This window comes from Sphingopyxis sp. GC21 (assembly GCF_025727575.1).
Classification (GTDB): Bacteria; Pseudomonadota; Alphaproteobacteria; order Sphingomonadales; family Sphingomonadaceae; genus Sphingopyxis; species Sphingopyxis terrae_A.
In genome coordinates, this window is the sequence record NZ_CP095845.1 from 2,891,163 (window position 1) to 3,003,391 (window position 112,229).

General features: G+C 65.4%; 110 protein-coding genes (1 of these 110 only partly in view). 49 read left to right on the forward strand and 61 right to left on the reverse strand.

From position 1 onward, the window contains the following. The 3 genes from MU856_RS13995 to MU856_RS14005 all read left to right on the forward strand — a co-directional run. On the forward strand, nt 1-1,372 hold the end of the coding sequence (locus MU856_RS13995) for an alpha-2-macroglobulin family protein (protein WP_263587778.1). The gene continues 4,466 nt to the left of window position 1, outside the view; the window shows 1,372 of its 5,838 coding nt (coding positions 4,467-5,838); the start codon falls outside the window, past its left edge; the stop codon is at nt 1,370-1,372. 171 nt (nt 1,373-1,543) lie between these two features. Continuing rightward, nucleotides 1,544-3,673: a penicillin-binding protein 1C gene (gene pbpC, locus MU856_RS14000; protein ID WP_263587779.1), complete on the forward strand. Its 2,130-nt coding sequence runs from the start codon at nt 1,544-1,546 to the stop codon at nt 3,671-3,673. 104 nt (nt 3,674-3,777) lie between these two features. Next, nucleotides 3,778-5,334: an amino acid permease gene (locus tag MU856_RS14005; protein WP_062901737.1), complete on the forward strand. Its 1,557-nt coding sequence runs from the start codon at nt 3,778-3,780 to the stop codon at nt 5,332-5,334. A gap of 57 nt (nt 5,335-5,391) precedes the next feature. On the opposite strand, the gene MU856_RS14010 is transcribed toward MU856_RS14005, so the two are convergent. The 4 genes from MU856_RS14010 to MU856_RS14025 form a co-directional block, all read right to left on the reverse strand. Next, nucleotides 5,392-6,630: a multidrug effflux MFS transporter gene (locus MU856_RS14010; protein ID WP_263587780.1), complete on the reverse strand. Its 1,239-nt coding sequence runs from the start codon at nt 6,628-6,630 to the stop codon at nt 5,392-5,394. A gap of 177 nt (nt 6,631-6,807) precedes the next feature. Next, entirely contained in the window at nt 6,808-7,110 is a 303-nt protein-coding gene (locus tag MU856_RS14015; RefSeq protein WP_062901735.1) for a hypothetical protein, read from the reverse strand. Between the two features lie 25 nt (nt 7,111-7,135). Further along, nucleotides 7,136-10,021, reverse strand: coding sequence for a M16 family metallopeptidase (locus MU856_RS14020; RefSeq protein ID WP_263587781.1), 2,886 nt, complete (start codon nt 10,019-10,021; stop codon nt 7,136-7,138). 94 nt (nt 10,022-10,115) lie between these two features. Next, nucleotides 10,116-12,269 carry an acylase gene (locus MU856_RS14025; protein ID WP_263587782.1) on the reverse strand — a complete coding sequence of 718 codons (2,154 nt, stop codon included), beginning with the start codon at nt 12,267-12,269 and terminating at the stop codon, nt 10,116-10,118. A 130-nt stretch (nt 12,270-12,399) separates the two neighbouring features. Between MU856_RS14025 and clpB the strand changes: the two genes are divergently transcribed. Further along, on the forward strand, nt 12,400-14,979 hold the full coding sequence (gene clpB / locus MU856_RS14030) for an ATP-dependent chaperone ClpB (RefSeq protein WP_062901732.1): 2,580 nt from the start codon (nt 12,400-12,402) through the stop codon (nt 14,977-14,979). 30 nt (nt 14,980-15,009) lie between these two features. Here clpB and MU856_RS14035 read toward each other — a convergent pair whose 3' ends face one another. The 4 genes from MU856_RS14035 to MU856_RS14050 form a co-directional block, all read right to left on the reverse strand. Next, nucleotides 15,010-15,336 carry a hypothetical protein gene (locus MU856_RS14035; RefSeq protein ID WP_263587783.1) on the reverse strand — a complete coding sequence of 109 codons (327 nt, stop codon included), beginning with the start codon at nt 15,334-15,336 and terminating at the stop codon, nt 15,010-15,012. Nucleotides 15,337-15,364: 28 nt separating this feature from the next. Beyond that, nucleotides 15,365-15,742 carry a hypothetical protein gene (locus MU856_RS14040; protein WP_263587784.1) on the reverse strand — a complete coding sequence of 126 codons (378 nt, stop codon included), beginning with the start codon at nt 15,740-15,742 and terminating at the stop codon, nt 15,365-15,367. Between the two features lie 11 nt (nt 15,743-15,753). Continuing rightward, the gene (locus MU856_RS14045) at nt 15,754-16,050 is read right to left on the reverse strand and encodes a hypothetical protein (protein WP_234178496.1); all 297 of its coding nucleotides are present in this window, start codon (nt 16,048-16,050) and stop codon (nt 15,754-15,756) included. A 125-nt stretch (nt 16,051-16,175) separates the two neighbouring features. Then, a complete protein-coding gene (locus MU856_RS14050; RefSeq protein WP_062901728.1) occupies nt 16,176-17,360 on the reverse strand; it encodes an aspartyl/asparaginyl beta-hydroxylase domain-containing protein in 1,185 nt (394 codons plus the stop codon). Nucleotides 17,361-17,365: 5 nt separating this feature from the next. Between MU856_RS14050 and MU856_RS14055 the strand changes: the two genes are divergently transcribed. After that, nucleotides 17,366-18,421, forward strand: coding sequence for a hypothetical protein (locus MU856_RS14055; protein ID WP_254535699.1), 1,056 nt, complete (start codon nt 17,366-17,368; stop codon nt 18,419-18,421). Between the two features lie 212 nt (nt 18,422-18,633). Here MU856_RS14055 and MU856_RS14060 read toward each other — a convergent pair whose 3' ends face one another. The 4 genes from MU856_RS14060 to xseA all read right to left on the reverse strand — a co-directional run bounded on the left by MU856_RS14060 (nt 18,634) and on the right by xseA (nt 24,731). Further along, nucleotides 18,634-21,822 carry a TonB-dependent receptor domain-containing protein gene (locus MU856_RS14060; protein WP_062901725.1) on the reverse strand — a complete coding sequence of 1,063 codons (3,189 nt, stop codon included), beginning with the start codon at nt 21,820-21,822 and terminating at the stop codon, nt 18,634-18,636. A gap of 254 nt (nt 21,823-22,076) precedes the next feature. Continuing rightward, entirely contained in the window at nt 22,077-23,015 is a 939-nt protein-coding gene (locus tag MU856_RS14065; protein ID WP_062901724.1) for a M23 family metallopeptidase, read from the reverse strand. After that, nucleotides 23,012-23,224: a DUF2093 domain-containing protein gene (locus MU856_RS14070; RefSeq protein WP_003041102.1), complete on the reverse strand. Its 213-nt coding sequence runs from the start codon at nt 23,222-23,224 to the stop codon at nt 23,012-23,014. The genes MU856_RS14065 and MU856_RS14070 overlap by 4 nt, the downstream gene beginning before the upstream one ends. 76 nt (nt 23,225-23,300) lie before the next feature. Then, nucleotides 23,301-24,731, reverse strand: coding sequence for an exodeoxyribonuclease VII large subunit (gene xseA, locus MU856_RS14075; protein ID WP_062901723.1), 1,431 nt, complete (start codon nt 24,729-24,731; stop codon nt 23,301-23,303). Here xseA and purD point away from each other — a divergent pair. Continuing rightward, the gene (gene purD / locus MU856_RS14080; protein WP_062901722.1) at nt 24,730-26,007 is read left to right on the forward strand and encodes a phosphoribosylamine--glycine ligase; all 1,278 of its coding nucleotides are present in this window, start codon (nt 24,730-24,732) and stop codon (nt 26,005-26,007) included. The two genes, xseA and purD, sit on opposite strands and share 2 nt — an antisense overlap. Nucleotides 26,008-26,066: 59 nt before the next feature. Continuing rightward, nucleotides 26,067-26,696, forward strand: a complete 630-nt coding sequence (locus MU856_RS14085) for a hypothetical protein (protein ID WP_062901721.1) — start codon at nt 26,067-26,069, stop codon at nt 26,694-26,696. Nucleotides 26,697-26,717: 21 nt separating this feature from the next. On the opposite strand, the gene MU856_RS14090 is transcribed toward MU856_RS14085, so the two are convergent. From MU856_RS14090 to mdh, 9 genes are all read right to left on the reverse strand, one after another. Beyond that, complete coding sequence (locus MU856_RS14090) at nt 26,718-27,617, reverse strand: alpha/beta fold hydrolase (RefSeq protein ID WP_062901720.1); 900 nt, start codon at nt 27,615-27,617, stop codon at nt 26,718-26,720. A 55-nt stretch (nt 27,618-27,672) separates the two neighbouring features. Further along, nucleotides 27,673-27,921, reverse strand: coding sequence for a hypothetical protein (locus MU856_RS14095; protein ID WP_202988223.1), 249 nt, complete (start codon nt 27,919-27,921; stop codon nt 27,673-27,675). 96 nt (nt 27,922-28,017) lie between these two features. Beyond that, complete coding sequence (locus MU856_RS14100) at nt 28,018-28,641, reverse strand: trimeric intracellular cation channel family protein (RefSeq protein ID WP_186402888.1); 624 nt, start codon at nt 28,639-28,641, stop codon at nt 28,018-28,020. A 139-nt stretch (nt 28,642-28,780) separates the two neighbouring features. Next, nucleotides 28,781-30,193 carry a dihydrolipoyl dehydrogenase gene (gene lpdA / locus MU856_RS14105; RefSeq protein WP_062901718.1) on the reverse strand — a complete coding sequence of 471 codons (1,413 nt, stop codon included), beginning with the start codon at nt 30,191-30,193 and terminating at the stop codon, nt 28,781-28,783. 40 nt (nt 30,194-30,233) lie between these two features. Continuing rightward, nucleotides 30,234-31,466: a 2-oxoglutarate dehydrogenase complex dihydrolipoyllysine-residue succinyltransferase gene (odhB, locus tag MU856_RS14110; RefSeq protein ID WP_062901717.1), complete on the reverse strand. Its 1,233-nt coding sequence runs from the start codon at nt 31,464-31,466 to the stop codon at nt 30,234-30,236. 31 nt (nt 31,467-31,497) lie between these two features. Next, nucleotides 31,498-34,320, reverse strand: coding sequence for a 2-oxoglutarate dehydrogenase E1 component (locus tag MU856_RS14115; protein ID WP_062903108.1), 2,823 nt, complete (start codon nt 34,318-34,320; stop codon nt 31,498-31,500). 80 nt (nt 34,321-34,400) lie between these two features. Then, complete coding sequence (sucD, locus tag MU856_RS14120; RefSeq protein ID WP_062901716.1) at nt 34,401-35,291, reverse strand: succinate--CoA ligase subunit alpha; 891 nt, start codon at nt 35,289-35,291, stop codon at nt 34,401-34,403. Nucleotides 35,292-35,318: 27 nt separating this feature from the next. Further along, the gene (locus MU856_RS14125) at nt 35,319-35,627 is read right to left on the reverse strand and encodes a hypothetical protein (protein ID WP_062901715.1); all 309 of its coding nucleotides are present in this window, start codon (nt 35,625-35,627) and stop codon (nt 35,319-35,321) included. Beyond that, the gene (mdh, locus tag MU856_RS14130) at nt 35,627-36,589 is read right to left on the reverse strand and encodes a malate dehydrogenase (protein ID WP_062901714.1); all 963 of its coding nucleotides are present in this window, start codon (nt 36,587-36,589) and stop codon (nt 35,627-35,629) included. The genes MU856_RS14125 and mdh overlap by 1 nt, the downstream gene beginning before the upstream one ends. Before the next feature lie 355 nt (nt 36,590-36,944). On the opposite strand from mdh, the gene MU856_RS14135 reads away from it, so the two are divergent. Both MU856_RS14135 and MU856_RS14140 read left to right on the forward strand, forming a co-directional pair. Beyond that, nucleotides 36,945-37,496, forward strand: a complete 552-nt coding sequence (locus MU856_RS14135) for a phosphatase PAP2 family protein (protein WP_062901713.1) — start codon at nt 36,945-36,947, stop codon at nt 37,494-37,496. An 82-nt stretch (nt 37,497-37,578) separates the two neighbouring features. Further along, on the forward strand, nt 37,579-38,622 hold the full coding sequence (locus tag MU856_RS14140; protein ID WP_062901712.1) for a polysaccharide deacetylase family protein: 1,044 nt from the start codon (nt 37,579-37,581) through the stop codon (nt 38,620-38,622). Here the strand turns inward: MU856_RS14140 and zapE are convergent. The 3 genes from zapE to MU856_RS14155 are packed head-to-tail and all read right to left on the reverse strand — an operon-like array spanning nt 38,593 to nt 40,981. Next, entirely contained in the window at nt 38,593-39,714 is a 1,122-nt protein-coding gene (zapE, locus tag MU856_RS14145) for a cell division protein ZapE (RefSeq protein WP_062901711.1), read from the reverse strand. The two genes, MU856_RS14140 and zapE, sit on opposite strands and share 30 nt — an antisense overlap. Further along, nucleotides 39,711-40,202, reverse strand: coding sequence for a PaaI family thioesterase (locus MU856_RS14150; protein ID WP_003041146.1), 492 nt, complete (start codon nt 40,200-40,202; stop codon nt 39,711-39,713). The genes zapE and MU856_RS14150 overlap by 4 nt, the downstream gene beginning before the upstream one ends. Next, nucleotides 40,199-40,981 (reverse strand): succinate dehydrogenase iron-sulfur subunit, encoded by a 783-nt coding sequence (locus MU856_RS14155; protein WP_003041149.1) that lies wholly within the window; start codon nt 40,979-40,981, stop codon nt 40,199-40,201. The genes MU856_RS14150 and MU856_RS14155 overlap by 4 nt, the downstream gene beginning before the upstream one ends. A gap of 126 nt (nt 40,982-41,107) precedes the next feature. Between MU856_RS14155 and MU856_RS14160 the strand changes: the two genes are divergently transcribed. Continuing rightward, nucleotides 41,108-41,800 carry an HAD-IB family hydrolase gene (locus tag MU856_RS14160; RefSeq protein WP_238929625.1) on the forward strand — a complete coding sequence of 231 codons (693 nt, stop codon included), beginning with the start codon at nt 41,108-41,110 and terminating at the stop codon, nt 41,798-41,800. Here MU856_RS14160 and MU856_RS14165 read toward each other — a convergent pair. Both MU856_RS14165 and MU856_RS14170 read right to left on the reverse strand, forming a co-directional pair. Beyond that, nucleotides 41,797-42,963 carry a hypothetical protein gene (locus tag MU856_RS14165; protein WP_263587785.1) on the reverse strand — a complete coding sequence of 389 codons (1,167 nt, stop codon included), beginning with the start codon at nt 42,961-42,963 and terminating at the stop codon, nt 41,797-41,799. The two genes, MU856_RS14160 and MU856_RS14165, sit on opposite strands and share 4 nt — an antisense overlap. Then, complete coding sequence (locus MU856_RS14170) at nt 42,960-44,369, reverse strand: lipopolysaccharide biosynthesis protein (RefSeq protein ID WP_263587786.1); 1,410 nt, start codon at nt 44,367-44,369, stop codon at nt 42,960-42,962. The genes MU856_RS14165 and MU856_RS14170 overlap by 4 nt, the downstream gene beginning before the upstream one ends. 123 nt (nt 44,370-44,492) lie before the next feature. On the opposite strand from MU856_RS14170, the gene MU856_RS14175 reads away from it, so the two are divergent. Together MU856_RS14175 and MU856_RS14180 are read left to right on the forward strand one after the other, a co-directional pair. Beyond that, on the forward strand, nt 44,493-45,578 hold the full coding sequence (locus MU856_RS14175; RefSeq protein WP_263587787.1) for a glycosyltransferase family 2 protein: 1,086 nt from the start codon (nt 44,493-44,495) through the stop codon (nt 45,576-45,578). Next, complete coding sequence (locus MU856_RS14180; protein WP_263587788.1) at nt 45,575-46,594, forward strand: glycosyltransferase; 1,020 nt, start codon at nt 45,575-45,577, stop codon at nt 46,592-46,594. Before MU856_RS14175 ends, MU856_RS14180 begins: the two co-directional genes overlap by 4 nt. A 10-nt stretch (nt 46,595-46,604) precedes the next feature. Here the strand turns inward: MU856_RS14180 and MU856_RS14185 are convergent, their stop codons facing one another. Continuing rightward, nucleotides 46,605-47,387: a nucleotidyltransferase family protein gene (locus MU856_RS14185; RefSeq protein WP_217372708.1), complete on the reverse strand. Its 783-nt coding sequence runs from the start codon at nt 47,385-47,387 to the stop codon at nt 46,605-46,607. Further along, nucleotides 47,384-48,307 carry an alpha/beta hydrolase gene (locus MU856_RS14190; protein WP_062901704.1) on the reverse strand — a complete coding sequence of 308 codons (924 nt, stop codon included), beginning with the start codon at nt 48,305-48,307 and terminating at the stop codon, nt 47,384-47,386. Before MU856_RS14190 ends, MU856_RS14185 begins: the two co-directional genes overlap by 4 nt. A 98-nt stretch (nt 48,308-48,405) precedes the next feature. Here MU856_RS14190 and MU856_RS14195 point away from each other — a divergent pair, with 98 nt between their 5' ends. The 4 genes from MU856_RS14195 (at nt 48,406) to MU856_RS14210 (ending at nt 52,314) form a co-directional block, all read left to right on the forward strand. After that, entirely contained in the window at nt 48,406-49,275 is an 870-nt protein-coding gene (locus MU856_RS14195) for a diacylglycerol/lipid kinase family protein (protein ID WP_186402879.1), read from the forward strand. Then, nucleotides 49,275-50,120, forward strand: coding sequence for a metallophosphoesterase family protein (locus MU856_RS14200; protein ID WP_062901702.1), 846 nt, complete (start codon nt 49,275-49,277; stop codon nt 50,118-50,120). Before MU856_RS14195 ends, MU856_RS14200 begins: the two co-directional genes overlap by 1 nt. A 62-nt stretch (nt 50,121-50,182) precedes the next feature. After that, nucleotides 50,183-51,274, forward strand: coding sequence for a hypothetical protein (locus MU856_RS14205; RefSeq protein WP_263587789.1), 1,092 nt, complete (start codon nt 50,183-50,185; stop codon nt 51,272-51,274). Beyond that, nucleotides 51,271-52,314 carry a phosphotransferase family protein gene (locus tag MU856_RS14210; RefSeq protein ID WP_062901701.1) on the forward strand — a complete coding sequence of 348 codons (1,044 nt, stop codon included), beginning with the start codon at nt 51,271-51,273 and terminating at the stop codon, nt 52,312-52,314. The genes MU856_RS14205 and MU856_RS14210 overlap by 4 nt, the downstream gene beginning before the upstream one ends. On the opposite strand, the gene MU856_RS14215 is transcribed toward MU856_RS14210, so the two are convergent. The 5 genes from MU856_RS14215 to MU856_RS14235 form a co-directional block, all read right to left on the reverse strand. After that, nucleotides 52,311-52,871 (reverse strand): type 1 glutamine amidotransferase domain-containing protein, encoded by a 561-nt coding sequence (locus tag MU856_RS14215; protein ID WP_062901700.1) that lies wholly within the window; start codon nt 52,869-52,871, stop codon nt 52,311-52,313. The two genes, MU856_RS14210 and MU856_RS14215, sit on opposite strands and share 4 nt — an antisense overlap. A gap of 141 nt (nt 52,872-53,012) precedes the next feature. Next, entirely contained in the window at nt 53,013-53,510 is a 498-nt protein-coding gene (gene rpsI, locus MU856_RS14220; RefSeq protein WP_003041184.1) for a 30S ribosomal protein S9, read from the reverse strand. After that, on the reverse strand, nt 53,510-53,989 hold the full coding sequence (rplM, locus tag MU856_RS14225; RefSeq protein ID WP_003041188.1) for a 50S ribosomal protein L13: 480 nt from the start codon (nt 53,987-53,989) through the stop codon (nt 53,510-53,512). The genes rpsI and rplM overlap by 1 nt, the downstream gene beginning before the upstream one ends. Nucleotides 53,990-54,166: 177 nt before the next feature. Further along, entirely contained in the window at nt 54,167-54,946 is a 780-nt protein-coding gene (locus tag MU856_RS14230) for a hypothetical protein (RefSeq protein WP_263587790.1), read from the reverse strand. After that, a complete protein-coding gene (locus tag MU856_RS14235; protein WP_062901698.1) occupies nt 54,943-55,986 on the reverse strand; it encodes a COX15/CtaA family protein in 1,044 nt (347 codons plus the stop codon). The genes MU856_RS14230 and MU856_RS14235 overlap by 4 nt, the downstream gene beginning before the upstream one ends. Nucleotides 55,987-56,085: 99 nt before the next feature. Here MU856_RS14235 and MU856_RS14240 point away from each other — a divergent pair, with 99 nt between their 5' ends. From MU856_RS14240 to galU, 6 genes are all read left to right on the forward strand, one after another. Continuing rightward, nucleotides 56,086-57,057, forward strand: coding sequence for a M48 family metallopeptidase (locus tag MU856_RS14240; protein ID WP_062901697.1), 972 nt, complete (start codon nt 56,086-56,088; stop codon nt 57,055-57,057). Between the two features lie 84 nt (nt 57,058-57,141). Next, nucleotides 57,142-57,675: a peptide-methionine (S)-S-oxide reductase MsrA gene (gene msrA / locus MU856_RS14245; RefSeq protein ID WP_058812172.1), complete on the forward strand. Its 534-nt coding sequence runs from the start codon at nt 57,142-57,144 to the stop codon at nt 57,673-57,675. A 140-nt stretch (nt 57,676-57,815) separates the two neighbouring features. Continuing rightward, on the forward strand, nt 57,816-58,358 hold the full coding sequence (locus MU856_RS14250) for a YfiR family protein (protein ID WP_238929624.1): 543 nt from the start codon (nt 57,816-57,818) through the stop codon (nt 58,356-58,358). Beyond that, nucleotides 58,355-59,563, forward strand: coding sequence for a diguanylate cyclase domain-containing protein (locus MU856_RS14255; protein WP_062901695.1), 1,209 nt, complete (start codon nt 58,355-58,357; stop codon nt 59,561-59,563). The genes MU856_RS14250 and MU856_RS14255 overlap by 4 nt, the downstream gene beginning before the upstream one ends. Before the next feature lie 20 nt (nt 59,564-59,583). Continuing rightward, entirely contained in the window at nt 59,584-60,093 is a 510-nt protein-coding gene (locus MU856_RS14260; protein WP_263587791.1) for an OmpA family protein, read from the forward strand. Nucleotides 60,094-60,147: 54 nt separating this feature from the next. Further along, a complete protein-coding gene (galU, locus tag MU856_RS14265; protein WP_062901693.1) occupies nt 60,148-61,011 on the forward strand; it encodes a UTP--glucose-1-phosphate uridylyltransferase GalU in 864 nt (287 codons plus the stop codon). A 48-nt stretch (nt 61,012-61,059) separates the two neighbouring features. Here the strand turns inward: galU and aqpZ are convergent, their stop codons facing one another. Continuing rightward, the gene (aqpZ, locus tag MU856_RS14270; protein WP_003041215.1) at nt 61,060-61,785 is read right to left on the reverse strand and encodes an aquaporin Z; all 726 of its coding nucleotides are present in this window, start codon (nt 61,783-61,785) and stop codon (nt 61,060-61,062) included. A gap of 109 nt (nt 61,786-61,894) precedes the next feature. Beyond that, on the reverse strand, nt 61,895-63,178 hold the full coding sequence (locus MU856_RS14275) for a methyl-accepting chemotaxis protein (protein WP_186402873.1): 1,284 nt from the start codon (nt 63,176-63,178) through the stop codon (nt 61,895-61,897). Nucleotides 63,179-63,351: 173 nt separating this feature from the next. Between MU856_RS14275 and MU856_RS14280 the strand changes: the two genes are divergently transcribed. Further along, nucleotides 63,352-63,657: a hypothetical protein gene (locus tag MU856_RS14280; protein ID WP_062901691.1), complete on the forward strand. Its 306-nt coding sequence runs from the start codon at nt 63,352-63,354 to the stop codon at nt 63,655-63,657. A 59-nt stretch (nt 63,658-63,716) separates the two neighbouring features. Here the strand turns inward: MU856_RS14280 and soxR are convergent, their stop codons facing one another. Continuing rightward, a complete protein-coding gene (soxR, locus tag MU856_RS14285) occupies nt 63,717-64,187 on the reverse strand; it encodes a redox-sensitive transcriptional activator SoxR (protein ID WP_186402872.1) in 471 nt (156 codons plus the stop codon). A gap of 88 nt (nt 64,188-64,275) precedes the next feature. Here soxR and MU856_RS14290 point away from each other — a divergent pair, with 88 nt between their 5' ends. Both MU856_RS14290 and MU856_RS14295 read left to right on the forward strand, forming a co-directional pair. After that, complete coding sequence (locus tag MU856_RS14290; RefSeq protein ID WP_062901690.1) at nt 64,276-64,671, forward strand: VOC family protein; 396 nt, start codon at nt 64,276-64,278, stop codon at nt 64,669-64,671. 62 nt (nt 64,672-64,733) lie between these two features. Further along, complete coding sequence (locus MU856_RS14295) at nt 64,734-65,198, forward strand: pyridoxamine 5'-phosphate oxidase family protein (protein WP_062901689.1); 465 nt, start codon at nt 64,734-64,736, stop codon at nt 65,196-65,198. On the opposite strand, the gene MU856_RS14300 is transcribed toward MU856_RS14295, so the two are convergent. Beyond that, complete coding sequence (locus tag MU856_RS14300) at nt 65,195-65,680, reverse strand: MarR family winged helix-turn-helix transcriptional regulator (protein ID WP_186402870.1); 486 nt, start codon at nt 65,678-65,680, stop codon at nt 65,195-65,197. The genes MU856_RS14295 and MU856_RS14300 overlap by 4 nt on opposite strands. Before the next feature lie 50 nt (nt 65,681-65,730). Continuing rightward, entirely contained in the window at nt 65,731-66,717 is a 987-nt protein-coding gene (locus tag MU856_RS14305) for a dipeptide epimerase (protein WP_062901687.1), read from the reverse strand. 24 nt (nt 66,718-66,741) lie between these two features. Here MU856_RS14305 and MU856_RS14310 point away from each other — a divergent pair, with 24 nt between their 5' ends. The 3 genes from MU856_RS14310 (at nt 66,742) to MU856_RS14320 (ending at nt 68,385) form a co-directional block, all read left to right on the forward strand. After that, a complete protein-coding gene (locus MU856_RS14310) occupies nt 66,742-67,137 on the forward strand; it encodes a YkvA family protein (RefSeq protein ID WP_062903106.1) in 396 nt (131 codons plus the stop codon). Between the two features lie 108 nt (nt 67,138-67,245). After that, nucleotides 67,246-67,809, forward strand: a complete 564-nt coding sequence (locus tag MU856_RS14315) for a hypothetical protein (protein ID WP_062901686.1) — start codon at nt 67,246-67,248, stop codon at nt 67,807-67,809. A 123-nt stretch (nt 67,810-67,932) separates the two neighbouring features. After that, the gene (locus tag MU856_RS14320) at nt 67,933-68,385 is read left to right on the forward strand and encodes a Dps family protein (RefSeq protein WP_062901685.1); all 453 of its coding nucleotides are present in this window, start codon (nt 67,933-67,935) and stop codon (nt 68,383-68,385) included. A 78-nt stretch (nt 68,386-68,463) separates the two neighbouring features. Here the strand turns inward: MU856_RS14320 and MU856_RS18735 are convergent, their stop codons facing one another. Beyond that, on the reverse strand, nt 68,464-69,261 hold the full coding sequence (locus MU856_RS18735; protein ID WP_062901684.1) for a cold-shock protein: 798 nt from the start codon (nt 69,259-69,261) through the stop codon (nt 68,464-68,466). Between the two features lie 260 nt (nt 69,262-69,521). Between MU856_RS18735 and MU856_RS14335 the strand changes: the two genes are divergently transcribed. From MU856_RS14335 to MU856_RS14345, 3 genes are read left to right on the forward strand one after another with little or no spacing between them, the layout of a single operon-like run. Beyond that, nucleotides 69,522-70,139, forward strand: a complete 618-nt coding sequence (locus MU856_RS14335; protein WP_003041249.1) for a ribonuclease D — start codon at nt 69,522-69,524, stop codon at nt 70,137-70,139. Between the two features lie 16 nt (nt 70,140-70,155). After that, complete coding sequence (locus MU856_RS14340; protein WP_186402868.1) at nt 70,156-70,794, forward strand: LPS export ABC transporter periplasmic protein LptC; 639 nt, start codon at nt 70,156-70,158, stop codon at nt 70,792-70,794. Further along, nucleotides 70,791-71,369: an LptA/OstA family protein gene (locus MU856_RS14345; RefSeq protein WP_263587792.1), complete on the forward strand. Its 579-nt coding sequence runs from the start codon at nt 70,791-70,793 to the stop codon at nt 71,367-71,369. The genes MU856_RS14340 and MU856_RS14345 overlap by 4 nt, the downstream gene beginning before the upstream one ends. Nucleotides 71,370-71,670: 301 nt before the next feature. Here MU856_RS14345 and MU856_RS14350 read toward each other — a convergent pair whose 3' ends face one another. Further along, nucleotides 71,671-72,996 carry a hemolysin family protein gene (locus MU856_RS14350; RefSeq protein ID WP_062901681.1) on the reverse strand — a complete coding sequence of 442 codons (1,326 nt, stop codon included), beginning with the start codon at nt 72,994-72,996 and terminating at the stop codon, nt 71,671-71,673. A gap of 212 nt (nt 72,997-73,208) precedes the next feature. Here MU856_RS14350 and MU856_RS14355 point away from each other — a divergent pair, with 212 nt between their 5' ends. Beyond that, on the forward strand, nt 73,209-73,898 hold the full coding sequence (locus MU856_RS14355) for an OmpA family protein (protein WP_062901680.1): 690 nt from the start codon (nt 73,209-73,211) through the stop codon (nt 73,896-73,898). 58 nt (nt 73,899-73,956) lie between these two features. On the opposite strand, the gene MU856_RS14360 is transcribed toward MU856_RS14355, so the two are convergent. Genes MU856_RS14360 through MU856_RS14390 form a run of 7 tightly spaced genes read right to left on the reverse strand, consistent with a single transcriptional unit; the run spans nt 73,957 to nt 80,097 of the window. Continuing rightward, nucleotides 73,957-74,586, reverse strand: coding sequence for a MarC family protein (locus MU856_RS14360; RefSeq protein WP_003041264.1), 630 nt, complete (start codon nt 74,584-74,586; stop codon nt 73,957-73,959). Further along, nucleotides 74,583-75,257 (reverse strand): hypothetical protein, encoded by a 675-nt coding sequence (locus MU856_RS14365; RefSeq protein ID WP_062901679.1) that lies wholly within the window; start codon nt 75,255-75,257, stop codon nt 74,583-74,585. Before MU856_RS14365 ends, MU856_RS14360 begins: the two co-directional genes overlap by 4 nt. Beyond that, a complete protein-coding gene (gene folD / locus MU856_RS14370) occupies nt 75,257-76,162 on the reverse strand; it encodes a bifunctional methylenetetrahydrofolate dehydrogenase/methenyltetrahydrofolate cyclohydrolase FolD (RefSeq protein ID WP_062901678.1) in 906 nt (301 codons plus the stop codon). Before folD ends, MU856_RS14365 begins: the two co-directional genes overlap by 1 nt. After that, nucleotides 76,162-76,461, reverse strand: a complete 300-nt coding sequence (locus MU856_RS14375; protein WP_003041270.1) for a YggT family protein — start codon at nt 76,459-76,461, stop codon at nt 76,162-76,164. The genes folD and MU856_RS14375 overlap by 1 nt, the downstream gene beginning before the upstream one ends. Nucleotides 76,462-76,506: 45 nt before the next feature. After that, nucleotides 76,507-77,415: an acetylglutamate kinase gene (gene argB / locus MU856_RS14380; RefSeq protein WP_186402864.1), complete on the reverse strand. Its 909-nt coding sequence runs from the start codon at nt 77,413-77,415 to the stop codon at nt 76,507-76,509. Next, on the reverse strand, nt 77,412-78,089 hold the full coding sequence (locus tag MU856_RS14385; protein ID WP_003041276.1) for a queuosine precursor transporter: 678 nt from the start codon (nt 78,087-78,089) through the stop codon (nt 77,412-77,414). Before MU856_RS14385 ends, argB begins: the two co-directional genes overlap by 4 nt. 43 nt (nt 78,090-78,132) lie before the next feature. Then, nucleotides 78,133-80,097 (reverse strand): alpha/beta hydrolase family protein, encoded by a 1,965-nt coding sequence (locus tag MU856_RS14390; RefSeq protein WP_082819890.1) that lies wholly within the window; start codon nt 80,095-80,097, stop codon nt 78,133-78,135. Nucleotides 80,098-80,254: 157 nt separating this feature from the next. Between MU856_RS14390 and MU856_RS14395 the strand changes: the two genes are divergently transcribed. From MU856_RS14395 to MU856_RS14405, 3 genes are all read left to right on the forward strand, one after another. Next, a complete protein-coding gene (locus tag MU856_RS14395; protein WP_186402862.1) occupies nt 80,255-81,610 on the forward strand; it encodes a NupC/NupG family nucleoside CNT transporter in 1,356 nt (451 codons plus the stop codon). Between the two features lie 131 nt (nt 81,611-81,741). Beyond that, nucleotides 81,742-82,353, forward strand: coding sequence for a beta/gamma crystallin family protein (locus tag MU856_RS14400; protein ID WP_263587793.1), 612 nt, complete (start codon nt 81,742-81,744; stop codon nt 82,351-82,353). Between the two features lie 5 nt (nt 82,354-82,358). Then, nucleotides 82,359-82,685 (forward strand): MliC family protein, encoded by a 327-nt coding sequence (locus MU856_RS14405; RefSeq protein WP_263587794.1) that lies wholly within the window; start codon nt 82,359-82,361, stop codon nt 82,683-82,685. Between the two features lie 19 nt (nt 82,686-82,704). Here MU856_RS14405 and MU856_RS14410 read toward each other — a convergent pair whose 3' ends face one another. The 8 genes from MU856_RS14410 to gluQRS form a co-directional block, all read right to left on the reverse strand. After that, nucleotides 82,705-83,847 (reverse strand): epoxide hydrolase family protein, encoded by a 1,143-nt coding sequence (locus MU856_RS14410; protein WP_062901673.1) that lies wholly within the window; start codon nt 83,845-83,847, stop codon nt 82,705-82,707. 36 nt (nt 83,848-83,883) lie between these two features. Further along, nucleotides 83,884-84,375, reverse strand: a complete 492-nt coding sequence (locus MU856_RS14415) for a hypothetical protein (protein WP_263587795.1) — start codon at nt 84,373-84,375, stop codon at nt 83,884-83,886. Nucleotides 84,376-84,455: 80 nt separating this feature from the next. Then, nucleotides 84,456-85,322, reverse strand: coding sequence for a 3-hydroxyacyl-CoA dehydrogenase NAD-binding domain-containing protein (locus MU856_RS14420; RefSeq protein WP_263587796.1), 867 nt, complete (start codon nt 85,320-85,322; stop codon nt 84,456-84,458). Between the two features lie 82 nt (nt 85,323-85,404). Next, entirely contained in the window at nt 85,405-86,391 is a 987-nt protein-coding gene (gene egtD, locus MU856_RS14425) for an L-histidine N(alpha)-methyltransferase (RefSeq protein ID WP_263587797.1), read from the reverse strand. A 2-nt stretch (nt 86,392-86,393) separates the two neighbouring features. Beyond that, nucleotides 86,394-87,716 carry an ergothioneine biosynthesis protein EgtB gene (gene egtB / locus MU856_RS14430; RefSeq protein WP_217372722.1) on the reverse strand — a complete coding sequence of 441 codons (1,323 nt, stop codon included), beginning with the start codon at nt 87,714-87,716 and terminating at the stop codon, nt 86,394-86,396. Between the two features lie 106 nt (nt 87,717-87,822). After that, complete coding sequence (locus MU856_RS14435; protein ID WP_062901668.1) at nt 87,823-88,404, reverse strand: cob(I)yrinic acid a,c-diamide adenosyltransferase; 582 nt, start codon at nt 88,402-88,404, stop codon at nt 87,823-87,825. Between the two features lie 31 nt (nt 88,405-88,435). Beyond that, a complete protein-coding gene (locus MU856_RS14440; RefSeq protein WP_003041307.1) occupies nt 88,436-88,660 on the reverse strand; it encodes an HIG1 domain-containing protein in 225 nt (74 codons plus the stop codon). 9 nt (nt 88,661-88,669) lie between these two features. After that, nucleotides 88,670-89,530: a tRNA glutamyl-Q(34) synthetase GluQRS gene (gene gluQRS / locus MU856_RS14445; protein WP_234178478.1), complete on the reverse strand. Its 861-nt coding sequence runs from the start codon at nt 89,528-89,530 to the stop codon at nt 88,670-88,672. A gap of 170 nt (nt 89,531-89,700) precedes the next feature. On the opposite strand from gluQRS, the gene MU856_RS14450 reads away from it, so the two are divergent. Continuing rightward, on the forward strand, nt 89,701-90,267 hold the full coding sequence (locus tag MU856_RS14450; RefSeq protein WP_003041310.1) for an HNH endonuclease: 567 nt from the start codon (nt 89,701-89,703) through the stop codon (nt 90,265-90,267). A 64-nt stretch (nt 90,268-90,331) separates the two neighbouring features. Next, nucleotides 90,332-90,754 carry a YbaY family lipoprotein gene (locus MU856_RS14455; protein WP_186402853.1) on the forward strand — a complete coding sequence of 141 codons (423 nt, stop codon included), beginning with the start codon at nt 90,332-90,334 and terminating at the stop codon, nt 90,752-90,754. A gap of 2 nt (nt 90,755-90,756) precedes the next feature. Here the strand turns inward: MU856_RS14455 and MU856_RS14460 are convergent, their stop codons facing one another. Then, complete coding sequence (locus tag MU856_RS14460) at nt 90,757-91,311, reverse strand: hypothetical protein (RefSeq protein WP_062901666.1); 555 nt, start codon at nt 91,309-91,311, stop codon at nt 90,757-90,759. 109 nt (nt 91,312-91,420) lie between these two features. Between MU856_RS14460 and ppc the strand changes: the two genes are divergently transcribed. Then, a complete protein-coding gene (ppc, locus tag MU856_RS14465) occupies nt 91,421-94,090 on the forward strand; it encodes a phosphoenolpyruvate carboxylase (RefSeq protein WP_263587798.1) in 2,670 nt (889 codons plus the stop codon). A gap of 66 nt (nt 94,091-94,156) precedes the next feature. Here the strand turns inward: ppc and MU856_RS14470 are convergent, their stop codons facing one another. The 4 genes from MU856_RS14470 to MU856_RS14485 all read right to left on the reverse strand — a co-directional run bounded on the left by MU856_RS14470 (nt 94,157) and on the right by MU856_RS14485 (nt 97,972). Further along, nucleotides 94,157-94,672 carry a hypothetical protein gene (locus MU856_RS14470; RefSeq protein WP_062901664.1) on the reverse strand — a complete coding sequence of 172 codons (516 nt, stop codon included), beginning with the start codon at nt 94,670-94,672 and terminating at the stop codon, nt 94,157-94,159. Nucleotides 94,673-94,812: 140 nt separating this feature from the next. After that, on the reverse strand, nt 94,813-95,616 hold the full coding sequence (locus tag MU856_RS14475) for an SDR family oxidoreductase (RefSeq protein ID WP_062901663.1): 804 nt from the start codon (nt 95,614-95,616) through the stop codon (nt 94,813-94,815). 52 nt (nt 95,617-95,668) lie between these two features. Beyond that, the gene (locus MU856_RS14480) at nt 95,669-96,787 is read right to left on the reverse strand and encodes an acyl-CoA dehydrogenase family protein (RefSeq protein ID WP_263587799.1); all 1,119 of its coding nucleotides are present in this window, start codon (nt 96,785-96,787) and stop codon (nt 95,669-95,671) included. 3 nt (nt 96,788-96,790) lie between these two features. Next, nucleotides 96,791-97,972, reverse strand: coding sequence for an acyl-CoA dehydrogenase family protein (locus MU856_RS14485; RefSeq protein ID WP_062901661.1), 1,182 nt, complete (start codon nt 97,970-97,972; stop codon nt 96,791-96,793). Between the two features lie 172 nt (nt 97,973-98,144). Here MU856_RS14485 and MU856_RS14490 point away from each other — a divergent pair, with 172 nt between their 5' ends. The 11 genes from MU856_RS14490 to MU856_RS14540 all read left to right on the forward strand — a co-directional run bounded on the left by MU856_RS14490 (nt 98,145) and on the right by MU856_RS14540 (nt 110,905). After that, nucleotides 98,145-99,002, forward strand: coding sequence for an SDR family NAD(P)-dependent oxidoreductase (locus tag MU856_RS14490; protein ID WP_062901660.1), 858 nt, complete (start codon nt 98,145-98,147; stop codon nt 99,000-99,002). After that, the gene (locus MU856_RS14495) at nt 98,999-100,438 is read left to right on the forward strand and encodes an MFS transporter (RefSeq protein WP_263587800.1); all 1,440 of its coding nucleotides are present in this window, start codon (nt 98,999-99,001) and stop codon (nt 100,436-100,438) included. The genes MU856_RS14490 and MU856_RS14495 overlap by 4 nt, the downstream gene beginning before the upstream one ends. After that, nucleotides 100,435-101,886 (forward strand): MFS transporter, encoded by a 1,452-nt coding sequence (locus tag MU856_RS14500; protein WP_062901658.1) that lies wholly within the window; start codon nt 100,435-100,437, stop codon nt 101,884-101,886. The genes MU856_RS14495 and MU856_RS14500 overlap by 4 nt, the downstream gene beginning before the upstream one ends. A 113-nt stretch (nt 101,887-101,999) precedes the next feature. Beyond that, nucleotides 102,000-103,292 carry an acyl-CoA dehydrogenase family protein gene (locus MU856_RS14505; RefSeq protein ID WP_003041345.1) on the forward strand — a complete coding sequence of 431 codons (1,293 nt, stop codon included), beginning with the start codon at nt 102,000-102,002 and terminating at the stop codon, nt 103,290-103,292. A gap of 92 nt (nt 103,293-103,384) precedes the next feature. Continuing rightward, nucleotides 103,385-104,476, forward strand: a complete 1,092-nt coding sequence (locus MU856_RS14510; RefSeq protein WP_062903104.1) for a Zn-dependent alcohol dehydrogenase — start codon at nt 103,385-103,387, stop codon at nt 104,474-104,476. Further along, nucleotides 104,473-105,546 carry a phosphotransferase family protein gene (locus MU856_RS14515; RefSeq protein ID WP_263587801.1) on the forward strand — a complete coding sequence of 358 codons (1,074 nt, stop codon included), beginning with the start codon at nt 104,473-104,475 and terminating at the stop codon, nt 105,544-105,546. Before MU856_RS14510 ends, MU856_RS14515 begins: the two co-directional genes overlap by 4 nt. Continuing rightward, entirely contained in the window at nt 105,543-106,319 is a 777-nt protein-coding gene (locus MU856_RS14520; protein ID WP_003041355.1) for an SDR family NAD(P)-dependent oxidoreductase, read from the forward strand. Before MU856_RS14515 ends, MU856_RS14520 begins: the two co-directional genes overlap by 4 nt. Then, nucleotides 106,319-107,122 carry an SDR family NAD(P)-dependent oxidoreductase gene (locus MU856_RS14525; RefSeq protein ID WP_062901656.1) on the forward strand — a complete coding sequence of 268 codons (804 nt, stop codon included), beginning with the start codon at nt 106,319-106,321 and terminating at the stop codon, nt 107,120-107,122. Before MU856_RS14520 ends, MU856_RS14525 begins: the two co-directional genes overlap by 1 nt. A 12-nt stretch (nt 107,123-107,134) precedes the next feature. Beyond that, a complete protein-coding gene (locus tag MU856_RS14530) occupies nt 107,135-108,337 on the forward strand; it encodes a serine hydrolase domain-containing protein (RefSeq protein ID WP_062901655.1) in 1,203 nt (400 codons plus the stop codon). A gap of 156 nt (nt 108,338-108,493) precedes the next feature. Continuing rightward, nucleotides 108,494-110,527: a 3-hydroxyacyl-CoA dehydrogenase NAD-binding domain-containing protein gene (locus tag MU856_RS14535; protein WP_263587802.1), complete on the forward strand. Its 2,034-nt coding sequence runs from the start codon at nt 108,494-108,496 to the stop codon at nt 110,525-110,527. A gap of 141 nt (nt 110,528-110,668) precedes the next feature. Beyond that, nucleotides 110,669-110,905, forward strand: a complete 237-nt coding sequence (locus MU856_RS14540) for a hypothetical protein (RefSeq protein WP_062901653.1) — start codon at nt 110,669-110,671, stop codon at nt 110,903-110,905. Between the two features lie 425 nt (nt 110,906-111,330). On the opposite strand, the gene mmsB is transcribed toward MU856_RS14540, so the two are convergent. Beyond that, nucleotides 111,331-112,206 carry a 3-hydroxyisobutyrate dehydrogenase gene (gene mmsB / locus MU856_RS14545; protein WP_062901652.1) on the reverse strand — a complete coding sequence of 292 codons (876 nt, stop codon included), beginning with the start codon at nt 112,204-112,206 and terminating at the stop codon, nt 111,331-111,333. Between the last annotated feature and the right edge of the window lie 23 nt (nt 112,207-112,229).

A 112,229-nucleotide genomic window follows, 5' to 3' on the forward strand; every position in this document is an offset into this window, starting at 1 on the left:
GATCTATCCCTATAATTGCTTCGAACAATCGACCTCGCGTGCGATCGCGCTCGGCGACCTCGGTCGCTGGCAGGCGCAGGCAGGCGCCCTGCCCACCTATCTCGATAAGGATGGGCTGCTGCGCTATTGGCCGAACGACCGGCTCGACGGTTCGGCCGAGCTTACCGCCTATGTCATGGCGGTGACCGCAGCGAATGGCTTTGCGATCCCCGAAGAGCCCAAGGCACGGATGATCAAGGCGCTGCAGGCGGTCGTCGAAGGACGGCTGACGCGCCGCGGCTACGGCCCCTATGATCTGCGCCCGGTCCGCATCGCCGCGCTCGCCGCGCTGGCCCGCAACAATGCCTCGAGCGCACAGCTCGTCGCCGCGATCGACGTCAAGCCCGTCGATATGGCGACCGGCACGCTTGCCGACTGGCTCGTCGCGATCGAACGGACGCCGGGGGTCCGCGGCGCCGCAGCGCTGCGCACCGCGGCCGAAGCCGAACTGCGCAAGCGGCTTGTCTATGAAGGCACGCGGCTCGACCTCGTCGACGACGCGAAGGCGCCCTGGTGGATGATGACCAGCGGCGACGAAATGGCGATCAAGGCGCTCGAAGCCGTGCTCGGCCGCAAGGGCTGGGAAGAGGACACCGGCAAGATGATGGTCGGCGTCGCGCAGCGCCAGCGTCGCGGCCATTGGGATACGACGCCTGCTAATGCCTGGGGCGCCATTGCGGTCCGCCGCTTCGCCGAGCTCAATCCGGCAAGCGCGATCACCGGCGTGACCCGTATCGCGCTCGGCGGCGGCAGTGCGGCGCAGACCTGGTCGCTTCCCGCCGACGCCGCGCCGCTCAGCTTGCCGCTGGTCAGCGGGACGATGAGCCTGAAGCAGGAAGGCACCGGCAATCCGTGGGCGACGGTCAGCGTACGCGCGGCCGTCCCGCTCAAGGAACCGCTCGACGCCGGCTACCGGATCAAGCGGTCGGTCAGCATCGTCAAGGCGGCGAACAAGGACCGGCTGACCCGCGGCGACGTGATCAAGGTACGGATCGAAATCGTCGCAAGTGCGGGCCGCACCTGGGTCGTCGTCAACGATCCGGTCCCGCCCGGCGCGACGATCGTCGGCAATCTGGGCGGACAGTCCGAGATGCTCGGTGCCCAGGCGACCGTATCGAACTGGCAGCCGAGCTATGTCGAGCGGGGCCGCGACAGCTGGCGCGGCTTTTATGGCTGGATGCCCGCCGGCACCCATGCGGTGGAATATGTCCTGCGCCTCAACGGCTCGGGCCGCTTCACCCTGCCCCCTACGCGGGTCGAGGCGATGTATTCGCCCGCAATCCGCGGCCAGTGGCCGAACGGTGCGATGACGGTCGCGGCCGCGGCGCAGTGATGGATCTGCGGCCCAACATGTTCCTCCCTGTCGCGCAGCGATGGGGCGGTGGCAGCGCGCAGCGCTGACGGAGGGGCTTTTGACGCACCCTTGCGGCCCCCTCCACCATCCTTCGGATGGTCCCCCTTCCCATGCCCTTGGCACGGGGAGGATTTTCAGGCGTTTCGATCGATGACGACAACCCCGAGCCGCCGCTGGTTCGATATGCTAGCGTGGGTGGCGCTCGCCGCGCTGGTCCTCGCCACCGCCGCGCACCTGGTTACGCGCCCGCCGGCGATGCCCGACTATGATGCGGTGCGCGCTGCATGGAAGCCGAGCGAAGCATGGCTTTACGACCGCGAGGGGCGATTGCTCGACAGCGAACGCGTCAATTTCGAGCGCCGCCGCCTTGCCTGGGTGCCGCTGAACGACATCAACCCGGCGGTGCGCGACACGGTGATCGCGGCGGAGGACAAGCGCTTCTGGTCGCATGGCGGGGTCGACTGGCTGGCGATAGCGAGTGCCGTACGCGCCCGCTGGACCGGCGGACGCTCGCGTGGGGCCTCGACGTTGCCGATGCAGCTTGCCGCCTTTCTGGCGCCCGAACTCGCACAGCCCGGCCAGCGCGGCTGGCTCGCCAAGCTGCGCCAGATGCGCGCGGGACAGGAACTCGCGGCGCATTGGACGCACGACCAGATGCTCGAAGCTTATCTGAACCTCGTCCCGCTGCGCGGCGAAATTCAGGGAATCGGCGCGGGCGCCGAAAATCTGTTCGGCAAGCGTCCGGCCGACATGAGCGGCACCGACGCCGCGTTGCTCGCGGGTCTGCTGCCCAATCCGGCGGCAAGCCCCGACGCGCTCGGTGCACGCGCCTGCCGCATCGCGCATGCCGCCGATTGCGGCGCGATCCGCGCCGCGGCAGGCGTGCTGACCTCGGGCGAGCGCGCCGCGCGCTACGACCCGGCGCTCGCGCCGCACCTCGCGGTGCGCCTGCTCGACAAACCGGGCAAGCGCGTCACCTCGACCATCGACCGCGACGTTCAAGCCGCCGCGATCGTCGCGATGCGGCGCCAACTCGCCGGGCTCGGCCCCGATCGCGTCCGCGACGGCGCGGTCGTCGTCCTCGACAATGCGACCGGCGAGGTGCTCGCCTATGTCGGCGGTGTGGGCCTCAAATCGACCGCGGCGCAGGTCGACGGCGCCAATGCGCGGCGGCAGGCGGGCTCGACCCTGAAGCCGCATCTTTACGCGCAGGTGATCGAGCATGGCTGGCTGACCGCCGCCTCGATCCTCGACGACAGCCCGGTTCAGCTCGACACCGCCTCGGGCCTCTATGTTCCCAAAAATTACGATCACAGCTTCAAGGGGCCGGTCAGCGTGCGCAGCGCGCTCGCTTCGTCGCTCAACGTCCCGGCCGTGCGCACGCTCGTCATTGACGATGTGCAGGAATTTCGCGACCGGCTCTGGGCGCTTGGCTATCACGGGCTAGTCGAGGACGGCGAATATTATGGCTTCAGCCTTGCCCTCGGCTCGGCAGAAGTCAGCCTTGTCGAACAGGCGAACGCCTTTCGCACCCTTGCCAATCTCGGCCGCTGGTCGCCCGTCCACTTCATCATGGGAGAACCGCGCGGCGAGGAACGCCAGATCGTCAATCCGGGGGCCGCCTTCATCGTCGGCGACATATTGGCGGACGCGTCGGCGCGCACCGATGCCTTCGGCGCCGACAGCGCGCTGCGCCTTCCCTTCTGGGCCGCGGCGAAGACCGGCACGTCGAAGGGGATGCGCGACAATTGGTGTATCGGTTTTTCGGATCGCTACACAGTGGCCGTCTGGGTCGGCAATCTCGAGGGCGATTCGATGCGCGCAGTGTCGGGCACATCGGGCGCGGCGCCGGTCTGGCGCGACGTGATGCTCGCGCTCCACGCGGGCCGGCCGGGCAAACCGCCGGCGATGCCGGGCAATGTCGAAACGAGGCGGATCAGCCTTCCCGGCACGCGCGAACCGCCGCGACGCGAATATTTCCTGCGCGGCACCGCGCAAAGCGAAATGGCGGCCGCCCCGGCCGCCGCGCGCCGCCCGCGCATCACCAGCCCGGTCAGCGGCAGCGTCTATGCGCTCGATCCCGATATTCCGATCGACCGGCAGCGCTTGGCGGTGATCGTCAGCGGCGACGTCGCCGGTTACCGCCTGCTGCTCGACAAGGCGGTGCTCGGCGACGCCGACGCGGGCCAACAGCTTTTGCCGCGCCCCGGAAGCCATATCCTGACCCTCGTCGACCCCGGTGGACGGATGATCGACCGCGTCCGATTCACGGTGCGGTAAAGCGGACTGTCACACCTCTGAAATTAAGTTGCGCTGCCGCGAGGAGCGGTTAGTCTGCCCCGCCAGGAGACGGGCCCGTTCGGGGCCTCAAAGGGGATATTTGCATGATATTTGGTCGCGTCAAACCGCTCGACGCCATCTTGGCCACGGCCGAGAAAAAGTCGCTGCACCGAACGCTCGGTGCCTTTCAGCTCACGATGCTCGGCATTGGCGCCATCATCGGGACGGGGATATTCGTCTTGACCGCAGAGGCGGCGCAGAAGGCCGGCCCCGGCATGATGTGGAGCTTCGTGATTGCGGGGCTGGTCTGCGTTGTGGCGGCGCTCTGCTATTCCGAACTCGCATCCATGGTGCCGGTTTCGGGTAGTGCCTACACCTACACTTATGCTGTCATGGGCGAATTGCTTGCCTGGACGGTCGGCTGGGCGCTGATCCTCGAATATGCGGTAGCCGCATCAGCCGTGTCGGTCGGTTGGTCGGGCTATTTCGTGGGGCTCTTATCCAATGCCGGCATAGAATTGCCCATGTCGCTGACCGTCGGCCCCTATGCCGGCGGGATCGTCAACCTCCCGGCGCTGGTTATCGCACTGCTCGTGACTTGGCTGCTGATGATCGGCACGACCGAAAGCGCGCGCGTTAACGCCGTCCTTGTCATCATCAAGGTAACGGCCCTCACGATGTTCATCATTCTCACTCTGCCGATGATGCAGGGGAAGAACTTCGAACCCTTCCTGCCCAATGGCTGGTTCGGTCAGGCTTCCGGGCTTGGCGCCGTCGGCGCAGCCGCTTCGATCTTCTTTGCCTATGTGGGCTTCGACGCCGTTTCGACCGCAGCCGAAGAAACAAAGAACCCGCAGCGCAATGTACCGATCGGCCTGATCGCTTCGCTTGCTATCTGTACGGTGTTCTATCTCGCGGTGGCAGCGGGCGCGATCGGCACCGTCGGCGCTCAGCCGGTTTCAGGCCTCGGAGGCGAAATTCTCGCTCCTGGGTCGAGCGAACTTGCCGCGCGCTGCGCATCGCTCGCCGCTGCCGGCTCCGAACCGCTTGTCTGCTCGCGCGAAGCTCTGGCTCATGTTCTGCGTGAGATCGGCCACCCGGCGCTGGGCAATGCCATCGGTCTTGCCGCTTTCCTTGCGCTGCCATCGGTCATTCTGATCATGCTGTTCGGGCAGACGCGGATCTTCTTCGTGATGGCACGCGACGGCCTTCTGCCTGAAAAGCTCGCCACTATTCACCCCAAGTGGAAAACCCCGCACGTCGTCACGATGATCACGGGGGTCGCGGTCGCCTTCTTCGCCGCCTTCCTGCCCGTCGGCAAGCTCGCCGATATTTCGAACTCCGGCACGTTGTTCGCCTTTTTCATGGTCGCCATCGCGGTCCTGATTCTGCGCATAAAGGAACCCAACCGGCATCGGCCGTTCCGCACGCCTCTCGTGTGGGTCGTATCGCCGCTCGCCATTTTCGGCACGCTCGGTCTCTACATGAACCTGCCGTTCGACGCGAAAATGGTGCTCCCGGTCTGGGGTGGCGTCGGCTTGGTACTCTATTTTCTCTATGGCTATCGTCGCAGCCACGTCGGCCGCGGGATCGTCGAGGTGCATGAGGACGACGCCGATGCGCCGCCGCCGCCGGTGCCCCCGGCGCCGTCGTTCGACTGATGCGGCATCGTCGCGCGAATAGGAAAGGGGGCTTCGGCCCCCTCTCTTTTGCTCAACTTAATAGGGACTTTTCGGCGCGGTCCCCGGACGCGTGAACAGCTTGCCGCGCTCGGCCCAGAAGACCAGCGCCAGCCCGGCAATGCCCGACACCAGAAAGGCATAGGCAAGCGGCAGCGTCGTACCGTTGTAAAGCTGCCCGATCAGCGCGCCCATCACCGCGGCCAACAGCGTCTTGCAGAAGCTCTGATAGGAGGAGGCGACCCCGGCCATATGGCCGAAATCCTCCATCGCGATCGACCCGAAATTGCTGCCGATGAAGCCGATCAGCCCGACGTTGACCATCATCAGCGCGGTGAACATCCACAACGTCTCGGTGCCGCTCAGCGCGACGACGATCTGTACTGTTGCGGTCGCCATGAAGGCAAAGACCGCGCTCTGCGACACGCGCCGCGCACCGAAGCGCTCGACGATCGCCGCATTCGAGAAATTGGCGATCGCGATACCCGCGGCAACACAGGCAAAGACGAGCGGAAACCAGCTTCGCGCGCCGAACACTTCGGCGATGATCTGCTCGCTGCTGTTGAGATAGCCATAAAGCGCGCCCTGCATCATCGCGGACGCGATCATATAGCCCGCCGCCCGGCGGTGCCGCGTCACCGTCGCCCAGCCCGCGATCATCGTGCGCGCATTGAGCGGCCGGATGTCGGCCGGATCGAGCGTTTCGGGCAGGCGGCGCAGCCACAGCAGCATCACGACGCCCATCACCGCCAGCACGATGAAGATAGCGCGCCAGTTCGCGACCGCCGTGATCCCCGCGCCCATCGTCGGCGCGATCGCGGGAACGATCATGAACACCAGAAAGATCATCGACAGCCGCTTCGCCATCGCGTCGCCCGAAAAGAGGTCGCGAATGACCGCGACGACGATCACGCCGAGCGCTGCACTGATCATGCCGTGCCCGAAGCGCAGCGCGAGCAGCAGCGGGAAACTGTTCGCCAGCCCGCAGCCGATCGAAAAGGCGACATAGGCGAACAGGGCGGGCACCAGCACGCCCTTGCGGCCGAAGCGATCGGACAGCGGCCCGTAGAACAGCGAACCGATGCCGATGCCGAGCAAATAGGTCGAAATCACATATTGCCGGTCGTTCGCGACGGCGACCCCCAGCCCCTCGCCGATCGCGGGGAGCGCGGGGAGCATCGAATCGATGGCGAGCGCATTGAGTGCCATGACCATCGCCATCATGAACACCATTTCGCGGTCGCCGGGCATGCGGGACCGCTGGGCGGATTCGGTCATTTTGTGCATTGCGAAGGGCCTATGCGCCTCCGGCACGGTTTTGGATAGCCCCGCGCCGCCGAAAAGCTATGCAATGCAGCAGCATCGGCGCGGTCGGCAGTCCATGCCGCCCCATCTGCCCACAAAAAAAGGGCCGCTCCAACGGAGCGACCCCTCTCATTTCCGATATCCGGACGATCAGGCCTGACGGGTGCCCGTCATCGCCATCGAACCGAACGGGCCGGCCTTGATCGTGCCGGTCAGCGCGTCGCCGTCGATCGTCGCTTCGCATTCGAGCGTCATCGGCATCGGCACCTTCATGTTCATCGTCCACGTCAGCTTGTTGCCGTCGACCTTGCCATTCTCGACATCGAGCGAGCCCATCGCGCCGGCATTCTGGCCGGTGAAGCTGTCGCCGTTGCTGTTCACGGTGAAAACCGACTTCTGGTCGCCCATCGGCGACTTGGTAACGCAGTCATAATTGCCATCGACCTGAGACATCGAAACTCTCCTACTGAAACTAATGTTAGTTAGCGGGCTTCGCTGTTTCCACGGGCAGACCCAATCCGTCAAGCTGCGGTTTTACCACAGCGGCATCCCCGACGACGACATAGACGAGGTCGCCGGTACTCAGCTCCTTGCGCGCCGCAGCATCGAGTTCCTCGGCCGTCATCGCCTCATATTTCGCCGGCAGCGTTTCATAATAATTGTCGGGCCGGTGATATTTGACGATCGCACGCAAGCCGCCGAGCACGTCGCCCGATGTCTCGAAGCTGCCCGGCAGTTCGCGTACGCTGCCGTTCGTCGTGCGTTCCAGCTCTTCGGCGTTTACGCCCTTGTCGCCGATGAACGCGGTCAATTCCTTCTGGAATTCGCGGATCGAATCGCCGGTGCGGTCGGCCTGCACCGGCGCCACCGCCACCCAGGTCACGCGGTCGGCTTCGCCCGAAACGCGCGAGCGCACGCCATAGGACCAGCCCTTGGTCTCGCGCAGGTTCATGTTGAAGCGCGAAAGGAAGCTGCCGCCGAAAATATCGTTCGCCTGGCGCAGTACTTCCAGATCGTCGCCGCCCTTCACGTCGAGCACCTTGCCCGCGATGATGATCGATTGCGGCGACTTGGGCCGATCAACGAGCAGGATGCGCGGCTGCGGCTTCGGAATCGCAATCTCGAAATGCTTTTCGGGTTTCGCGGTCTTCGGCGCCTTCCAGTCGCCGAAAGCGGCGTCGAGCTGCTTCGTGACGTCTTTCAGTGTCGTGTCGCCGACGACGAAGATGCGGGCATTGTCGGGGCGAATCCACGTCTGGTGGAATGCCGCGAGCTGGTCGCGCGTCGCGGCTTTGACCGCCGCTTCGTTGCCGAGGCCCGACGGCGGGATGCCATAGGGATGATCGGCGCCGTAAAGCACCGGCATCAGCACGCGGCTGGCGATCGCATTGGGATTGTTGAGTTCAGCGTTCAGGCGGTTGAGCTGCTGCACGCGCACCCGCTCCATTTCCTTGCCGTCAAAGGCCGGGTTACGGATATAATCGGCGAGCAGGCCCAGCGACGCGCTGAGGTTCGGCTTGAGCGCGAACAGGCTGAACACCGTTTCGTCGGCGTTCGCCGAACCGTCGATCTGGGCGCCGAGGCGTTCCTTCGCTTCGGCGAAGGCGATCGAATCCTTGCTCGTCGTGCCTTCGTCCATCAGGCTGAGCATCAACGACTGGGTGCCGAGCGCATTGTGCGGATCGGCGGCATAGCCGGCATCGAAGCTCACCGCGACCTGCACCGTCGGTACCGCGGTCCGGCGCGCGAAGACGACTTCCATTCCGTTCTTCAGCTTGGCGCGTTCGATTGCCGGAAATTCGAGCGCTTTGAGGTCCATCACCGCTGGAAGCTGCGAACGATCGGCGATCGAGGTCGCCGTGCCGACACCCGTGTCAGGCCCGACGTCGCCGAGCGCCGCATTCCAGTAACGGTCGGGCGGTACCGCCGCCACCGGCTTGCCTTCGGTGAAGGCGCCGCCACGATTTTCACCGCCTTCGGTACGCTCGCCGGGCGAGTAGGTCAGCGAGAAAGCCGGACGCGACATCCATTTGTCGGCCACCGCCTTCGCCTGCTCGGGGGTCACCTTCGCCAGCCGGTCGAGCTCGGTCTTGTAATAGGCGGGATCGTTCGAATAGAGCGCGCCCTCCGCGAGCGTCACCGCCTTGCCGCCAAAGCCGCCGACCGATTCCAGCCCCGAAATCGTACCGCCGAGATAGCTGGCCGCGGCACGCTGCAATTCGTCCGCGGTCGGGCCGGTCGCCAGGAAATCGGCGATCTGCGCGTCAAGCTTTTCGCCGACGACCTTGGGGTCGACGCCCGGCTTCACGTCGGCCTGCACGATCAGAAAGCCTGCATCCTCCAGCGTTTGCGCGAACGCCGCGACGCTGACCGCGACCGGGTCCTTGCGGACGAGCGCATTGTCGAGCCGCGACGACGACAGGCCGCCAAGCACCGCAGTCGCCATTTGCAGCGGCACCGATTCGGGATCGTTGAGGCCGGGAATCGCCCACATGCGGTAGATGCGGGTGGTCGGAATGAGATCCTTGACCTCCTTGGCGAGCGGTGCGGGAAGCGTCGGAACAGAGGTTTGCGGCGCCTTCACTTCGGGGCCGCGCGGAATGTCGCCGAACCATTCGGCGACCTTGGTCTTTGCGGTGGCAAGGTCGATGTCGCCCGCCAGCACGAGCACGGCATTGTTGGGGCCGTAATTGTCGCTGAACCACTTCTTCACATCGGCAAGGCTCGCCGTGTTGAGGTCGGTCATGGAACCGATGGTGCTGTGATGATAGGGATGCCCCTTGGGGAACAGATTTTCGAAGATTTCGTACCGCAGCAGACCGTAGGGATTATTGTCGCCCTGGCGTTTTTCGTTCTGGACGACGCCGCGCTGGTTATCGAGCTTTTCCTGCGTCACTGCGCCGAGCAGATGGCCCATGCGGTCGCTTTCGAGAAACAGCGCGCGGTCGAGCGCGCCGGTCGGCACCGTTTCGAAATAGTTGGTGCGGTCGGTATTGGTCGTGCCGTTGAAATCGGTCGCGCCGACCTGTTGCAGCGGTTCAAAGAAGTCGCCCGGCGAATTTTCCGAACCGTTGAACATCAGATGTTCGAACAGATGCGCAAAACCCGTCTTGCCCGCAGGTTCGTGCTTCGATCCGACGCGATACCAGACCGACACCGCGACCACCGGCGCCTTGTGATCTTCGTGCACGATCACGCGCAGTCCGTTGTCGAGCGTGAAGCTCTGGTACGGAATATCGACCGCCTTCACCAGTTCGGAAATCGGCGCGGGCTGCGCCTCCTTGGCTTTGGCAAGGGCGGGGCCGGCCGCGACGAGCGACGTCGATACGGCCAGGGCGACGGCAAAGCGATGGAAGCGGGTCATGGATATCCTCTTGAAACCGGGGGCACGAAACGCGCCGGTGACGAGCATGCCGGACGGCACTGTATCAACGGTTTAGGACAGCTCTGCTGCGCTTTCAAGGCCGATAGAATCGCGCTCCGCTCGCGCGAAGCGCCGCCGGATCGAAAAGCACCGGCTTCAACCGATGCGCGACGAACAGAGGGGCCTGGTCGTTGTAATGCGGACTTTCCGGTCGCGTCGTCGCGGCACCGAAGGGCTGCACCGATTCCGAATGGACGCGTTCCGCCTTGTCCCACGTCACGAACATGATGAAGCTGTCGCCGTGCCGCACCTTCAGCCGGCCGTCGGGTTCGACGTCCCACAGAGTGGAGGCGCGCACCGTATCGTTGCCGCCATCGAGCGGCAGGTCGACCCGGTGGGCACCTTCGCCATGGCGCAGCCGCAGCACGGTCCCGAGCGCGGGGTCGAGCGTCCCGAAATATGTCTGAAGATGCGCAGCGCTGTCGCGCAGCACCGTCATCGGATCGGGGTCGGCCTTGCGCTGATAGTGACTGCCATTCGCCGGGCGCAGCACAAGCAGCGCCAGCGCATCGCCCTGCCCTTTGCCGTCCAGGTTCCAGTCCCACGCGCGCAGCAAATCTTGCGCCGCCGCGATCTGCGCATCGCCCTTGGCATCGAGCGCGAGCAGCCGGTCGATCCAGACCTTGGCATAGCCGCTCTTCGCATAGGCGGTGTCATATTTGATCGTCTTGAGCCGCGCGGCATCGATCGGTCCTGGCGCCCCGAACAGGTCGATCAGGCGCACCGCGCGATTGGTCATGTCGTCCTCGATCCCCATCAGCGGCGAAAAGGCCGCCGGATCGAGTTCGCTGCCCGGCCCCGCCGCGACCCACGGCGTATTGTTGGCGTTCATCACGAAACCCGAGCGCGGATTGACCAGCGCCGGCACCCGCTCGAACGGCAGCGACTTCGTCCAGACGTCGGCAGATGTGTCGCCGGGCAGTACGCCGCGCCAGTTGAAACCCGCCGGGCGGTCGGGGAACATCGCGTTGTAGAACAGGCCGATATTGCCTTTGGCATCGGCATAGATGAAGTTGGTCGCCGGAACCCCCTGCCCCGCCATGGCCGCGCGCCATTCGGCGAAATTCTTCGCCTTGTTCAGCCGATAATATTGGGTGACCATCGCCGACTGGTCCATGCCGGCATAGCGAATGGCAAAGGCACCCTTGGCATTCTTGATCACCGGGCCCTGGACCGATCGCCACACGGTCTGCGGCACCGGCAGCACGAAGGGACCATATTTGACGCGCAGCCACACGCGCCGCTTTTCCAGCGGCAGCCATTTGCCATCGAAGCGATATTTTTCGCCGCTGTCGTCGAGCACCAGCTTGTATACGTCGATCAGGTCTGGCCGGTTCACCGTGTTGGTCCAGCCCAGATATTTATTGTGGCCAAGGAAAGGGTAAGGCGAACCGGGAAAGTTGGCGCCCGCAAAATCCCACCCTTCGCCCGAATGGACGACCAGTTCGTACCAGGCGACCCCGCCGGTCCACGGCTGATGCGAATTGGAAACGAGCCGCGTCGCGCCATCGGGGGCCCGGCCCGGCGCCACCGCCATGCCGTTCGAGCCATTATGGTCGGGGTCGCGGCCGACCGGGGTCAGCTCGCGCGGGACCAGCTTGCCGGCGGCATCGAGCGCCGGACCGCCTTCGCGGAACAACGGCTTGCCTTCGGTCAGGCGCCCCAGCACCGAATCGAGCCCGAAGAAGAAGGGCGAACGCAGCACGAAACCGGCAACGACATCCTCGCCGGTCACCGGGAACAGCCCCGACAGGCGCACCTCGTCGGGGTGCTTGTCGGCATAATGGTTGAGACCTGCGGCATAGGCAGTGAACAGCGCACGCACGTCGGCGGGCAGGCGCGGCCAGTCGCGTGCCGCGGTCTTGCGGATATCGAGGAGCTGCGCGACATAATCGATCTTGGCGCCATCGGCACCAAGCAGCGCGCCGGTGCGCCCGCGCGTCATCGCGATCACCTCTTGCAGCGTCGCGAAATCATCCTCCGAATGGGCGTAGGCGACGCCATAGGCGACGTCGGCATCGGTCTTGCCGAAGATATGCGGCACCCCGAACCTGTCGCGTGCGATCTGCACATTGGTTGGCCGGAACGCCGGCGCGGGCGAAGCCTCGGCAGTCAGGGGATCCCACGCCGCAAGGCCAACCGCCACCGCAACGAGCAGGAGGACGAGGCCAAGGAAAAATTTACGCATCGGCTTTCCCGCTCCATATATTATGGCGACTGGGCGACCTCATGGCGGAAAATTTGCGGCGCGAATAGCCATGCTCTTGTGTTGCAAATGGGCAACACTATCTCTGGTGTCGAGAAAGGGGCTTATCCACATGAACCTCGAAAAATTTACCGATCGCGCCAAGGGCTTTCTGCAGGCGGCGCAGACGATCGCGATCCGCATGAACCATCAGCGGATCAGTCCCGAGCATATCGCCAAGGCGCTGCTCGAAGACAATGAAGGCATGGCCGCGGGCCTGATCCAGCGGGCGGGCGGCGACATGCCGCGCGCGGTCGCCGGCATCGACGCGCTGCTCGCCAAGGTTCCCGCCGTGTCGGGATCGGGCGCGCAGGCGACGCCGGGGCTCGACAATGACGCGGTGCGCCTGCTCGATCAGGCCGAACAGGTCGCGACCAAGGCGGGCGACGGCTATGTCACCGTCGAACGGCTGCTGCTCGCGATGGTCCTCGCCTCCTCGACTCCGGTCGGCAAGGCATTCGCCGACGCGGGCGTGAAGGCCGACGCGCTCAACACTGTCATCAATGAACTGCGCCGCGGCCGCACCGCCGACAGCGCGGGCGCCGAAGACAGTTTCGAAGCGCTCAAGAAATATGCGCGCGACCTCACCGAAGTCGCGCGGTCGGGCAAGCTCGACCCCGTGATCGGCCGCGACGAGGAAATTCGCCGCACCGTGCAGATCCTCGCGCGCCGCACCAAAAACAACCCCGTGCTGATCGGCGAACCGGGCGTCGGCAAGACCGCCATCGCGGAAGGGTTGGCGCTGCGCATCGCCAATGGCGACGTACCCGACAGCCTGAAGGACCGCCGCCTCCTTGCGCTCGACATGGGCGCACTGATCGCGGGCGCCAAATATCGCGGCGAGTTTGAAGAACGACTCAAGGGCGTGCTCGACGAGGTGAAGTCCGCCGAGGGCGAGATCATCCTGTTCATCGACGAGATGCACACGCTCGTCGGCGCGGGCAAGGGCGACGGCGCGATGGACGCGTCGAACCTCTTGAAGCCGGCGCTCGCGCGCGGCGAACTTCACTGCATCGGCGCGACGACGCTCGACGAATATCGCAAATATGTCGAGAAAGACCCCGCGCTTCAGCGGCGCTTCCAGCCGGTGTTCGTCGGCGAACCGACGGTCGAGGATTCGATCTCGATCCTGCGCGGGCTCAAGGAAAAATACGAACTGCACCACGGCGTGCGCATCACCGACGGCGCGATCGTCGCCGCGGCGACGCTGTCGAACCGCTATATCTCTGACCGCTTCCTGCCCGACAAAGCGATCGACCTGATGGACGAAGCCGCGAGCCGCATCCGCATGGAGGTCGAATCGAAGCCCGAGGAGATCGAAAATCTCGACCGCCGCATCATCCAGATGAAGATCGAGGAAGCGGCGCTGACCAAGGAGACCGATGCGGCATCGAAAGACCGGCTCACCGCGCTGCAGGCCGAGCTTGCCAATCTTGAACAGCAGTCGGCCGAACTGACGCAGAAATGGCAGGCCGAAAAGGACAAGATCCACGCCGAGGCGAAGATCAAGGAAGAACTCGACGCCGCACGCTCGGCGCTCGAACAGGCGCAGCGTGCGGGCGACCTCGGCCGTGCGGGCGAGCTCAGCTACGGCACGATCCCCGCGCTCGAAAAGCGGCTCGAGGAGGCAGAGGCCGCCGCGGGCAATGCGATGCTGCGCGAGGAAGTCACCGCCGACGACATCGCCGCGGTGGTCAGCCGCTGGACCGGCATCCCGGTCGACCGGATGATGGAGGGCGAGCGCGAAAAGCTGCTCGGCATGGAGGAGACGCTCGGCAAGCGCGTCATCGGTCAGGACGAAGCCGTGCGCGCCGTCTCGACCGCCGTCCGCCGTGCCCGCGCGGGGCTACAGGATCCGAACCGGCCCTTGGGCTCGTTCCTCTTCCTCGGCCCCACGGGCGTCGGCAAGACCGAGCTCACCAAGGCGCTCGCGCGGTTCCTGTTCGACGACGACAATGCGATGGTCCGCATCGACATGTCCGAATTCATGGAAAAGCACGCCGTGTCGCGGCTGATCGGCGCGCCTCCGGGCTATGTCGGCTATGAGGAAGGCGGGGTTCTGACCGAAGCCGTCCGCCGCCGTCCCTATCAGGTCGTCCTCTTCGACGAGGTCGAAAAGGCGCATGGCGACGTGTTCAACATCCTCTTGCAGGTGCTCGACGACGGGCGGCTGACCGATGGGCAGGGGCGTACGGTCGACTTCACCAACACGCTGATCATCCTGACCTCGAACCTTGGCAGCCAGGCGATCGCGTCGCTGCCCGACGACGCGCCGGTCGAACAGGCCGAACCCGCGGTGATGGAGGTGGTGCGCGCGCATTTCCGGCCCGAGTTCCTGAACCGGCTCGACGAGATCGTGCTGTTCCACCGCCTCGCGCAGCAGCATATGGGCGGCATTGTCGACATTCAGGTCGCGCGCGTCCAGAAACTGCTCGACGATCGCAAGGTGACGCTCGACCTCACCGACGCCGCGCGCGCGTGGCTCGGCCGGGTAGGCTACGATCCCGTCTACGGCGCGCGGCCGCTGAAGCGCGCGGTGCAGAAATATCTGCAAGACCCGCTCGCCGACCTGATCCTGAAAGGTGAAGTCAAGGACGGATCGACGGTCAAAGTGGACGAAGGCGACGGCGGCCTTGTCCTGACGCCGACATAAGTGGGGTCGACCCGGCGACCTGCCAATCGGTCAATTGCTGTGGTTGACGGGCGCGCGCGTCATCGCTTCGGCGGTGTCGCGCGCGTCCTGATTCCCCTGCGCCCACAATTGCTTCCATTCCTCATTGGTGTGGCAAACCCGCGCCTTTTTCACCCAAGATCCGATTTCCTCAATCTTGCGGCACTTGATGTAATAGGGATGGGTCGATGCCATACCCTGGTTGAACGCCTTGATTTCGGCGTTGGTCATCGTCGAAGCCGGGCGATCGGGAGGTTTGCGGTCGGTGTACGCATCCGCCGCCGCCGGCGCGGATGCGACTGCCATCAATATCGCAACGGTGGTCGTGAAATTCGGCATTGTACCAACCCCTGTCCGGCGCAGCGCGCTATTTTGGCTTGATCTCGGTCATCAGGCTATCCTTCGGCTCGACCGAATTGCTCCAACCTCGGGCAAGCATTTCCATCGAATCGCGTGCATCCTGATTGCCCCGATCGGTAATCACCCGCCACTGCGCATTTGTATTGCAGATGCGGCTCTTTTTCACCAGCGATCCGGGTTCAGCGATGCGTCTACATCGGATATACTCCGGATCATTTGCTGAGCGGCCCTCGTTATATGCGTCAATCTCGGCACCACTCATGTCGGAAGGTGCTCGCGCAAGATTTGTCGGTTCGCTGGCGCTGGCCGCACTTGCCGCACCTAATGCGGCAATCAAAGTAATCCATCCTCGCATCGCCATTTCTCCCACAATAACGGCTCGCATGGGCACCAGCGTCAGTTGGAGGTGCTCCCCTTGCTCGTCATGGCTTCGGCCGTATCGCGCGCATCCTGGTTGCCGCGCGCAATCACGTCCTTCCATTCGGCATTGGTGTGGCAAACGCGGGTCTTCTTGACCAGCGAGCCGATCTCCAACGTCTTGCGGCACTTGATGTAATAAGGATGGGTCTGTGCCAAGCCCTTGTTATAGGCTTCAATTTCCGTCGGAGTCATCAACGACGGCTTCTTCGGGGGCGGCGCCCGGTCGGCCAATTCCTCGGCCGCAGCTGGCGCCGCGAGCAGGCTTGCCGCCACTGCCCAAGTCATGATCCTAAACATTCAAAAATCTCCTCAGCCCTTCAAATTTGGGCATTTATCCCCAGACCATATGATGCACGTCTCTCGTTCCCAAGCGAAATATGCTTCTCCACCGCTATAGCTTATCTCGGTACGGCGTAGCCTGACGAATCGGCCGATGCGAAATATCGCACCAGCAAGTCGCGCTCGGCCAGACTGAGATGCGGGTTCCATACGTCGAAGATCAGCACAGCGCGCAGCTGGTCACTATCGTTCCAGGCCTCGTGCTCGATGGTGTCGTCAAAGGCGAAAGCGCGGCCTTCCTCCCAACTGCGCGTCTCACCCCCCACCCGAAAGCCGCATCCGGGCGGCACGATCAGCGGCAGATGGACAATTGCACGTGTGTTGGTGACGCCTGTGTGGGGCGGGATGCGCGTGCGCGGCTTGAGCATCGAGAAAAAGGCGCTCGGCGCTCGGCCCGGGATACGAGCGCCGGGAACGGCTGCTAGCGCGGCAGCGGTTGCCGGACAGCGGTCGAGCACTACTTGGTTCGCGGCGCCATATTCCCACAAGAAGCAGGCGCCCCAATCAAGTCGATTGTCGAGGGGGGTCCAGATCGAATCGGGGGTTCCAGCATCCATTCGCACGTAAGGACGCAACGCATCTCCCGGGTCGTCGAGCAGCGCGAGTAGTTCGCTCCGAATGGCGTCGGTATGTGCCTCAATTTCAGTGAACCAAGGGAAATGCCGCCGGTCAAAAAATTCGTCGGCGGGCAAAAATGGGTAATAGATGCCCGCACATTCATTTCGATAGATCCTGCGCCGGCCAAGCGTGCTTTCGACGAATGCTTTTCCACGCCGCGTGTCGGTTTCATCGAGTATATCGCCCATTGAAGCGATCGCGCCGGAGGCCGCGGCAAACATAGTATCGGTCGCCTGCGCGACGAAGGCTTGTCCGTGCGCCAGGAGCGGCACGAGCGGATCGGGCACAGGATCGAGTTGCGCCGCAAGCGCGAGCGCCGCGCTCCACGCCTCCAGCGCCGCACCGCGCTCCGCTCGTGATTCATGCCGTTCGGCCTTGCGGATCCAGGCGACCAGATCGCGGCGGTCAATCGCTAGAGCCGCTGCAAGTGCGTCAAGTTCACGCTCTTCCTCTCCCAGCGCCCGCCATGCCGACGCGAGATTTCTCTGGAGCGCACCGGACCGAGGATCGGACGCAATCGCCCGGCCGAAGTGCGCCGCCGCCGCCGCCGGATCGTTGGCCTGCAAAGCCGCAATACCAAGACGATTGGCTTCCACGGCGGGCGCGGGCGGTTGTATACTGGCCATGTCCGATGCTTGCCATCGACTGCAGCAATCGGCAAGGTCGAACGATGTTGCATCCCGCTTCTGCCGCCGCCTTACGTGATCCCGAATGGCTCGCGCATCGGTACGATTCCAATCACGACGCGTTTCATTTCCGCCGCGTGCCGCGCGACATCCGCCGGGAGATCCCCTTTCTTACAGACATGCATTTGGGCGAGGAAGCAGCACCGCTCGTCCTGTCCCGCACCGCGTCTCGTCAGAACGTAGAGCCGGCGCCAGTTCATTTCCTATTCCATTCGGCCTATTGTGCCTCCACCATGCTGGTCCAGGCGATTGATCAGCCGGGCATTGCATCCGGATTGTCCGAACCCGTGCTGCTCAATGACATGGTCGGATGGCGGCGGCGCGGCGCGGCGCCGCGCGATCACGCGCGGGTTATGGATGATGCGCTCGCGATGCTCGCACGGCCCTTGACCGCTGGTGAAGCCGTAATCATCAAGCCTTCCAACATTTTCAATCCGCTCGCGCGCGGTGCGCTAACCCTGCGTCCGGGGGCGCACGCCATTCTGCTATATGCGCCGCTGCGCGCCTTTCTTCTGTCGGTCGCGCGGAAGGGTCTATGGTGCCGGCTGTGGTGCAGGGAATTGTTTGAAGGCTATCTGGCAGACGACTTCCTGCAATTCGGTTTCGATGCGCGCGACTATTTCCGCCAGTCCGACCTGCAAATCGCCGCCATCGGGTGGCTTGCCCAGCAGCGTGCTTTCGCGACCCTCATAGCTTGGGCGCCCGGCCGGATCGCTGCACTCGACAGCGAGGCACTCACCCGCGACCCCGTTCGGGCGGTTGCAGGGGCAATGGACCATTATGGCCTTACCGCCGACCGAGAGGCTCTGGCCGATCATCCAGCGCTGGCACGCAATAGCAAGTCGGGGGCGCCGTTTGCAGCCGGCGAGCGTCAGCGTGATCTCGCTGCCGCCGACGCGGCGTACGGAGACGAAATCAATCAGGTCCTCGGATGGGCAGAAGCTGTCGCCGATCAGGCCGGTATCCCGCTAGTTCTCCCAGGGGCGCTACCTATGCCCTGATGCGCTATTGCGATCGGGCACCAGTGGTCGGGCTAGCCATGCCGTCATAGGCACAGCTTGCGGAGAAGGTTGGGTGCCAAGCCCGAGGCACGGTCTTGGCGGCCGCCCTAAACAAGGTCGGCGGAAGCTGCCGCTCCTCATGGTTCTGACTGCCAAAGAAAAAGGGGCGAGCATTGCTGCCCGCCCCAATTTCCTTCCAAGCAGAGAGTTCTTTAGAACTTCAGCTTGGCCGAGATCGCATAGCGGCGACCCAGCGCGTCGTAAGTCGACGGGAAGGTGTTGCCGCTGTTGTAGGTCGTCGAACCGATGGTGTTGCCAACGATCGGCGGCTTCTTGTCGAGCAGATTCTGGACCGTCATGGTGATGACCAGATTGTCGCTCACGTTGAAGCGGGTGGCGAGATCGAAATAATGTGCCGCCTTGATGTGACGGAACTTCGGATCGACCACGCAGCCACCATCGTCGCTCGTCGTCGGGTTCGGACAGTCGTCCGGAGCCGCCTGCGCTGCAGCGATGTCCGCCGCGAGCTGCGCCGGCTCGAAGTCGACCGAGTCCATCCAGCGCCACAGCAGCGAGACGTCGACCTTGTCGAAGCCCAGCGTAAAGCGCTGCGAGAACTGGAATTCCGGCTGAATCGAACCCGTGAACGAGCAGTTCACGCTGTAGTAACCGACGCATTCGCGGTTGAGCGAAGTCGGATCGGCTACGTTGGCGTTATACTTGGAGCTGTGCGTCCAATTGCCGACGAACGACCAGCTGAGGTTCGCGAAGCCGACATCGGTGTTGTAGTTCATCAACAGGTCGACACCGTCGGTGAACAGACGGCCGAGGTTGTTGGTCAGACCGAACAGGCCGGGGGTCGTCGACGGGTCACCGTCAAGGCCGCCGGTGATCGGGTTACGACGGATCGAGGTACAAGCCGGATCGGTTGCGCTCGAAGCCGACAAACCATCGAAGCAAGCGTTGATGATATCGCCCGGCAGGGGCGTGCCAAGCACGTCGTTGACCTTGATGTTGTAATAGTCGACCGACATGTTGAAGCGCGGCAGGAAGTCCGGCTGCCAGACAAGGCCCAGCGTCCAGGTATCTGCCTTTTCAGGCTTCAGGTTCAGGTTACCGCCCACCGTGATGTTGGCCTGCGCCGCCGTCGGGTTGGTGATCGAACCGATCGTACCGGCAGGAGCACCCTGCGCGATACAGACCGCGCGCAGATTGGCGTCGGCCACCGGAGCGCCACCGGCGCAGGGGTCGATACCGAGGTTGGTCAGACCAACCGTCTGCGGCGTGAACAGTTCGCCGATGTTCGGAGCGCGAACCGCGCGGCTGTAATTACCGCGAAGTTTCAGACCCGCACCCGGTTCCCAGCTGCCGCCAGCCTTCCACGTGGTGGCATTGTAGCCACCAGCGCCGCGGATGCTGTAATCCGAGTAACGGATCCCCGCTTCGAGGGTCAGGCTCTCGAAGAAAGGCTTGTCTTCGATCAGCGGGGCCACGATTTCGGCATAGGCTTCATAGACATCGTAAGCGCCATCGATGTCGGGAGCCGCGCCGCCGGCGCCACCGAGTTCACCCGGCGTCTTGGCGAGGAGATCCGAAGACTGCTGCGCGGTGTATTTGCGATATTCGCCACCGATCGCGAAGCCGATCGGCTGGACCGCACCCGGCGACGAGAAGCCGAGATCACCCGAAATGATGCCGCGGACCTGCGCAAGCGAAGTGCGGTTGGTCGAGGTGCTCTTTTCCGAGAGATACCGCGCGGCTTCTGGCGTGATCGACCCTTCAGGACCGAACAGGTTGACCGGAACGCAATCAGCATTGCCGCTCTGACAGGTCACGCCATCATTGGACAGCGACGCTTCGCGGAAACGCGACTGCAGCGTGTAGCCGTTGATGCTCTGGATATTTTCCGACTCGCCATAGGCGCCCTCGAGGCTCCAATCGAGCGTATCGGTGATGCCGCCGCGCGCACCGACGCGATAATCGAAGAAGGTCGTCTGATAGTTGCTGATACGCGGGCCGACTTCGGGCGTACGACGGTTCAGCGTGACGGTGACTTCGCGGTAGTTGGGATCGCTCCGGCCTGTAGCCGTAGCTGCCGCTGCGCACTCAGCCGGCGTAAAGCGCGGCGTATAAGCAGACTGGCCCGAAATCGGATCCCCGTTGGCATCGACGCCATTGACCACCGGAGCGACGTTGAACGCACAGAACTGGTCACGCAGCGCCGCAGGCAGATTCGGGTTGTTCAGATTGATCGCAACCGAGCCACCGAACGAACCCGACGGTGCGATGATCGTTGACACGGTGTTCTTCGAGAACATGCCCCGGGTGTACACTTCCACCGCATCGGACACTTCATAATTGGCCTGGCCATAGATGTTGAAGCGCTCGAACGGCGTCTGGAAGATGTTGAACGGGTTGAAGTTGTAGGTTTGGAACGTGCCGACCGCCTGGCCAGCACTATTGACCTGACGAACGCCGCCGTTGGCAGCACCGCCGGGCGTCAGAGCGAGAACCGGCAGCGTCGCCGGGTTCGTTGCGCTGACGGGCTGGGTCGGGTCAAAGTTCGGGTTCGGCACGGTGCCGGTCTGCGTATACTGCGCGAGGACGTTCGGTACGCCGCCGGTAAGCGGACGCGTGCCCGAGAAGCGCGAGGGGACCGACGTACCCGAACCGATGAACGTGTCCGAATAGCTGTCGAGCGTGTTGTCCGAGAAACCGCGCGCACCCTGATAGACAGGGTCGGCCTGCTGATAGCCGATGCTCAGCACCGCATTACCGCGGCCATCGTCGAAGTTTGCACCGATCGTCGCGTCAACACGGAAGATGTTGCCGTCGCCCTTTTCAGTGATCTGTTCCGACGCGGTCATTTCAAAGCCGGCAAAATCGCGCTTGGTGACGAAGTTGACGACGCCGGTGATGGCATCTGCGCCATAGGTGGTCACCGCCGCACCGGTCAGCGCGTCGACGCGTTCGATCAGGGCAAGCGGAATGTTGTTGAGGTCGACACGGCCGTTCACGTCCGACGGCGCAACGCGGTTGCCGTTGAGCAGGACGATGTTACGGGTCGAGCCGAGACCGCGAAGATCGACGTAGGACGCACCGCCGTTGCCGTTGTTCACCGCCGAACCGATATTCGGAACGACGCCGGGCAATTCGCGAAGAACTTCCTCAGCGACGTTCGACTGCTTCAGTTCGATCGCGTCCGAAGTGGTGACGTTGACGGGCGTCGACTGTTCGAGGTTGGGGTTGCGGATCAGGGTGCCGGTAACGACGATCTCCGAACCCGGCGCAGCGGCGCCTTCCTCGGCGTCTTGCGCGAAGGCAGGAACCGAAGCAAGGGCAACGCCGATAACGATCGGCGCAGCGCCAAGCTTCAGCTTGGAATAGTGGGTTTTCTTCACAGTGCAGTCCCTTGCTACTGGTGGTGGTTATACCCGGGCCCCTATTTTCGCAGCGCAAAGCCGCCGAACAGACACCCCGATAGCGTGCGGGATGATCGCTCATTCATGGTGAGTAAAGGGAATTCCCCCCGAGGGACGCGGTTTCACGAGCGATTGTGACGAATTTGCAACAACACAAATGAGCGCTCACACACTTCGAATAATCAACGACCCTAGTACGTAATTAAATTACGCCTCCAATCGAAACGCCTCGATTATCGCGCCATCGGTCCCGCGAGCGTGCCCGGGTCGAGCCGCGCGTCGCGCCATTTGAGCCCCCAATGCATATGCGGCCCTGTTGCCCGTCCCGTCGCGCCCACCGTACCGAGCTGTTGCCCTTGCGTCACACGGTCGCCGACCTTCACATCGAGGCGCTGGCAGTGCAGAAAGGCGCTGGTCAGCCCCATGCCGTGGTCGACGATCAGCAAATTTCCTTCGAGCGTGAAGGGCGCATCGGCCGCGAGCACCACGACCCCGTCGGCGGGCGCGAAAAAGGGCGTGCCCGCGGGCACGGCGATATCGGTGCCGCTATGATAGCTCCCCGGCTTGCCCTGATAGACGCGCTGCGAACCGAAGAAGCCTGAGAGCCGCCCCGGCGCGGGCCAGCGAAATTGCTGCCGCCAGCCGTCCGATTCGACATGGCTCGCGCGCGCCGCAGCGATCTGCGCCAGTTCGGCGGGGCGACGGCGTTCGAATTCGGCGTCGCTTGATGCGCTGCCGCGATAGGGCGCGTTGATATTTTCGATCCGCCAATTCCCCGCCGCAATGCTCAGCGTCCGCGTAACCGTGCGCCCGTCGGAAAGGGTCGCTACCAGTTGCTGGCTCGCGGGCGCATCGCGATCGAAGGCGATCAGGAAAGCGCCATCGCCTGCGACCGGAACGGGTGCGCCATCGAGCGTCAACATGCGCGTTCCGCCCGGCACTTGGCCGATCAGCGTTCCGCCCTGGATCATGCTGCCGCGAAAGGCGAAATCGGCGGGACCGGGAAGCGGCTTCGGGACCGGGGGTGTGGTCGGTACGGAAGGCGCGGCGGCAGCGGGCGCTGCCACCTTGGGCGCCGGGGGACTGTCGGCCACGGCGGGTACACAGCCTGCCGCCGCAATGGCCAGGGTCAGCGAAGCAATCGCTCGGGGCGCTGCCCCGCGCGCGGTCATGCGCCGCGCGCCGCGTCCAGTGCGGCCTGCACCGAAATCGCCGCGGTCGCATAGGGCTCCTGCCGCGCAACCGACCAATAGCGCAGCTCGTCGAGCCCGATCGGCACCCCGCTCACCGCGCACAGCACATGGTCGCCCGGCGACAGGATACGAAATCCGTTCGGGCCATATTGCAGGCGGGCAAGGCGGTTGCGGCTGGCGATCAACATGGCGGGGTCCATCAAATTGTCCAAGATATCGGATGCAATATAGCGACCTGCGCGATTTCGGCCACCCCTGCGGCGCTCAGAACAGCTCGCCCTGTCCCCGCCCCGGCGCGGCGGGGGGCTTGCGCGCGGGCTTTGGCGCCGGCGCAGCGGAGGGCGCAGGGGGTGGCGGCGCATCGCCCTCCGCCACCGTCACCGGCACCTCGCCATCGGCGAAGGCAAGCCGCAGATGGCCTGCCCCACGGGCGCGCGCCGCGCTCGGCACGATCGCCCCGTCGGCATCGCGCACCATCGCATAGCCACGGGCAAGCAACGCGCGCGGATCGAGCGAGGTCAGCAGCCGCGCAAGCCCCGCCAGCTTGGCGCGATCGCGGTCCCAGGCACGCGCCAGCAGCGCCGGACGCAGCGCCGCGCCGCGCGTCACCAGCCGTTCGCCGGCGAGCGCGAGCCGGTGGCGCTGGCTGCGATCGAGCCGCTCGGCGGCGTCGTCGAGCCGCTGGCGCTGGGGGGCGTAGAGCGCCTCGCGCTTCGGCAGGTGCCGCGCGAGCGCAGTCAATCGCTCGCCGGCGAGCGCGCGTTGGCGCGTCGCCGCGCCCGTCATACGGCTGCGCCACGTCGCAAGCTGCGCGATGAGCTCGGCGCGCACCGGCACCGCCATTTCGGCGGCGGCGGTTGGCGTCGGCGCGCGCACGTCGGCGGCATAATCGGCCAGCGTCACATCGGTTTCATGGCCGACCGCGCTGATCGTCGGAATGCGGCAATCGGCGATCGCACGCACCACGATTTCTTCGTTGAACGCCCATAAATCCTCGATCGAACCGCCGCCGCGCGCGACGATGACAAGGTCGGGGCGCGGCACCGGTCCGCCGGGCGCGAGCGCATCGAAACCGCGCACCGCATTCGCAACCTGCGCCGCCGCCCCTTCGCCCTGCACCAGCACCGGCCACACGATCACGCGCGTCGGGCAGCGATCGGCGAGGCGATGAAGAATGTCGCGAATCACTGCCCCGGTCGGCGAGGTAACGACGCCGATGACGCGCGGCAGATAGGGCAACGGCTGCTTGCGTTCTCGGTCGAACAGCCCTTCGGCGCCAAGCCGCGCCTTCAGCTTTTCGAACAACAGCATCAACGCGCCTTCGCCCGCGACCTCCAGGCTTTCGACGACCAGCTGATATTTGGAGCGGCCGGGATAGGTGGTGAGCTTGCCCGTCGCGATCACCTCGATGCCATCTTCGGGCCGGAAGGCGAGGCGCGCCGCCTGCCCCTTCCACATCACCATGTCGATCAGCGCGTTGTCGTCCTTGAGCGCGGCGTAGAAATGCCCTGATGCCGCACGCTTCGCCCCCGACAGCTCACCGCGCACGCGGACCCGCGCAAAGCCGTCCTCGACCGTCCGCTTGATCGCCGCCGACAATTGCGTGACCGACAGCGCGGGTGCATTGTCGCCCGCCGTCGCCTCGGCTAACAGCCGCGCTTCGGTGCCATCGTCGGACGGAAAAGGGACGCTCATGAATATCCTGCTGGTCGGATCTGGGGGGCGCGAACATGCGCTGAGCTGGCAACTGGCACAATCGCCGAGTTGCGCCAAGCTCTATGCAGCACCCGGAAACCCCGGGATCGAAGTCTATGCCGAATGTGTGCCGATCGCAGCCGACGATGTTGACGGGCTCGTCGCCTTCGTGCGCACCCATGCGATCGATTTCGTCGTCGTCGGCCCCGAAGGGCCGCTCGTCGCCGGCCTCGGTGACCGGTTGCGCGCGATCGACATTCCGGTCTTCGGCCCGTCCGCCGCCGCCGCGCAGCTCGAAGGATCGAAGGGCTTTACCAAGGATCTGTGTGCGCGCGCCGCGATTCCGACCGCCGGCTATGTGCGCTGCACCAGCGCCGACGCCGCGCTGGCCGCGCTCGCCGATTTCGCGATTCCGGTCGTGATCAAGGCCGACGGGCTCGCCGCGGGCAAGGGCGTGATCATCGCCGAGACTCGCGCCGAGGCCGAAGCCGCGATCGCCGACATGTTCGCGGGCGCCTTTGGCGGCGCGGGTGCCGAGGTGGTGATCGAGGAATTCATGACCGGCGAGGAGGCAAGCTTCTTCGCGCTGTCCGACGGCACCAATGTCATCGCCTTCGGCAGCGCCCAGGATCACAAGCGCGTCGGCGACGGCGACACCGGGCCCAACACCGGCGGCATGGGCGCCTACAGCCCGGCGCCTGTGCTAACCAAGGAGCTCGAAGCCGAGGTGATGGATCGGATCATCCGTCCCACCGTCGCCGCACTCGCCGCCGAAGGCACGCCCTATGTCGGGGTGCTGTTCGCCGGGCTGATGCTGACCAGCGAAGGCCCCAAGCTGATCGAATATAATTGCCGTTTCGGTGATCCCGAATGTCAGGTGCTGATGATGCGCCTGACCGGAGATTTTGCCGCGCTGCTTCATGCCGCCGCGACCGGGCGGCTCGCCGACGTGCCCGCGCCGACCTTTACCGGCGGCTATGCGCTGACCGTCGTGATGGCGGCGAACGGCTATCCGGGCACCCCCGAAAAGGGTGGCGCGATCCGCAACATCGCCGCGGCCGAAGCGGGAGGCGTGCGCGTCTTCCATGCCGGGACCGCGCGCGCCGACGGCGCGATCGTCGCCGCGGGGGGACGCGTTCTCAACGTCACCGCGACGGGCAAGAGTGTCACCGAAGCGCAGGCGCGCACCTATGCCGCGGTCGACAAGCTCGATTTCCCGAGCGGCTTCTGCCGCCGCGACATCGGCTGGCGCGAGGTCAACCGAGAGGCGCGCTGAGCGGTGCTGGACGCGCCACCCCCGTCGGCTTAGGCTGACAGTGAAACAGGGAGATCATCATGACGTGGCTTCAGGAAAATTGGATCATCGCGGTCGTCGGACTGGTCGTCGCGGTCGTCCTGCTGTGGTGGCTGTTCGGCCGCAAGCGGCCCGACGAAGCAGCGCCGCCCGCAGCGATGCCGGCCGAGCCGAAAAAACCGCTGGAAGTGGCGAAGCCCGACATCGTCAAAGCCGAACCAGCGCGCTTCAAGCCAAAGGAACCCGCGCCCGCGTCGCCGCCTCCGGTGCCGGCTGCACCGCCCACAGCCTCCGATATTCCGGCGGAACCCACCGTCCCGCCCGCACCCGTCGCGCATGCGCCCGAGCCCGAACCGGCCGCGCCTCCACCGGTCGCCCCTGCCCCGCCGGCAGAAGCCGCTCCCGCCCCTGCCGCCGCCAAAGCCGATAATCTGCAATTGCTGAAGGGCGTCGGGCCGAAAATGGCGACGCTGCTCGGCGGCCTTGGCGTCACCAGCTTTGCGCAGATCGCCGCCTGGACCGACGCCGATATCGCCGCGATCGATCCACAGCTCGGCGCGTTTCAGGGCCGCATCGTCCGCGACAATATCGTCGACCAGGCCGGCTATCTGGCGAAGGGCGACAAGGCGGGGTTCGAGGCGAAATATGGTGCCCTCGGCGGCGAGCTATAAGGCAAAAAGCCGCCCTATAGCTCAGGCCCGGGCAACCGCCCCGGCGTGACCGGCGATCGCATCGGCCAGCGTATCGACCAATCCCAGCGGCAAATCATGCCCCATGCCGGGGATGGTGAGCAGTCGGGCGCCCGGAATATTGTCGGCGGTATCGCGTCCGCCCGCCAGCGGCACCAGCGGATCGCCCTCGCCATGGATCACCAGCGTCGGCGCGTCGATCGACTTCAGCATCGGCCGCCGGTCGCCATCGGCGACGATCGCCGCCATCTGGCGCGCGACGCCCTGCGGATACCAGCCACGTTCGAAATCGCTGCGCACGCGCCGCTGCAACCGCTCCTCGTCGGGCGGGTAGCCGGGGCTGCCGATCACCTTGGCAGCGCGCACCGAATAGGCGATCAGATCTTCGGGATCGCCGCTCATCGGGCGGCTGGTCAGCACCTGCATCGCTTCCTTCTGCGCGCGCGGCAGGCGGGGATTGCCGGTCGTCGACATCACCGACGTCAGCGACAGCACGCGGTCCGGATAGCGCGCGGCGATATGCTGCGAAATCATCCCGCCCATCGACACGCCGACGATATGCGCCCGCGCGATGCCCAGATGGTCAAGCAAGGCCACGCCGTCGGCCGCCATGTCGGCGAGCGTGTAAGCGCTCCGCACCGGGAGGCGCAGCAGCGACTTCACGAACATCCATTTGAGATTGGGGACACCGGCCGCGTCGAAGCGCGTAGACAGGCCGACGTCGCGGTTGTCGTACCGGATGGTCCGAAAGCCGCGCGCATTCAGCGCATCGACAAATTCGTCGGGCCACAGTGTCAACTGCCCGCCCAGCCCCATCACCAGCAGGATCACCGGCGCATCGCGCGGCCCCTTGTCTTCGAAGGTGATGCTGATCCCGTTTACCGCTGCCTGCTCTGTCGCCATGCCGTCGCCGCTCCCCGATCGTCAAACCGCCACTGTGCCGCTGCGCGCGGCGCGGTCAAGAGGGCGCCCGTCTGCGAAAGCGAAACCGGGCCGGCTTCGTCGGAACCGCGCCACGCCGGATGCGCCGGCCGGCGCGCGCGCGCGACAGAAGGACGCGTCGCGCCGCATGCGCGCAAAACGGCAGCGCAAAGATCACCAGCGACAGGCCGATGATCCATCGCCCGGTGTGCGCCGTGTCGTGACAAGCATCCACGCAGTCGGACGCCGCCACCCCGGCGCCGAAATGAATCAGCAATGTCTTCAAGGTCGAAACTGGTCCCCACGACGCGCCTCTCCGCGCGTCACCGGATCCTCTACAGGATCAGCGTTAAGCGAGCGTTGCGGCTCCCACTGCCGCTATTCACCGCGATTCGGGGCGCCCCCTATACGTCGGAAGCGCCAAAGACCAGCGAATTGCTGCGCCGCGCAGGACGAAACCCGACGCGGCGCCCGCGACAGCGGCGACCGAGGTTGCGACGCCGAGCCAGGTCAGGATCAGAAACAGCCCGGAGGCTAGCGCTGCCGCGGTGACATAGATTTCGGGCCGCATGATGATCGACGGCACCCCGGCCAGTATATCGCGGATCGTCCCGCCGACACAGCCGGTGATGACGCCCATCATCAGCGCGGGAACCGGCGCCACGCCCCAGGCAAGGGCCTTGGCCGTCCCGAACACGGCATAGGCGGCGAGCCCGACCGCATCGGCCCATTCCAGAAGCTGCCCCTGCCACCAGCGTTCGGGGGTCACCCACACGACCAGCGCAATCGCGATGCACACCGCGCCGATCGCGCCGTCCTGAACCCAGAAGACCGGCGCGCCAATCAGCAGGTCGCGCACGCTACCCCCGCCGACCCCGGTGACGAGCGCAAAGAAGCTCGCCGTCACCAGCGTCTGGCGCAGCCGCACCGCCATCAACGCGCCCGACAGCGCGAAGACCGCGATGCCGGTCAGATCGAGAAGGCGAACGAGCGTCTGGGTGTCCATGGATCAGCGATGCTTCTTCGTCCCGCAGGCCGGTACCGGTGCCGGCAACCGCTTCGTCATGCGATCATCGGCGGCGCGGCGCAACGGAAATGGGGCGACGTCGCCGCCGCCCCATGCCCTACCCCAGTGGAAGGGTAACTCAGATGTGGATCGGCTTTCCGGTCACTGCCATCGCGGCTTCCTTGATCGCCTCGCTGTGCGTCGGGTGTGCGTGACAGGTGTAGGCGATGTCTTCGGACGTCGCGCCAAATTCCATCGCCTGAGCTGCCTGCGCGATCATCGTGCCCGCCGGCACGGCGATGATCCAGACGCCCAGGACGCGGTCGCTCTTGGCATCGGCGATCACCTTCACAAAGCCGTCGGGTTCGTGGTTGGTCTTCGCACGGCTGTTCGCGAGCATCGGGAATTTGCCGACCTTGACCTTGTCCTTTTCCCCACCAGCCTTCTCAACAGCCTGCTCTTCGGTCAGGCCGACGCCGGCGATTTCGGGCCAGGTGTAGACCACCGACGGGATGACGTCGTGGTTCACGATGCCGGTCAGCCCCGCGATATTTTCAGCGCAGGCAATGCCTTCATCCTCGGCCTTGTGCGCGAGCATCGGGCCGGGAACGACGTCGCCGATCGCCCAGATGCCGTCGACGGCGGTGCGGAAATCATGATCGGTCTCGATCTGACCGCGCTGGTTCGTGGTCAGCCCCGCCTTGTCGAGCGCGAGGCCATCGGTGTTCGGACGGCGGCCGATCGAAACGAGGACGACATCGGCTTCGAGCGTTTCGGCGTCGCCTCCCGCGGCGGGCTCGAGCGTCAGCACGGCCTTCTTGCCTTTCACTTCGGCCCCGGTGACCTTGGTCTTCAGCTTGAAGTCCATGCCCTGCTTCTTGAAGATCTTGTTCGCTTCCTTGCGAACGTCGCCGTCCATCCCGGGCAGGATCTGGTCAAGAAATTCGACCACGGTGACTTTTGCGCCAAGCCGGCGCCAGACGCTGCCGAGTTCAAGCCCGATCACGCCGCCGCCGATCACGACCATGTGGCCAGGCACCTTCGCAAGTTCGAGCGCGCCGGTCGAATCGACGATCACGCCCTTGTCATTGTCGACCGCGACGCCCGGAAGGGGGGTCACCGACGATCCGGTGGCGACGATGATGTTCTTGGCGCGATAGGCCTTGCCCGCAACCTCGACGCTGTCCTTGCCGGTGAACTGCGCATAGCCCTTCAGCCAGTCGATCTTGTTCTTCTTGAACAGGAATTCGATGCCGCCGGTCAGGCCCTTGACCGCATCCTTGCGCTGGCCGTGCATCGCGCCAAGGTCGAGTTCGGGCGTCACCTTGATGCCCATCGCCGCCATCGCGCCGCCCGCCGCCGCCTCGAAATATTCCGACGCGTGCAGCATCGCCTTCGACGGGATGCAGCCGACGTTGAGGCAGGTGCCGCCCAGCGTTTCGCGCCCTTCGGCGCACGCGGTCTTGAGCCCGAGCTGCGCCGCGCGGATCGCCGCGACATAACCGCCGGGACCGGCACCGATGACAAGGACGTCGTAGTCGTAATCAGCCATTTGTTGTTCCTTTACCCCTCGGGGGATGGGGAGAAATCTCTTAGAGGTCGATCAGCAGCCGCGTCGGATCCTCGATCGCTTCCTTGATCGTTTTCAGGAAGGTCACCGCCTCGCGGCCGTCGACCAGCCGGTGGTCATAGCTCAATGCCAGATACATCATCGGACGGATCACAACCTGACCGTTGATCGCGACCGGGCGGTCCTCGATGCGATGGAGGCCCAGCACGGCCGATTGCGGCGGATTGATGATCGGGGTCGACATCAGCGAGCCGAAAACGCCGCCGTTCGAGATGGTGAAGGTGCCCCCGGTCATGTCGTCCATCGTCAGCGTGCCTTCCTTGGCGCGCTTGCCGAAATCGCCGATCGTCTTTTCGATGCCGGCGAAGGACAGGCTTTCGGCGTTGCGGATCACCGGCACGACAAGCCCGCTCGGACCGCTGACCGCGACCGAGATATCCATATAATTATTATAGACGATTTCGTCGCCATCGATACGGCCGTTGACCGCCGGTATGTCCTTGAGCGCAAGACAGGCGGCCTTGGTAAAGAAGCCCATGAAGCCCAGGCGCACGCCATGCTTCTTTTCAAACAGATCCTTGTAGCGGCCGCGCGCCTCGATCACCGCCGTCATGTCGACGTCGTTGAACGTGGTGAGCATCGCCGCCGTATCCTGCGCCGATTTCAGGCGGCGGGCGATCGTCTGCCGCAGGCGGGTCATCTTGACCCGCTCTTCCTGACGGCCCGGCGCACCCGTTGCAGCGGGCGCGGCGGCAGGTGCCGGGGCGGCCGCGGGCGCGGGCGCGGGCGCCGCATCGGGGGCGGCTTCGGCGGCCGCCAGCACATCTTCCTTGGTCAGGCGGCCGTCCTTGCCGGTGCCCTTGATCTTGCTCGGATCAAGCCCGTGCTCGAGGACGAGGCGGCGCACCGCGGGCGACAGGGTGACGACCGCATCCTCGCCGCCGGTCGCTGCGGGAGCGGGCGCCGCCCCTTCGGCCTTCGCCGCGGGCGCAGGAGCGGGGGCGGCGGCCTTGCCGTCGCCGGCCTCGATCGTCGCAATCACCGCCCCGACATTGACGGTATCGCCGACGGCGACGACCTGTTGCCCCATCACGCCGGCGACGGGCGACGGCACTTCGACCGCGACCTTGTCGGTTTCGAGGCTGGCAATCGGCTCGTCGAGCGCGACGGCTTCGCCGGGCTGCTTCAGCCACTCGCCGATCGTCGCTTCGGTCACGCTTTCACCCAGCGTCGGGACTTTGACTTCGGTGCTCATTGATGCAGTTCCTTAGGGCTTAAGCTCTGGCTCAGGCTTTATTCTTGTTGCGACGAATTTCGGCGCGGACATTGAGGCCCAGCGCGTCGGCGACGAGCGCCGCCTGTTCGGTCTGGTGACGGCTCATCAGGCCGGTGGCGGGCGAAGCCGCAGCGGCCCGGCCGGCGTAACGGGCGCGCATTCCCTTGTGGCCGGCGTCGATCAGCGATTCCTCGATCAGCGGCTCGACGAAGAACCAGGCGCCGTTGTTGCGCGGCTCTTCCTGCGCCCAAACGACCTCTTCGAGATTCTTCATCTTCTTCAGGCGGATGGCCAGCGCCTCGCCCGGGAAAGGATAAATCTGTTCGATCCGTATCACCGTCGTGTCGTCGAGCCCGGCGGCGTCGCGCGCCTCCATCAGGTCGTAACCGACCTTGCCCGAACACAGGACGACACGCTTGACCTTCGCATCTTCTGGCGGGGTGCGGTCCGACATGATGCGGCGGAAATGCGCTTCGCCGATGAAGTCCGAACGCTGCGACACGGCCAGCTTGTGGCGGAGCAACGACTTGGGCGTCATGATGATCAGCGGCTTGCGGAATGGGCGCAGCATCTGGCGGCGCAGGACGTGGAAATAGTTCGACGGGGTCGAAATATTGCACACCTGGATGTTGTCCCCGGCGCAAAGCTGAAGGAAGCGTTCGAGACGCGCCGAGCTATGCTCAGGCCCCTGCCCTTCATAGCCGTGCGGCAGCAGCAGCACGAGGCCGTTGGCGCGCAGCCATTTGGCTTCGCCCGCCGCGATGAACTGGTCGATCATGATCTGCGCGCCGTTGGCGAAGTCGCCGAACTGCGCCTCCCACAGCACGAGGCTCTTCGGATCGGCCATCGCATAGCCATATTCGAAGCCGAGCACGCCATATTCGGAGAGAGGGCTGTCGAGCACCTCGAACCGGCCGTGTGGCACGGTGGTCAGCGGGATATATTTATGCTCGTCCTTCTGGTCGACCCAGACGGCGTGACGCTGGCTGAACGTCCCGCGGCCCGAATCCTGGCCCGACAGGCGCACCTGATAGCCTTCGCTGAGCAAAGTGCCGAACGCGAGCTGTTCGGCGGTCGCCCAGTCGAACACCTCGGCATCGTCCCTGTTCGCGAACATCGCGGCCCGGGCGTCGATCACGCGGCGCAGCGTCTTGTGCACCTCCAGATCGTCGGGGATCGTCGTCATCGTGCGGCCGATGGCGTCGAACAGCTTTTCCGATACGCCGGTCGAAATATTACGCCGGGCATTTTCGGGATCGGCAGGCGCGTGCAAGCCCGACCAGCGACCGGCGAACCAGTCGGCCTTGTTCGACTTGTAAGTCTTCGATGCTTCGAATTCGTCTTCGAGCCGCGCGACGAACTCGGCGCGGTGCGCTTCGGCATCGCCAGCCGAAACGACGCCCTCTGCCTCGAGCCGCGTGGCGTAGAGGTCCGATACCGGCGGATGTTTGCGGATGATCGCGTACATCAGCGGCTGGGTAAAGCTCGGCTCGTCGCCTTCATTGTGACCGAAGCGGCGATAGCACCACATGTCGATGACGATGTCGCGCTTGAACTGCTGACGGAAGTCGATCGCCAGCTTGCACGCGAAGGTCACGGCTTCGGGATCGTCGCCGTTGACGTGCAGGATCGGCGCCATCACGCCCTTTGCCACGTCGGACGGATAGGGCGACGAGCGCGCGAACTGCGGGCTGGTCGTGAAGCCGATCTGGTTGTTGACGATAAAGTGGATGCAGCCGCCGGTATTGTAACCGCGAATGCCCGAAAAGCCGAGGCATTCCCACACGATCCCCTGCCCCGCAAAGGCGGCGTCGCCGTGGATCAGCACGGGCAGCACCTGGCTATGTTCGGCCAGATCGTCGCGCATCACCTGCTGCGCGCGCACCTTGCCCAGCACGACGGGATCGACCGCTTCGAGGTGCGACGGGTTGGGGACCAGCGACATATGGACCGACACGCCGTCGAACTCGCGGTCGGTCGAGGTGCCGAGGTGATATTTGACGTCGCCCGAACCGCCGACATCCTCGGGGTTCGCGGTGCCGCCCTGAAATTCGTGGAAGATGACCTTGTACGGCTTGGCCAGCACATTGGCGAGGACGTTCAGGCGGCCGCGATGGGCCATGCCGTAGACGATTTCCTTCACACCATATTGGCCGCCATATTTGATGATCGCCTCGAGCGCAGGGATCATCGATTCGCCGCCGTCGAGCCCGAAACGCTTCGTGCCGACATATTTGCGCGCGAGGAATTTCTCCCATTCCTCGGCCTCGATCACCTTGTTGAGGATCGCCTTCTTGCCGTTGGCGGTGAAGTCGATCGACTTGTCGGCGCCTTCCATCCGCTCCTGGAGGAAGCGGCGCTCCTCGACATCGGCGATGTGCATATATTCAAGGCCGACGTGCCCGCAGTAATTGGCCTGCAGGATCGACACCACCTCGCGAATCGTCGCCTTCTCGAGCCCCAGCGTGCCGCCGAGGAAAATCGGACGGTCCTGGTCGGCCCCGACGAAGCCGTGATATTCGGGCGTCAGATCGGCCGGCAGTTCGCGGTGGGTCAGGCCCAGCGGATCGAGCGTCGCCGCAAGGTGCCCGCGCACGCGATAGGTGCGGATCAGCATCATCGCGCGGATCGAATCGTCGGCAGCGCGCTCGACTTCGGCATTCGAGAGCGGCGCCCCCGCCTTCGCCGCGGCCGCCTTGACCGCGACCTGCATCTGCTGAGGGTCGAGCGCGGCGGTCAGATCATCGCTGTCGATCAGGGGCCAGTTCTTCGGCGCCCAGCTGGGCCCGGCCTGGACTTCATCGACGTCGAAGCTTTGTCGTTCGAGGTTCATCTGCGATTCCACGGGGAGGAAGGGATGGGATATTCGGGGAAAGGTAGCCCGCCGGCATCAGGCGCCGGCGGGCCATCCGATCAGACGCGTTCCTTCAGCACTTCGGCAAGCGTCGTGCCGAGTTCCGACGGGCTGGCCGACACGGTGATGCCGGCGGCTTCCATCGCCGCAATCTTGCTTTCGGCATCGCCCTTGCCGCCCGACACGATGGCGCCGGCGTGGCCCATGCGGCGGCCCGGAGGCGCGGTGCGGCCCGCGATGAAACCAACCATCGGCTTCTTGCGGCCGCGCTTGGCTTCGTCGATCAGGAACTGCGCCGCCTGCTCCTCGGCGTCGCCGCCGATTTCGCCGATCATGATGATCGACTTGGTCGCTTCATCCGCGAGGAAGAGTTCGAGGACGTCGATAAAGTTGGTGCCGTTGACGGGGTCGCCGCCGATGCCGACCGCGGTGGTCTGGCCGAGCCCGGCGTTGGTGGTCTGGAACACCGCCTCATAGGTCAGCGTGCCCGAACGCGAGACGACGCCGACGCTGCCCTTTTTGAAGATGCTGCCCGGCATGATGCCGATCTTGCATTCGTCGGGGGTCAGCACGCCAGGGCAGTTGGGGCCGATCAGCCGCGACTTCGAACCCGACAGCGCGCGCTTCACCTTGACCATGTCGAGCACCGGAATGCCTTCGGTGATCGCGACGATGAGCTCGATCTCGGCGTCGATCGCCTCGAGGATCGAATCGGCCGCGAACGGCGGCGGCACATAGATGACCGACGCGGTCGCGCCGGTCGTCGCCTTCGCTTCGGCGACGGTGTCGAACATCGGCAGGCCGATATGCGTCGTGCCGCCCTTGCCCGGCGTCACGCCGCCGACCATCTGCGTACCATAGGCAAGCGCCTGTTCGGTGTGGAAGGTGCCAGTCGCACCCGTCATCCCTTGCGTGATGACCTTGGTATTCTTGTCGATGAGGATGCTCATTTATCTATTCCTATCATTGTTCCGGCATCAGCCGCGCGCCGGCGCCTCTAGCAAACTGAAAAAGCGACGCCCCAACGGCCAGAGCAAAATCGCGAGACATTCGAGAAGTAGAACTCCCGTAATTCCGTCTGCGATTCCCGCGTAGGCGGCCCGGTTTCCATAAACCGGCGGAGCGCCGTAAGCGGACACCCATACGAACGCACAATAAGACGCCGCAACGACACAAACCGCTCTAAGCGTCGCGGCACCCGCAAGCTTGAAAATCAGAAACTGGATGCCGCCGACCACAATGATCGGCGCCCCAATCAGGATTACAAGAAGCAGGCCCACGTCCATCAGGCGAGGCTGGGATCCAGATTCTTGCACGCGTCGAGCAGTTCCTTCACCGCGTCGACCGACACCTGCAGGCCCGCCTTGTCGGCATCGTCGAGTTCGATTTCGACGATCTTCTCGACGCCGCCCGCACCGATCATCACCGGCACGCCGACATAGAGGCCATCGACGCCATACTGGCCATCGACATAGGCGGCGCAGGGCAGGATGCGCTTCTGGTCGCCGAGGTAAGCTTCGGCCATCGCGATGCCCGAGGCGGCCGGGGCATAGAAGGCCGAGCCGGTGCCGAGCAGCGCGACGATTTCGCCGCCGCCGCCGCGGGTGCGCTTGACGATCGCGTCGATCTTGTCCTGGCTTGACAGGCCCATCTTCACGAGATCAGGAACGGGGATGCCGTTAACGGTCGAGTAGCGGACGACCGGAACCATCGTGTCGCCGTGGCCGCCGAGGACGAAGGTGTTCACATCCTTCACCGACACGTCGAATTCGTCGGCGATGAAGTGACTGAAGCGCGCCGAGTCGAGCACGCCAGCCATGCCAACCACCTTGTTGTGCGGCAGACCCGAGAATTCTCGGAGAGCCCAGACCATGGCGTCGAGCGGGTTGGTGATGCAGATGACGAAAGCGTCAGGGGCATTCGCCTTGATGCCTTCGCCCACCGCCTTCATGACCTTCAAATTGATGCCGAGCAGGTCGTCGCGGCTCATGCCCGGCTTGCGGGCGACGCCGGCGGTGACGATGATGACGTCGGCGCCCGCAATGTCGGCATAATCATTGGAGCCGGTGATCTTCGCGTCGAAGCCGGCGATCGGCCCGACCTGGGACAGGTCGAGCGCCTTGCCCTGCGGCACGCCTTCGACCACGTCGAACAGGACAACGTCGCCCAGTTCCTTCTGCGCGGCGAGCAGCGCCAGCGTCCCGCCGATATTCCCGGCTCCGATCAAAGCGATCTTCTTGCGTCCCATGGCGCGCGGCACTCCCTTCCTGGCAAAGCCCGGCAGTGATTTCCAGATCGGCGGGGCCACGGGCCAAAGCCGCCTGCCGATCCCAAAGACTCGCGACGCCCTACGCCGATTCCGTTAACGAAACAACCGCGAAAAGGACGAAAAACCGCGTTTTTATGCAAATAGTTCGCAATAGCGTTATTGCAAGATCGGGTACGATTCAGACCCAGAACACTGACGATCCTAAGCGATCGATACCGGCCGCGTGAACATCGCTTGCGCCGGTCGGCCACAAGCGTAAGACAGGCGGTGGCGATCTTGGGGCGTCGCCAGGCGGGGCCGTGCGCCCTGCGCCTGCAAAAGGATCGACGCCACCATGACCAAGAGAGCTTTTATCCCCGCGCTGTCCTGCGCCATCTTCCTGACCGCCGCCACAACGCCGCCCGCCCATGCCGGCGAAAAGACATGGAATGACGCGGGATCGATCACGCGCGACGCCCTGGTGATCGCCGCGTTCGGGGTTCCGCTTGCCCAGAGCGATTGGGACGGCACGCTGCAAGCCGGCGGCAGCCTCGTCGCTGCCGCCGGCGTAACCGCCGGTCTGAAGCAGGCCTTTCCCGAGCGACGCCCCGACGGAAGCGACAACAAGGGCTTCCCCTCGGGCCATACGTCGGTTTCCTTTGCGGCGGCCGCGACGCTGCAGAACCGTTACGGCTGGAAAGTGGGGCTTCCCGCGCAGGCGCTTGCCACCTTCGTCGGATTGAGCCGCGTCGAAGCCAGAAAGCATCATGTCCATGACGTGCTGGTCGGCGCCGCGATCGGCGAGGCATCGGGCTTTCTGATCACGCGCCGCGCAAGCGACCGGGTTCAGGTCTTTCCGTGGGCAGATGCCGGAGGCGGCGGCGTCGCGATGACGATGCGCTTCTAGAAGGTCGGCCTGAACGATCGCTGCGGGGCGGTCGCAGCGGCAGCTTAACGCTTCGTTACACCGCTGCTGATAGCGCGAGCGGGTGACGCGCGCGATCATCAGCTTCGATACCGAATTGTCCGCCGGGCTCCATCGCCGCGGCGCATGCGCGCGCACCAATTTCGAAAGCTCGATCCTCGGGCGCTGCCGCGACGGCGATTTCGGCATCCATTTCCAGATGGACATGCTCGACCGCTTCGGTCTGAAAGGCGTCTATTTCGTCGACCCCATGCCCGCGCTTGTCCACGGCCCCGGGATTGTCGATGCGATCGTCGGCCCGATCCTGGCGCGCGGCCATGAAGTGCAGCTCCATCTCCACACCGAATGGCTGGAGTTTGCGCGGTTCAATCCGGTCGGCAAGCTGCGCGGCCGCAATATCGGCGATTTCCCCTTCGCAGCGCAAAAGAGGCTGATCGCGCTCGCCCGCGACATATTGACGAGTGCCGGGGCGCCCCGACCGACCGCCTTCCGCGCCGGCAATTTCGGCGCCAACGACGATACACTGCGCGCCCTCGCCGCGCTGGGCTTCCGCTTCGACAGCAGCTTCAACGCCGCCTGGCAGGGGCTCGGGTGCGACATCACGCTCGATCCTGCCAATCTGGGCATGCGCGTCCATCATGGCATCTGCGAAGTGCCGGTCAGCGGCCTGCGCGACCGCGCGAACAGCTTCCGTCCCGCGCAGCTGTGCGCCATGTCCGAAGAGGAAATGCGCGACGCGCTCGATCATGCGGCGGCGAGCGGCGCGATCCAGTTTTCGGCTTTCAGCCACAGCTTCGAATTGCTGAGCCGCGACCGTCAGGTTCGGAACGGGCTCGCAATCGCTCGGATGGAGGCGCTGTGCCGGGCAGTCGCCGACGATCCGCGAGTCCGCAGCGGGGGCTTCGCGACCCTTCCCGCGCCGCCGACCCGCCCCGGCCGCATCCCGGCGGCGGCGCCCAAGCCGCTCCGCACGCTGCGGCGCGTCGCCGAGCAGACGGTCGGACATATCGCGCACGAAATCCGCTATGTTCGCGATGTCGTCGCCATGACCATCAACTCGTCGCGGTGGGGCAAGGTACTATGCGGTGTCATCCTGGCCGTGGCCTAGCGCCAGATATTCGTCGGACTGCATTTCGGCGAGACGGCTCGCTGTGCGCTCGAACTCGAAGGCGCCATCGCCGGCCACATAGAGCGCATCGGGCTCGGCCGCGGCGCTCGCGAGCAGTTTGACCTTATATTCGTAGAGCGCGTCAATCAGCGTCACGAAGCGCGCGGCCTCGTTGCGGTTCTCGGGGCCCATGCGCGGGATGCCGACAATGATCACCGCGTGAAAATGCCGCGCGACGGCCAGATAATCCGATGCGCCGCGCGCCTCCGCACAAAGGCGCTTGAATGAAAAGACCGCCACGCCCTTCAGCGCCTTGGGCACATGCAGCGTCCGCCCGCCGCCGACGTCGAGATCGAGCGAGGGTACGTGCGCGCGGTCCTCGGGCGGATAATCGGTCAGGCGAAAGAAGGCCGCTGACAGCGCCTCGGTCGCCGCCGCGTCGGCTGGCACGAACCAGCGCTTGCCGTCGCCAAGCCGGTGGCGCCGGTAATCGGTGGGGCCATTAAGGCCCATCACGTCGAGCCGTTCCTCGATCAGTGCGATGAAGGGCAGGAAATGCTCGCGGTTGAGACCGTCCTTGTAGAGATCGGCGGGCGGGCGGTTCGACGTCGCGACCACCGTCACCCCGTGCGCGATCAACGCGGTGAACAGGCGCGAGAGGATCATTGCATCGGCGCTATTGTTCACCACCATTTCGTCGAAGGCGAGGCAGCGGACATTTTCGACCAGCGAGGCCGCAACCTGCGGGATCGGATCGCCGCTCTCGCTTTTGCGCACCTCGCGCATCCGCGCGTGGACGTCGAGCATGAAGGCGTGGAAATGGACGCGCCTTTTGCGCTGGATGGCCAGATGGTCGTAAAAAAGGTCCATCAGCATCGACTTGCCGCGGCCGACGGCGCCCCAAAGATAGACACCGCGCGGCGCGTCGGGTTTGCGCCCGGCGATCCGCCACAGGATGCTGCCGCGCGGCGGCGCCGCCTGCAGATCGGATTGCAGCGCGGCAAGGCGTTCTGCCGCCGCCCGCTGTTCGGCGTCAGGCTTCAGCTCGCCCGCGGCGACCAGCGCGTCATAGGCGGCAAGCAATCCTGTCACTTGCGGCTTGCCTTGCGGATCGTCCCCGCAAAGCTCAGCACGATATGCTCGTCACCCGGTCCCTGAACGACCAGCCCGCGCAGGAAGATCAGCCGCCCCGTCTCGCGCACCTGCTCGACCACCGCATCGAGCGGTTCGTCGAGGCGGCCGCCGCCGACGAACTGCGTCGACAAATCGAGCGTCACCGAATGGCCGGCCTCGAGCGATCCGAACTGGTGCGAGGCGGCGAAGAGGGCAATGTCGACCAGCGCCAGCGTTACCGCGCCATGGACATTGTCGCCCAGATTGCTGTGTTTGCGCGTCGGCAGCATCCGCACGCGGGCGCGCGGCCGGCCATCCTCGGTCGGGCTTTCGAGGCGCACCGACAGCGGTTCGATAAAGGCGTTGAACCGGCTCGCGTCCTTGAGGTTCCAGCTGATCCAGCCGCCCTCCAGCGCCTCGGCACTGAAATGATCCGCGCGCTTGGGGTCCTCTATTCCGTCGTTCACACCTGCCGCTCGGCCTCGAGCTTCTTGATCTCGGCGATCGCGCGTGCGGGGCTCAGTCCCTTGGGGCACGCGTTGGCGCAATTCATGATCGTGTGGCAGCGATAGAGGCGGAACGGATCTTCGAGATCGTCGAGCCGTTCGCCAGTATATTCGTCGCGGCTGTCGGCGAGCCAGCGATAGGCCTGAAGCAGGATCGCGGGCCCAAGGAACTTGTCACTGTTCCACCAATAGCTGGGGCAGCTCGTCGAACAGCAGGCGCACAGGATGCACTCGTAAAGGCCGTCGAGCTTCTCGCGTTCCTCGGGCGACTGGAGCCGCTCCTTGCCGCTGGGCGTCGTCGACTTGGTCTTCAGCCACGGCTCGATAGAGGCATATTGCGCATAGAAATGGGTGAAATCGGGGACGAGGTCCTTGATGACCTCCATATGCGGCAGCGGCGTGATCTGGATGTCGCCCTTCAGATCCTCGATCGCGGTGGTGCAGGCGAGACCGTTCTTGCCGTTCATGTTCATCGAACAGCTGCCGCAAATGCCTTCGCGGCACGAACGGCGGAAGGTCAGCGTCGAATCCTGCTCGCTCTTCATCTTGATGAGGGCATCGAGCACCATCGGGCCGCATTTGTCGGTGTCGATCTCGAACGTGTCGAAATGCGGATTCTGGCCGCTGTCGGGATTGTAGCGATAGACCTTGAATTTTTTGACGTTGCTCGCGCCCTCGGCCTTGTGGACCGTGCCGCCCTTCTGGACGCGGCTGTTCTTGGGCAGACGAAATTCGGCCATATCGCGGGCTCCCTATGCAATCGCGGGCTGCGTAGCCCCATTGAACCGCCGCGACAAGAGGGTGTGCGGCGGCGCACGCGCGAAAGCGGTGGCGGCACGCAAAGCGAGCGGCTAGGCCCGGCGGCGATGAGCGACGCCGCAGCCCCCTTTCGCATTGCCGTCTATGATCTCGATCGCACCGTGCTGCGAATGCCGACGTTCACGCTCTTCCTTCTGTGGGCGGCCGCGCGCAGCGCGCCATGGCGCCTTCTGCTGGCGCCCGTTTTCCTCGGGCTGCTCGCGGGCCATGCGCTCGGCCTCTACAGCCGCGATGCGTTGAAGCCCGCGGCGATCGCCTTGATGCTCGGGCGGCGACTGCCGGCGGAGCGAATGGCGCGCCTGGCTGCGGACTTTGCCGCCTGGCGCGTTCCCGCCGACGTTCAACCGGGGGCCCGAGCGGCCATCGCCCGCGACCGCGCCGCCGGTTACCATCTGCTGCTGGCAACCGCGGCCCCCGAATTCTACGCAGCCGCCTTGGCCGAGGCGCTGGGCTTCGATGCCTGCATCGCCACCCGGCATCGGCGCGCCGCGGACGGAGGCTGGCTCGCGGCGCTCGACGGCACCAATTGCTATGGGCCGGAAAAGGCGCGCCGCGTCGCCGAATGGCTTGCCGCCGACCCGCAACGCGCCGCGCATCATATGCGCGCCTATTCGGACCATGCGAGCGACGCACCGCTGTTCGCGCTAGCCGACGAGGCCTTTGCGATCGGGCGTCGCGGCCGCATTGCCAAAGCGGCACGCGACAACGGCTGGACGCTGATGGATTTCGGGACGGGCTAGCGCCCCTCGACGAAAGCCTCCAGCGCCGCGGCGCCCCGCGCAACCGACGCCTCGCCCGCCCGGTGGTCCATTGTGTAGGCGAACAGCCGATCCTGCTCGGCGCGGTGCAGCGCCGCACTTTCGCGCCAGTGCGGAATCCGCTCGGCAAGCTCAGCGGGGCCATACAAGACCTCTCCGTTGCGCCAGAATTCATAGCGTTCGGCCACGCCGTCGGCGGGCTTGCCGTTCGGATCGAGAAAATAGCAGGCGCCGCGGTGCAGCAGAAACTCGTAAACCTGGCTGCTAACATCGCCGATGTAGACGTCGGCTGCCATCGTGTAGCTCATGTCGAAGAGATTGGGGCCGTCGACGTCGATCAGGATATTGTCGGCCGCGCGGAAGCGGTCGGCGATGTCCGGCCGGAGCTTGGCGGTCCGATATTCGAGCGAATAATGCAGCCGCTTGCGGAACAGCATCACATGCGGCGCGACGATCAGATTATAGTCGCGATGCGCGAGGAAAAAATCCATCACCGCCTCGCCCATGCCGTACCAGGACGACAGGTGCGGATCGAAGTGCGGATTATAGAGAAAGACCGGGCGATCATTGTCGAAGAAGCGCTTGCGCACCGCCGGATCGATCGTATCGAACTTGGGATAACCGATGACCCGGCACTTGTCGGCGGTCGTTATGCCGTGGCGAACCATTTCGTCGACCAGCTTCGGTCCGCTGAGCAGCATGAGGTCGAACTGCGCGAGTTCGGGGTGATAGGCGACATTTCGGTCGCCCGATCCGTGCGGCACATAGGCAAAGCGCGGCCCCGCCGCCCCCAATCGACGCCGGACGCGCAGGCAGGTGCGTTCGGTCGATACCACCAGGTCGACACTGCGAAACAGATCGAGATGCCGGTATAGACGCGCGACGCGCAGCACCGGGGCCACCTTGTTGATCGGCGCCAGCAGCCGCTGCTCCGCCGTCGGCAGGTCGAGCATCCGCCATTCGATACGGTCGTGCGCCGCCGCCGGAATGATCTCTGCCACCTTATGCCGGATCGCCTCGACGCCGCATGCGACGACGACCTGAACCGTCGGCGCGTGCAGCGCGAGTTCGCCCGCTATGCCTGCGATATGCGCCGCCTGATGCGCCGCATCATGGTTGAACAGGAACAAGATACGCTTCGTCATGACGGCATCCGGCTTTCGCGAAGGACGAGGAAGCTGGCGCCGAACAGCAGCAGCAAGGTCACGGTTTCGGCCAGCACCTTGGACCAGGCGGCGCCGATCGCGCCCATCGCCGGCAGCATCAGATAAATGGCGGCGATCAGCGTGGCCGTGCCCGCCAGCCTGATACCGATGATGAGGCGCGATCGTCCGGCCGCCATCAGCATCGGTTCGCAGCTGACTGTCGCCATTTGCAGGCAGGCCGCGAAGCCGAGAACAAGCAGGAACGGATAGGCGCCCAGAAACGCCGGACCCGACATGAGCAGCAGCAGCGGCTTGCCGAGTAGCACGATCGCCGGCGCGAGCAAAAGGAACAGGCCGAGTGCGATCAGCGTCAACCGGACATAGAGCGACGCCACGCCGCGCAGCCCCTGTTTGACGTATATATTCGTCATCTCGGTGTAACTGGCGAGGCCGATGAAGCCGGCCATGATCGTGATCGACTGGGTCAATTGATGCGCAAGGCGATAGATGCCCGCTTCGGTGGCGCCCGCGAACGAGCCGACCAGCAAGACCGGCAGTTGCTGAGCCACCGTATAAGCCATGGTTCCGAAATTGGATGCGACCATCAATTCGGGAAGCCCCTTGTTCTCGCGCCACACGCGCCACCAATGCCGGCCGTCGGGTCGGCCATAAGCGCGGCGGCACGACCGGTTGGCGAGCCACCAGAAGACGAGCGTGCTCGCCATCTCCGAACCCGCCCACACGATCAGGAAAATCTCGAGCGACGGGTGCGTCAAAAAGGCGACGACGGCACCCAGCGTCTTCAGCGTGGGCACCACCGCTTCGGCAAGGAAGGTTTGCGAAAATTCGGAGTGAAGCCGCAATATCCCGCGCGGCACATTGCGGATCGACAGCATGAACAGCACGACATAGGCGAACGCCGTCCAGACAAGCTCGGCCGGCATGCCCAGCAACCCTCGCCCCAGCCAGAGGATCATCGCTGCCGCGCCAATGCCGAGCAGCGCCATCGCCAGATCGACCGCGGTGCAAAAGCGGATGAGGCGCGCCAGGGCCGGATGATCGCCGCTGTGGATATGTTCCTGGCCATATTTGACCAGCACCTGCCAGATGTTGAAATTGAGGATCGCCTGCAGGACCAGCGTCGAACTGAGGATCAGGGCAAAGGAACCATAAGCGGCCGGCCCCAGGCCGCGCGTGACGATCGCAAGGTAGAAGAGGCTGAGGATCGCACCATAACCCTTGCCCCCGAGAATCCAGCTCAGGTGGGTCATGATGCGCCGGAAAGGTCCCTGGTCGCCCGTGTCCGCAGCCGGCGCGCCGAGGCGCCGTACCGCCGCAATACCCTTATCGATCCAGGTCCGATAGAAGAGTGGCCGGCGGTCGGCCGGGGGCGGAGCGGGTTCCATGCGCGCGGCCTATATCGCCTTTGGCGTCGTTTTCCATCCATTTGCACAGCCAAATCGACGGAAAACGACTTCCCTTTCGCTCTGCTGATCTAGTAACGCGGGACGGGGCAGAGGCGTTCGGGAATGGAAACGGGAATGCGCGTGGGTCTGTCCGCACATATCGAAGGGGGAACCGCAGGCGGTGCGCCACGCAGCGAGCGCCGGTGGCTGAGCATCCTGATCCCCGTCTATAATGTCGCGCCTTATCTGCGTGATTGCCTGGCGTCGCTGTTGCCCCAGCTCCCGCCGGAGGGGGTGGAGGTGATCCTCCTCGACGACGCTTCTACCGATGGCTCACTGGGGCTGTGTAGCGAAATCTGCCCGCAGTCCCACCCGCAAGTCCGGCTGATGCGCCATGCCAGCAACGCCGGATTGAGCGCGGCGCGCAATACGATGCTCGACGCGGCGCGGGGCGATTATATCTGGTTCATAGATTCGGACGATGAAGTCATGCCGGGCTCGATCGCCAGGCTCCGGGCTATTATCGACCGCTATGCGCCTGATCTTGTCCTTTGCGATTACGCGCGCGGCGGCCGGCATCTGAGCAGCTTCGCCGGCCCGTCCGGTCGGCCCAGCGATGATCGGGAGACGTTGCTGCAAGGCGTTTTCGCGCAGCGGCGGCTGCACAGCTGGAGCAAGATCGCGCGCCGGTCGCTCTGGGGTGACGACCTGCGTTTCCCCGCCGGACGATGCTTCGAAGATATAGCGACGACGCCGTGGCTGCTGCTCCGGGCCCGAACCCATTATCACGCAGCCGAGGCCTGGGTGCGCTATCGCGACCGTCCCGACAGCATCATGGGGTCGCTGCGCCGGTCGCGGGGACGCTTCGACGATTGCCGGAACGACGATCTGGCAATGAGTCTGGCCGGCTTCGACGCGGCGACGCGCGAAGCGCTGCCCGCCATGAGCGACGTCACCCGGCGCCACATCGCGCATTTCTGGGCGAAGGAGTTCACCAAAATCTGCTGGCGGCTCCTGTCGAGCAGCGCCTTTCACGTGCCCTGGCGCGACCTGCGTCGCAAGCTCGCCCGCTACCGCGGCATGATGGACGCCGAATCGCCGATCGCTTTTGCGACGCTCGCGCGCCTTTACAGAAGCCGCGGGCACTTGCCGCGCGCGGTGGTACTATCCGCCTGCCTGTGGCTGGCACAAGCGGACGATGCCAGGTGAACGACGATGCGGCGGACGGCAACAGGCCATGGCTCAGCATTCTCATGCCGGTCTTCAACGTCGCGCCCTATCTGACCCAGACGCTTGCCTCGATCGTCGCGCAGCTTCCGGCAGCGGGGGTCGAACTGCTGCTTCTGGACGATCGGTCGAACGACGGATCGGACGCCATCGGCGCGCGGATCTGTGCCGAGGTCGGACCGGCGGCGACCTTTCATCGGCAGGCGGAAAACGGCGGGGTCGCCGCAGCGCGCAATCGCCTGCTCGACTTGGCGAGGGGCGATTATGTCTGGTTCATCGATGCCGACGACGTGCTGCTTCCTGGCGCGATCGCCGCGCTGCACGCGATCGTCATGCGCGATGCACCCGATCTGGTCCTTTGCGATTATCGCAAGCGGGGCCGCGACGAGGCGGCTTTCACGGGAACTGCGCGCCGCATGGTGACTGACCGCGAAGCGTTGCTTCATGGCCTGTTCGCTCGCCGCCGGATGCATTTGTGGACCAAGATCGCGCGCCGCAACCTATGGCATGATCTGCGCTTTCCGCCCCTCGCCTGCTTTGAGGATATGGCAGTCGTCCCGCATCTGTTCTTGACGGTGAGCAGTCATTATTACGAGCCCGCGCCGTGGATAGACTACCGTGTGCGGGAGGGCAGCCTGACCGGGCTCGCGACCCGTACGGCAGGACATTTCGACACGGCTGGCAATGACGCGCTGACAGCGGTTCTGGCGGACATCATGGCGGCGGTGACGGCCGGTCTGCCCGCCATGCACGATGACATGCGCTACTGCCTCGCCCAATTTTGCGCGAAGGAATATACGAAAATCGGCTGGCGTCTCGTCAGCACGCGCGCCGGCCGGCTTCCGTGGCAGGCGCTGCGCCGCGAGCTGCGACGCTACCGCGATCTCACCGAGGCGGCCTCGCCGATGCCTTTCGCTGCGCTGCTCCGCACGCACCGACAGCACCACAAATTCGGGCGCTGGTTCGTTCTGGCCCTGTTTGTGCGTCTGGCCGCATAGGGCCCTGACCCTAGCCGCGCTGGGCCAGAATGCGTTCAATCAGCGTCACGTCCGACGGCTTGTCGGCGTCGATACAGGCTTCGGCGTCGGACATCGGCACCACGCGCGCGGTGAGGCCGAAGCGGCGCCCGGCGCGGGCGACGCCGCCCTGGATCGTGAACAGCCGCAGCAAAGCCCCCGCGAGCAGCCACGGTCCGAAGGCGGCAACGATCTTCAGCCCCTTCTTGCGGTCGCGTTCGATCCGTCCCCAAAAGTCGAGCAGCGGCAGCACGCGCTGCCCGCGCAGGCGAAAGAGATTGGCGCCCGACCACCAGCCGCGACGAAATTTGAGCCAGGTCCGCCGCGATTCGGGGTAGCGCGCGAGCAGCGCGCGCCGCTCGACCATCGCAACTGCGACATCGCTGCCCGCTGCGCCGGCGAGGAATTCGGCGATAATCGCGGGCGTCAGCAGCACATTGTCGGCCGTCGTCACCAGCACCGGCGCGTCGCCTTCGGGCAGCGCAGCAGCGAGCGAAGCGCTGATCCCCTGTCCCGAATCGGCAAAGTGCAGGTCGGGCACGGCCGCCAACATGGGCTCGCGCGCCAGTTCGGCGCTGTTCTGCGCGAGCACCCGGATCGCGCCCACCTCGGGCGCGGCACGCAGCGCGGCGATGACATGGGCAAGCATCGGCCGTCCGCCGACCGGCAGCAGCGCCTTGGTCGATACGCCGCTGCCGATCAGCAGCGGGTCGGCACCGGGGCGGCTTCCGGCGAGGACGATGGCAGAAATCGGACCGGGCGTCGGAGCTGTCATTGCGCCGCCGCCGCAGGCGCGACCCGGCGCGCCGTCACGCCGCGCAGAAAGTCGGTGGCCTCGTCGAGCACCGGCCCTTTCGCGCGAAAGGGGGCCGCAAGCGCCATGACGATGCCGGTGTGCCCCATGCCCGGATAGACGCGCAGCGTCGCCGATCCGCCCAGCCGTTCGATCGCGGCGGAAAGATTCCGGCTGTTGCGCGGACGCACCGTTTCGTCCTCGTCACCGCTTGCCAGCCATAGCGGGGGCGCATCGCCGCGCGCATAGTGGATCGGCTGCGTCTTTTCGGGCGGGCGCACCTTGCCCATCGCGCGGTCGGCCATGCCGCCCTTTTCGAACGGCAGGAAATCATAGGGGCCCGCGAGGCCCGCAACGCCGCGGATCACCGACGCGTCGCACTTGGCCGCGCGCATCCATACCGGATCGAGCGCGAGCATCACCGCATTATAGGCACCCGCCGAATGGCCCATCAGTGCGATGCGACCGGGATCGCCGCCCAGTTCGCCGATGTGGCGGTGGGTCCACGCGACCGCCGCCGCGGCGTCCTCCAGAAAGTCGGGCCAATGCGCCCTGGGGACCAGCCGGTAATCGGGGATCACGACGACGAAGCCCTGGTTGGCCAGCGCCCGGCCGGCGAAGCCATAGCTTTGCCGTTCACCGCTGCCCCAGCCGCCGCCATAGAAGAAGACCACGACCGGCAGCCGGTCGCCCGCCTGCGCCTGTTCGGGCACCCAGATATCGAGCGACTGCCGCACCCCGCGGCCATAGGGCTGGTCCGCAAGGAGCAGGCGCGCGCCCTTGCCGCTGCCGAGCAGCTTGTCGGCAAGGTCGAGCGACTTGGCACCGCCCGCAACGATCGCCCTGGCTCCGCCGCCGAACAGCAGCAGGAGCAAGCCGATGAGAAGAAGGAATTTGATCAACCGCCGTTGTTCCCTGACCGTCCGATCCGCCATTGCTTCACCCCGCGACCCGGCCCGTCTCCGCGCCCTACAGATGTCGGCGAGCGCGAACAAGCGCCGTGCGCGTTACCTTTTCGCGCGTCGTGCGTTGGGCGGGCATGACCAGCCCCTTTTCGCGCCCCGCCCTGATCTGCAACGACCGGAGCGGCAGCTATGACGAGAGCATCCACCGCCAATTGATTGACGCGTGCGCAGCCGCAGGCGCGCGCGTCGCGGCAAGCTTCGTCCTGCCGAAGGACGATCTGCCCGACGCGGCGGCGCTGCGCGCAAGCGACATCGACCTGCTGATCGTGTGGACCGGCGACGGGACGATCAATGCCGCCGCGACCGGTTGCGAAGGCTGGCACGGCCCGCTGCTGCCGCTGCCCGGCGGGACGCTGAACCTCCTGTCGAAACAATTGCATGGCGACCATCCGGCTCCCACGATTCTGGAGCGCGCGCTAGCGAGCGGCGGGCGACGCGCGCCGGTCCCGACCATCCGATCGGCGGCGCGAGAAGCGTTCATCACCGTCGTTGCGGGGCCGGCAACACGCTGGGCCGAGGTCCGCGAAACGATGCGCAGCCAAGGGCTGATCGAGGCGAGCCGCGAAGCGCCCGATGCGCTCGAGGAAATGCTCAACGCCCCCGGGGTGCAGGTGGCGGGATCGGGCGCCGTCTATCCAGCGATCATCCTGACCCCGACCCGTGACGGCATTACCGCCGACGGCATAGTGGCGGACGCCACGGGCGATGTGCTGCGCCACGGGCTCGCATGGCTCGGCGGCGATTTTCGCGATGGTCCGCACGAGCGCGTTGCGACCGCGGAAACGATCATCCTCCAAAGCGATCGCATCATCGCGCTCGAATATGACGGCGAACTGGCCGAAATCCCCTCGCCGGCCCGCTTCTCGATCGGGCAGAGCGCGATCGACTTCATCGCGACCGCCTGATGCGCCTCTTCCATATCAGCGACCTGCACTTCGGTCTTGAAGATCGCGACGCGCTCGCCTGGTTCCGCGAATGCGTCCGCCGCGAACAACCCGACGCGGTGTTGATAACCGGTGATCTGACGATGCGGGCGCGGAGTCGCGAGTTCGCCGCCGCCTGCGACTGGATCATGTCACTCGACCTCCCCGTGACGGTCGAAGTCGGCAACCACGACCTGCCTTATTTCAACCCCGTCGCGCGATTCCTGCACCCCTATCGCCGGATTCGGCGGATCGAGGCGCTGGTCGAACGCGAGCTCGACTTTCGCAATCTGGCCGTCGTTCCGCTGAAAACCACGGCGCGGGCGCAATGGCGGCTCGATTGGTCGAAAGGCTGGGTGACGCGCAAGGCGCTTGCCCGCACACTCGCCGCGATCGATGCGCTGCCGCGCGGAACGCAGATACTGGTAACGGCACACCACCCGCTCACCGAAGCGGGGACCAAGGGGCGCGCGCTGACCCGCGGCGGCGGGGCGGCTCTTGCCGCCCTTGCCGATCGCGGCGTCGCCGCCGTACTGACCGGCCATGTCCATGACGCCTTCGATCTGATCGCCGACACCCCCGCAGGCCCCATCCGCATGATCGGCGCCGGCACCCTGTCGCGCCGGATCCGGTCGACGCCGCCGAGCTTCAACGAATTGCGTATCAGCGGCGGCGAAATTTCGGTCCGCGTCCGCAATCTGGCGCGGGTGCCGACTCCCGACATGCTGATCGACGCCATACCGCCCGACGCACGGCCGCCACGCGAACCCGGCGAGCCCATTGCACCCGTCGGCGCGGTGCCGCCGACCGATCCGCCCGTCCATTGACGCATCGGGATTGACGCAGTGCCGCGTCCCGTTAGGTTGCACAAAAAAACGGGATGAGGATCATGCTGACAAAAGGCGACGATTATCCGCTGCACCAGACCAGCGAGCCGATTGCGTTCGCCGGGACGGACCGCAACTTCTACGACCGCTATTTCTTCAACGGCTACAGCGCCGACGGCAGCGTCTTTTTCGCCGCCGCGATGGGGTTTTATCCCCAGCTCGGCATCGTCGATGCCAGCTTTTGCGTGATCGCCGACGGGGTGCAGCATAATCTGCGCGCCAGCCGTCGTTCGGGCGGCGAACGGCTCGACCTGTCGGTCGGCCCCATCGCCATAGCGATTGACGAACCGCTGCAAAAAGTGACGCTGCGGATCGCCGCCGACGATGGACCGCTGGCCGCCGAACTGACGTTCACCGGACGGCATTTTCCGATCGAGGAACCGCGCTTCATCCGCCGCAACGGTACGCGGCTGTTCATGGACTATACGCGGATGACGCAGAACGGCCGCTGGTCGGGATGGCTTTCGGTCGAGGGCGCGCGCACCGATCTCGGCGCGGGTTGGACGGGTACGCGCGACCGGAGCTGGGGGGTGCGTCCGGTCGGCGCCGCCGAACCGCAACCGCCGCCGGAGGGCAATTTCAACCAGTTCTTCTGGCTGTGGACGCCGTGCAATTTCGACGCTCTATCGCTCTTCTTCCACAGCAACGATGATGGTGTCGGCGCGCCATGGAACCGGCGCGGCGTGATCAGCGGCGACGACGAAACCGAACGCCATTTCGATGCGCCCGGCTTTGCCATCGACTGGCAGAGCGGGACGCGCCGGGTCGCGCGAATGACCGCCGATCTCGGCGGCGGCCGCGCCCTGACCTTGACCCCGGCGGGTCCGGTGTTCGCGATGAGCGGGCTCGGCTACACGCATCCCGTCTGGGGTCACGGGCTCGACCATGGCGCCGAGCTTGCCGTCGCACATGACCGGCTGAACGAGGCCGAGCGCGGCTGGGGCAATCCGCTGGCAATGCACATCCAGGCTTTCGTGACCGCAGACTTGGTCGACGGCGGGCGGACGCACCGCGGCGTCGGGGTGCTCGAACAATTGTTCGTCGGACCGCACAGCCCGACCGGATTGACTGGCCTGATGGATCCCGCTGCATGAGATTTCCGACCGCGCCGGAGGCAATGACGGCCGACTGGATCGCCGACAAGCTGGGTCAGCCCCAGGGCGCGCTCATAGGCTTTAGCGCTGCCGCCATCGGCACCGGGCAGATGTGCGACAGCTTTCGTCTGACGCTCGATTGGTCGGACGGCACCGGGCTGCCACCAACGATCGTCGCCAAATGCCCGAGCCATGACGAGGCAAGCCGCAATATCGCGGCGCTCACCGCCACCTATGTCAAGGAAGTGAGCTGGTATCGTGAACTGGCAGCGGGCAGCGGCGTCGCGGCGCCGCACTGCTACCATGCCGATATTGCGGACAATGACGTCGACTTCATCCTGCTCCTCTCCGACCTCGCGCCGGCGCGGCAGGGCGACCAGCTCGCCGGCCTCGGTCTTGCCGGGCTCGCGCCGTGCATCGACGCCGCGGCGGGGCTGCATGCGCTGTTATGGAACGACGTCCGCGCGGATGCGCTGCCATGGCTGAACCGCGACACGAGCCAAATCGTCCGCGCGCTGTTTCCCGGACTCTATGAGGGGTTTCGCGAGCGCTACGCGGGTCGGCTCGACCGCGACGCGCTCGATCTCGGCGCCGGGATCGTCGATCGTCTCGACGCCTATCTGACCCGCACGCCGGCCGCGCGCACGATCGTTCACGGCGACCTGCGCATCGACAATATCCTCTTCGCCCCCGACGGAGCGCGTTGCTGGCTGGTCGACTGGCAGACATTGGGCCGTGGCAGCGGCGCGACCGACATCGCCTATCTGGTGGGGACGAGCATCGCCGATCCCGCCGAACGCGCGGCCGCCGATCGCGCCGCCTTCGACGCCTGGATCTCTGCGCTGCGCGCGCGCGGCGTGGAACCCGACGAGGCGGAATTGTGGGACGATTACCGCGTCGGCGCGCTCAGCGGATATTTCATGGCGGTGTTCGCGTCGATGAACGTCGAACGCACCGAACGCGGCGACGAAATGTTCGCGGTGATGGCCGAGCGCCCCGCGCGGCAGGCGATTGCGCTGGGCAGCCTCGATCTCCTTTAGGTGGCGACGCGGCTGTCGGCGACTGCTTCGACGATCGCAGCGCAAAAGGCGTCGAGGTCGTCGGGGCAGCGGCTGGTGATGATCCCGCGATCGACAACCACGGCTTCGTCGAGCAGCCTTGCACCGGCATTGCCGATGTCGGTGCGGATCGATTTGTAACCGGTCATCCGACGACCTTCGGCCAGTCCGGCCTCGATCAGAAGCCATGGCGCATGGCAGATGGCGGCAATCGGCTTACCCGCCTTGGCGAAGGCGCGGATGAGGTCGATCGCCGCGTCCTCTACGCGCAGCAGATCGGGATTGATCTGCCCGCCGGGGAGCACCAGCGCGTCATAATCCTCCACCTCGACGTCCTTGATCAGACAATCGACCGCGACCTTGTCGCCCCAGTCGTCGCCGTCCCAGCCACGAATATCGTCCGTCCCCAGCGAGGCGATGCTTAGGTCGGCGCCTGCCTCCTCAAGCTGCTTCAACGGCACTTCGAGTTCGGATTGTTCGAAACCATCGGTCGCCATGATCAATATCTGGCGGCCGCTGAGCGCTGCGGCGTTCGGCATGGGCTTTCTCCTTCGATGTTGTTGCCAAACCAACGCGCCGCCATCGCCCGATGTTGCAGTCGGCGCCTAGAAAGCACCACGCAAAAAGGGCGGCCCGTCGCCGGACCGCCCTCCTTTTCTCCACCCGTCGGCGGAAGAAACTTAGCGCTTCGAGAACTGGAAGCTGCGGCGGGCCTTCGCCTTGCCGTACTTCTTACGCTCGACCGCGCGGCTGTCGCGAGTCAGGAAGCCGGCCGCCTTGACCGTGCCGCGAAGCGCCGGTTCGAAGCGGGTCAGCGCCTGCGCGATGCCGTGCAGAACGGCGCCTGCCTGACCCGAGAGGCCGCCGCCCTTGACGGTCGCGACGACGTCATACTGGCCGGCGCGTTCGGTCAGACCGAAGGGCTGGTTGATGACGAGGCGCAGCGTCGGGCGCGCGAAATAGACTTCCTGGTCGCGGCCGTTGACGGTGATCTTGCCCGTGCCGGGCTTGACCCACACGCGGGCGACGGCGTCCTTGCGGCGGCCGGTCGCATAAGCGCGGCCCTGCTTGTCGACCTGCTTTTCGCGGAGCGGAGCCGTCGGAGCGGCCGGAGCGACGGTGCCTTCGACGGCGCCGGCGAGATCCTTGAGATCGGTCATGGTCTGTTCGTCAGCCATTATGCACCCACCTTGTTCTTGCGGTTCATCGACGCGACGTCGATCACTTCGGGGCTCTGCCCTTCGTGCGGATGTTCGCTGCCGGCGAAAATGCGCAGGTTGCGCATCTGCTGGCGGCCGAGCGGGCCGCGCGGGATCATGCGTTCGATCGCCTTTTCGAGCACGCGCTCGGGGAAGCGGCCTTCCAGAACCTTCTGGGCGGTGACTTCCTTGATGCCGCCGGCATAGCCGGTGTGCTTGTAATAGACCTTGTCGGACAGCTTCTTGCCGGTGAACTTCACCTTTTCGGCGTTAATGACGATGACATTGTCACCGCAATCGACGTGGGGGGTAAAGCTCGGCTTGTGCTTGCCGCGCAGGATATTGGCGATGATCGAAGCGACGCGGCCAACAACCAGGCCGTCGGCGTCGATCAGCACCCATTTCTTCTCGACCGTACCGGCGTTCGCCGACTGGGTCGTCTTGGTCAGCGCCTTCATGGCACGCTCCTTGACAGAGATGGACGGGAGTGACCGGCCGGAAGGCCCGCCAACCCGAAAACAAACCGCGCCGCCCGACCCCAGGGGGACTCAGCGGCGCTTCGACGCGGGCCAATGGCGCTAGACAGACCGAAAGTCAAGCTGAGAGCGGCTTTGCTGACGGGTATTATGATACCATCAGCTGGGATCACCCGGCTCGAGTGCCCTGATCCGCTCCTCGACCAGCTTGCGATCGGCGGCGTTTCCGGTCGTCAGGAAGCTCTGGCGGCGCTCCTCGGCGAGCAGCCCGGTCCCCAGATCGATCGTCCAGCGCGTATCGACCTTAATCGGCTGCGCCGGGCCGGCAGCGGGCGGCTCGCTCGCCGATATGGTGCGCCGACCGGCAACCGTCACGGTCATGATCGGGCCGTCGGCGCCGTTCGGGATCGCGCCGTTTGCGGGCACGACGAGGGCACGGATGTCGGCACTCGCCAGCTTGTCGCGCTCGGCTGGCGGCAAGGTGGCGATGATCTGCGCGGCCCGCTTCGCCTCGGGGCGGCCGGACGCATCCGCAAGCGCCTGCGCCCGGTCGACGACGCGGCGCCACAGTCCTTCGGGGTCGACCATATCGACCGAGCTGCCGTCGGCGGGGACGAAATAGGTCAGCGTCTCGCCAATCAGCGGGTCGATCATCAGCCGCAGCGTGCGCACGACTTCGGGATGCGCGTCCGACTCGACGCGGTCGAACCGCGCCAACAACTGATAACCGCGCCCGACGCGCCGCCACCGCAAATCATAAATGAGCGCAAAGCTGGTGAAGCCGCCGTCGCGGCTCAACCGCCGCGTTGCGACGCGGTAGGTGAGCGGACGATCGAGCGGCGGTGCGAACGCGAGTGCGGCAACCTGCTGCGTTTCCGAAGGGACCGGAGGCTCCGGCGCCTGCGCCGCAAGCAGCAACAGCGCGCCGAGGACGATCATGCCGCTGCGCGACCGAGCCGGTGGAGCGCGGCGGCAGTCGTCGCGACGAGAATGGCGCCCGTCACCTGGTGCAACACCGCAATCCACATCGATACGCCGGTCACGACCGTCAGAATGCCGAGCGTCATCTGCGCCGCGACGACCAGCAGCAGCAGACCGGCCTCGCGCCGAGACCCTTGCCGGGCGAGCGAGCGCGCCAGCAACAGCAACGCGCCCGCCGCGACCCACGACCACCAGCGATGGAGGAAATGGATGAGGAAGGGATCGTTGGTGACGGCGAGCCAGGTCCCACCCGACCAGTCGATACCTTCGGGAACAAAATGATCATTCATCAGCGGCCAGGTGCTCGCGACATAGCCCGCATTGAGCCCGGCAACCCACGCGCCGAGCAGGAGCTGGATGATCAGAATCGCAATGACTGCAATCGCCGCGCCCGTCAGGCGCGCCGGGCGCGCACCGGGATCGCGCGCCAGCAGCGCAAGGTCGCGCGCCGTCCAAACGAGCCCCGCAAGCAGGAACAACGCGGTCAGGAGGTGCGTCGCGAGCCGGAAATGGCTGACATCGGTGCGATATTCGAGTCCCGACGCGACCATCCACCAACCGATCGCGCCCTGCAGGCCGACAAGCGCGGCGAGCGCGAACAGCCGCCAGCCATAGCCGGCCGGAATCGCGCGGCGCCACGCGTACCAGGCAAGCGGCACCAGCAAAGCCATGCCGACCAGACGGCCAAGGATCCGGTGCAGCCACTCCCAGAAGAAAATCCCCTTGAAGGCCGCGAGCGACATGCCGAGGTTGATCTCCTTATATTCGGGGATCTGCTTGTATTTTTCGAACTCGGCCTGCCATCCGGCCTCGGTCAGCGGCGGCAGCACCCCCGATACGGGCTTCCATTCGGTGATCGACAGCCCCGATTCGGTCAGCCGGGTGATGCCGCCGACGGCGACAACCATGATGACGAGGATGGCGACGGCCCACAGCCAGCGCGCGAGCGCGGCGGGGCGGGGATGGAGCGGCCGGGCCGATGACGAAGCGTTCAACATCGCCCCGCCCTATCGGCGCTTGCCGGGCGATAGGCAAGAGGCGGCGGCGCCGCTCGAAATTCATGGCTCCGACAGAAAGGCGCTGATAAGTCGGCCCCCATGCTGCGCCTGTCCGCCGCCCTTCTGCTTGCCATCGCCGCCCCCGCCGCCGCGATGGCCGAGCCCTCTCCCTATCCGGCGCTCGCGGCGCTCGAGGCGCGCGTCGCGACCATCGGCTACCGCCTGACGACGGGCAATGCCCCATGGTGCGCGAGGGTCCAGCCGCAGTTCGGCTGGCTATGGGGCGATCCGCGGCTTTATTCCGACGCGCAGCGCCCGGATGCCGAGGCCGCCTATGACGCCGCGGACACCGACACGCCGTTCCTCGCCGCGGTCGCCGCGGGCTCGCCCGCTGCCGCCGCCGGGCTGCATGCGGGGAGCCTGGTGCAAGGCCTGGCGGGTTCCCTGCCGCCGCAAGGCGAGGGCAGCGACGCCTATGCCCGCATCGCCGCCCTCGAAAGGCTTTTTGCAGGCCTGCCGAGCGACCGGCCCGCCATGCTCGACACCGGCAAGGCTCCGGTACGGATCGTACCGGTGGTCGGCTGCGCGACCGATTTCCGCGTCGACGCCCGCGACCGCCCCGACGGGGCCGCCGACGGCCGGCTCGTCGTCATTTCCGCAGGGCTGGCGCAATTCGCAAAGGACGACGCCGAGCTGGCGGCCGCCGTCGCGCACGAACTCGCGCATAATATTCTTAGGCACCGCGCCCGGCTCGACGCCGCGGGGGTCGATCGCGGACTGTTGCAGCAGTTCGGCCGCAATGCGCGGCTGTTCAAGCAGACCGAGATCGAAGCCGATCGCCTCTCGCCCTGGCTGATGGCGAATGCCGGCTATGATCCGCGCGCCGCAGTCCGCTTCTGGACCGCTTTCGGCCAACGTGCCGGCCGTCCGCTGCTTCAGGCGGGAACCCACCCTCGTTGGGAGGACCGCGCCGCCTCGATCGAAAAGGAGGTTCGGGCGATCGACGCGCTGCGCGCGGCGGGGCAGCCGCTCGCGCCGCCACTCATCGGCGCACCGCCGCCCTTGGAATAAGGAGCGCCCGATCCTATCTGGACGTCTCCCACCCTATCCAAGGCCCACTCCATCAAAGGGGCACCCCATCAAAGGATCGACGCGATGACAGAGACCGCCATTTTTGCCGGAGGCTGCTTCTGGTGCACCGAAGCGGTATTCAAATCGCTGGCGGGGGTCGAAAGCGTCGAAAGCGGCTATATCGGCGGGTCGGTCGCCAATCCGACCTACAAGCAGGTGTGCAGCGGTGATACCGGCCATGCCGAGGCGATCCGCATCGGATATGATCCGGCGGCCATTTCCTATGCCGATCTGCTCGACGTGTTCTTCGCGACGCACGATCCGACGCAACTCAATCGCCAGGGCAACGACATCGGCACCCAGTATCGCAGCGCCATCTTCCCGCTCGACGAAACGCAGGCCGCCGCCGCCGAGGCCGCAATCGCGCGCGCGCAGCCCGACTGGCCCGCGCCGATCGTGACCCGCATCGAACCGGCTTCGACCTGGTATCCGGCCGAGGATTATCATCAGGATTATTGGGACGGCGAAGGCCAGCGCAACCCCTATTGCATGGCGGTAATCCCGCCGAAGCTCGCTAAGCTGCGCAAGGGCTTTTCGGAGCGGCTGCGCGAGGCCTGAAGCCGTCGGTCATCGTCCGGCCGACTGTTGCAATATGGCCGCATGGCGTCACTTTTCCTTGACTTAGCGGCGCTTTTCTCTAGCGGACGCCGCCTCGCGGGGGCAGGATCACCCCCATCCGAGGTGGGGACCGCTACAGCGTGCTGATACCATTGCTTCTGATCGGCTCGTCGATGACGGCGCCGCAGCTCGCCATGCAGGCGGCGGCGCAAACTGTCGTGGATGACAGTCCAGGCGGCATGGCGCTGGCGGTCAACCGCATGCTCGGCGGCATCGTGACCTATGCGACATGGCCGAACGAGGCGTCGGGCGCGCCGCGCACCATGTGCATCATCGGCACGCCGCGCCTGACCGAACGTCCGGCGCCCGACCTGCCCGGCCGCGGATCGGTGAGCGTCCGGCGCATCAGCGCCGCAGCGGCAATCGGCGGGGCGGGCTGTCATATGCTCTATCTCGGGCAGATGCCCGTGGCGGACCGGCAACGCCTGATCGGCTGGGTGCACGGAAAGGCGATCCTGACCGTCACTGACGATGACAACAACTGCAACCTCGGCGCGATGTTCTGCCTGAGCGCGCAGGGCCAGCGGCTCAGCTTTTCGGTCAATCTCGATTCGATCGGCCGCGGATCGGTGCGCGTCGATCCGCGCGTGCTCAAGATCGGCAGCGACGGGGGGCCGCGATGACGCCGGCTCCTGCCCCCGAACGCAGCGGCGCGCACACCACCCTGCAAAAGCTGCTGTCGCGCTTTCATTTCGGGGTGACGCTGCTTGCGGTCGCCCTATCGGGGATCACCATCCTGCTCGCCGGGATCACGACGCTGCGCGGCTATGCAGATCGGAACATGGAGCTGGCGGCGCAGGTCGCGGCCTATGGCGTCGAACCCGCGCTCGTCTTCAACGATCCCCAAGCGGCGCGCGAGGGGTTGCAACCGCTCACCCGAATTCCCGGCATCGCGCGCCTGCGCGTGCTTGACGACAAGGGACGGCTGCTCACCGAATGGGTGTCGCCGCACGGCGATGCAATGCCGATGCTGACGGGCTTTTTCTTTCCGCGGCCCTTTGCGACCACCGTCCAGCGCAACGGATCGGTCATCGGGACGATCGAGGTGTGGGGCGACAGTTCGACGCTGACCCATTATGTACGGCTCGGCCTGCTCGCCGGTCTCGCCTGTCTGCTCATTACCGCGATCGGCACGGTCATCCTCGCCCGGCGCTTCGAATATGAGCTGGTCAAGCCGCTCGGCGAGATTGCTACCGTCGCGCACGATGTCCGGCTGCACCGCCGCTTCGACAAGCGGGTGCAGGGGCTCGGCATTGCCGAGCTTGACCGGCTCGGCGGCGACATCAATGCCCTGCTCGACGAGCTGCAGGGCTGGCAGGGGCATATGGAAAGCGAAAAGGCGCTGCTCGCCCACCGCGCCTCGCACGATCCGCTCACCGCGCTGCCCAACCGCGCGGCGTTCGACGAAGCGCTGGCGGCGAGGCTGGCTGCGGGTGCCGCCCGCTTTGCGCTGCTGTTCATCGATGCCGACAATTTCAAGGCGGTGAATGACGGCTTTGGTCACGCCGCCGGCGACGCGGTGCTCGTCGCGCTGTCGCAGCGGATCAAGGCGCTGCTTCACCCGGGCGATTTCGCCGCGCGCATCGGCGGCGACGAATTCGTGATGATCGTCGATCCGGCCGGACATGACGCACAACCCGACTCGCTCGCCGAGCGCCTTCGCGCGGCCATCGCCGATCCGATCACGCTGCCCGGCGGCGACAGCTACCGCCTGTCGGTGAGCATCGGCGTTGCCGTGCATCCTGCCGACGGCACCGATCCCACCGCGATGCTGACCGCGGCCGACGCCGCCATGTATGCCGACAAGCTCGGCAAGCTTTCGAAATGACGACCCCCCGGAGACCTGCAATGACCCATGCCGCCCCCCGCCACCTTCGCACCTTGTTCGCGCTGGCCGTCGCCGCATTGCTCGCAGCGTGCCAGAGCATGCCGGCGCCAAAGGGCTTCAATGCCGTACAGATCGCGGTGCTGAAGGAAGAAGGCTTCATCCCCGCCCCCGCGGCCGCCGACGACAGCTGGCAGCTCACGATGGCCGATCGCCTGCTGTTCGCGACCAACGAAAGCGCAATCCAGCCCGAACAGACCGAACGCCTCGGCACGCTTGCCCGGCGCCTGATCGCGGTCGGCATCCCCAGCGCGCGTGTCGAAGGTCACACCGATTCAACGGGCGCTCCCGACTATAACCAGAAGCTCTCCGAAGCCCGGGCCCAGGCCGTTGCCGCGCCGCTGATCGCGGGCGGAATGCAATTCGCCCCCGGCCAGATTATCGGACGCGGCGAAACCATGCCGCTGTCTTCGAACGACACGCCCGAAGGCCGGCAGGACAATCGCCGCGTCGTCATCATCGTGACGCCCTGAAGCGCCGTCGGCCCTGCCTTTCCACACTGCCCGATCCGCGCTAGGAGCCCGGCCATGAAACCGATCCGCAAAGCCGTCTTTCCCGTCGCCGGCCTCGGCACGCGCTTCCTGCCCGCGACCAAGGCGATCCCCAAGGAAATGCTGCCTGTCGTCGACCGGCCGCTGATCCAATATGCGGTCGACGAGGCGCGCGAGGCGGGGATCGAGCAGATGATCTTCGTCACCGGCCGCGGCAAGAGCGCGATCGAGGATCATTTCGACATCGCCTTCGAACTCGAACGCACGATGTCCGAACGCGGCAAGGATTTGTCGGTCCTGGAACCCACGCGGCTCGGTCCCGGCAATTGCGCCTACGTCCGCCAGCAGGAGCCGATGGGGCTGGGCCATGCGATCTGGTGCGCGCGCGACATCGTCGGCGACGAACCCTTCGCGATCTTCCTGCCCGACGAATTCATGCACGGCAGCCCCGGCTGCATGAAGCAGATGGTCGATGCCTATCACAAGGTCGGCGGCAACCTGATCTCGGTGCTCGAAGTGCCGCACGAACAGGTGTCGAGCTATGGCGTGATCGCGCCGGGCCGCGCCGACGGCGCCCTGACCGAAGTCCGCGGCCTTGTCGAAAAGCCCGCGATCGACGATGCCCCGTCGAACCTTATCATCTCGGGCCGCTATATCCTTCAGCCCGACGTGATGCGCGTGCTCGAAAGCCAGGAAAAGGGCACAGGCGGCGAAATCCAGCTCACCGACGCCATGGCGACGATGATCGGCCGGCAGCCCTTTCACGCGGTCACCTTCGACGGCGCCCGTTACGACTGCGGATCAAAGGCCGGCTATATCCAGGCCAATCTGGCGATCGCGCTCGAACGCCCCGACATGGCCGCCGACGTGCGCGCCTTCGCGCTCGATCTGCTCAAATAGGAAGTGCAGGGCGGAAACCGGCGGGGACGCGCCCCGCCGGTCCGTCCGTCATTCGCCCTCGATATCGGGCTTGGGAAAGCGATCGGCGCCCAGCGTCTTGTAGAGCCAGCCGCCGGCAAGCCCGCCGGCGAGAGGTGCGAGCCAGAACAGCCAGAGCTGCTGAAGCGCCAGCCCGCCGACAACGAGCGCCGGGCCGGTGCTGCGCGCCGGATTGACCGAGGTGTTGGTCACCGGGATCGAGATGAGGTGGATGAGCGTGAGCGCGAGGCCGATGGCCAGCGGCGCGAAACCCGCGGGTGCGCGGCCGTCGGTCGAACCCATGATGACCCACAGGAAGCCGGCGGTCAGCACGACCTCGATAATCAGCGCCGACCAGATGTCGTAATGGCCGGGCGAGCCGTCGCCGAAACCGTTGGCAGCGAGGCCCTTGGTCGCAAGATCGAAATCGGGATTTCCGCTCGCGATATAATAGAGGAGAAAAGCGGCGACGATCGCGCCCAGCACCTGCGCGACGACATAGAGTGGAATGTCGCGCGACTGAAAGCGGCCGCCGGCCCACAGGCCGACCGTGACCGCGGGGTTGAGATGGCAGCCCGAGATATGGCCGATGGCATAGGCCATGGTGACGACCGTCAGGCCGAAGGCGAGCGCGACGCCGAGCAATCCGATGCCGACATCGGGAAAGGCCGCCGCTAGAACCGCGCTGCCGCAACCGCCGAAGACAAGCCAGAATGTGCCGATAAACTCGGCCAGACCCTTTTGCATATTGGTCATATGGACCCTCCCTCCCGCCCGGGGCCGGAAGCGCCGCGGGCGCGGGAGCAACCTATCACAGCCCATGCCCCCGGCAAGTCTTTGTAAACCATATGTCCCGCGGCGGGATTCAGGCCGCAGCGACGGTCTCGACGAACTGGCTCGCGCGCTGATGCAACGATCGTGCTGCGCGGGTCAGCCCCGACGACAATTCGCCGAGCGCAATCGCCTCCTGTCCGACCGCCGCGGCGCCGCGGCCGATCTGATGGACGCGCGTGTCGATCTCCTTCCCCGCGGCAACCGCCTGCTCGACATAGCTTGCGATCAGCAGGGTCGTCGCGCTCTGGCCGTCGACCGCCGTATCGACGGCATCCGAAAAGGCGTTGTTCGCCTCGATCGCGCGTTCGACCTCGGCAAAGCCTTCGGCAACCTGCCCGACGATTTCGCGAATATGGTCGATGAAGGGCGAAATGTCGCTTGCCGCGGCACGGGTCTGCGCCGCGAGATTCTTCACTTCCTGGGCAACGACAGCGAAGCCGCGCCCCGCCTCCCCCGCGCGCGCCGCCTCGATCCCGGCGTTGAGCGCCAGCATGTTGGTGCGGCTCGCCATGTCGATGATCAGGCGCAGCATATGCTCGATCGACTGGCTCGCCTCGCGCAGCGCGGTCGCCCGCTCGCTCGCCGACCGGACGCGCGCATGGGCGTGACGCCGCACGTCGCGCGCCCGGGTGCCGTCGGCGACGATGCGCGCCATGCTGGCGGCGAGCCCCCTCCCCCGATCCCCAAGCTCCTGAAGCCCCGCGAGCGTCTGGGCGGTTGCGCCCGCGACCGACACCGCGTCGCGCCCCGTCTCGTCGGCACGCGTCCCCAGCCCCTGCGCCACCGCCTCTGCCTCACGCGCCATCTCGGCGAGCGTCGCGGTCAGCGCGCTGATATCCTGTTCGAAGCGGCGCCCGCTTGCTTCGACCGTCGCGGCGCGCGCGCTGCGTTCCTGCGCCACCTCGATCTCGCGCAGCATGGCCAATTTCGACAGTTGCGCCGAGTCGAGCGTTTCGACGAAGCGGCCGCGATCGACAAGCACGAGTTCCTGCGCCGCCGACTGCGCGGCGATCCTCAGCAGCGCGGCGGTGCTCTCGCCGACATCGGCGATCTGGCACGGATCGATGAGCGAGGCGATCGATCCCCCGATCGACGGGTTTTGCATCAGCGAAAACCAATAGGGACAAAAGAGCAATTCGCGCACGCGCTGTTCGCGGATGATTCCGACCGGATGGCCCGCGGCGTCGACGATCGTCAGGACGCGCAACTGCGGCTGCGCCCGGAAAATGTCGATCACCGCCGACAGATGCGCATCGTGAGCGATCGCCATCGAATGTCCGGTCGCGGGGGCCAATAGCGGATCGGGGGGCGTCATCTGTCTCTCTTGACTGCAAAGCGATGCAGGGCGACCTAGGCCAAGAGGGTTAATGCGAATTTAACTATTTGTTTCAGTGATATGACAGAAGCGCCGAAAGGCTGCACTTTTGGCCGCAAGCCGCTGGCCATTGCTGCGGCAATGTGCAACGCCGGACGCCGAGGAGAAGGACGATGCGGATATGGTTCGGGGCGATGCTGGCGCTGCCCCTGCTTGCGGGCTGTGTAAGCACCGTGAAATCGGTCGTCACCGCGCCGGTGAAGGCCGCAGGACAGGTCGTCGACTGGTCGACCACCAGCCAGGACGAGGCCGACCGCAACCGCGGCCGGGCGATGCGCGAACGCGAGGAGAGGCTGGGCAAGCTTTCGCGCCAGCGCGACAAGGCGGCTGAAAAATGCGAGCGCGGCGACCACGATCAATGCCGCCGCGCCGAAGTGCTGAACCATGAAATCGAAGCGGTGATGGCCGAACCGATGTAAGCCCGGCGCGACCTGGCCGCCTCCGTGGCAACAGCGAATAATCCCTACTTCCTTGCGCGCTATCGCGCATCGGCAATGTCGCCCGATCGGTCGCCCAGCAGATAGCGCGGGCCGGCGCCGCGCTGCGCCGCCTTGTCCCGGGCGTTATAAAGCCCGCATTTCTTCAGGCTCAGGCAACCGCAACCGATGCAGCCGTCCAGCAGGTCGCGCGTCCGTTCCAGCGCCGCGATCTGTGCGTCGATCCGCGCGCGCAGGCCGGTGCTGATCCGGCGCCAGTCGGCGGCATTGGGGGTACGTTCCGAAGGGAGGCGCGCCAGTTCCGCCGCGATCTCGTCGAGGCTGAGCCCCATCTGCTGCGCGATAAGGATAAACGACAGGCGCCGCGTGTCGGCGCGCAGAAAGCGTCTTTGTCCGCCCGCCGTGCGCAGCGACGCGATCAGTCCCTTCGCTTCGTAGAAACGGATCGCCGACACCGCAACGCCGGTTCGTGCGGCAAGCTCGCCGATGGGCAGAAGGTCGGCACGGTGCACGAAAGCCCCTTCGCGAAATATGCTTGATCTAAAGCTTAGTTGAACTTTCATATCTGTCTGCGTCAACCCGAATCAGGAGTTTCAGCCCGTGACGCATCCCTTTATCGAACATGTGAATCTGACCGTCAGCGACCCCGAACGCAGCGCCGCGCTGATGGCGCGGATCTTCGGCTGGCACGAACGCTGGCGCGGGCCGGCGCGCGACGGCGGCATGTCGATCCACGTCGGATCGGATGAGGCCTATGTCGCATTCTACACCGGTCCCGACGGCCTTCATGCGAACGCGCATTTCGCGAAAGGCGAACCGCTCAACCATGTCGGCATCCAGGTCGACGATCTCGATGCGATCGAGGCGAAAGTGGTCGATGCCGGTTTGCGCCCTTTCAATCACGGCGTTTACGAACCCGGGCGCCGCTTCTATTTCTTCGACCTGGACGGCATCGAATATGAGGTGGTGAGCTACGCCGCGCGGCCCGCGCGCTAAAGCGCGCAACATCGGGGCGGCTCCGCGCGTTAGCATGACACAAGCAGAAAGGAGCCTCCCCGATGAGCAAGGACATCAAACAGCGTTTCTGGAAGGAAATGGCCGACAATCCCTATCTGATGGTCGCGCTCGACGCCGGTCACGCCCATGCGATCCCGATGACCGCGCAGCTCGACAAAGACAATGACGGCTATTTCCATTTTTTCCACGCCAAGAGTGGCCGTCTCGCCGCAGGCGGGCGCGCGATGGCGCAATATGTCGCCAAAGGCCATGACCTGTTCGCATGCGTCTCCGGCACGCTGACTCCGGTGACCGACCGTGCGACGATCGACAAATATTGGTCGAAGCCGGTCGAGGCCTGGTACGAAGGCGGCAAGGATGACCCGGACCTGCTGATGCTGCGCTTCGATCTCGACGATGCCGAAATCTGGACCGCAGAGGCCGGGATCAAGGGTCTGTTCCGCCTGATGACCGGATCGACGGTGAAGGAAGGCGAACTCGGCAGCCATGCCGAGGTGGCGCTTTAGGACGAAGAAGCCGCATCGCGCTCGCGGGCCTCGATCCCCATCTCGACCAGCGCATAGAGGACGCGGCGCGCGGCGGCGACGTCCTCGGCGCCGACCCGCGCCGCGAGCTTCGCGTCGATGGCATCGCGCGCCTGACCCTGGATCGTCGCCGCCTCGGCGCCGCGCTCGGTCAGGCGCACAGTCAGTCGGCGCCGGTCGGCGGGATCGGCCTGGCGCTCCAGATAGCCGCGCATGACGAGCGTATCGACAAGCTGCCCCGCCGCCTGCTTCGATATGCGCAGATCGCGGATCAGAGCCCCCAGCGGCACCTCCTCCGCCCCCAGCGCCAAACCGCCGATCACATAGAGCCCGTTTGCCGGGATGTCGTCAAATCCGGCGCGATCAAGCGCCCGGCGCATTGCTCCGCCATAGATGGTGCGCGCATGGCGCAGAAGGGCGGGCATAACGATCTCGCGGTGGCGGGCGGTGTCCGAATTGCTCATTCGGCGAATATTTCCCGCTTCGGCCATTTAGTCAATATAATTTACTATCATTAAAATGGACTAATTTCGCCATTGGCGAAGCTGAAGCCATCGGCGCGATCGCGCGCCAGCAAGGCGGGGCCGTCGAGGTCGACCCATCGCGCCCGCTGCGCGAGCAGATACGCCGGCGCGATCGCCAGGCTGGTCGACAGCATGCAGCCGACCATGATGCTCAGACCCGCCGCGTCGGCGGCATCGGCCAGCTTGAGTGCCTCGGTCAGCCCGCCCGCCTTGTCGAGCTTGATGTTCACGCCGTCGTAAAAGGCCCCGATGCGCGGCACATCCGCAGCGACATGACAGCTTTCATCGGCGATGAACGGCAGCGGGGCATAGATGCCGTCGAGCAGCACGTCGGTGCCGACCGGCACCGGTTGCTCGATCATTTCGACTCCGAGGTCGGCGAGCGCCTCGACCTCAGGAAGCAGGTCGAGCGCGCCCCAGCTCTCGTTCGCATCGACGATCAGGCGGGCGCCGGGCGCCGCGCCCCGCACCGCGGCAACGCGCGCGCGATCTTCGGCGTCGCCGGCCAGCTTGATCTTGAACAGGCGATAGCCCGCCATCACCGCTTCCTCGGTTCGCGCCGCCATCGTGCCAGGGCCGCCGAGCGAAATGGTGAAGGCGGTGACGCGCGGCGCCGGCGCTTCGCAGCCGGCGAGCTGCCACAGCGGGACGGCGCGCTGGCGCGCTTCGAGATCCCATAGCGCACAGTCGATCGCGTTGCGCGCCGCACCCGCCCCCATCAATTCCTGCACCGCTGCCCGCGCGGCCGCCGCGCCCAGTCCCGCGAGATGCGGCATGACGCGCAGCAGAGCGTCGCGGCAGCCGGCCGCATCTTCGCCCTGATAGTAGATCGGCGTTCCCTCGCCGCGCCCGGCGACGCCGTCTTCCTCGACTTCGGCGACGACGACATCGACATGGTCGCTTGCACCGCGGCTGATGACGAATTCGCCCGCGACGGGCCAACGCTCGACGCGTGCGCTTTTCAGTTGGATAGCCATGCAGGAAGACTAATGTGCGACGCGATGACGGGCAAATCCCTTTCCGAACGCATCGGCGATCTGGGCCATCGGCTTTCCGTCGAGGCGCACGCCGCGTGGCTCGCCGCGCGGGACCCGCGGACGCCACTGATTGCCAGGCTGCTGGCGGTCGCCGTCGCTGCCTATGCGCTGTCGCCGATCGATCTGATACCCGATTTCGTCCCTGTACTCGGCTGGCTCGACGATCTGCTGATCGTCCCAGCGGGTCTGTGGCTGGTCCGACAGATGATCCCCGATCCGCTGTGGAGCGAATTGCATGCAGCGGCGGAGCTTGCGAGCGAGCGCCCCTCGAGCCGCGCGGGCATGGCCTTCATCCTTCTGTTGTGGGCAGGGCTGCTCTACCTCGTCTATTGGGCGGTCCGGACCTCGCCTTGGCATTGATGGGCGGGATTCGAAGTCGGGAGGCGGCCGGCGTGCGCATCCTCCGCGCCCTGCGATGCTTCTGCCGCCCCGTTTCTTCGCTGCCATAGCTGGAGTAGGCTGGTCGTCATGGATGCCATCATGCTTGCCCTCGTCGCGGTATTGCTAGCCAACGCCGATGGCCGAACCGGACGTTTGCTGTCGCAGGTGATGGCGGCGCGCGGGGATCGCCGCGCCGTCGTCGCGATTGCCTTCGCCGCCTTTCTGGCCAATGCGACCATCGCGGCGGTCGCGGGGACGGCAGCAAACCGGGTGATCGGTCAGGGTATCGTAGCGCTGCTGCTCGCCTTCGCGTTGCTCGGTGCGGCGGTCGCGCTCGTCTGGCGGGGGCGCCTCGGCCCGGCGGTCCAAAGTCTGGAGGAAGCTCCGTTGCCCTCGCTCGCGGCACGGCTGTTTCTGGCTCAACTCGGCGACCGCAGCCATTTCCTGATCGGCGCGCTGGCGGCGACGAGTGGCGCCGGGCTGTGGGCGGCCGCGGGGGGGCTGATCGGCTGGACGCTCTCGCTGGTCCCGTTCCTCGCTTTTGGCGCCGCGCTCGCCGATCAGGCCGCGGCACGGATCGCCCGGTTGATGAGCGCCGCGATTCTCACGCTATGGGGCCTCAACGCCGCGATGCGCGCCTTCGGTCTCTGACAGAAAATCCGATTATGGCGCCGAGTAATCGATTTTATCGATCACAGCATCGAACAGGCTTCATGGGCAGCTTTGCCGCTACGGCACTATATTGGCCGGGAAGCAGAAAAAGGAGGCTTTCCCATGTCCAACAAGAATCAGCCTGCCGTTGCGGATGCGCTGAACGCGCTGCTCGCCGACAGTTTCGCGCTCTATCTGAAGACCAAAAATTATCACTGGCACGTCAAGGGCCCCAGTTTTCGCAGCCTGCACCTTCTGTTCGACGAGCAGGCGGCCCAGATCCTCGCGACGACCGACCTGATCGCCGAGCGTGTGCGCAAGAATGGCGCAGCGACGCTCCGCTCGATCGGCGACATCAGCCGTCACCAGTCGATCAAGGACGACGACGCAGCGAGCGTCGACGCCGAAACGATGGTGCGCAACCTTGCTGCCGACAACGAGACGCTGCTCGCCCAGCTCAAGGATGCCAAGACGGCGGCCGAAGCCGATGGCGACATTGCGACGAGCGGCCTGGTCGATGGCTGGGCGGACGAAACGCAGCAGCGTATCTGGTTCCTGAAGGCCACCCTCGCCTGAGGGGCTGCGCAGACCACCGGTAACGAAAAAGGGCGGCCCTTTGCGGGGCCGCCCTTCGTTCATCCGGTGGACGCCGAATCAGTCCTGCGTCGGCTGGAGGTTCACCGCGGCGAATTTGCCGCGATCATCCACCTCGATGTCGAAAGCGACGCGGTCGCCTTCTTCGAGGCCCGCCATGCCGGCGCGCTGCACCGCGCTGATGTGGACGAAGGCATCCGCCTGTCCGTCATCGCGCGCGATGAAACCGAAACCCTTGGTCGTGTTGAAGAATTTCACCGTGCCCGACGTGCGTTCGCCGGTCAGCTGACGCCGGCCGCGCGCACCGCCCGCAGCGGGACGATCCTCGCGCGGACGCGGGGCGAAGTCCTCGACAGGCATCGGTTCGCCTTCGATCTTGAGATCGATGGCCGACACCTTGCCGTTGCGTTCGACGAGCGTGAAACCGAGCGGCTGACCCGATGCGAGGCCCTGCAGTCCCGCCTGTTCGACCGCGCTGATGTGCACGAACACGTCTTCACCGCCATCGTCGCGCGCGATGAAGCCAAAGCCCTTCGAGGGGTTGAAGAATTTCACTTGGCCCTGGCCTTCGCCGACGACCTGTGCCGGCATGCCGCCGCGGGCACCGCCGCCGCCACCGCCAAAGCCGCCGCGACCGCCGCCGGCGAAGCCGCCGCGATCGCCACCGCCGAAACCACCACCACGATCGCCGCCGGCACGATCGCCGCCACCGAAGCCGCCGCGATCACCGAAACCACCGCGGTCGCCACCGCCAAAGCCGCCGCCGCCATAAGGTGCCGGTTCGAAACTGTCGAAATTGCCGAAGTCGTCGCGCTTGCCGCGTCCGCGATGGCCACGGCGATCCTTGTTGAAACTCATTGCTTAGTAGTCGCTTTCGGTCGTCCACACCCGATTGAACCGGCTCCTTGCGCCGGACGGGGACGCAGTTCACCATGGGCACAGACTCGCCCCGTGCCGCTAACGGCGCAATATATAACCTATATGAACGGCATCTGCGAACAGAAAATTCAAAGCCGCGATCGGCGGATTTCCAAGCTTTGCCGTAGCGCTGGCGCCGAGGGGCGGTACCGCGAAAACCAGTCATTGAGCGGCGCCGCCGCTTCGCCTAAGGCAAGTCGATGACCGTATATTTCCACGAAGAAGATCTGCCGGAAGGCGCGATCGGCCCCGGCCCCGTCGCGATCGACACCGAAACCATGGGACTCAACCCGCTGCGCGACCGGCTGTGCCTCGTCCAGATCAGCGACGGCAAGGGCGACGAGCATCTGGTGCGATTCGGCCCCGGCAGCCGCTATGACGCACCGGTCCTCAAGGCGATCCTCACTGATCCTGACCGGCTGAAACTGTTCCATTTCGCCCGTTTCGATATTGCCGCGATGCAGCAGGCGCTCGGCGTTGTCACCGCCCCCGTCTATTGCACCAAGATCGCGTCGAAGCTGGTGCGCACCTACACCGACCGCCACGGGCTCAAGGAACTGGTCCGCGAACTGCTGGGACAGGATGTATCGAAGCAGCAGCAGTCGAGCGACTGGGGCGCTGCCGAACTGAGCGAGGCGCAGCGCGACTATGCCGCGAGCGATGTCCGCTTTCTGCACGCAATGAAGGAGGTGCTCGACGCCCGCCTCGCGCGCGAGGGGCGCACCGAACTCGCACAATCCTGCTTCGATTTCCTCCCGACGCGCGCCGCGCTCGACCTCGCCGGATGGCCCGAGGTCGACATCTTCGCGCATAGCTGACGGGGAGCCGCCGCGGGTGTCCGAACGCGCCGAAATCGACCGCACGATGCGCCGCCTGTGGGCGGCCAGCGGGTCGCGCCACGACCGCGTGGTGCGCATTTTGCGCTACGGCCTGCCGCTCGTTATCGGCGTCGTTGCGGCGGTGCTCGTCTTTTCGCCCTTCACCCAGCGCAGCGAGGTCAGCTTCCTGCTCGCCAAGGACAAGGTCGAGGTGGCGAAGGAGCGGATGAAGGTCGTGCGTGCCGAATATCGCGGCCAGGACACCAAAGGCCAGCCCTTTGCGCTCATCGCAGATAGCGCGGTGCAGAAAAGCTCGACCGAACCGATCGTGCGGATGAACGGACTGTCCGGGGCAATCAAGCTGGCCGACGGCCCGGCGACGATCGCCGCCGCGAACGGACAATATGACATGGACAGCGAACAGGTGACCGTGCCGGGACTGGTACAAGTCAAGGGCGCCGACGGCTATCGCATCGATGCGAACAATGTCGCCATCGACCTCAAGAATCGCAGCCTCGTCGGTACCGGCGGCGTCAATGGCGCGTTGAACATCGGTAATTTTTCGGCCAACGAACTGACCGCCGACCTTGACCAGCGGATCGTCCGCCTGTCGGGGAACGCCCATCTTCGGATCAACCAGGGAGCGCTCAAATGAAGGGGCTTTGTACCGTGAAGAGCCTGACGCTGGCCGGCGCCAGCTTCGTGCTGACCAGCCTCGCGATTCTGGCAAGCGGACATGGCGGCGGCGCGGCCTATGCGCAGGCGCTGGCGAATCACAACAGCAACGCCCCCGTCGATTTCGACGCGGGCAGCATCGAGGTGCAGGATCGCGCCGACCGCGTCGTACTGGCGGGCGGCGTGCGAGTAACGCAGGCGGGGTTGACCGTGGTCGCACCGCGCATGACCGTCGCCTATACCCGCGCCGGCAACACCGACGTCAACCGGCTCGACGCGACGGGCGGCGTCACCGTCACCAAGGGCAATGAAACGGCAAAGGGCAATGTCGCGATCTACGATCTCGACCGGCGGCTGATCACGATGGTCGGCAATGTCCAGTTAACGCAGGGCGCGAACCGCCTGTCGGGCGGACGACTTGTAATCGACCTCAACAGCGGACGCGCGACGGTCGACGGTCGCGGCGCTGCCCGCGGCCCCGACGGCAATCCGGTCACCGACGGTTCGGGCGGCCGCGTCAAGGGCACCTTCAGCGTACCGCAAAGAAACCAGTAACGCTGTCCGTTAAGCGTCGCGCAAGCCGCGCGCGCAAGAATGGTTTCGGGGACCAGACCCATTGCGGTGCCGGGGGGCGGCCGTGCGATCAAGGCGTGCTCCGATGCGTTATGCCCCCCTGCTTCCTGTCCGCCGCCCGATGTTCGGACGGCGCCACGCGACGCCCGAAACCGAGCCGGTCCGTCCGACCCGCGAGGAGCGAAAACTCGCGGAAGCGGTGATGCATCATGTCGGACCGACGCGACCCCGATAAACGGCCAGTTGCCACTTCAGTCCCGGCCGTTGAGGCCGCGAACCCCGATCAATCGCCCTCGGCTTCGACCTTGGGCTTGCGCACTTCGCTGACCAGCAGCTTGTCGATCTTGCGGCCGTCCATATCGACGATCTCGAACCTCCAGCCGCGATCGGTGAAGGCCTCCCCTTCCTCGGGCAGATGCTTGAGGATCGCGAGCGCGTGGCCCGCGGCGGTCGCATAGTCGCGGTCGTCGTCGAGTTCGATCCCCAGCCGCTCGGCCATCTGGTCGGCGGGCATCGACCCGGCGATCAGCAGGCTGCCATCCTCGCGTTCGACGACGAAGGGTTCGCTGCCGATATCCTGATCGGACGCGAACTCACCCGCGATCGCCGACATCAGGTCGGCGGGCGTCACCAGTCCATCGAAATGGCCATATTCGTCGTGAACGAGCAGCATCGGCACTTCGGCAAGGCGCAGCGCCGCGAGCGCGTCCATCGCATCGATCTGATCGTGGATGACCGCGGCGCGGCGCATCAGCCGCTCGAGGTCTATCGGGTCGCCACGGAACAGCGCCGCCGCGATGTCGCGCGCTTGCACGACTCCGACGATATCGTCGACCGACCCGCGCGCGACCGGCAGACGGCTGTGCGGCGTTTCGAGCAGCTTGTCGCGCACACCCTTCGCGTCGAGCGTGATGTCGATCCAGTCGACATCCTTGCGCGGCGTCATCACTTCGCGCACCGGCCGGTCGGCAAGCCGCACGACGCCCGAGATGATCGCGCGCTCGCTCTCCTCGATCACGCCCGATTTCGACGCCTCGGCGACGATCAGGTGCAGTTCCTCGGCGGTCACCTGATCGTCCGATTCGCGCTTGAGACCGAGCAGGCGGAACACCAGACCCGAACTGTTGTTGAGCAGCCAGACCAGCGGAGCCGCAATGCGCGCAAGCCAAAACATCATCGGCGCGACGAAGATCGCAATCCGTTCGGGTGCGCGCAGCGCGAATTGTTTGGGGACAAGCTCGCCCGCGATCAGCGAGGCATAAGTCGTAAGCGCGATGACGAGGGCGAACGCAACCGTGCGCGCGGTGTCGGCATCAAGGCCGGTCCATGCCTGCAACCGTTCGGCGACGGGCTGGCCCAGGCTGGCCCCCGAATAGGCGCCCGTCAGCACGCCGATCAGCGTGATGCCAACCTGCACCGTCGACAGGAAGCGGCCGGGGTCGGAGGCAAGCTGACGCGCGATCCGCGCTCCACTGCTGCCGCGCTTCTCAGCGGCCTGCAACCGCGGGTCGCGCGCCGAAACGATCGCGAGTTCGGACATGGCGAAAACGCCGTTGAGCAGGATAAGGATCAGGATGATCGCCACATCCGCCCAGGGAAAAGGGGTCATTGGGCGGTCGTACGGCGCTGGCGCGCCCGGCCCCTGTCAGCTTCGGTCATGCCGGTCCTATAGGCCAAAGCCGCGGTGCTGCACAATGGCGACGACATCGGCACGCTCAGCCAGCGTTCAGCATGAATGACGGAACGGAAAGCGCGATCATATGTTATCCTTGTGGTCGTGGCATCGCATGGACCGGCGATGCCCAAAAAAGGGAGCCAGAAATGAATAAGAGGACGATCAAGCTAGCGGCCGTCGCCAGCCTTGGCGCGCTCACGCTGACCGGTTGCGTCACCGACCCCGAAACGGGCAAGCAGCGCATCTCCAAGGCCGCGATCGGCGGCATCGGCGGCGCGCTCGGCGGCTATCTGCTCGGCGATCTCGTCGGCGGACGCAATGACCGGACCGAAAAGATCCTTGGCGCGGGCATCGGCGCCGTCGCCGGCGCGGGCGTCGGCTATTATATGGATCAGCAGGAAAAGAAGCTGCGCGAACGCACCGCGGGCACCGGCATCGATGTCGAACGCCAGGGCGACCAGCTCGTGCTCAACATGCCCGGCGACGTGACATTCGACCTCAACAGCGCGGTCGTGAAGTCGCAGTTCCGGGGCGCGCTCGACAGCGTCGCCTCGACCCTGTCGGAATATCCGAGCACCTATATCGACGTTTACGGCCACACCGATTCGCAGGGCAGCGAAACCTATAATCAGGGGCTGTCCGAACGGCGCGCGGCGTCGGTCGCCGACTATCTGGCAGGTCGCGGCGTCAACCGCGCGCGCATGGCGACGATGGGCTATGGCGAAACGCAGCTCAAATGCGCACCCGAACGCACGCAGGCCGACTATCAGTGCAACCGCCGCGTCGAAATCCGCATTGCGCCGGTGACGCAGGCGGACGTGGCCGCCGCACGATAAAGTCCATTCCCGTGGAGGATGGAAAGGGCGTCGCCGGGTGGCGGCGCCCTTTACCGTGTCAGGCGAGGCTCGAGAAGCTCGCTTTCAGCCCGTCGATGACGAACTGCGCCGCGAGCGCCGCGAGCAGCACGCCGAGCAGGCGGGTGATGACGGCCTCGCCCTTGTTGCCGATCAAGCGCATGAACGGTCCGGCGAGCAGCAGCGCGGCGAGCGTCAGCAGAAGCACGAGCAGCAGTGCGCCGAAAATCACCAGCGCGCGGTCAAGCCCGCTGTTCTGCGACACCAGCAGCATCACCGACGCAATCGATCCCGGCCCCGCGAGCATCGGCATCGCCATCGGAAACACCGATACATCTTCGACCTCGGGCGTTGCCATCAGCTTTTCGGCGCGCTGTTCGCGGCGCTCGGTACGCTTTTCGAACACCATGTCGATCGCGATGATGAACAGCATGACCCCGCCCGCGATGCGGAAACTGTCGAGATCGATGTGCAGGAAACTGAGCAGCGCCTCGCCGAACATCGCGAAGAAGATCAGGATGAAACCGGCGATCAGTGTCGCGCGGATCGCCATCGACCGGCGCTGCGCCGCGCTGGCTCCCGTCGTCAGACTGGCGTAGATGGGCGCGCAGCCGGGCGGATCGATGACCACGAAAAGCGTCACGAAGGCCGAGATGAAAAGGTCGATCATGGCTGCTTCGGAGCCGCGATGCGGTCATCGATAACGGTCGTCATGTCATGCCCGTCCCACAGCCGCACGGTGATGCTGCGCGATCCGTCGGGGCGCACGACCGAAGTCCAGTTCAGAGTCTGGTCGCGCGACATGCCGACCATCATATCATCACCCTCCGCGGCGGCGGTCACCGTGGCGCCCGGCTTGCCGGTGCAGGTCGCCTGCTTCGATTCGATGAAGTCGGGCGCTGCGCGCGGGGTCGCAAGCGCATCGCCCGAATCGAGCAGCCAGCGCATGTCGCCCTTCATCGGATCGCGCGACCACACGGTGGTGAAGAATCCCTGCGCCGCACCCTTCTGCCATGCGCCCGTCGTCACGCCGCTGTTGCCGTCACAGCTTACGAACACCTTGTGCGGTTGCCAGCGCACCGCCTCGGCCGGATCCTTTTGCGTCTTCAGCCAGTCGCGGGCGTTGACCCGCTGCGGCACGAACATCACCGCTTCGGGCGCCGCGGTTTCGCGAAAGGCCGTCCATTGCCCCTTTTCCTGCGCCAGCCGCGCGAAGGCGATTTCCGCCGCGATAAAGCCGCTCGGATTCGCCGAAAGCGGGCGCTTGCGCGCCTCCGGCCCCTGCTGCGCGCAACCGACGAGCGCCGTCAGCACAAGCCCGGCAAGGAGTAGTCGGCGCATCAGAAACCCTCCGGATCGGCGAGGCCGGCGCGGCGGTGCGCGGCGACCAGCGTGTTGCGCAGCAGGCAGGCAATCGTCATCGGGCCGACGCCGCCGGGCACCGGGGTGATTGCGCCCGCCACCGTCGCCGCGCTGGCGTAATCAACGTCACCGACGAGCCGCCCCTTGGTCGCGCCCGCTTCGGGCGGCAGGCGATTGATGCCGACGTCGATGACTGCCGCGCCGGGCTTGATCCAGTCGCCCTTGACCATTTCGGGCCGGCCGACCGCCGCCACGACGATATCGGCGCGGCGGACCAGATCGGGCAGATCGCGGGTGCGGCTGTGCGCCATGGTCACGGTGCAATTGGCGCCGAGCAGCAGCGCCGCCATCGGCTTGCCGACCAGAATCGAGCGGCCGATCACCACCGCATCCTTGCCGCCAAGATCGCCGAGCACATCCTGCAACAGCAACAGACAGCCAAAGGGTGTGCAAGGCACCATGCCTGGGATGCCGAGCGCGAGCCGTCCGGCACTGACCGGGGTCAGCCCGTCGACGTCCTTTTCGGGATCGATCGTCGCCACCGCGCGCTGCTCGTCGAGATGACCGGGCAGCGGAAGCTGGAGCAAGATGCCATCGACCGCGGGATCGGCGTTGAGCGACGCGAGCAGCGCCTCGACCTCGTCCTGGCTCGCGGTTGCGGGCAGGCGATATTCGAAACTCGCCATCCCGGCGGCGACCGTCGCCTTGCCCTTGGAGCCGACATAGACGGCGCTCGCCGGATCGTCGCCGACGAGCACGACCGCCAGCCCCGGCACGCGGCCGGTCGCGGCTTCGAACGCCGGGACGGCGCCGGCAATGCGCGCGCGCAAACCCGCCGCGAAAGCCTTTCCGTCGATGATGCGCGCCTCGGTCGCGACGGACATCAGGCCATTCCGCTCGAATAGGCGAGGCGCGCGAGATAGCCCAGCACCGGCCCCTGAATGATGATGATCAGGATCAGGACGAGCATCGGCGTCAGGTCGAGCCCGCCAAAATCGGGCATGATGCGCCGGAACGGCCGGTAGAGCGGCTCGGTGATGCGGTCGAGCATCATCCACAGCTGCGCCACGAAGTCATTGTGGGTGTTGATGACGTTGAAGGCGATCAGCCACGACATCACCGCCTGCGCGATGATGAACCACCACAGGACCGTCAGGATGATGTCGACGATCTGGATGAGCATGAGAAGCAAGGCGGGTCTCCGTAAAGGGGGGTCTTGCAGGCCCTCTTAGCGGTGAATGAGCGTGCCTGCACCCCTTGCGGTGAAAATTTCGAGCAGCATCGCGTGCGGCACCCGGCCGTCGAGGATAACCGCGGCATCGACCCCCGCATCGACCGCCGCGACGCAGGTTTCAACCTTCGGAATCATGCCGCCGGTGATCGTCCCGTCGGCCTTCAGCCCGTCGATCGCCGGACGGTCGAGATCGGTCAGCAGAGCACCCGACTTGTCGAGCACGCCGGCCACGTCGGTCAGCAGGAAAAAACGCCGCGCGCCGAGCGCGCCGGCGATCGCCCCGGCCATGGTGTCGGCGTTGATATTATAGGTCGCGCCATCGGCGCCGAGCGCGACGGGAGCAACGATCGGAATAAAATTGTCGGCCGACAACCGCTGCAGGATCGTCGGGTCGACCGCGACGGGTTCGCCCACGAAGCCGAGGTCGACGTGGCGTTCGATCCCCGAATTGGGATCGGGCTCGGTACGGTGGACCTTTTCGGCCAGCACCAGATTGGCGTCCTTGCCCGACAGACCGATCGCGCGGCCGCCAAGCCCGGCAATCCATCCGACGATTTCCTTGTTGATCTTGCCTGCCAGGACCATTTCGGCGACCTCCGCGGTCGCGGCGTCGGTGACGCGCAGCCCGCCGACGAACTGCGATTCGATGCCGAGTTGCTTGAGCATCGCGCCGATCTGCGGCCCGCCGCCATGGACGACGACAGGGTTGATCCCCACCGCCTTCAGCAGCACCACATCCTCGGCAAAATCGCGCTGCGCCTCGGGATCGCCCATCGCGTGGCCGCCATATTTGATGACGAAGGTTTCGCCCGCATAGCGCTGAAGATAGGGCAGCGCCTCGACGAGCGTTTCGGCCTTGGTCAGCAGATCGGGCATGGTCGTGGGATCGGTCATCGTCATCATTCCGCGGTCTTCGCGTCGAGGCTGCGGCCGAGCGCGACGAGGCCGGTGATCACCGCCGGAATGACGACGATCGACAGCGCGACCTTCGCCAGCATCTGTCCCGCCATCAGATTGGCGATCGGAAAAACGCCGTAAAAGGCGATGGTGACGAACAGCAGCGTGTCAACGATCTGGCTGAGCGCGCTGGCGACTGCGCCGCGGATCGCGAGCCAGGTCGACCCCGTCCCCGCGCCTTCACGGCCGCGCAGTTTGGAAAAGATGGTCACGTTCAGAAACTGCGACGTGCCATAGGCGACGATACCCGCTGCCATCAGGCGCGGCGTTTGTCCCAATATCATTTCGAACGATGCCAGCCGGGCCGGGTCCATCTCGGGCGCGGCGGGGACGAAATAGACGAGCGAGGTCAGCATGATCGACAGGATCAGCGGCACGAAACCCCACAGCACCAGCCGGTTCGCGGTCGCCTGTCCGTGCAGTTCGGACACGGTGCTCGAGAGCGCGACGAGGATCAGGAACGGGAAAATCCCGGCCTCAACCGCAAGACCGGCGCCCAGCGCGACCTGCTTGTTCCCGAGCACGCCGGCGAGCACGACCATGCCGCCATAGATGATCGTGAACAGGAAAAGCGAAGGGGTGATCGTGCGCGGCAGCGCGGTCGAGGTCGGTTCGGTCATCGGCGCCCGATAGTCGCTTTTGCGACGCGTGGAAAGATGCCGGTCAATCGGCGGGATTATACTTGGCGAGGAAGGATTCGATCGATTGCAGCAACATCAGGCGATCGGCCTCGCGCGTGAAATAATGATCGGCGAGCGGCAGCGAGACGAAGTCCACCGTCCTCCCCGCCTTGGTCATTGCCGCATACATGCGCGCTGACTGGCTGTGATCGACTGTCACATCCTTCTTGCCGTGGATCAGCAGCAGCGGCGTCTTGATCCGGTCGATGGCGTTGATCGGCGACACCGCCGCGAAGTCGGGGGTCATGCGCTTCCACTGCGTCCGGTACAGATTGGCGCGCAGCGTGCCGCCGAAATCATTGACCTCGCGCCGCAGATTGGCGACCCCGGCGATCGAGATCGCGCAGCGATACTGGTCAGGATCCTTGGCGATCCCCCACATCGCTGCATAGCCGCCATAAGAGGCGCCGACGATGCACACGCGCTTGGGGTCGGCGATCTTTTCGGTGACCGCCCAGCGCACGCCGTCGGTCACATCATCTTGCATCGCAAAGCCGAGCTGCCCCTCGCCGGCCTTTTCGAACTCGGCGCCATAGCCGGTCGAGCCGCGGAAATTGGGCTGCAATACCGCATAGCCGCGTTCGGCGAGGAACTGCGCCCAATAATCGTAGGTCAGCTCATCCTGGCCCCACGGTCCGCCGTGCGGCAGCACGATGAACGGCAGGTTGGTTGCCGCTCGGCCCCGCGGCATCGTCAGCACGCCCTCGATCTCCAGCCCGTCGCGCGCCTTGTACCGGACGAGCTTCGCGCGCGAGAGGCGCTTCGCTCCGATCCGTTCGTTCATTGCCGCAAGACGCGACAAATCGCCGGTCGTCGAATCATAATAATAGAGCAGCCCCGGATTGTCGGGGGTGCTGATCCGCACCAGCATTTTCTTCAGGTCGCGGCTATAGCTGTCGATCCGTACACGCGCCGCGCGGGCCGTCGCGTCCAGCGTATCCTGATGCGCTGCCATCGCCGGGTCGAGCCAGCGCACCGGTTTCAAGTCGTCGGCGACGTGAACGCCGAGCAGCCTCGATCCGTCGGGCGCGCGAATGGCGCCCAATATGTCGCCCGCGTCGGGCGCAACGACCGTGCGGACTTCGGCACCGGTAGCAAGATTGACCTCGGCAATCGCGGTCTTGCCATCGTCCCGGTCCTTGTACACCAATCCGTTGTCGGTGCCGTCGACGAAGAGGATCGGCACCGTCAGCCGCTCGTCATCGCGTAGCGAAGCGCGCTCGATCGACCGGAAAGCCCCTTCTCCGGCGCTACGATAGAGCAGCGTGGCCCGGGTCGTATCGTCGCGATAGCCGATGCCGTAGCGCACCCGGCCGAGATGGTCGGCGCCCCAGTCCATAACCCCGGTGCGCGACCGCAGTTCGGTCTTCTTGCGCCCCGTCTTCACATCGATGCGGTATACAGCCGGCCAGAAATCGGCGTTGTCATATATCGAGTCCTGACCCGCGACCAGAATTTCGCTGCTGCCGTCTTTGGGCAGCCAGACGACATCGGACGCATTTTGGCCCTTGAGATCCCATAACAGCCGCGTGATCTTGCCCGAGGCCCGGTCGATGGCGATGATGCGGGTGACGTACCAATTGTCGGCCTCCACCGGCATCAACGCCCGCAGGCCGACGAGCAGATGTTCGTCGTTGACCCAGGTCAGCCAATCGATTTCGGTCTGGTCGGGAACCGCAATAATGACCGATTTGCTCTGATCGCCCAGCACGGGAAGGATGCCGATCCGCTGTTCCCCACGGACCGCGAACAGGCCCGCCATATGCGTTCCGTCAGGCGATAATTCGGTATTTTCCGCAAAGGGAAGCTGCGCAAAGGCGGCCGTGGGCAATGGCGGAGCGGGGGTCGATGCGGTCGTGGCGGGCGCCTGCGCCGCCGCGGGCACGGCCGCCTGCACCAGCGCGCAAATCGCCAAAATTACATGTCCCGCAACGCCAGTCCGCATCATATTCCCCCTGTTTCAGCGCTGCCTATCAAGCCGTCACGGAGCCGCCAAGCAGGATCGCTGCCGTTATGGATGACTGCAATGCTCCGCCGCCCCCCTTGCCCGATCCGCAAAGCCCGCTAGACAGGCGCAATAAACTTGCGGGGGACGCAAAACACTTATGGGACATCTTATCGGCCTGCTCGGAATCGTTGCATTGCTTGCGATTGCCGTGCTGTTTTCATCGAACCGTCGCTGGATTCGCCTGCGCGTCGTCGTGCCGGCCTTTCTGTTGCAGGCCGGGTTCGCGCTGCTGGTGATCGGTACGCCGTGGGGCCGCGCGATCATTCAGGCGATGTCGACCGGCGTCGCCAATCTTCTGGGTTATGCCAAGGCGGGAACCGACTTCATTTTCGGCCCGCTCGCCGGACCCGAAATGGGCGGCCACAGCTTTGCGATCGCCGCGCTGCCGGTGATCATCTTCTTCGCCTCGCTTATCTCGATCCTCTATTATCTCGGCATCATGCAATTCGTGATCAAATGGGTCGGCGGGGCGATCCAGAAGATTACGGGAATCACCAAGGTCGAAAGCCTGGGCGCCGCGGCGAATATCTTCGTCGGCCAGAGCGAGAGCCCGCTCGTCATCCGTCCCTATCTCGCCGGTCTTACCCCGTCGCAGCTCTTTACGGTGATGACGGTCGGCATGGCCGGGGTCGCGGGGACCATCCTCGGCGCCTATGCCAGCATGATCGGCGAACAGCTGCTGCCCTATCTGCTCGCCGCCAGCTTCATGTCGGCGCCGGGCGGCATCCTGATGGCCAAGATCATGATGCCCGACGACCCCAAGGATTTGGGTATCGAACCCGTCATCATGCCAGAGGCAAGCCATGACGAGGAAAAGCCGGCGAACATCATCATGGCAGCGGCGCAGGGCGCGCAAACCGGCGTCAAGCTGGCGGTCGCGGTCGGCGCGATGGTGCTGGCCTTCGTCGCGCTCGTCGCGCTCGCCAACGGGCTGCTCGCCGGGATCGGCGGCTGGTTCGGCTATCCCGATCTGTCGTTCCAGGCGGTCATCGGCGCGATCTTCCGCCCGGTGATGTGGCTGATGGGCGTGCCGTGGGACGAAAGCGCCGCGGTCGGCGGCCTGTTCGGTACCAAGGTCGTGCTCAACGAATTCGTCGCCTTCATCGACCTTGGTAAAATCCAGGGGGGGATGTCGATGGTGTCGGTTGCGATCGCCACCTTTGCGCTGTGCGGTTTCGCCAATTTCAGCTCGATCGCGATCCAGATGGCCGTGACCGGCGGTCTCGCCCCCAATCAGCGGCCGATGATCGCCCGGCTGGGGCTGAAGGCGCTGCTTGCGGGCAGCCTGTCGAACCTGATGTCGGCGGCGCTCGCCGGCCTTATGCTCAGTTTCACCGCGCCGGTCGCCACACCGCCGCCCCCGACCGCCGCGCCGGTTGCGGCGGCGCCGCTTCCCGGTGCGCCGCCCGCTGCCGCCGATACCGCTGCCCCCGCCGCGGCCAAGGCACCTTGACGCGCGGGCAGCGCCGGGCCGCGCAAGGCCCGGTCGGCACGGGATAATTTGCAAGTCCCCCTGTTGTGGCGTAGTTTCGGCCCCGGAAAAACGAATCCCGGGGTCGCGTTCGCCAAACAGGGAGGTTGTTGATGAAATCCATCCATCGCTGGTCGCTCTTCGCTGCTGCCGCCGCAGCGCTCGGCGGGGGTTTCCTTGCCGCGTCGCAGGCGCAATCGCCCGAGGACAGGATGATGCGTCCGACCGAGGCGACCATCTATCGCGACGCCGCCTACAAGGGGCCGGCGGTGTTCATTGGCGAAGCGAAGCCCGATCTGGGCCTGTCGTGGCCGGTCAATTCGATCCGCGTGACCAGCGGTCGCTGGGAACTGTGCGAGAAGACGCGCTATCGCGGCAATTGCCGGACGGTCGAACGCGACACCCCGATATTGGGCAATATCCTGCGCGGCATCAAGATCCAGTCTATCCGCCCCGTCGGATCGGGCGGCGGCTGGCATCCCGGCCCGGTCGCCAACGATCAGGTTGCGCGCGGCAATTTCGCCGAATTCCATACCCAGCCCGCCACCGCAAATTATCGCATTCTCGCGTGCCAGAGCGGATCGGCGACTGCCGCCTGCGCGGCGCGGACTGCCGACACATGGTGCCGCTCGATCGGCTGGAACGGATCGGCCCGCGAACATATGGAGACGGTTTCGGGCCGCATATATCTGGCCGACGTGCTGTGCGTCCGTTCGGGCTATTGAGGGGAATGGAGATGATCCGAATCGCGAAGCTGGCCGCCGCGGGCGCGGCCATTCTTGTCGTTGCGGGCTGTGCCTCCTACCCGCAAAACACCGGCACGCTTTACGAATGCAATCGCGGCACGCAGTTGCAGGTCGATTATATCGCCAACGGCGCAATCGTCCGCGTCGACGGCCGCCGCAGCATGGTGCTCAAGGCCGCGCCGACCAACATGGGGCAGGCCTATGAAAACAAGAGCGGCGCGCGGTTGTACCGCAGCGGCAATGAGGTGACGTGGAACACCGCCGCGCGCACCGCGCCCGAGAGCTGCCGCCCCGTCAATCGGCCAATGTAGGCGGGGCGCCTCTCCCCCGTTACAGCGTCATTTGCGCAAGCGCCGCCCGGACCTCGCGCGCGAAAAGGGCGGGCTGCTCCCACGCCGCGAAATGGCCGCCGCGGTCGACCTCATTCCAATAGACGATATTGCGATAGCGCTTTTCGGCCCAGCGGCGCGACAGGCGCATGATCTCGTTCGGGAACAGGCTGCCGCCGGTCGGCACCTCGATCTCCCCTGCCGCGAAACTGCGGAAACTGTGCCAATAGAGCCGCGCCGACGACGCGGCGCTGGCGGTAAACCAATAGAGGCTGACGGTGTCGAGCATGGTGTCCTTCGACAGCGCGCGTTCGGGATGGCCGCCGATCGACTGGCCGCCCGGCTGATGCCCGCAATCGGTCCAGCCGTGGAATTTCTCGACGATCCAGCACATCTGCCCGACGGGTGAATCGGTAAGCGCATAGCCGATGGTCTGCGGCCGCGTCGCCTGCTGCGTCGAATAGCCACTGTCCTTTGCCTGATACCAGCCGAAACGCGCGAGATAGAGTTTTTCGGCGTCGGTCAGATCGGCCATCAGCGCCGGGTCGGGCTGGCCGACGATCATGTTGACATGGATGCCCGCGCAATGGTCGCCATGGTTCGTCCCGATGGCGCAGGTAACCGCACTGCCCCAGTCGCCGCCCTGCGCGAAATAGCGATCGTAACCGAGCGCGCGCATCAGCGCGTCCCAACCCGCAGCTATATGTTCGACGCTCCATTTCGCGGCCGCGGGCTTGCCCGAAAAGCCGTAGCCCGGCAGCGACGGGATCACGAGATGATAGTCGGCCGACAGCGGCGCGATCACGTCGAGAAATTCGAGCACCGACCCCGGCCAGCCGTGCGTCAGCACCAGCGGCCGCGCCGCCGGATTGTCCGAGCGGATATGAAGGAAATGGATGTCAAGGCCATCGACCGTGGCCAGAAAATTGGGCAGCGCGTTGAGCCGCGCCTCGACCGTGCGCCAGTCATAATCGTCGCGCCAATAGGCCGCGAGTTCCTGCGCATAGGCGAGCGGGACGCCCTGGTCCCAATCGTCGACGGTCTCCTTTTCGGGCCAGCGCGTGCGCGCCAGCCGGTCCTTCAGATCATCGATCGCTGCCTGCGGAACCTCGGCGCGGAACGCGCGGATATTTTCGACCTTCATTCGGTCTCTCCCCCACCTGACTGCTTCGGCTTTGTGTCAGGGCCGCGCCGGCGCCTTGCAACCGCGCTGCAACCCGACGCCCTTCAGGAAGCCGCGACGCACCGTGCCAGCATAGACCGCCTCTGCATAGCGCCGACGTTCGGCGTTGGCACCCGTGACCTCGCCGATAAGGCTACGAAAGGGAATGATCGACCCGGCGACGCTGCCCGCGACGCGGCCGACGGTTTCCTCGCGCTTTTTCGCTGCGCTCTTGTCGGCAGGTTCGTTGACGTCGGGGCCGAGCACGTCGTTCAGTTCGCTGACCTCGCGGATGATCGCGGAACATTTGCGCAAGCCCGCGAGTGAATAGGGATTGTCCTGGATCGCTTTCAGCTTGTCGGGCACTTCCTTGCCGTCGAAGGGCTCGGTCACGCTGTTCGCGGTCGATTTCAGCGTCGAATCCTCGGGCGCGCCTTCCTGCGCCTGCACCGCACCATTGACCGATAGCGCGGCGATTATCGCCAGCGGCAGCCATGCTCTCCGCATCATCCCTGTCCTCCTGTTATCCGCAGGCGCCCGCACCGGCGCCAGCGGGATAACGAACGAGGACCGATTCGGCTCCCGCCGGATCAGCGCGTGGGAACGGGCGCCACGCCGGTCCAGTCGTAGAAGCCGCGTCCGGCCTTTTTGCCGACCCAGCCCGCCTCGACATATTGGACGAGCAGCGGCGCAGGACGGAATTTGGGATCGCCGGTGCCGCTGTGCAGCACGCGGATAATTTCAAGGCAGGTATCGAGCCCGATGAAATCGGCAAGGGTGATCGGCCCCATCGGGTGATTGAGGCCGAGCCGGCATCCGGTGTCGATGTCCTGCATCGTCGCCACCCCTTCGCCAAGCGCGAACACCGCTTCGTTGATCAGCGGCATCAGCACGCGGTTGACGATGAAGCCGGGCGCGTCGTTGGCATGGACGATTTCCTTGCCGAGTCCGCGGCCGAAGGCTTCGACGCTGGCAAGCGTCGTGTCGCTGGTCGCAAGGCCGCGGATCAGTTCGATCAGGCCCATGACCGGCACCGGGTTGAAGAAATGGACGCCGATGAAGCGCGCCGGATCGGGGGCCGCCTGCGCCAGTCGGGTGATCGGAATCGAGCTGGTGTTAGAGGCGAGGATCGCGCTGTCCGAAAGATGCGCGCCGACGCTGGCGAAGATCGCGCGCTTGATCTCCTCGCGCTCGGTCGCGGCCTCGATCACCAGCGCAGCCGGGGCGAAGGCGGCGTGGTCGGCGACGGGGGTGATCCGGCCGAGCAGCGCGTCGGCATCGCCCTGCGTTATCTTGTCCTTGGCGACCAGCCGCCCGAGTGCCTTGCAGATCCCGGCCTTGCCGGCTTCGGCGCGGGCGATGTCGATGTCCGACAGCAGCACATCGTGGCCGGCGCCTGCCGATACCTGCGCGATCCCCGCGCCCATTTGCCCTGCCCCGATAACGCCGACGATCATTATATGCCCTTTCGCTGGAAATCGCAGCTCTGCCCCTAGGGACTGGGCAAGCGTCGTCAAGGCCGAGAGTCGGGAGCGCGCGTCAGGGCGCGGAGCGCACCTCGGTCGCTTCGGCGAGGATCAGTGCGAAGGCGGGATCGACATCGTCCCACGCCGCGATCGGCGTCCAGCCTCCGGCGCGGAGGAGCAGGCTGGCGTCGCGCGGCCCATATTTATGGCTGTTCTCGCTGTGGATCGTTTCGCCCTTCGCCATCGTATAAGGACGGCCATCGACCATGAATTCGAGGTCGCACGCCGCCACCAGATGCATTTCTATACGCGCATGAACATCGTTCCAGCAGGCGCGGTGGTCGAAATTGGCAACGGGGATCGTGCCGTCCAGTTCGCGGTTGATCCGTTCGAGCAGGTTGAGGTTGAACGCCGCGGTGACACCGGCCGAATCGTCATAAGCGCGTTCGAGGGTGCCGATCTCCTTGATCCGGTCGACCCCGATCAGCATCAGTGCGCCGTCGCCGAGCGCGCTGCGCCAATGGCGGAGCAGATCGATCGCGCTGCGCGCCACCATGTTGCCGATCGTCGAGCCCGGAAAGAAGCCGAGTTTGGCAAGGCCGCAAATCTCGCGCGGGAGCGCCACCGGCTGGGTGAAGTCGGCCTCGACCGGATAGACCGGAAGATCGGGAAAGCGTGCCGAGAGGGCGGCCGCGCTATCGCGCAGGAAATCGCCCGAAATATCCACAGGCACATAGGCGCCGGGGGCAATGGCATCGAGCAGCAGCGGCGTCTTCGTCGAGCTGCCCGATCCCAGTTCGACCACCGCGCGGCCCGGCCCGATCGCCGCCGCCAGTTCGCCCGCATGGCGGGTGAGCAGCGCCACCTCGCTGCGCGTCGGATAATATTCGGGCAGCCCGGTGATATCCTCGAACAACGCCGATCCGGTCGCGTCGTAGAACCAGCGCGCCGGAATCGTCTTTTGCGCCTGCGACAATCCCGCATGAACGTCGGCGCGAAAGGCGATATCGACGCCGCTGTCATCGGCATCGACCTGCCGCAATTGGCGAACAACGCCCATGATCACAAATCCTTGGCAAGGCGCAGGCCGGTGAACTGCCAGCGCTGGTGGGGGTAGAAGAAATTGCGGTAGGAGGCGCGAACATGGCCGCGCGGGGTCGCACAGCTGCCACCGCGCAGCACGAACTGGCCGCTCATGAACTTGCCGTTATACTCGCCGACCGCGCCCGGCGCGGCGCGAAAACCGGGATAGGGGCGATAGGCGCTGCCGGTCCATTCCCAGACCCCGCCGAACATCCCCGCAAGCGCAGCGCCGTCCGATGCGGAGCCGTCCGCCGCCGCCGGATGCACCGGGCCGGCGGCATCGAGCTGCTGCCCCGCGCGCGGATCATATCCCGCCGCCGCCGCTTCCCATTCAAATTCGGTCGGCAGCCGCGCGCCCGCCCAACTGGCGAAGGCGTCGGCTTCGAAAAAACTGATGTGCGTCACGGGAGCGGCGGGGTCGATCCCCTGCCATCCGGCAAGGGTGAACTGGCGATCACCCTCCCAATAAGCGGGGGCGTCGACGCCTTCGGCCTGGACCCATGTCCAGCCGTCGCTGAGCCACAGCGACGGGGTGCGATAGCCGCCGTCGGCGATGAAGTCGCGCCACTCGCCGTTCGTTACCGGTCGATTGGCGAGCGCATGCGGCGCAAGAAGCGCCGAAAAGCGGGGAAGTTCACAGTCGAACGCGAAACCCTCGCCCTCATGCCCCACGGCAACGATCCCCTCGGTACCCGCGATCCAGCGCAGCGGCCCCGCCGCGACAGACGATGCCGAAGAACCGGCGGAAAACTGCGCAACTTCATTCGCGATTGCACTGTCGGAGGCGTCCCAGACGGCGGGCCCGAGCGGGTTCTGCGCGAACAGATGCTTGATGTCGGTGAGCAGCAATTCTTGATGCTGCTGTTCATGATGGATGCCAAGCTCGACGAGCGCGCGTGCAGCCGGCGACAGCGTCGGCAGCGCCTTCACGATCGCCGCAGCGACATGCGCGCGCCAATCGCGCACCGCATCGAGCGACGGCCGCGTCAGCAGGCCGCGGCGCGGGCGCGCATGGCGCGGCCCCTCTGCCTCATAATAGCTGTTGAACAGATAGGCGAAGCGGTCATCGAACAGCGAATAGCCGGGGCAATGATCGCGCAGGACGAAGGTTTCGAAAAACCAGCTCGTATGCGCCAGATGCCATTTGGCGGGCGATGCGTCGGGCATCGACTGTACGCTAGCGTCGGCGTCGGACAGGCGCGCGACAAGGTCGAGCGAGAGCTGCCGCGTCGCAGTGAAGCGCCGGGTCAGGTCGTCCGCCGAAGGAGCGGTCGTGGGCGAAGCATCGGTTCGGCTGGCCATGGTTTGACAATCCCCCGAAGAGCGATTCGGTTTCGTCGCCTGCCCCAATATGGTTACAGGACGGAGAATTGTACAGAACAAACAAAGAACAATAAGGCGATCGGGCCTAGCGCGTCGCGCCGGGTTTCCACAGGATGTCCCCGCCCGCCGCGGCGTTGAGGTGGCGCGTCGCGACGAACAGATGGTCGGACAGGCGGTTGAGATAGGCAAGCGCCAGCGGGTTGAGCGGCCGCGTCGCCGCCGCGGCGACCGCCGCCCGTTCGGCGCGGCGCGCGATCGCGCGCGCGAGGTGGAGGCGCGCCGCGGCTTCGGTGCCGCCGGGCAGGATGAAGCTGGACAGCGGCGCGAGCCTGTCGTTCATCGCGTCGATCTCCGCCTCCAGCCGCGCGATCTGGCTCGCGACGATGCGCAGCGCCATTTGGTGCGGGCCGAAGCCATGCTGCGGATCGGCAGGCGTCGCGAGATCGGCGCCAAGGTCGAACAATTCGTTCTGAATGCGCGCGAACATCGCCGCTGCCTCGCCGCCCGCAGGCAGCGCCGTGACCGCGATGCCGAGGGCGCTGTTCGCCTCGTCGACATCGCCAATCGCTTCCATCAGCGCGTCGGACTTGGCGATGCGCGACCCGTCGACGAGGCCCGTCGTGCCGTCATCGCCGGTGCGCGTATAGATTTTGTTGAGCTTGACCATAAGCGAGGGGCTGCGGGCGGACGCGCCGCGATCAGCTACCCGCGGCGAGAAGGCCGATGAGCACGATCAGGATGATCGTCACCGCCTGCCACTTCACGCGCGCCATCATCATCCGGTTCTGCATGAGCTGATTTTCATGCTCATTGCCCTCCATCGCGGCGCGGTGACCCTGCGCGAAATAGAAGAGCCCGCGCGCGAGCGCGAAGAGGACGAGGCCGGCCGACGCAACGACCGCAAGGATGAGAAGCACCTGCATGTCTTCTATTTAGGGCATTTGCAGCGAATATCCAGCCGGAAGCCGCCCGGCGCGCAAATCATCGGCCAGCGCGCGCCCGTCCGCGCCCGCAGCGCGCAGCGCGGCAAGCGCCGCCGCGCCGTCGCGCTTGGCGAGCCGCTTGCCGTCGGCGCCGCAGACAAGCGCATGGTGGCGGTAGACCGGGGGCCGAAAACCGAGCAGCGCCTGGAGCAGCCGGTGGACGTCGGTCGAGGCGATCAGATCTGCGCCGCGAACCACCAACGTCACCCCCATCGCGGCGTCGTCGATCGTGCTCGCGAGATGATAGCTGGCAGGGGCATCCTTGCGCGCGAGGACGACGTCGCCATGCGCGGCGGGATCGGCGGCGCGCGGCCCCTGCCCCTCCTCCTCCCAGACGAGCGGGCCCGCAATCGCGACCGCGCTTGCCATGTCGAGCCGCCAGCAATGTGGCTCCTGCGCCAATCGCCGTTCGCGCTCGGCCGCGCCGAGGTGGCGGCAGGTACCGGGATAAAGCGGCGCGCCGTCCGCCGGTGCTCCGTGCGGCGCTGCGAGGCTGGCGGCAATATCGGCGCGGGTGCAGAAGCAGGGGTAGACGAGCCCGCGTTGGCGAAGATCGGCGAGCGCGGCGGCATAATCGCCCAGATGTTGCGACTGGCGAACCGGGGCGCCGTCGAATGTCAGGCCGAGCCATTCGAGATCGGCGAGCGCAGCGCCGACAAACACCTCGCGCGAACGGCTGCCGTCGATGTCGTCGATGCGGAGGTGGAACCCGCCGCCAGCGGCGCGCGCGGCATCATGCGCGAGGATCGCGCTGAACGCGTGGCCAAGGTGCAGTTCGCCGGTCGGGCTGGGGGCGAAGCGGGTCAGCATGGCTCAGCGACCGAATCCATATGCTGTGGGGCTCTCAATCCATCCATTCCATATATTGCGACACATCCCCCCTTGACGCCAGATTCTGATGCGTCATGTAATGATGGTGTCACGCGAGGAAGGCAGTGGCGCGCCATCCCGAGCAGCATAGGGGGCAGCGTTACCAAGCCATGTTCCATCCCGATCTTGCCCGGCATCCCGATAATTGTCCGGCTCTCGTCCTCAATGCAGATTATACGCCGCTGAGTTATTACCCGCTGAGCCTGTGGCCGTGGCAGACCGCGGTCAAGGCGGTATTCCTCGATCGCGTCACGATCGTCGAGAATTACGAGCGCGAAATCCATTCGCCGACGCGGACAATGCCGATCCCCAGCGTCATCGCGCTGCGCCAATATGTGAAGCCGTCGCAATATCCCGCCTTCACGCGCTTCAACCTGTTCCTGCGCGATCGCTTCGCCTGCCAATATTGCGGGTCAGGCAAGGACCTGACCTTCGATCATGTCGTGCCGCGGCGGCTGGGCGGACGGACGAGCTGGGAAAATGTCACCACCGCCTGCGCGCCGTGCAATCTGCGCAAGGGCGGGCGGACGCCGGCGCAGGCGCATATGCCGCTGCACCAGAAGCCGTGGCGTCCGACGAGCTGGCAGCTTCAGGACAATGGCCGCGCCTTTCCGCCGGGCTATCTGCACGAAAGCTGGATCGACTGGCTTTACTGGGATGTCGAACTGGAGGGCTGACAGGCCCGGTTCAGCCGGAGGATGCCAGGCGATTGCCAGATATTTGGTCAACAGGAGTATCGCCATGAACCGCGCCATCGCCTCGCTCGCCATCGGCATCGCCGCCCTGCCCCTTGCCGCCTGCGCAAGCTTCGCGCCCGCCGAGCAGCCCGTGTCGGTGACCGGCGCGATAACCTATCGCGAACGCATGGCACTGCCGCCGACGGCGCAGGTCGAGGTGACGCTGGCCGACGTCAGCCTGATGGATGCGCCCGCGTCGGTGATCGCACGCCAGAGCTTCACCGCCGACGGCCGGCAGGTGCCCTTCGCCTTTTCGCTGACTGTCGACCAGCGCCGTCTCGACCCGCGCCACAGCTATGCCGTGGCGGCGAGGATCACCGATGCGTCGGGCAAGCTGATGTTCATCACCGACACGCGCAACAGCGTGACCTTCGACGGTGCGCCGCGGATCGACCTGGGCACGCTGGTGATGGTGAAGACGCGCTGACCTCAGCCGTCACAGTTTAGGTCTGTGCGCACGCCCATCTCGTGCAGCATCTTTTCGACTCTCGGAAAGTCGAACTGCCATTCGTCATAGGAATCGGTCCGGCGAAGCGCGGGAGTCATGCCGACACCTTGGCAGCAGTAGCAGACCTGAATCTCGCCGAGCTGATGCCCCGATCCGTCATAATATCGAAAGAAGTGATGCGGAATAAAGCAAGCCGCATGGACCCGCTCAGCCCATTCCTTCTTTGTCAGACGGTAAAGAAATACCGATCCGTCGAGAATATCCCGCTGCGCCTTTGTCAGGCGAATGCCTTCGGGTCGCGACGTCCATTTCCCCATCTTTTCTTGATCGTCATAAGATAGATCTTCAACGAACAGGCGGACCTCGGCGGCTTGCGGCCACGGCCTGACCGGCGTGGCTCCGGCCGAAGGCCTGGAGGGCGGCGACATGATATATTCGTCGCCCGACACCTCCGATCCCATGGCCAGCGACAAAACGACGCCCACGGAAAGGAGCAGTGCTGTGCCGACGGCAATCATGGCGCTTCGTTGCTTCATATTGCCTCCCTCAGCCCAAGCCATTTCAATAGCTTTAACAGACACGTAATAAAGGCATAGCTATGCGCCGCTTGACCCGGCGCCTGTTGCGGTGCAGCAAGCTGCGTCCATGGGCCCACCAATCCAGATCTCGCAAAATCCCGACATCCGCTATCTCGGGCGAATCCTCGGCGACGTCATTCGCGCCTATGGCGGCGAGAAGCTGTTCCGGCAGACCGAATATATCCGGTCGTCGAGCGTCGACCGGCATCGCGGCATCGCGGGCGCCGAGACGATCGATCCGGGGCTGGAGGCGCTGAGCCTCGACGATACCATCGCCTTCGTGCGCGGCTTCATGCTGTTTTCGATGCTCGCCAATCTGGCCGAAGACCGGCAGGGCGTCGCCGCCGAGCCCGAGGCGACGGTGGCGGCAGCGCTTGCCCGGCTGAAACAGGACGGTATCGATGGCGATGCGGTCGCGGCGCTGCTCGGCGCCGCGCTGGTCGCGCCGGTGCTCACCGCGCACCCGACCGAGGTGCGCCGCAAGTCGATGCTCGACCACAAGAACCGCATCGCCGAGCTGATGCGGCTGCGCGATGCCGGCGTCGAGGAAACCGCCGAGGGCGATGTCGTCGAGGAAGCGATCCGCCGCCAGATCGTGCTGCTGTGGCAGACGCGGCCGCTGCGCACCGAAAAATTGTTCGTTGCCGACGAGATCGACAATGCGCTGACCTATTTGCGCGACGTGTTCGTGCCCGTGATCCCCAAGCTTTATGCGCGCTGGGAACAGGAACTTGGCGCGCGCCCGGCAAGCTTCCTGCGCGTCGGGAGCTGGATCGGCGGCGACCGCGACGGCAATCCTTTCGTCACCGCCGAGACGCTGCAAATGGCAACGAGCCGCAACGCCGCCGCGGTGCTCGGCCATTATATCGACGCGGTGCATGCGCTCGGCGCCGAACTGTCGGTGTCGTCTTCGCTCGCGACAGTCTCCGAAGCGGTCGAGGCACTGGCCGCGGCGAGCGGCGATACCGCGCCGAGCCGCAGCGACGAGCCCTATCGCCGCGCACTGTCGGGCATCTATGCTAGGTTGTGCGCAACCTATGCCGGCATCGTCGGGCGCGCGCCGCCGCGGCCGTCGGCACTGGCCGGCGACGCCTATGCCGCCCCCGCCGATTTTCGCCGCGACCTCGTCACCATCGCCGCCGGCCTGTCGGCGAGCGGCGAGGGCCAGCTTGGCGGCATCGGCGCGCTCGGCCGGTTGATCCGCGCGGTCGAGGTCTTCGGTTTCCACCTTGCGACGCTCGACATGCGGCAGAACAGCGCGGTGCACGAACGCGTGCTCGCCGAGCTGCTCGCGGTCGCGGGCGTCGAAGGCGATTATCTCAGCTTGGGCGAAGAGGCGCGCGTCGAGCTGCTGCGCCGCGAACTGGCGACCAACCGCCCGCTTGCCGCGCCGTGGCACAAATGGAGCGAAGAAACCGCCGGCGAACTCGCGATCGTCCACGCCGCCGCCGCGATCCGCGCCAGGCTGGGCGTCGAGGCGATCGTCCAGTGGATCATCAGCAAGGCCGAAAGCCTGTCCGACCTGCTCGAAGTCCATGTCCTCGCCCGCGAAGCCGGATTGTGGTCGGCCGAGGCGCAGGACAATCTGATGGTCGTGCCGCTGTTCGAAACCATCGCCGACCTCGACGAGGCGCCGGGGATCATGGCCGCCTATTTCGCGCTGCCCGAGATTGCGCCGCATGTCGTCGCGCGCGGACATCAGGAAGTGATGATCGGCTATTCGGATTCGAACAAGGATGGCGGCTATCTGACCTCAACATGGGGGCTCTACCAGGCATCGGAAGCGTTGACCCCGGTGTTCGAGGCCGCCGATACCGCGATGCAGCTGTTCCACGGTCGCGGCGGTGCGGTCGGGCGCGGCGGCGGCAGCGCTTTCGCTGCGATCCGCGCGCAGCCCGCGGGGACGGTGCAGGGCCGCATCCGCATCACCGAACAGGGTGAAGTGATCGCGGCCAAATATGGCACCGCCGACAGCGCCGCGACCAATCTGGAGGCGATGGTATCGGCAAGCCTGCTCGCCAGCCTCGAGCCCGAGGCGATGAGCGCGGACGACGCCGGGCGCTTTGCGGGTGCTATGACCGCGCTGTCGAACGACGCCTTCGCCGCCTATCGCGGCCTCGTTTACGACACGCCCGCCTTCAAGGACTTCTTCCGTGCAATGACGCCGATCGCCGAGATCGCGACGCTGAAGATCGGATCGCGGCCGTCGAGCCGCACCAAATCGACCGCGATCGAGGACCTGCGCGCGATCCCCTGGGTGTTCAGCTGGGCGCAGGCGCGCACCATGCTGCCCGGCTGGTACGGCACCGGCGAGGCCTTTGCGGCGTTCGCGGACCAGGCGCTGCTCGCCGATATGGCGCAAAGCTGGCCCTTCTTCGGCGCGCTGCTCGGAAATATGGAAATGGTACTGGCAAAATCGGACATCGGCATCGCCGCGCGCTATGCCGAACTGGCCGGGGATGTGGGCGGGCATGCGGCGATTTTTTCGCGCATCCGCGACGGCTGGCACCGCGCCCACGACGGGCTTTTGACAATCACCGGCCAGTCGCGGCTGCTCGAGAATAATCCAGCGCTCGAGGCATCGATCCGCCTGCGCCTGCCCTATATCGAGCCGCTCAACCTGCTGCAGATCGAATTGATGAAGCGCCATCGCGCGGGCGAAACCGACCCCCGCATCGCCGAGGGCATCCAGTTGACCATCAACGCGATCGCAACCGCGCTGCGCAACAGCGGGTAGACCCGAACACCGTCATGGCGAGGAGCAAGGCGAAGCAATCGCTTCGCGCCTCGCCATGACGAGGGGTCAATTCTTGACGATCCGCACCTCGCCCTTGCTCGTCTCGCCCGCGGGTTCGAAGCTGATCGTGAAATCGGCGCCGTCCTTGTCGGTTCCGCGCAGCGTGTCGCCGGCGCGCTGGACCTGGATATTCTTCTTCGCAAATTCGCCGGCCATCCAGTCGGCTGCCTTGGCGGGCGCCGCCGGCGAGGTGAAGCCGAGGCGCACCCTCGCCTTGTCGGCGCCGCCCTTGTCACTCGCATTGACGTCGATGCTTGCGATCTTGCTGCCCGGATAGAGCTTCACCCCGTCGATATCGAAATCGCTATCGACGTCGATATTGGCGAAATCGGGGAGCTTGAAGCTCATCGAGCCGTGGTCGCCATCGATGCTGACCTTGCCGCCGTCCTTGCCGGCGGTGATCCGGACATTGCCGCCGTCGCCATCGGCATTCACCGTGATCTCGGCCTTATCGCTCTTGTCTTCGGCGTGGCCGCAGGCGCCGAGCAACAGCATCGGGGGAATCAGGAAGGCGAAACGCATGGACTGTCTCCTTGGTGCATTATCTGAATAATACACCTGCGCGCGCGGCGAGTCAATTTCCTGTCGGCTCGCCATAACGCGGTTACGGTTCGACAGGGATGCCCCCCGGATCAAGTCCGGGGTGGCCAACAAGAAGCGGCCTAAGCGTCGATGCTGGTCTTGAGGTCGCCATGGACGAGACCGCCGTCGACCGCGATCGTTTCGCCGACGACATAATCGCCCGCCTTCGATGCGAGAAAGATCGCTGCGCCGGCCATATCCTCGGGCACGCCGATGCGCTTGGTCGGGATGCTCTTGGCAACTGCGTCGCCATGGTCGCGCGCCGCCTTGTTCATGTCCGACTGGAAGGCGCCGGGTGCGATCGCGGTGACGATGATATTGTCCTGCACCAGCCGCGCCGCCATGCGCTTGGTCAGATAGAGGATCGCCGCCTTCGACGCATGATAGCTGTAGGTTTCCCATGGGTTGAGGCGCATGCCGTCGATCGATCCGATGTTGATGACCTTTGCCGGCTGTGCGGGCGTGCCCGCCGCCTTCAGCAGATTGTGCAACGCCTGGGTCAGGAAGAAGGGCGATTTGACGTTAATGTCCATCACCTTGTCCCAGCCGGCTTCGGGGAAATTCTCGAAAGGTTCGCCCCAGGCGGCGCCCGCATTGTTGACGAGGATGTCGAGCTTTTCCTCGCGTGCTTCGAGTTCCTTGGCGAGCGCGCGGCAGCCTTCGACGGTCGAAAGATCGACGGGAAGGCCGATGACCTTGCCCGGATAGCGCGTTTCGAAATCGGCGACGGCTTCCTCGATCTGCGCCGTTTTGCGCGCTGAGATATAGACGCGCGCGCATCCCGCGGCGAGATAGCCTTCGACGATCATCTTGCCGATGCCGCGCGAACCGCCGGTGACGAGCGCGATGCGGCCGTTGAGGCCGAACATATCATTGAGGTTCATTGTTTTTCTCCGATCACTCCCCTCCCGCAGGCGGCAGGGGGTTTGAGTCGTTTCAGTATCCGTTCATCTGGGCGACCTGGTCGATATGGTAATGCACATCGCCCATGAATTCGGCGAGCGCGCGGTCGCGTTTCATGTAGAGGCCGATGTCATATTCGTCGGTCATGCCGATGCCGCCGTGCATCTGAACGCCTTCGCGCACCGCAAGGTTGGCGGCGCGGCCCGCCTTGGCCTTGGCGACCGAGACCATCAGCTTCGCGCCTTCGCTGCCTTCGTCGAGGAGCTGCTGCGCCTTCATCACCGTGGCGCGCGCGACTTCCATCTCGCCATAGAGATGCGCGGCGCGGTGCTGGAGCGCCTGAAACTCGCCGATTAGCTTGCCGAACTGCTTGCGTTCCTTGAGGTAATTGACGGTCATGTCCATCGCGCCCTGCCCGACGCCAACCATTTCGGCGGCAGCGCCGGTGCGGGTGGCGGCCAGCAGCGCGTCGAGGATGTGGCCGCCGGCATCGACTTCGCCGATCACCGCGTCGGCATCGACCTCGACGCCGTCGAGGGTGACATGGCTTGCAAGCGAGGAGTCGACGAGGCGGCGCGGATCGGCGGTCAGCCCCTTTGCATCCTTCGGCACCGCGAACAGGGTGATACCGCCGTCGGTTTTCGCCGCGACGATGCTCATGTCGGCGATATGGCCGTGGAGGACGAAGCTTTTCTTGCCGTCCAATCGAAAGCCGTTGCCGGCGCGTGTCGCGGCGGTCGCGATGCGGTCGGGGCGGTGCTTGGCACCCTCGTCGATCGCGAGTGCGACGATCGCCTCGCCGCTGGCGATGGCGGGAAGCCAGCGGCCCGCCTGCGTTCCGCCCGCCTTCGCCAGCGCGGCGACCGCGCCGACGCTGGTCGCGAGGAAGGGCGACGGCGTCAGGTTGCGGCCGATTTCCTCGAGCACGATGCCCGCTTCCATATGCCCCATGCCGAGCCCGCCATGCGCCTCCGGCACCAGCATGCCGGGCAGGCCCATTTCGGTGAACTGCGCCCACAGGTCGCGCGAGAAGCCGGTGGCGTCGGCCTCGTCGCGCAGCTTGCGGAGGTGCGAGACGGGGGCCTGTTCGGCCACAAAGGGCGCGACGCTGTCCTTGAGCATCGCCTGATCGTCATTGTGATACAAGGGCATGGGTCAGGCTCCGGGCAAATCGAGGATACGCTTGGCGATGACGTTGAGCATCACTTCGCTCGTGCCGCCTTCGATCGAATTGGCCTTGGTGCGCAGCCACGCGCGCGGGCGGGCGCCACCCTTTGTTTCGGGACTGTCCCATTCGAGCGCTTCGCTGCCACCGCCCGACATGACGAGTTCGTGGCGGCGCTTGTTGAGCTCGGTCCCGACATATTTCATCATGTTCGACGAGGCGGGGTGCGCGCGGCCGGTCTTCCACATGTCCATGAAGCGTTCGCCCATCGCGCGATAGGCAAAGACATCGACGTCGAACGCCGCCATTTCGGCGCGCAGGATCGGATCGTCGAGTTCGCCATGGCCGTTCTTGCCGATCGCCTTGGCAAAGGCGCCGCCGATGCTGACCATGTCGCCGCCCGCACCGCCGCCCGAAATCATCTCGCGTTCGTGGCCGAGGAGATATTTGGCGACGTCCCAGCCCCGGTTGATCTCGCCGACGAACTGCGTCTTGGGCACTTCGACATCGTCGAAGAAGGTTTCGCAGAAGGGCGAATTGCCCGAAATCAGCAGGATCGGCTTGGTCGTGACGCCCTTGCTCTCCATGTCGAAGAGCATGAAGGTGATGCCCTGATATTTGTTCGCCTTGTCGGTGCGGACGAGGCAGAAGATCCAGTCGGCCTTGTCGGCATAGCTGGTCCAGATCTTCGATCCGTTGACGACCCAGTGATCGCCCTTGTCCTCGCCGAAGGTCTGCAGGGAGACGAGGTCGCTGCCCGAGCCGGGTTCCGAATAGCCCTGGCACCAGCGGATTTCGCCGCGCGCGATCTGGTTCAGATAATGGACCTTCTGCTCTTCGGTACCGAATTTGAGCAGCGCGGGGCCGAGCATCCAGATGCCGAAGCTGTCGAGCGGCGAGCGCGCGTTGATCCGCTTCATTTCCTGTTTCAGGATCTTGGTCTGTTCGGGGGTCAGCCCGGCGCCGCCATATTCCTTCGGCCAATCGGGAACGGTGTAGCCCTTTGCGGCGCAGGCTTCGAGCCATTGTTTCTGGGCGTCATTCTTGAAAACCCATTTGCGGCCGCCCCAGCACACATCGCCTTCGTCGCGGACGGGTTCGCGCATTTCGGGGGGGCAATTGGCTTCCAGCCAGGCGCGCACTTCGGCGCGGAAAGCGTCCTGATCGCTCATCTTTCGGGCTCCTCTTCTGGCGCGCAAACTAAGGGGAGTCGCCCGGTTTACGCAAGCGTCAACTTGGCCGTGCCGCGCTGCCGTTACGGCGCCGTAGCGTCCGATTGCGGGCCGTTGACGCGCCCTCCCATGCGCCTAAGCTAAGTGGCAAAAGAAAACGGGAGAGCAGGAAATGCGATTCGCAGGCAAGGTCGCCGTCGTCACCGGCGCAGCATCGGGTATTGGCAAGGCGGCCGTTCTGAAACTCGCGGGCGAAGGCGCCCATGTTTTCGCAGCCGACATCGACGAGGCGGGCGGTCAGGCTCTTGCCGCGGCGTCGAACGGCCGGATCGAATTCATCCGGTGCGACGTCACCGTCGCGTCGGACATCGAAGCGCTGATGAACGAAGCCGCGAAGCGCGGCGGCGGCATCGACATCGTGTTCAACAATGCTGCCGCAGGCGGCGACCGCGCCCCGATCGACGAAATCACGCCCGACGGATGGGACTGGACGATGAACCTCGTCCTCAAATCGGTCGCGATGGGCATCCGCTATGCTGCGCCTCACATGAAGGGCCGCAAAGGCGCCGCGATCGTCAACACTGCGAGCGTCGCGGCGCTCGGCGCTGGCTATTCGCCGACCGCCTATGCCGTCGCCAAGGCGGGCGTGCTGCATCTGACCAAGGTCGCGGCGACCGATCTTGCCCAATATGGCATCCGCGTGAACGCGATCTGCCCCGGCTTCATCAACACCAATATCTTCACCACCTCGCTCGAGGTGCCCGACGAAAGCAAGGATGCGGCCAAGGCGGTGATCGCCGAAATGAGTGCGCATGCGCAGCCGGTCGCGCGCGGCGGACAACCCGACGACATCGCCAATGCCGTCGCCTATCTGGCGAGCGAGGAGGCGAGCTTCATGACCGGCACGCATATGCTGGTCGACGGCGGTCTGACGATCGGCCAGCGCCACGCCTGGGATCCCGAAGCGCCCGGCCTGTTCGACGCCCTGATAGCCATGGAGGATGCGGCCAAGGCCGGAGCCGCGGCGTGACCGCCGAGACCCCGGCGCAGGCGCGCCTGCCGCTCGGGCTCAAATTATTCCACGGCCTCGGCAGCGTTGCCTATGGGGTCAAGGACAACGGCTTTTCGACCTTCCTCCTGATCTTTTACAGCCAGGTGGTCGGGCTCGATGCGAGCCTTGTTTCGCTGGCGCTGATGTTCGCGCTGCTCGCCGATGCCTTCGTCGATCCGCTGATCGGCTATTTTTCGGACCGCACCTATACGCGCTGGGGCCGCCGCCATCCGTGGCTCTATCTCGCGCCGCTGCCGCTCGGGCTCGCATGGATGCTGCTGTGGTCGCCGCCCGACGACCATACGCACATCTTTGCCTATCTGGTGGTCGTCGCGGTGTTGGTGCGCACGCTGGTATCGTGCTGCGAAGTGCCGTCGCAATCGCTCGTCGCCGAACTGACAAGCGATTATGACGAGCGCACCGCGCTGGTCCGCTTCCGCTTCCTCTTCGCCTGGGGCGGCGGGCTGCTCGTCTTCTTCCTCGCCAACACCGTCTTCCTGCGGCCCGACGCGACGCACAAGTTCGGGCAGCTCAATCCTGCGGGCTACTGGCTCTACGGCCTGTGCGGGGCGATCATCATGGCGGTGACGGTTTTCATCTCGGCGCTCGGCCAGCATCGGCGCATAGCGCATCTGCCCGCGACGAAGCCCGAACCCGGAACGCCCCGGCGCGCCTTTGCCGAGATTTGGGAATCGCTGCGCCACCCGGCGGCGCTGATCCTGCTCGGCGCCTCGCTGATCGCGATTTCGAGCACGCAGATGACCTTCACCATCTCGAACTTCCTTTATCTTTATGTCTGGCGCTTTTCCGATGGCGCCTTCGCGGCGCTGCCATGGCTGCTGATGGTCAGCGTCCTGCTGTCCTTCGTGTTTGTGCAGCCACTCCACCACCGGTTCGGCAAGAAGCGCGTCTCGGTGATCTGCGGGATCATCAGCACGACGTTCTGGGTGGCGCCGTTCGGCCTGTTCCTTTCGGGCCATTGGCCGGGAACCGGCTCCGCCTTTTCGAGCAATCTGCTGATGGGCTTCATCCTCGTTTCCAACGTCAACGCGGTGATGGTGATGATCTCCGCACAGTCGATGCTCGCCGACGTCGTCGAAGCCTCGCAGGTCGAAACCGGACGCCGCACCGAAGGCGTGTTCGCCGCCGGCTGGATGTTCGTCCAGAAATGCGCCACCGCCGTAGGGATCGGCCTCACCGGCCTGCTGATCAGCCTGTCGGGCCTGCCGGCGAAAGCCGTTCCCGGCGAGGTTGCACCGCAAGTGGTCGACCGGCTGGTCGTCAGCTACAGCCTGATCGTGATCGTCGCGACAATCCTGTCGACGTGGATCTTCGCGCGCTTCCCGATCAACCGCGCCGACCACGAAGCCCGCGTCGCCGCGCTGTCCGCATCCGAAACGATCGCGCTGCAATGAGCGCCAATATTCTCCCGGGCGCGCTGCCGACGCGCATCAAGGTGGCGCATGGCGTGGGTGCCGTAACGCTCGGAATCAAGGAGTCGGGGCTCACTACCTTCTTCATGATCTATTACAACCAGGTGCTCGGTTTCGATCCGCGCGTCGTGTCGCTCGTGTTGATCGGCGCGATGCTGGTCGATGCGATCGTCGATCCGATGATCGGCCGGCTGTCGGATGCGACGCGAACCCGGCTTGGGCGGAGGCTGCCCTGGCTTTACGGCGCCGCTCTGCCGATGGCAATCGTGTGGACGCTGCTGTGGGTGTCGCCCGATATCGCAAAACATTCGACGTTGGGCCTGTTCCTCAATGTCGTGGCCGTGCGGATATTGGTGTCGGCGTGCGAAATTCCGTCGATCTCGCTCGTCGCCGAACTGACGCGCGATTATGACGAGCGCACCGCGCTGATGCGCTATCGCTTTCTGTTCGGCTGGCTCGGCGGCCTCCTTGCCGTGGCGCTTGCCTATAATGTCTTTCTGGTCTCCGACGATCCCGCGCGCAGCGGCTTGCTCGAGACATCCGGCTATACCGCCTACGGTCTGTTCGGCGCCGCCATGATCTTGCTGACGACGCTGGCGTCGGCATTCGGTCAGCAACGCCGCATCCTGTCGCTGCCGCCTCCGCCGCGCAGGCCGCACGGCCATTCGATGCTCGCTGACATCCTGCTTGCCTTTCGCAATCCGGCGTTTCTTGCGCTGGCGTCCGGCGCGCTGTTCGTCACGGGCGCCTATGCGACGACGATCGCGTCGACCAATTATATGATGCTCTATGTCTGGCAACTCAGCGATGCACAGCTGCGTTTCTATCCTGTCGGGCTCGCCGTCGCGGTCTTCGGCGCTTTCGCGGCGGTCGGCCATGCGCACCGCCGCTTTGGCAAGCGCGACAGCGCGATCGGTGCCGCGCTCGCGAGTGGCGTGATCGCTTTCCTGCCCTATGCCGCACGCAATCTGGGCTGGTGGCCCGATCTGGGCGGATGGCCTTCGGTGATGCTTTTGCTGTCGTTGCAGACCCTGTCGCTGTTCGGGTTGGTGGTGGCAACCATTTCCACCTCGTCGATGGTTGCCGAAATCGTCGAAGCGCATGAGGTCGATCATGGCACGCGGATCGAGGGCGTCTTCTTCGCCGGCTATCTGATGGTCCAGAAATTCGGGCAGGCGCTCGGCATCTTTCTCGTCGGCCAGCTTGTCGCCTTTGCAGGGTTGAGCGATCAAGTGCGGCCCGAGGACTGGCCAGCCAGCACTGCCGCGGCAATGGCGTGGACTTTCGCCGGATTGATGATTTTGATTTCGGTCATGGCGGCCATTGGCCTGCGGCGGTATCCGATCGACCGGGCCAGCCACGAGGCACGGCTCGCCGCCCTCGCCTCGACGGGCGGCGCGGCGGCCGATAGCCAGGGGCCGCGGCCGTAACGGAAGATTGCGCGGGCAGCGATGCCGGGGCAATTTTCTGCGCCGCGGGTCTTGGCAAAGGGGGGCGAATCGGTCCAAAGGCTTACGTGAACGTAAAGGGAAAGGATGCAGCGATGGATTTCGACTTCACCGACCGGCAGGTGCACTGGCGCGACCGGGTGCGCGAGTTCATCGACCGCAAGATCCGCCCCGCCGTTGCGACCTACAAACAGCAGGATGCGAGCGGCGATCGCTGGAAAGTCATCCAGGTCGTCGAGGATCTGAAGGCCGAGGCGAAGGCCGCCGGCATCTGGAACCTGTTCATGCCGCCGCGCAGCAGCGCGCACCATCATGTCGACGAGACGTTCGAATTCGAAGGTCCGGGGCTCACCAACCTCGAATATGCACTGTGCGCCGAGGAAATGGGCCGCGTCGGCTTTGCGAGCGAGGTGTTCAACTGCTCGGCGCCCGACACGGGCAATATGGAAGTCTTCCATCGCTATGGCACCCGCGCGCAGAAGGACAGATGGCTCGCCCCGCTGATGAATGGCGAGATTCGATCGGCCTTTCTGATGACCGAACCCGCGGTCGCCTCGTCCGATGCGACGAACATCGAAACGCGGATCGAACGCGACGGCGACGACTATGTCATCAACGGCGTCAAATGGTGGTCGTCGGGCGCGGGCGATCCGCGCTGCAAGGTCGCGATCGTCATGGGCAAGACCGATTTCGGCGCCAAGCGCCACGCGCAGCAGTCGATGCTGGCGGTCCCGATGGACGCGCCGGGCATCAATATCCTGCGCCACCTGCCCGTCTTCGGCTATGACGATGCACCGCACGGTCATATGGAAATCGAGCTCAAGGACGTTCGCGTCAAGGCCGAGGACGCGATGCTGCTCGGCGAAGGCCGCGGCTTCGAGATTGCGCAGGGCCGCCTCGGGCCGGGGCGTATCCACCATTGCATGCGCACGATCGGCGTCGCCGAAGAAGCGCTCGAACGGATGTGCAAGCGGCTCCAGTCGCGCGTCGCCTTCGGCAAGACCGTGGCCGAGCACAGCATCTGGGAACAGCGCATCGCCCGCGCGCGCATCGACATCGAAATGACGCGCCTCCTGTGCCTGAAGGCCGCCGACATGATGGACAAGGTCGGCAACAAGTCGGCCGCGGCCGAGATCGCGATGATCAAGGTGCAGGCGCCGAACATGGCGCTGCAGATCATCGACGATGCGATTCAGGCGCATGGCGGCGGCGGCGTCAGCGAGGATTTCGGCCTCGCCAAAATGTATGCCGGCCAGCGCACGCTGCGCATCGCCGACGGTCCCGACGAAGTCCACGCCCGCGCCATCGCGCGCATCGAGCTGGCGAAACATTCGCCCGCCGCGCAGGACGATCGTTTCTCGTCGGGCGACATCGGCGTTACGCGTTAAATCGTCCCACGTCCGTTCGTGTCGCGCGAAGTCGAGACACGAACGGCCACAACCGGTTCTCGATGTCGCTCGAACCGAACGGAGAAGATACATTGACCAAAGCCGCCGTCCTGATCGAACCCGGCAAGCCCCTCGTCATCGAGGAGGTCGTCGTCGACAAGCCCGGCCCGCACGAGGTGCGCATCCGCACCGCCGCCTGCGGGCTTTGCCATTCGGACCTTCACTTCATCGACGGCGCCTATCCGCACCCCCTGCCCGCCATCCCCGGCCATGAAGCCGCCGGGATCGTCGAGGCGGTGGGCAGCGAAGTCCGCACGGTGAAGCCGGGCGATGCGGTCGTCACCTGCCTCAGCGCCTTTTGCGGCCATTGCGAGTTCTGCGTTACCGGGCGCATGTCGCTGTGCCTTGGCGGCGAGACGCGCCGGCCGGTCGGATCGGCGCCGCGCATCACGCGCCCCGACGGATCGCCGGTCAACCAGATGCTCAACCTCAGCGCCTTTTCGGAGGTGATGCTGGTCCACGAACATGCGTGCGTCGCGATCGATCCCGAAATGCCGCTCGACCGGGCGGCGGTGATCGGCTGCGCGGTCACGACCGGCGCGGGCACCATCTTTAACGCGTGCAAGGTGACGCCGGGCGAAACGGTCGCGGTCGTCGGTTGCGGCGGCGTCGGGCTCGCGACGATCAACGCCGCCAAGATCGCCGGCGCGGGGCGCATCATCGCCGCCGACCCGGTTCCCGAAAAGCGCGAACTGGCGATGAAGCTCGGCGCAACCGATGTCGTCGACGCGCTCGCCGACGATGCCGCCAAACAGATCGTCGAAATGACCAAGGGCGGCGTCGACCATGCGGTCGAAGCGGTCGGGCGTCCTGCCTCGGCCAGCCTCGCGGTCGCCTCGCTGCGCCGCGGCGGCACCGCGACGATCCTGGGCATGATGCCGCTGTCCGAAAAGGTCGGGCTGGGCGCAATGGACCTGCTTTCGGGCAAGAAGCTGCAGGGCGCGATCATGGGCGGCAATCGCTTCCCGGTCGACATCCCGCGGCTCGTCGATTTCTACCTGCGCGGCCTGCTCGATCTCGACAGCATCGTTGCCGAGACGATCCCGCTCGACCGGGTCAACGAAGGCTTCGACAAGATGCGAAAGGGCGATGCCGCGCGGTCGGTGATCGTGTTCGGCCAATGACGGAAACAATCGACGCGCAAAAGGCCTTCAGCGGCACCGTCGCGCCGGAGGGCGCCGACGTCCTCGACGAGGCGAAGCTGACCGCCTGGATGGAAGCCAATGTCGAAGGGTTTGAAGGCCCGCTGACGCAGAGCAAATTTGCCGGCGGCCAGTCGAACCCGACCTACAAGATATCGGCGCCGTCGGGCAATTATGTGCTGCGGCGCAAACCTTTCGGCCCGCTGCTCCCGTCGGCGCACGCCGTCGACCGCGAATATAAGGTGCAGGCTGGCCTCCATAAGATGGGCTATCCGGTCGCGCGCCAATATGGGCTGTGTACCGATGACAGCGTGGTCGGCAGCTGGTTCTATGTGATGGGGATGGTCGACGGCCATACCATCTGGGACGGATCGATGCCGGGGTCGACCCCCGAAAACCGCCGCGCGACCTATTTCGCGATGATCGACGCGCTCGCGGCGCTGCACAGTGTCGATGTCGAAGCCGCCGGGCTTTCGGACTTCGGCAAGCCGGGCAATTATTTCGGGCGCCAGGTCGATCGCTGGACCAAGCAGTACCGGCTGTCCGAGACCGAGACGATGGACGAGATGGAGCGGCTGATCGAATGGCTGCCCGCGACCTTGCCCGAACAGACGCGCACCAGCGTCGTCCACGGCGATTACCGGATCGACAATATGATCTGGGCCAAGGACCGGCCCGAGGTGCTGGCGGTGCTCGACTGGGAATTGTCGACACTCGGCGATCCGCTCGCCGATTTCACCTATGTCGCAATGGCGTGGGTGACCGAAAACGGCGGCCGATCGGGGGTGATGGACCTTGACCGCGCGGCGCTCGGCATTCCGGAGCTCGACGAGGTGGTCGATCGCTATTGCGCCGCGACCGGGCGCGACAGCGTTCCCGACATGAACTGGTATTTCGCCTATAATTTCTTCCGTCTCGCCGGCATCATGCAGGGGATCAAGAAGCGCGTCATCGACGGTACCGCATCGTCGGCCCATGCCAAGGCAATGTCCGAACGCGTCCTGCCGCTGGCGCAAAAGGCATGGCACTTCGCGCAGCAGGCCGGCGCATGAGCCTGTTCGACATGACCGGGCAGGTCGCGCTGATCACCGGATCGTCGCGCGGCATCGGCAAGGCGACCGCCGAAGCAATGGCCGAACAGGGCGCCAAGGTCGTCATCTCGAGCCGCAAGCAGGATGCCTGCGATCAGACCGCGGCGGCGATCAACGCGCGCTTTGGCGAAGGCACCGCCATTGCGGTTGCCGCGAACATCTCGTCGAAGGAGGATCTGCAGCATCTCGTCGACGCGACACGCGCCGCCTTCGGCAAGATCACCGCGCTCGTCTGCAACGCGGCATCGAACCCCTATTATGGTCCTGGCCTCGGCATCAGCGACGACCAGTTCCGCAAGATCATGGACAATAATATCCTGTCCAACCACTGGCTGATTTCGATGGTCGCACCCGAAATGCTCGAACGCGGCGAAGGATCGATCACGATCATCAGTTCGATCGGCGGGCTCAAGGGATCGCCGATCATCGGAGCCTACGGGATTTCCAAAGCGGCGGACATGCAGGTGGCGCGCAATTTCTCGGTCGAGTTCGGCCCCAAGGGCGTCCGCGTCAATTGCATCGCGCCCGGCCTGATCCGCACCGACATGGCGCGCGCGCTGTGGGAAAATGAAGAGAATCTTCGGCGTTCCACCGCGGCTTCGACGCTGAAGCGCATCGGCGAACCGCACGAGATCGCCGGCGCGGCGGTCTTTCTTGCCAGCAAGGCGGGGGCATTCACAACCGGCCAGACCATCGTCTGCGATGGCGGAGCCACGATATCGGGAGGCGCATGATGGGCGCATTGGACGGCAAGATTGCGATCATTACCGGCGCGGGCAGCGGCATCGGCCGGGCAAGCGCGCTGCGCTTCGCCGCCGAAGGTGCGAAACTCGTCATCGGCGACAAGAGCGCGGCGGTGCATGACACGGCGCAGGCAGTGAAGGACGCAGGCGGCACCGTCGTCGCGCTGGAAGTCGATGCCGGTGTCGAAGCCGATGTTGCGCGGCTGGTCGCGACCGCACAGGAAAATTACGGTGGGCTCGACATCGCCTTCGCCAACGCCGGGATCATCGGCGACATGGGCGGCATCTTCGACATCTCGCCCGAGGCCTGGGCCGAAACGCTGCGCGTCAATCTGATCGGCCCGGCGCTGATGGTGAAGCATGCGGGCAAGGCGATGGTCGATCAGGGCCGCGGCGGCGCGATCCTGCTGACCGCGAGTGTCGCGGGGATCAATTCGGGCGCCGGCCCGGCCGCCTATTCGGCGTCGAAGGCGGGGGTCATCAACCTTGCCAAGACCGCGGCGCAGCAGATGACGTCGGCCAATGTGCGCGTCAACGCGATCTGCCCCGGCCTCACCGAAACCGGGATGACCAAACCGACCTTCGACTATGCAAAGGAGAAGGGCGTCACGCACAAGATCGGCCAGCTCAACCCGCTAAAGCGCGCCGGCCAGCCCGAGGAGCTCGCCAATGTCGCGCTCTTCCTGCTCAGCGACCAGGCAAGCTACGTCAACGGACAGGCGATTGCGGTTGACGGGGGCCTCACCAGCTCGCACCCGGTGACGCGCCAGCTTCTCGGCCAGACATCGCACTAAGGACGACGCCCCATGGGTCACGGATTCGATACCGCGCGGCTAGACCGCATTCCAGCCTTTCTCGGCGCGAAATATGTCGGCGCCGGCCGCCTGCCGCATGCGGCGACGCTGGTGTCGCGGCGCGGCGAGATCGCGCATCTGTCGTGCATCGGCGAGGCGCGTCCGGGCGAGGCGCTGAAAGAGGATGCGATCTTCCGCATCGCCAGCATGACCAAGCCGATCACCAGCACCGCCTTCATGATGCTGGTCGAGGAGGGCAAGGTCGCGCTGTCCGATCCGCTGGTAAAGTTCTGCCCCGAGTTCAAGGACACCGGCGTCTTCGTTGCGGGCGGCGGCAATGTGCCCTTCCTGACCCGGCCGCCGGTGCGCCCGATCCTGATGGTCGACCTGCTGCGCCATACCGCCGGCCTCACCTACAGCTTTCAGGAGCGTACGCCGGTCGACGCCGCCTATCGCAAGACCAAGATCGACGATTTCGACGCCGATTATACGATGGACAGCTTCATCGCGGGACTCGCGAAAATCCCGCTGCAGTTCGATCCCGGCGCGCATTGGAATTATTCGATGGCGACCGACGTCCTTGGCGCGGTGATCGAGCGGATCGAGGGCAAGCCGTTCGCCGAGGTGCTGCAGGAGCGCATCTTCGGCCCCCTCGGCATGGTCGATACCGGGTTCAAGGTGCCTGCGGACAAACAGCATCGGCTGACGGACTGCTACGCTTTCGACCCGAAGGAGAAGATGAAGGGCTTCGACAGCGGCGACCGCAGCCGCTGGGCAAAGGACCGCAGCTTTCATTCGGGCGGCGGCGGGCTCGTCTCGACGCTGGCCGATTATCACCGTTTCTGTCTGATGCTGCTCGGCGGCGGCAAGCTGGACGGCACGCGAATCATCAGCCGCAAGACGCTCGCCCTGATGACCGCGAACCACCTGGTCGGCGGCGGCGACCTGACGCAGCATAGCGTCGGCATCTTTTCCGAGGACGAAAATGCCGGGGTCGGCTTCGGGCTCGGCTTCGCGGTCACGCTCGACCCGGCGGCGGCGGGCATCCCCGGCTCGGCGGGGGATTTTTATTGGGGCGGCATGTTTTCGACCGGCTTCTTCGTCGATCCGGTCGAAGAAATCTGCATGGTGTTCATGACCCAGCTCATGCCCTCGTCCACCTATCCCGTGCGGCGCGAGGTCAAGACGCTCGTCCACGCCGCGATCGACGACTGAAATGATGTATATGTTCGAATAAAAAGGGCCTGTATCCCCGCGAAGGCGGGGACCCATCTCCTGCCGGTGCCAGATCGTGCCGTCCGGTGATGGACCCCCGCCTTCGCGGGGGCACAAGGCTTTTCTGACAGGCTTTAGATTGAGAGGAGCTTTCCCATGTCCGATGAAACCCCCGTATCCGTCACGATGCAGAAGGATGGCGAGATCGCCGTCGTCATCGTCAACAACCCCCCGGTCAACGCCCTGTCGTGGCATGTCCGTCAGGGGTTGAAGGATAATTTCGAAGCCGCGCTCGCCGATGACGGCGTCAAGGCGATCGTGCTGCGCTGCGATGGCGCAACCTTCATCGCCGGCGCCGACATCAGCGAATTCGGCAAGCCGCCGCGCGGTCCCGATTTCAACGCCGTGCTCAACATGATCGAAGCCGCGACCAAGCCGGTCGTCGCTGCCATCCACGGCACGGCGCTCGGCGGCGGCCTCGAAACTGCGCTCGTCTGTCATTATCGCGTCGCGGTCCCGTCGGCGAAGCTCGGCGTGCCCGAGGTGAAGCTGGGGCTGCTGCCCGGCGCGGGCGGCACGCAGCGCCTGCCGCGCGTCGTCGGGGTCGAAGTCGCCGCGACGATGACCTCGCTCGGCGATCCCGTCCCCGCGCCACGCGCGAAGGAGATGGGCCTCGTCGATGCGCTGGCGGGTGAGGACAGCCTTGCCGCCGACGCAATCGCCTTCGCCCGCGCCAAGATCGCCGACGGCCCGCGCCCGACCCGCGAACGCGCCGTGTTCGGCGACGTCGGCGTCATCGAAAAGCTGAAGACCGCGAACGCGAAGCGCTGGCGCGGTTTCGAGGCGCCTTACGCGAACCTCGCCTGCGTCGAGGCGGCGACGCGCCTGCCCTTCGACGAAGGGCTCGCCTTCGAGCGCCAGGAATTCATGAAGCTGATGATGGGCAGCCAGTCGGCGGCGCAGCGCCACATCTTTTTCGCCGAACGCCAGGCGGCAAAGATCGACGGCCTGCCCAAGGACACGCAGCTGCGCGACATCAAGAAGGTCGGCATCATCGGCGCCGGCACGATGGGCGGCGGCATCATGATGAACTTCCTGCAAAAGGGCTTTCCCTGCACCATCGTCGAAATGCAGCAGGAAGCGCTCGACCGCGGCCTGGGCGTGGTGCGCAAGAATTATGATGCCAGCGCCGCGAAGGGCCGCTTCAAGCCCGAACAGGTCGATCAGATGATGGGGCTCATCACCCCCGCGCTCGAACTCGACGCGCTCGCCGACTGCGACCTCATCATCGAGGCGGTCTACGAGAATATGGACGTCAAGAAAGACATCTTCGGCAAGCTCGACAAGATCGCAAAGCCCGGCGCCATTCTGGCGTCGAACACCAGCTACCTCGACGTCAACGAGATTGCAGCGTCGACGAGCCGCCCCGGCGACGTGCTCGGCATGCACTTCTTCTCGCCCGCCAATGTGATGAAGCTGCTCGAAGTGGTGCGCGGCGACAAGACCGCCCCCGACGTGCTGGCGACCGCGATGGCGATCGGCAAGAAGATCGGCAAGGTCGCCGTCGTCGCCGGCGTCTGCCACGGCTTCATCGGCAACCGCATGCTCGCACCGCGCCAGATCGAGGCACAGAAGCTGTTGCTCGAAGGCGCGACCCCGGCGCAGGTCGACAAGGTGCATGTCGATTTCGGCATGCCGATGGGACCGTTCCAGATGAGCGACCTTGCCGGCGTCGACATCGGCTGGCACCGCGACCCGAACCGGATCGAAAGCATCCGCGACGCGCTGTGCGCCGAAGGCCGCTGGGGCCAGAAGAAGCAGGCGGGCTTCTATGACTATGACGACAAGCGCAATCCGTCGGAAAGCCCGCGCGTTGCCGAGATCATCGAGGAGTTCCGCCAGAAGGCGGGCATTCAGAAGCGCGAGATCAGCGATCAGGAAATCGTCGAACGCACGCTCTATCCGATGGTCAACGAAGGTGCCTTGATCCTCGCCGAAGGCAAGGCACAGCGCGCGAGCGATATCGATGTGGTGTGGATCTACGGCTATGGCTGGCCGGTCTATCGCGGCGGTCCGATGTTCTGGGCGGGCCTTGAAGGCACCGACAAGATCGCCGCGGCGCTGGAAAAGCACGGCTTCACGGTGGCACCGCTGCTCGCCGAGAAGGCCGCGGCGAAGGCGGGCTTCTAAACCAGCGCGAAACGAAGAAAGGGCCGCCTGTCCCCGCTTGGGTCAGGCGGCCCTTCTTTTGTCAAAATCACGGCGACCGGCCGTAAAAACAGCGGCGATTCAGGGTTAAGATCATGGCGGCATCGGCCGTTAGAGCAGAGCATGAACGCCATGTCCTTTGCCCTCGCCCTGCTCGTCGCTGCGGGCGCACCGACGGCAGCGCAAGCTCCGCCGCCGCAGGCAAGCGCCGTGGGCGTCGCCCGCGCGCGCATAGTGGCCCCGGCCGAGGTGCGGCGGGTGAACGGCCGACTGGAAGTGCGCTCCGGCGACAGCAAAGCGCCCACGCAAGTGCATCGCACCAAAAGGCTCAATGGCGGCGAGACAGCGGATTTCTATTGAACTGGTGCCGGACCGCGGTGGGTTCGGTTATCGACCGATTGCGGACATGGTTGTTTGTCCATAATGTCGATCATCGCGCGGCCAAACTCGCGCATGGCGATGAAATCGGTTTAACCTCGAGGGACATTTATGGGCGGCTCGGCTGCATTATTCTTTTTGCCGGTCCTTATGTATGCAGTTGTGCAGACCGCCAGAGATGTGCGCTCTAAAGCCTGGCTTTTGTCAACGTGGGGCCTGCTAACTATCTTGATCGTCGCTTGGGCGACTCTCCTGTTGTTGAGCGGTCCGCAGCACTGAGCCTCCGTGTCGCAATCCATTCTTGCACGAACGTGAAACGTCCGCTCCCCTCCCAAAGTCGTCGTTCGCCGTCGATCTGGGTCGTATGACCGGAATCGACCCCAAACGGTCACGGGCGGCGTTGCGGCTCAATCCTGCAATGTCTTGATGATCGCGGAAAAATCATGTCCGCCTTCATCGGCGGCGACGAACGCTTCATAGAGTTCGCGGGCCTTCGACCCCATCGGGACCTCAGCCTCGACGCTCGCTGCCGCTTCCATCGCGAGGCGGAGATCCTTGAGCATCAGGGCCGCGGCGAACCCGCCCTTGTAATCATTGTCGGCGGGAGTCGTCGGCCCGACGCCCGGGAGCGGCGCATAGCTGGTGAGCGACCAGCATTGCCCCGACGACACGCTGGCGATGTCGAAGAATTTCTGCGGGTCGAGCCCGAGCTTCTGCGCAAGCGCAAGCGTTTCGCACGTCGCGATCATCGAGGCGCCGAGCAGCATGTTGTTGCAGATCTTCGCGCCCTGCCCCGCACCCGCGTCGCCGGCGTGGATCACCGCCTTGCCCATTTTCGCGAGGATCGGTTCGGCGCGCGCGAAACCTTCGTCGGTGCCGCCGACCATGAAGGTAAGCGTGCCCGCATTCGCAGCGGCGATCCCGCCCGAAACCGGCGCGTCGACCGCGACGAGGCCCTTCGCCGTCGCCGCTTCGATGTTCGAGCGCGCGGTTGCGACGTCGATCGTCGAGCAATCGAGCAGCAGAGTGCCGGGCGCGGCATTGGGAAAGACCTCGGCGTCATAAACGCCCGCGACATGCTTGCCCGCAGGGAGCATGGTCACGACAGCCTCGGCGCCGGTCACCGCCTCGGCCGCCGATGCGGCGCGGGTGCAGCCCGCTTCTACCGCCCGCGTCAGCGCCTCTTCGCTGAGGTCGAAGGCGCGGACGTCGTGGCCCGCCTTCGCAAGGTTCGCGGCCATCCCGCCGCCCATGTTGCCTAGTCCGATAAAGGCGATTTTCATATTTCTCTCCACAAACCTCAATG

Excerpts from the sequence above, each read along its gene's own strand:
- MU856_RS14310 (WP_062903106.1), top strand. The coding sequence starts at position 66,742 with ATGACGGGCAAATCCCTTTCCGAACGCATCGGCGATCTGGGCCATCGG.
- MU856_RS14435 (WP_062901668.1), bottom strand. The coding sequence starts at position 88,404 with ATGGTCAAGCTCAACAAAATCTATACGCGCACCGGCGATGACGGCACG.
- mdh (WP_062901714.1), bottom strand. The coding sequence starts at position 36,589 with ATGGGACGCAAGAAGATCGCTTTGATCGGAGCCGGGAATATCGGCGGG.
- egtD (WP_263587797.1), bottom strand. The coding sequence starts at position 86,391 with ATGGGCGTTGTTCGCCAATTGCGGCAGGTCGATGCCGATGACAGCGGC.
- MU856_RS14100 (WP_186402888.1), bottom strand. The coding sequence starts at position 28,641 with ATGGACACCCAGACGCTCGTTCGCCTTCTCGATCTGACCGGCATCGCG.
- MU856_RS14475 (WP_062901663.1), bottom strand. The coding sequence starts at position 95,616 with ATGAACCTCAATGATATGTTCGGCCTCAACGGCCGCATCGCGCTCGTC.
- rpsI (WP_003041184.1), bottom strand. The coding sequence starts at position 53,510 with ATGGCTGACGAACAGACCATGACCGATCTCAAGGATCTCGCCGGCGCC.
- aqpZ (WP_003041215.1), bottom strand. The coding sequence starts at position 61,785 with ATGACCAATATGCAAAAGGGTCTGGCCGAGTTTATCGGCACATTCTGG.
- mmsB (WP_062901652.1), bottom strand. The coding sequence starts at position 112,206 with ATGAAAATCGCCTTTATCGGACTAGGCAACATGGGCGGCGGGATGGCC.
- MU856_RS14385 (WP_003041276.1), bottom strand. The coding sequence starts at position 78,089 with ATGACCGAACCGACCTCGACCGCGCTGCCGCGCACGATCACCCCTTCG.
- MU856_RS14210 (WP_062901701.1), top strand. The coding sequence starts at position 51,271 with ATGAGATTTCCGACCGCGCCGGAGGCAATGACGGCCGACTGGATCGCC.
- MU856_RS14255 (WP_062901695.1), top strand. The coding sequence starts at position 58,355 with ATGACGCCGGCTCCTGCCCCCGAACGCAGCGGCGCGCACACCACCCTG.
- msrA (WP_058812172.1), top strand. The coding sequence starts at position 57,142 with ATGACAGAGACCGCCATTTTTGCCGGAGGCTGCTTCTGGTGCACCGAA.
- MU856_RS14525 (WP_062901656.1), top strand. The coding sequence starts at position 106,319 with ATGGGCGCATTGGACGGCAAGATTGCGATCATTACCGGCGCGGGCAGC.
- pbpC (WP_263587779.1), top strand. The coding sequence starts at position 1,544 with ATGACGACAACCCCGAGCCGCCGCTGGTTCGATATGCTAGCGTGGGTG.
- MU856_RS14185 (WP_217372708.1), bottom strand. The coding sequence starts at position 47,387 with ATGACAGCTCCGACGCCCGGTCCGATTTCTGCCATCGTCCTCGCCGGA.
- MU856_RS14395 (WP_186402862.1), top strand. The coding sequence starts at position 80,255 with ATGGGACATCTTATCGGCCTGCTCGGAATCGTTGCATTGCTTGCGATT.
- MU856_RS14360 (WP_003041264.1), bottom strand. The coding sequence starts at position 74,586 with ATGATCGACCTTTTCATCTCGGCCTTCGTGACGCTTTTCGTGGTCATC.
- argB (WP_186402864.1), bottom strand. The coding sequence starts at position 77,415 with ATGATGACGATGACCGATCCCACGACCATGCCCGATCTGCTGACCAAG.
- MU856_RS14050 (WP_062901728.1), bottom strand. The coding sequence starts at position 17,360 with ATGGCCAGTATACAACCGCCCGCGCCCGCCGTGGAAGCCAATCGTCTT.
- MU856_RS14455 (WP_186402853.1), top strand. The coding sequence starts at position 90,332 with ATGAACCGCGCCATCGCCTCGCTCGCCATCGGCATCGCCGCCCTGCCC.
- MU856_RS14415 (WP_263587795.1), bottom strand. The coding sequence starts at position 84,375 with ATGATGCGGAGAGCATGGCTGCCGCTGGCGATAATCGCCGCGCTATCG.
- odhB (WP_062901717.1), bottom strand. The coding sequence starts at position 31,466 with ATGAGCACCGAAGTCAAAGTCCCGACGCTGGGTGAAAGCGTGACCGAA.
- MU856_RS14335 (WP_003041249.1), top strand. The coding sequence starts at position 69,522 with ATGACCGTATATTTCCACGAAGAAGATCTGCCGGAAGGCGCGATCGGC.
- MU856_RS14235 (WP_062901698.1), bottom strand. The coding sequence starts at position 55,986 with ATGTTGAACGCTTCGTCATCGGCCCGGCCGCTCCATCCCCGCCCCGCC.
- MU856_RS14450 (WP_003041310.1), top strand. The coding sequence starts at position 89,701 with ATGTTCCATCCCGATCTTGCCCGGCATCCCGATAATTGTCCGGCTCTC.
- MU856_RS14295 (WP_062901689.1), top strand. The coding sequence starts at position 64,734 with ATGAGCAAGGACATCAAACAGCGTTTCTGGAAGGAAATGGCCGACAAT.
- MU856_RS14490 (WP_062901660.1), top strand. The coding sequence starts at position 98,145 with ATGCGATTCGCAGGCAAGGTCGCCGTCGTCACCGGCGCAGCATCGGGT.
- MU856_RS14440 (WP_003041307.1), bottom strand. The coding sequence starts at position 88,660 with ATGCAGGTGCTTCTCATCCTTGCGGTCGTTGCGTCGGCCGGCCTCGTC.
- MU856_RS14280 (WP_062901691.1), top strand. The coding sequence starts at position 63,352 with ATGCGGATATGGTTCGGGGCGATGCTGGCGCTGCCCCTGCTTGCGGGC.
- lpdA (WP_062901718.1), bottom strand. The coding sequence starts at position 30,193 with ATGGCTGATTACGACTACGACGTCCTTGTCATCGGTGCCGGTCCCGGC.
- MU856_RS14405 (WP_263587794.1), top strand. The coding sequence starts at position 82,359 with ATGGAGATGATCCGAATCGCGAAGCTGGCCGCCGCGGGCGCGGCCATT.
- MU856_RS14085 (WP_062901721.1), top strand. The coding sequence starts at position 26,067 with ATGACGTGGCTTCAGGAAAATTGGATCATCGCGGTCGTCGGACTGGTC.
- MU856_RS14315 (WP_062901686.1), top strand. The coding sequence starts at position 67,246 with ATGGATGCCATCATGCTTGCCCTCGTCGCGGTATTGCTAGCCAACGCC.
- ppc (WP_263587798.1), top strand. The coding sequence starts at position 91,421 with ATGGGCCCACCAATCCAGATCTCGCAAAATCCCGACATCCGCTATCTC.
- MU856_RS14515 (WP_263587801.1), top strand. The coding sequence starts at position 104,473 with ATGACGGAAACAATCGACGCGCAAAAGGCCTTCAGCGGCACCGTCGCG.
- MU856_RS14535 (WP_263587802.1), top strand. The coding sequence starts at position 108,494 with ATGTCCGATGAAACCCCCGTATCCGTCACGATGCAGAAGGATGGCGAG.
- MU856_RS14175 (WP_263587787.1), top strand. The coding sequence starts at position 44,493 with ATGGAAACGGGAATGCGCGTGGGTCTGTCCGCACATATCGAAGGGGGA.
- MU856_RS14230 (WP_263587790.1), bottom strand. The coding sequence starts at position 54,946 with ATGATCGTCCTCGGCGCGCTGTTGCTGCTTGCGGCGCAGGCGCCGGAG.
- MU856_RS14035 (WP_263587783.1), bottom strand. The coding sequence starts at position 15,336 with ATGCCGAATTTCACGACCACCGTTGCGATATTGATGGCAGTCGCATCC.
- rplM (WP_003041188.1), bottom strand. The coding sequence starts at position 53,989 with ATGAAGGCGCTGACCAAGACGACCCAGTCGGCGAACGCCGGTACGGTC.
- clpB (WP_062901732.1), top strand. The coding sequence starts at position 12,400 with ATGAACCTCGAAAAATTTACCGATCGCGCCAAGGGCTTTCTGCAGGCG.
- MU856_RS14345 (WP_263587792.1), top strand. The coding sequence starts at position 70,791 with ATGAAGGGGCTTTGTACCGTGAAGAGCCTGACGCTGGCCGGCGCCAGC.
- MU856_RS14500 (WP_062901658.1), top strand. The coding sequence starts at position 100,435 with ATGAGCGCCAATATTCTCCCGGGCGCGCTGCCGACGCGCATCAAGGTG.
- MU856_RS14390 (WP_082819890.1), bottom strand. The coding sequence starts at position 80,097 with ATGATGCGGACTGGCGTTGCGGGACATGTAATTTTGGCGATTTGCGCG.
- MU856_RS14155 (WP_003041149.1), bottom strand. The coding sequence starts at position 40,981 with ATGGCCGAATTTCGTCTGCCCAAGAACAGCCGCGTCCAGAAGGGCGGC.
- MU856_RS14090 (WP_062901720.1), bottom strand. The coding sequence starts at position 27,617 with ATGGCGACAGAGCAGGCAGCGGTAAACGGGATCAGCATCACCTTCGAA.
- egtB (WP_217372722.1), bottom strand. The coding sequence starts at position 87,716 with ATGGCCAGCCGAACCGATGCTTCGCCCACGACCGCTCCTTCGGCGGAC.
- MU856_RS14460 (WP_062901666.1), bottom strand. The coding sequence starts at position 91,311 with ATGAAGCAACGAAGCGCCATGATTGCCGTCGGCACAGCACTGCTCCTT.
- MU856_RS14410 (WP_062901673.1), bottom strand. The coding sequence starts at position 83,847 with ATGAAGGTCGAAAATATCCGCGCGTTCCGCGCCGAGGTTCCGCAGGCA.
- MU856_RS14260 (WP_263587791.1), top strand. The coding sequence starts at position 59,584 with ATGACCCATGCCGCCCCCCGCCACCTTCGCACCTTGTTCGCGCTGGCC.
- xseA (WP_062901723.1), bottom strand. The coding sequence starts at position 24,731 with ATGAGCGTCCCTTTTCCGTCCGACGATGGCACCGAAGCGCGGCTGTTA.
- MU856_RS14010 (WP_263587780.1), bottom strand. The coding sequence starts at position 6,630 with ATGACCGAATCCGCCCAGCGGTCCCGCATGCCCGGCGACCGCGAAATG.
- galU (WP_062901693.1), top strand. The coding sequence starts at position 60,148 with ATGAAACCGATCCGCAAAGCCGTCTTTCCCGTCGCCGGCCTCGGCACG.
- MU856_RS14320 (WP_062901685.1), top strand. The coding sequence starts at position 67,933 with ATGTCCAACAAGAATCAGCCTGCCGTTGCGGATGCGCTGAACGCGCTG.
- MU856_RS14065 (WP_062901724.1), bottom strand. The coding sequence starts at position 23,015 with ATGACCGCGCGCGGGGCAGCGCCCCGAGCGATTGCTTCGCTGACCCTG.
- MU856_RS14135 (WP_062901713.1), top strand. The coding sequence starts at position 36,945 with ATGACCAAGAGAGCTTTTATCCCCGCGCTGTCCTGCGCCATCTTCCTG.
- MU856_RS14365 (WP_062901679.1), bottom strand. The coding sequence starts at position 75,257 with ATGCGCCGACTACTCCTTGCCGGGCTTGTGCTGACGGCGCTCGTCGGT.
- MU856_RS14505 (WP_003041345.1), top strand. The coding sequence starts at position 102,000 with ATGGATTTCGACTTCACCGACCGGCAGGTGCACTGGCGCGACCGGGTG.
- folD (WP_062901678.1), bottom strand. The coding sequence starts at position 76,162 with ATGTCCGTCGCGACCGAGGCGCGCATCATCGACGGAAAGGCTTTCGCG.
- MU856_RS14170 (WP_263587786.1), bottom strand. The coding sequence starts at position 44,369 with ATGGAACCCGCTCCGCCCCCGGCCGACCGCCGGCCACTCTTCTATCGG.
- MU856_RS14520 (WP_003041355.1), top strand. The coding sequence starts at position 105,543 with ATGAGCCTGTTCGACATGACCGGGCAGGTCGCGCTGATCACCGGATCG.
- MU856_RS14005 (WP_062901737.1), top strand. The coding sequence starts at position 3,778 with ATGATATTTGGTCGCGTCAAACCGCTCGACGCCATCTTGGCCACGGCC.
- MU856_RS14125 (WP_062901715.1), bottom strand. The coding sequence starts at position 35,627 with ATGGACGTGGGCCTGCTTCTTGTAATCCTGATTGGGGCGCCGATCATT.
- MU856_RS14115 (WP_062903108.1), bottom strand. The coding sequence starts at position 34,320 with ATGAACCTCGAACGACAAAGCTTCGACGTCGATGAAGTCCAGGCCGGG.
- MU856_RS14205 (WP_263587789.1), top strand. The coding sequence starts at position 50,183 with ATGCTGACAAAAGGCGACGATTATCCGCTGCACCAGACCAGCGAGCCG.
- MU856_RS14020 (WP_263587781.1), bottom strand. The coding sequence starts at position 10,021 with ATGACCCGCTTCCATCGCTTTGCCGTCGCCCTGGCCGTATCGACGTCG.
- MU856_RS14055 (WP_254535699.1), top strand. The coding sequence starts at position 17,366 with ATGCTTGCCATCGACTGCAGCAATCGGCAAGGTCGAACGATGTTGCAT.
- MU856_RS14400 (WP_263587793.1), top strand. The coding sequence starts at position 81,742 with ATGAAATCCATCCATCGCTGGTCGCTCTTCGCTGCTGCCGCCGCAGCG.
- MU856_RS14160 (WP_238929625.1), top strand. The coding sequence starts at position 41,108 with ATGAGCGACGCCGCAGCCCCCTTTCGCATTGCCGTCTATGATCTCGAT.
- MU856_RS14470 (WP_062901664.1), bottom strand. The coding sequence starts at position 94,672 with ATGCGTTTCGCCTTCCTGATTCCCCCGATGCTGTTGCTCGGCGCCTGC.
- MU856_RS14305 (WP_062901687.1), bottom strand. The coding sequence starts at position 66,717 with ATGGCTATCCAACTGAAAAGCGCACGCGTCGAGCGTTGGCCCGTCGCG.
- purD (WP_062901722.1), top strand. The coding sequence starts at position 24,730 with ATGAATATCCTGCTGGTCGGATCTGGGGGGCGCGAACATGCGCTGAGC.
- MU856_RS14240 (WP_062901697.1), top strand. The coding sequence starts at position 56,086 with ATGCTGCGCCTGTCCGCCGCCCTTCTGCTTGCCATCGCCGCCCCCGCC.
- MU856_RS14420 (WP_263587796.1), bottom strand. The coding sequence starts at position 85,322 with ATGATCGTCGGCGTTATCGGGGCAGGGCAAATGGGCGCGGGGATCGCG.
- MU856_RS14025 (WP_263587782.1), bottom strand. The coding sequence starts at position 12,269 with ATGCGTAAATTTTTCCTTGGCCTCGTCCTCCTGCTCGTTGCGGTGGCG.
- MU856_RS14485 (WP_062901661.1), bottom strand. The coding sequence starts at position 97,972 with ATGAGCGATCAGGACGCTTTCCGCGCCGAAGTGCGCGCCTGGCTGGAA.
- MU856_RS14015 (WP_062901735.1), bottom strand. The coding sequence starts at position 7,110 with ATGTCTCAGGTCGATGGCAATTATGACTGCGTTACCAAGTCGCCGATG.
- gluQRS (WP_234178478.1), bottom strand. The coding sequence starts at position 89,530 with ATGCTGACCCGCTTCGCCCCCAGCCCGACCGGCGAACTGCACCTTGGC.
- MU856_RS18735 (WP_062901684.1), bottom strand. The coding sequence starts at position 69,261 with ATGAGTTTCAACAAGGATCGCCGTGGCCATCGCGGACGCGGCAAGCGC.
- MU856_RS14200 (WP_062901702.1), top strand. The coding sequence starts at position 49,275 with ATGCGCCTCTTCCATATCAGCGACCTGCACTTCGGTCTTGAAGATCGC.
- MU856_RS14375 (WP_003041270.1), bottom strand. The coding sequence starts at position 76,461 with ATGCTCATCCAGATCGTCGACATCATCCTGACGGTCCTGTGGTGGTTC.
- MU856_RS14275 (WP_186402873.1), bottom strand. The coding sequence starts at position 63,178 with ATGACGCCCCCCGATCCGCTATTGGCCCCCGCGACCGGACATTCGATG.
- MU856_RS14215 (WP_062901700.1), bottom strand. The coding sequence starts at position 52,871 with ATGCCGAACGCCGCAGCGCTCAGCGGCCGCCAGATATTGATCATGGCG.
- MU856_RS14165 (WP_263587785.1), bottom strand. The coding sequence starts at position 42,963 with ATGACGAAGCGTATCTTGTTCCTGTTCAACCATGATGCGGCGCATCAG.
- MU856_RS14480 (WP_263587799.1), bottom strand. The coding sequence starts at position 96,787 with ATGCCCTTGTATCACAATGACGATCAGGCGATGCTCAAGGACAGCGTC.
- MU856_RS14300 (WP_186402870.1), bottom strand. The coding sequence starts at position 65,680 with ATGAGCAATTCGGACACCGCCCGCCACCGCGAGATCGTTATGCCCGCC.
- MU856_RS14070 (WP_003041102.1), bottom strand. The coding sequence starts at position 23,224 with ATGTTGATCGCCAGCCGCAACCGCCTTGCCCGCCTGCAATATGGCCCG.
- MU856_RS14355 (WP_062901680.1), top strand. The coding sequence starts at position 73,209 with ATGAATAAGAGGACGATCAAGCTAGCGGCCGTCGCCAGCCTTGGCGCG.
- MU856_RS14530 (WP_062901655.1), top strand. The coding sequence starts at position 107,135 with ATGGGTCACGGATTCGATACCGCGCGGCTAGACCGCATTCCAGCCTTT.
- sucD (WP_062901716.1), bottom strand. The coding sequence starts at position 35,291 with ATGAGCATCCTCATCGACAAGAATACCAAGGTCATCACGCAAGGGATG.
- MU856_RS14540 (WP_062901653.1), top strand. The coding sequence starts at position 110,669 with ATGAACGCCATGTCCTTTGCCCTCGCCCTGCTCGTCGCTGCGGGCGCA.
- MU856_RS14040 (WP_263587784.1), bottom strand. The coding sequence starts at position 15,742 with ATGCGAGCCGTTATTGTGGGAGAAATGGCGATGCGAGGATGGATTACT.
- MU856_RS14350 (WP_062901681.1), bottom strand. The coding sequence starts at position 72,996 with ATGACCCCTTTTCCCTGGGCGGATGTGGCGATCATCCTGATCCTTATC.